This window comes from Haloarcula onubensis (genome assembly GCF_031624605.1).
Lineage (GTDB): Archaea > Halobacteriota > Halobacteria > Halobacteriales > Haloarculaceae > Haloarcula > Haloarcula onubensis.
In genome coordinates, this window is the sequence record NZ_JAMQOS010000002.1 from 439,883 (window position 1) to 524,475 (window position 84,593).

Genomic DNA, 84,593 nt, shown 5'->3' on the forward strand with positions numbered 1-84,593 from the left:
GGCCTCCTACGGCTCGCACAATCGTACCCCAGTGTCCGGGTTCGCGCGCGTCGACCGACCCTGCCACCGCCGGGCCCGTTCTCAGTATCGACACTGGCGGCGGAACCTATTTGCGCAGGCCTCGATAACGACGGCGTAAGACCGGCGTATGAGCGACACAGAGAAGAAAATCGCCGACATGCAGGGCCAGTACCTGCAGGCGGTCTCGCAGGGCCAGCGGCTCACCGACGCCGAGTGGCAGAACTGTCGCATCATCCTCACCACTGAACGGCTGGCGCTCATCGCCGACGGCAAGCGACAGGTCGCACTGACCGACATCGACCGCATCGCCGACCGGTTCGACGTGAACCAGCAGAGCGCCGGCGTCTCCGAGTACGTCGCCCTCCACGTCGGCGAGGACGTCCTCCTGGTCTCGGCGTCGGACCACGAGGCGTTCCAGACGGATTTCTACCGGGCGAGCCTGGACGGTGCGGTCATCCTCGTCCAGCACCCGGCGGTGAAAGGCGGCGTCGTCAAGAGCAACGAGTGGACGAAGGGCCGACTGAAGGTCTCCGACGAGGCCGTTCGCCTCGCGATGGCCGACGGACAGGCCGTAGACATCGAACGGACCGACATCGGCGACCTGACCGTCGAGGACAAGCAGGTTTCGGGCGAGGAGCGGACCGTCATCCAGGTCGAACACAGCGAGGCCGACATCAGCGTCGAGACTCACCTCGCCGGCGAGGAGTTCCACGCCACCGTCCTCCGGACGATGCTCGAAGACAGCGCCGAACAGAACCGCGCCGACCTGGACCTCTCCTCGACCGAAAAGCGGGTCATCATGGCGCTTCATTCGGGCGTGTCGCCGTTCGACATCCCGAACTTCGTCGGCATCGACGTCGAGAAGACGGAGGAAATCTTCGACCGCCTCATCGAACTCGACGTCATCAGCGTGTTGCGCGAACGGACCGAGGTGTCGCTGACCACGAAAGGGCGGCGGGTCGCTGGGGACCGGATGGGCGAGCAGTAGGAGGAACCGACCAGTGGGAGGGTCCTCCGAACAAGCGAACGGGGAGGGACGACCCGCGAGTAGCGAGGGAGTGAGCGAAGCGAACTACCTCGAAGCAGAACGGCGACCGGAACCGGAACACCACAGCGCGATACCGGCCGCTTCGACACCCGGACGAATTCGCGCGACGACGCTTCGGTATGCCGGTTTCGGCCACGCGCGCAATTTTTGCGTCAACTAGGCCCGCCATATTCAAATCCCTGCTTGCAGTGATACGTGTATGGACATCGACACGGCGGTGGTACTCGCCGCTGGCGAGGGGACCCGACTGCGACCGCTGACGCGCAACCGACCGAAACCGATGCTGCCGGCGGGGAATCGCCCCATTCTCGAACACGTCTTCGACGCCCTGGTCGAGGCGGGCGTCGAGGAACTCGTCGCGGTCGTGGGCTACAAGCGCGACCGGGTCCAGAACCACTTCGGCCCGACCTATCGCGACGTACCCGTGACCTACGTCACCCAGCACAAGCAACTGGGCAGCGGCCACGCGCTCTTGCAGGCGCGCGAGGCGGTCGAGGACTCGATGCTCGTGCTCAACGGCGACCGACTCATCGACGCCGGGACGGTGTCGGCCGTCGCCGACAGCTTCGCCGAGACGGGCGACCCGTCGCTGGCCGTCGTCGAACGCCAGGAGACGAGCCGCTACGGGGCCGTCGAGATACACGGCGACGAGATAGCGGAACTCGTCGAGAAACCTCGCGACGGCGACTACCGGCTCATCAACGGCGGCGTCTACGCTTTCTCCGCGGACATCTTTACGGCTATCGAGGAGACGCCCCGACAGGAGGGGGAACTCGCGCTGACGGACACCTTAGCGCGCATCATCGAACGCGACCGGGTCCGCGGCGTCGAGGTCGACGGGATGTGGGTCGACGCCACCTACCCGTGGGACCTACTGACCGTCGCCCGCGAGGTGCTCTCCCGGGGCCGCGTGGTCGAGTCGCCCCGCAGCGACGGCGTCTGGATTGCCGACTCCGCCAGGGTCCACCGCGAGGCCGTCCTGCAGGGACCGGTCGTCGTCGGCCAGGACTGCGAGGTCGGCCCCGACGCCGTCATCGGTCCGAACACGGCACTCGGCAGTAACGTCACCGTCGGCTCGAACGTCGTCGTCCAGGACAGCGTCGTCGACGCCGACACGCGCATCGACCCCGGCTCGACACTCATCGACACTGTCACCGGCCAGGACGTTCACCTCGGCGCGAGCACGACGGTGCCGTCGGGGCCGGCCGACGTTCAGGTCGGGACGCAGGTCTTCGAGGAACAGCGCCTCGGTGCGGTCATCGCCGACCGGGCGCGGGCCCGCGGCAACGTCAGCGTCACGCCGGGGTCGCTCGTCGGCCCGAAGGCCCACCTCGACGTGGGCGTGACCGTGCGTGGCAACGTCTCCGAGGGCGCGGAGGTGACCCGCTGATGTGCGGCATTATCGGCTGTGTCGGCCGCGGCGACGAGACGCTCGACACGCTGGTCCACGGCCTCTCGAAACTGGAGTACCGGGGATACGATTCGGCCGGCGTCGCGATGGCCGACGACTCGGTGTCGCTCTGTAAGACCTCGGGCAAGATAGAGGAACTCCGAGACGCTCTCTCGAAGACCTCGCTTTCGGGCTCGGTCGGTATCGGCCACACCCGCTGGAGCACGCACGGGCCGCCGACCGACGGCAACGCCCACCCCCACCAGGACTGCCGCGGCGACGTGGCCGTCGTCCACAACGGCATCATCGAGAACTACCAGCGCCTGCGCGACGAACTGGTCGCCGCCGGCCACACCTTCACCTCCGATACGGACACCGAAGTCGTCCCCCACCTCATCGAGGACGGGCTTGCCGATGGGCTGGCTCCCGAGGACGCCGTCCGGGAAGCCATCGCCCGACTGGAGGGGAGCTACGCCATCGCGGCCGTCGTCGCCGGCACCGAGGCCATCTTCGCGGCCAGGCACGACTCCCCGCTCGTGCTCGGACTGGACGACGGCGCGACCTACCTCGCCAGTGACGTCCCTGCCTTTCGCGACTTCACCGACCAGGTGGTCTACCTCTCAGACGGCGAGTTCGCCCGCCTCGACGAGAGCGGCTGGACGGTCACCGATTCCGACGGCGTCCGCGTCGAGAAGGACGTCGACACCATCGAGTGGGACCCCGAGGAGACCGGCAAGAGCGGCTACGACCACTTCATGATAAAGGAGATTCACGAACAGCCCCGCGCCCTGCGACAGTGTCTGCGCGAGCGCGTCGACGAGATGGCCGGCACCGTCGACTTAGACGACCTGGGTGACCTCTCGCCGACCGGCGTCCACTTCGTCGCCTGCGGGACCTCCTACCACGCCGCGCTGTACGGCGCGCAGCTGTTTCGCGAGGCCGGTATCCCGGCCCAGGCCTTCCTCGCCAGCGAGTACGCCACCTCGGTACCGCCCATCGGCGACGCCTTGGTCGTCGGCGTCACCCAGAGCGGGGAGACGGCCGACACCCTCTCGGCGCTCCGGGCGGCCCAGAAACGCGGCGCCCGAACGCTGGTGGTCACGAACGTCGTCGGCTCGACGGCCGCCCGCGAGTGCGACCACGCCTTCTACATCCGCGCCGGCCCCGAAATCGGCGTCGCCGCGAGCAAGACCTTCTCCTCGCAACTGGCCGCGCTAAACCTGCTCACGCTGGGGATGACCCGCTCCGACGAGGCCCGCGAGGTCATCAACGCGCTCCGGGAACTCCCCGGGGACCTCCAGCGCATCTTAGACGAGTCCCGCGCCGAGGAGGTCGCCGAGACGTACACCGGCGCCGGCGCGTACTTCTTCATCGGCCGCGGGCTCCAGTTCCCCGTCGCGCTGGAGGGCGCCCTGAAGATGAAGGAAATTACGTACAAACACGCCGAGGGCTTCGCCGCTGGTGAGTTGAAACACGGCCCGCTGGCGCTCGTGACCTCCGAGACCCCGGTCTTCGCCGTGATTATCGGCGACGACGAGAAGGCCCGCAAGACGGTGGGCAACGTCAAGGAAGTGGAAGCGCGCGACGCGCCGGTCGTGGCGATTACGGACGGCCAGACCGACGTGCATCGGTACGCCGACCACGTGCTGGAGATTCCCGAGACTCACGAACGGGCTGCTGCTGTGCTGGCGAACGCTCATCTCCAGTTGCTGTCGTATCACGTCGCGGCGAAGTTGGGGCGCAACATCGACAAGCCGCGGAATCTGGCGAAAAGCGTGACGGTGGAGTAATTTTTGTTGATAATGTGATCTACTTTATTTAATTTGACCGACCGGGACACTGCAGAATCCTTGCCGGTCATTGTTCGTTTGTCAGTGCTCCGAGTTCGGCTTTTCTATTTGTTTCTTGACGTTAGTCTCATCTGGCTCGACTGGCTTCACTCGAAGCTCTCCGAAGCCGTACTTCGAGTGGTTCCCGACGCGGGTGAGTCCGGACATTGCGGTCTCCACGGGGCGGTCACCATCGTAGCCGACGACTATGCCGTGATCGACAGTCTCCAACTCGTATATGTCGCCGCCCTCGATGACCTTCTCCAGTCGGTGGCGCAGCTGCGCTTCATCGTCTACGTTCCACCACCACGGCACGTCCACGTTGTTCGCCTCCGGGTACTCCGACCGGAGCACGAACGGCGTCACGAGTTCGAGAATGAACGCTTCGCCGTCTTCGAGACGCGAGTAATCCAGGGCCTCTAGGTCAACGATTTGCGTGTCTTTCAGCGTGGTCGTCCCGTACCCGTAGTTGCGTTTGCCTCCGAATTGGAGGCCGTCAAGCACGTCCTCGCCGATGGGCAGAACGTCCGGGTCATCGGCGTGCAAGTAGGCGTTCACGTACCAACGCGTGGTCTGTTGCTGCTTTCGCGCGCCGTCAGGCCGACCCATAATCGTCTCGTAAGCCAGCGCGGGCATCCCGCTTTGGAACCGGATGTCATGAGCGTTCAGCCCGTCGCGAGGTCGGGTATCGAGCAGCCATGGATGGTCGGGCTGCCGAAAGAGGAACAAGTCGTCGTAGCTTTCCACGCCAGGAAACGACGACCCCATGTACGGGCGAATCCCGCTCTGTGAGTGGTCCTCGGGAAACCTCCCGAACTGCCCCGGCACGAACATCCCGTGGCTGGCGTTGACGTGCTGGTGGACGTCGTGCTCCAGGCGCATCCCGAGCGCATGGTAGATCGCGTTCCCGCTCACGTAGTACGGGTGCCCGAGGTAGTCCATATCCAACTCCCAATGAACCTGCTGGATACGCGTCACGCGTTCTCTCCACGGGTTTCGAGATCCTCGATGTACTGGAGCGCGGTGCTCCAACTCCAGATCCGCCGGAGGTTCGCATCGAGCACCATGTTGTGCTTATCGTGATTGACATTGAGTGGGTGTGCAGTGAGGCGCTTCCACGCCGACGCCCACGACCGCCATGGGCGGCTTCCAAGGCGCGCCCACGGTCGCCCGTCCGCGCTCTCGTCGATTCGGAGCGCAAAGCGGTCACCCGCGTACACTGTCCGGTGGGGCACGATCTCATCGGCATCATCAACAACCAGGAGGAGATCGCCGAACTCGTGACCGGTGCGGTAGTTGTCCAAGAGCGCCGTCACGAGGAGCGTGTGGTACTTGAGGCTCGTGTACGGGTAGTAGATGCTCTCGTTGAAGCCGCTCGCTACGTCCGACGTGAGCCACGACCGATGCATCGCCTCGGGGTCGGTACCCGTCAGCAGATCGCTGATGGCCTCAGAGAGACGCGGGCGTGAGAACTCTTCTGGGTCGTAATGAGAGTCGCCAGTCAGCAGCGAGAGCCGGTAGTGCGTCTCGTGGTTGTCAACCGTCTGCTCGGGCTTCCCGTTGGGTCGGGAGAGTGCTGACGCATCGCCGTCCGCGCCGTGCGGGACGGTCTGATTCACCGGGACGCCGTGGAAGGTGTCCGGCGCGTCCTGGTGCGTCTTGCCGTTCAGCTTGTGGGTGTCGTGGCGGTACGCGGTAACCATCACATCTTGACCGCTGTCGCCTTGGAAGTCGTTGCGGGTGGCGTTCTCTCCCATCTACGGCCCCTCCTCGACACGCGCTTCCAGTGCCTCCACGAACGCCGGGCGGTACTCCTCGGTCCACTGGGCGTCTTTCTCGTCCATCTTGTTCGTGTTGCCCTTTCCCCGGTCGAAAACGCGCTTCAGCTCGCGCTTCTCGTAAAGCGGATTGATGAGGTGACAATCGACGATCCCTGCACCAAAGTTCCGCGCACCACCGAGCTGGTGCATGAAGTCCGTCTTGTGCCCATCGAGGAAGTCAATCCCCTCCGCGAGGAGACCGATGAATTCGGGCTTCGTCTCTCGGAACGAGAGATGCCAACAGCCGTCCAGATTTGCCACTGCGTCCAGCTCCGCGTTCCGTAGCGGTTCGCGGTTGTCCTCCCGGTTTCGGGAGACGATATTCCGGTTGAGTCGCCGGTAGTGACCCTCGGCCTGTCCGCGCGTGTAGTCCACGCTGGTGCGGACGGGGTTGAATTTGATTGGGCGACGCATCACCTTTCCCGGTTGATTGCCGAAGCCACCAAAGAGGTCAAAGACCACACAACCGTGGTCTTCTCTTGCATCTTCGACGCACGCGCCCTTCTCGTGATAGCCGTCATCGAGGTCGCGCTCGTAGACATCTTCCTTCATGAAGTTCGCGTTCGACTCCCCGGGATGGCAAGCGGTGCCGTCGTTCTCAGAGACGACACGCTCCATTCCGTGCCGGAGCCAGCCCGAGAGCGGGAAGGCGGGAATGATACCGCCGATCTGGTTCTGCGGGTCGTTGTCCTCGTAGTTGCCGTTCGAGGCGTGGTGTCTATCGGTCATGATGCTATCCCCGACCACCAGCAGGTCGGTCTGAATCCGAACGAACACGTCACGGTCGATGTCTTCAATCACGGTTCTGAGGTGCCGTAGTTGCCGTCCGTCCAGACCTCCAGCCGGCAGACGTGTTTACGATCGTGTTGCGACCGTAGTCGAGTTCGGCGTTGCTGTCATCTTCGTTGATGTCATCACTACCGCCATCGGTGCCGACGTTAGAGGTCGACACCGACACCCCCGAGAGAGCAATTGCCGCATCTGGGACGGTTCGGCATACAATCACAGATCTCCCCCGAACGGTCCCGCGCATCTCAATCAGATGCGCCATCCGCGTGTCGGCCTCGGCACCTATGGTGCCCGGCACGTTATTCCAGTCGGTGTTCTCGCTCCGCTCAATCAGTTCCGCGAGATTGATATCGGCTTCCGCGTTTTCGGGGACTGATTCGTCTGTCGTGCCGGAATCCTGAAGTCCGGCGGATATCTTCATTGACATGCTTCGGTTGCTCCGAAGCGCGGGGTCGGTGCCTTCAACACCGGCCTCATCTTCTGTGAGGCGTACCGCGCTTTTCAGTATTATTTACACTGGGCTACTACTTAGTCTTTTGCTTAGCAAAACACTAGGCGTAAAGCCAAGAAAATCACCGGGCAAAATGCTGAGTATTATCTTTCGTACCCAATATGCAAGAACAACGGATGGTCAACGAGAACTACGAGCCGAATGATCGGGAGGCAACCGTGATTGACTTGTTCAAGCAAGGCCGTGACTCCGGCGACCCTTGGGGGCGTGTGAATCCTCTCTTTATACGTCAGAATACCTCTCTTGACAAGGGGCAGGTTGAGTACGCTCTTCGTAATCTAAAGAATGCCGGATGGATTGAGCAAGTGAATCAGGGCGGGCTCTACGAATTTGTCGATGATCCACGAGAGAATAGATTATGAGCAGTGGAGAGTGCCTTGTGAGTGGGGACTGTATTTGAACGTGACAACTACCACCGTAGAAATGAAATACACGACTGACCAGTACGACCGGGAATCCCTCGATAATGGTCTTACCGATCGTGTCGGCAGCAGTTCGCTTCCGATTGGTCCACTCGAACTCCAAATCGCGTACAAACTGTATCTGGTACGCAGAAGTATTTCGAGGATGCAGCCCGTCTGTACGTGTTGTTCGGCGAAACGCTTAGTCGTCGTGAACTCGAACAGTGGGTCAGAGAGTTAGAGGTGACTGACGCGTATGACCGACTCCAGCGAGCGTAAGTCGCTCGCCGAAAAGCGAGAGCGCAACCGAGAGCAACGGCTCGAACAGATCAAGCGCTGGGCCGAGTATATTGATTCGAACCCGCCGGAAACGTGGGGGCCACAGCTCAACGGACTTATCAATTCCCAGCTTGCGTCGGCCAGAAACACAGATATCTCCACCGAGCAGCGCCGACGAATCGAACGAATCAGCGAGCCTCGAAATAAGTAGAACACAAGTGTGGGTAAGCTGGAGCGCTACTCGCCTTTGCCCTCACTTCTTTACCGTTCCCTCTCGGGCGATTCCGGCGGTTCTAAAAACGCACTCAGTAGTTGCCCAATCCGCGAACCCGACATAGTCGTCCCCGCGGTGGCTGCAGCGGATTCGAGTCCCGAGTTCGACCACGCCCGCTCGACCGGTCTGGCGACTGTCTCCAGCAGGCCAATGAATGGCCCCACCGTGTACGTCTCCCGCAGGTCGATGACGATTACATCCGGGTTGGGCTCCGCGGTTAGCCACCGGTAGCAGCGCGAGTTTCGGACCAGCGCTTCGAGGCGGCCCGCGAGTGACTCAGCTGCGCCGACGAGCACCGCCCCCTCGCTCGCCTGTGACAGTCGCTTCTCGGCCGCCTGGAGCATCTTCGCGGTTCGTGACTCGTCCCACGTCATCGGTCGATGTCGGTGACAGTCGTTCGCACAGTGACTACTCCGAGGTCGAGGACGACCGTTGAGCCGTACTGGAGCCGTTCCCCTCTGAACTCGATGCCGTTGTCCGTCTCGCGTACCCGAAGTTCGGTCGTGAGCGTCACGTCCTGCAGCGACGGATGGTCGCTGACGACGACTGAGCCGTTCTGGGCCGTCGCGACGACGGGGGTCGGCTCCGTGGTGACGGCGGTGATGTAGGCCGTCATCTGTCCGCCGGCGCGTTCTGTCTGTCCCGGACGGATGGCCGTCGCGATTTCCGGCTGTACCCCCGTCATCTCCAGCGTCACTGTTCGATTACTCAATGAGTCAGTTTCGAGCCCGCTGTCGACTCGGTCGATGCGGCCGTTGAGGGTGTACCCTGACGCGGGAAGCGTAACTTGCTGTCCGGGGCGGAGTGCCGTTCCGCCGAAGTGGCGGGTTCCCTGTTGCGTGTACGTCGAGAGATTCGCCTCGACCAGAACCTGGCGGCTGCTGGGGTCTGTCGTCGGGTAGACGGCTACGTCTTCGACTGTCGCTGCGGTGCGGTCGCTGACCGTTATTTCGTCACCGGGCGCGATTTCGCTCGCGTCGTTTGCCGCGACAGTCTCTCGGAGCAAAACGGTCGTCGTGGTGGTGTCGAGGCTCGACTTGCTGCCCACGGCGCCTATTCGACCCGTGACATTGTATGTATCCGTGCTGATATCGAGGGTCCGACCCAGTCGCGGCGGTGCGTCCGCGTAATTGAAGGCTCCTCCACGCATGCTACCTTCGAGTCTGGCACGGGCGAGGACGCGCGTCTTGTCGCCTTGCGGGGCGAGATAAATATCGGTTAGCGTCAAAGTTGACGCGTTACTCGGCGCGTAGGTGTCCCCCTCGTTGAGCGCGGCGACGATGTAGTCGGGCTGTGTTCCGAGGTCGAGTGTGACGAAAGTCGTATCCGTCTCCGGTGTCGTGGCGGTCTCGGTGTCGTCACTGGTACCGAGAACTAGTCCGACGCCGGCGACGAGGACCGCGAGCGCGAGCAAGAGTGCGAGTGCATCGACGACGTTGACGACGCCGAAGAGATTCCCCTCGTCGTCGACGAGTCCGTCGGCATCTGTAGGGGCGGCCATAGATACCCGTTTCTGTCACAGTGTATGTTCTTTGTGTTTGTCTGCTACCGCGTTCTTATCTTCTCCCCGATGAGCGAGCCCACGTCGACGAAGACACTGTAGAGCTGCCGAAGGACGATCTTCAGGTCGAAGCTGAACGACTGTTGACGGATGTACTGGATGTCGTATCGGAGTTTCTCTCGCGGGTCCTCGCTCGTCATGTCGTTAATTTGTGCGAGTCCGGTCAACCCCGGTTTGACGAACCACCGCTTGCGCCACTCGCTGGTTTCGGCTTCGAGATGTCGTTCCTCGTCGGTCCAGGCGGCACGCGGCCCGACAACACTCATGTCGCCGACGAGTATCGACCACAGTTGGGGTATCTCGTCGAGATGGGTTTGCCGGAGGTATCGCCCGACTCGGGTGATACGGTGGTTCTCGTCCGAGTCCGGCGCAGTATCAGGCTCGCCAGTCCGCATCGTGCGGAACTTGTAGATGGTGAATATCTCACCGAAGGCCGCTGTCCGGGTTTGGGTGTATAGTATCGGACCGCGGCTGCCCAGTTTGATGGCGATAGTGATGACGAGCACGAGCGGAGCCAGACAGACGAGGGCGATACTCGAAAACGCAACGTCGAATACCCGCTTGACGGCGTAATCCTGCCAGTCCCACGGCTCTAAGTGCGTATCGACGAGGTCGCCACCGGCCGCGTCGGCGACCAGCACGCTGTCGGCGTGCTCACGGTGCACTTTTGCCTGCACCCCGTGTTCGAAACAGGTCGCGAGCGCGCCGAAGAACTCCTCGCGGTCCGGCTGCTCGAACGCGAGTAAGACAGTGTCGATGTCGTGTTCGACGAGGACGGCGTCCAGCCGCGATAGCCCCCCGAGCCGGGGAAGTTCGCTCGCGCTCTCGATAGTCATTCCGCCGTCGGCGACCTGTCGTGGTCGCTCTGAGGACCGGACGCCAGACGGCGCGACGACCCCGATGATGGGGACTGTCGCACTCTCATACAGTTTCTTCATCACGATAGTGTCGTCACCGACGATGATGGCCCGCTTCGAGACGCTCGGACGCCGGCGGATAGCGACGAACCACATCGGGAGGACAACACCGAGAAAGAGCACCGTCGCCACCAGCGTCGTCCGGGGCAGCCGTGACGACCAGTCGAAGTAGCCGATAGTCGCGAGGACAGCGGCCGTGAGGAACACCCGCTTGTGGGTCAGTGAAATCGTATCGAGGATTCTGCGTGGACGCGGCTTGAACAGCGGCCACAGGACAGCGAGTGTGATAAGAAGTGTCGTCGCGATCTGGTCGAGCAGTTGTCCGTTCGTGTACGTCGTCGGCTGAAGGTTATCGAGTGGCGGGATAGCCGTAAGCGCCATCTGTGTCAGTGGCGCGTTGGCGACGACGACTGCGCCGGCGACCCACAGTGTCGCACCGCAAACAGCTACGAGTCGGTATCGCCACCCAGACTGCATCGTGTGGTAGGTTGTGATTACAATATAAAAATACTGCGAGGAGATGCCATGATCAAGATGCTGTCGGTTCTCCGTCTAGTCCTGCCTCCAGAGCGACTGTCGGACCGACCGTACTGACTGTCGGTCTGCTACATCACTAACGGCGTAGCCAAACGCCAGCGCGAAGACGGGTCCGAGTGGCGCGCGATAGCGGAGGTCCCACGAGACGAACGTCACTGCAGTGATAAGCGTTAGGACGAGGACCGGTGTCGCCCACATTCGGAAGAGGTAGAAATCGTCACAGTACGCTCTATAGAGGCCGAAGAAGCCGATCAGAATGACCGGCAGGTACGTCGTGAGATTAATCGCCATGTGGATAGCCGAATGTCGAAGGAGTAGCGGTGTGAAGAAGAACACGGCTTTTAGAATCCCCATTACGAGTAAATGATGTACATTAGTCAGTACGAATTGTACTGGCTGGTCTGTGCTTCCAGTTATGAATGGATACACGTATGTCGCGTCACTTACTATTATGTCCCCTCGACTCCACTTCGTTAGCAGTTCGTACCGCTGAACGACATACGGCAGACTAGCGAGTGTAGAGACTCCTATTCCTATGGGTACCGCTCGCGAGGCGAAGATGCCCAGACGCTTTCTGTCACTCTGGAACACGTCGTACAGTAGCCACCCTGCGACAAGTGGGAACCCATGTGGCCTCGATAGCAGAAGGTATCCCATGCCAGCAAGTACGGCAGCCCGTGATTGCCAGCCCCGAGTGTGGTGGTGCCACATTAGCGCCCATAGGACGAACACCATCCCGGCCGTGAACAGGGAATCACTCAACACGTAAACATCCCAGTTGAAAGTGTCCCAAAGGAGTGCGAGTGCAAGACCGGCAACCAGACCGGTGCGGTCATCGACCAACTTCGAACCGATTTGGTAAACGACAACGCAACTGAGGGCCGAAAGGAGAATCTGGAATCCGACCCAGTGGTCGTATGTCATACCAGGTATCGAGAGGAACCCGCACAGGGGTAGCGTGAAGCCGCTGTAGAGAACACCCTTCTTTGCGACGAGTGCGCTTGCAGGGTCAGCTACCCAGAGGCTGCAGACATCCGTGTACACGCTAGTATCTCTGCCCAGAGATGTACCCTTGTATAGCCAGTACGCTGTTCGAGCAGTTAACCCGACGGCAAAGATTAGTAACGGGCCGAACCAGTAACGGTTCTTCCAGGAGAACATAGCTACCGGTTCAAACGGAGGCTAATAATTGTCCCGTTTTTAGTAGCTACACGATGTCGTGCTGATCACAAACGCCTCGCTTACATCCCCTCGTAGTGCTCGATAGTCCGCTCGAGTCCCTCAGCGAACCCGATGACCGGGTCGTAGCCGAGCAGTTCACCTGCCTTCGAGATGTCTGCGTGCGAGTGTCGGACGTCTCCGGGGCGACGGGTATCGTATCTCGGCTCGATATCCGTCCCGAGCCGCTCGTTCAGCGCGTCGACGACTTCGTTTATCGTTTTCCGGCCACCACAGCCGACATTGATAGCCTCTCCTGTCGCGTCCCCTTCGGCGGCCAGGATGTTCGCCTGGACCGCGTTGTCGATGAACGTAAAGTCCCGTGACTGCTCGCCGTCGCCGTATATCACGGGCCGCTCGCCGCGACGCATGAGGTCGATGAACTTCGGGATGACCGCGGCGTACTCCCCGTCGGGGTCCTGTCTCGGGCCGAAGATGTTGAAATAGCGGAGGGCGATAGTATCGATATCATAGAGTTCGCTGAATTGAAGCGCGATTTTTTCGGTGTAGTACTTCGAGAGGGCGTAGGGCGATTCAGGTCGTGGTTCCATCGTCTCGACCTTGGGTAGTTGCTCCGTCGAACCGTACACCGAAGACGATGAGGCAACGACGGCAGTATCGACACCGGCGTTGCGTGCTGCATCCAGAACTGTTGCAGTGCCGGTACAGTTGGCGTCGGTCGTCATCACCGGGTCATCGACACTCCTTGGAACAGAGGGCACGGCCGCCTGGTGGAAGACGTAGTCGACCCCCGCAGTCAGCTCAGCGACAGTCTCGCTGTCACGGATGTCGACCTCACGGAACGTGAATGCCTCGTCCTGTTGCAGGGACTCGAGATTCTTATCACGGCCGGTTTCGAAGTTGTCTATTCCGCGAACGGTGTATCCGTCTTCGAGAAGCGCGTGAGCCAGATTCGATCCGACAAAACCTGCGACGCCTGTTACTAATGCGGTCGACATACCCTTCCGTTTCTATGCAGAGAAGTCAGTGTGTCGACTTCCGGTGACTACAGCCGAACCACGTGTTGGGCATCGATTCGTTCCGTCGCGTTTCGCGTATCGAAGACGAGAGATGCGTTCTCGACGATTCTGTCGATATCTATCTGAGTGTGGTCGGTGACCAGGACGACACAGTCGAACGATTCGAGGCGCTCAGATGCCAACGGAACAGACGAATACGTGTCCTTTCCGACATCCAACTCGGGAACATAGGGGTCGTGATATGCAACTTCGGCGTTCCACTCTGTCAGCTCTGCAATGATATCGAGCGCTGGTGACTCTCGGACGTCCGAAACGTCCGGCTTGTAGGCCGCTCCGACGACCAGTACGGAACTGGTCGAAAGTGCGGTCCCACGGTCGTTTAACAGGGATACGACGCGCTGGACAACGTGGTCCGGCATTTCCCTGTTGACCGTGTCTGCGAGGTCGATAAATCTGGTTTCAACGCCCTGTTGGCCGGCCTTCCACGATAGGTAGAACGGGTCTATCGGGATGCAGTGGCCACCGAGCCCCGGCCCCGGATAAAAGGCCATGAATCCGAACGGTTTCGTCTTCGCTGCCTCGATAACGTTCCAGATGTCGACGCCGAGTTCGTTCGCAATCTGTGCTAGCTCGTTGATGAGTCCAATGTTGACGGCCCTGAACGTGTTCTCCAGAAGTTTGACTAGTTCGGCCTCCGTTGCGGAATCGACACGCACGATGTCGTCGAAGACGGGATTGTATAGGGCCTCGGCATGGTCAGTACAGTCCGCAGTAACGCCACCGAGCACTTTCGGGATGTCCGTGGGACCGTACTCCTCGTTACCCGGGTCGATACGCTCGGGGGAGAACGCAAGATAGATGTCCTCTCCCACAGTGGCTCCGTTCGCGGTGAGAACACCACTGACGGCTTCCTCCGTCGCTCCAGGGTAAACCGTACTCTCCAGTACCACGGTACCCTTTTCGGGAAGTACTGGCGCGAGACGCTCTGCAGCATCGATAACGTACGATAGATCGGGTGTATCCGTCTTCCTGAGCGGTGTCGGAACGCAGATAGAAACGCCGTTGACGCCCGAGAGGGCCTGATACTCCGTAGTGAACTGGAGTCCGTTTTCCACCGCGTCCGTGACGGCATCGTCCGATACGTCTTCGACCGTCGACTTTCCTGCCCGAAGCCGCTTCACCTTGTCAACGTCAGTATCTACACCGACGACCTCGTAGCCCGCATCCATCATCGCCAAAGCAAGCGGGAGGCCTACATATCCCAGACCGACGACACCTACACGCGTGCGATTTTGCATAGTACCGAGTTATGCTTCGCCACCCTTTATCTATTGTTTATCAATCCCAATCGTGAAACTGGCCACGACTATCCGGGTAGGTGCTGTCGGTGATGACTGTGCCGAATGATTTTAATCCGGCGCCCGTTCCATGGACAGTGTGAGTATCGATGCCTGATGGTCATCCCCGGATCTTCCATTTCATAACACGGCTTCTGAAAGGGGGTGCGGAGGCGAAGACGATTGCGACCGTCACCGACCTCGACGGATACGAATTCACCGTCGGCCACGGAGCTGAATACGACAGCGAGCAGGTCAACCGACTCGAACGTACTGGTGTCGAGACGGTCTGTTTTCCGCTTGTCCGTCACTACAACCCACTGACGGCCCTCCCGGCGGTTCTTTCCCTCGCGCAGTACCTGCGCCGGGAGCAGTTCGACATCGTTCACACTCACAGCACGGAAGCTGGCATCATCGGGCGCTTTGCTGCAGCCATTGCCGATATACCACACGTCGTTCACACGGTGCATGGTGTCCCGTTTGCAGACGACCGGCACCATACGTTGAATCGGTTTGTCCTTGGCTGTGAACGACGGGCTGCGGAACACACGGACCGAATCGTCACTAACGCGGATGTCATCGCGTCGGACTACCTGCATCGAGGTATCGGTTCACCCGACCAGTACACGACAATTTACAGTGGCATCCAACTTGATGTATTCGAGAACGCAGGCCCCGCGACGGACCTTCCAGGCAGTCGCCCTCGAGTCGTTATGATCGGTCGACTCGCTGACGGAAAAGGGTTCAACGTGCTGTTAGACGCTGCTGAGGATATCTGTGACGATGATGTCTCTCTCTGTCTCGTCGGGGATGGACCACTGTACGAGACCCTGAGTTCCGAGGTCGAAGCCCGTGGGCTCGACGAGAGCGTGTTCCTCACGGGGTACCGAGACGACATTCCGAACGTCTTGGCTGCCAGTGATGTCCTCGTTCTCCCATCGTTCCGCGAGGGGACCCCGCGTGTCATCACCGAGGCGATGGCGAGCGGGCTTCCAGTCATCGCAACGGATATCGCTGGGATTCCGGAACAGGTTGCTGACAGTGAGTCCGGTTATCTCATTCCGACCGGAGACCCAGATACTTTGGCCGACCGACTGAACGAGTTACTCGAGTCGCCCGACTTGCGGACCACGATGGGAAGACGAGGACGCGAACGGGCCCAGATGTTCTCAGTCGACACGATGCTAGCGAAACTAGACTCACTGTATCAGGGGTTGCTCTCGAAATCTGCTACAGACCGCCTCACTCGATAGCCAGTAGAATCACTCTGTTTGGGACGAATCGCTGGTAGCTGTTCCCTCCGGCGGGCTCCGTCTCTGAGGGAATGGCCAGACCAGCTTCACGTGTTCGGTGATACCGATACCACCGAAGAGGAAGATAACCCACAGGACCATCTGACGGTGGCGCTGCCCAGTTCCGTAATTTACGGTTCCAACGCCGTAAAATACGACTGCAAGAACCAAGCCTACGACCAGACCGACTGTTACCGGTACATCTTTTCGGCCCATAGACCGGACACCCCACACAGCGCAGATAGTGAACGCAAGCGTGCTAATCCCCTCGAGACTTACGATCAGGTCCGGAGCCGTCCTAACCATCCAGGGGAACGGGGCATACAGAAAGTATGCCGCACCTATCCAACTGAAGCTGATAAGTTCAGGAAGTGTCTGTGGAATCACATTCGGAAGATAGACTGCACGTCCGCTGGCCCGGAGCCGACGAATTCGTGCCAACCTCGTGATGCCACTCCGTATCAACGGTAACGACAAAACGTACACCACTGGTCCAGAGAGGGCTCCAAGACCTATTGTTTCCTTATACAGGTCGCGAGACACGATTACATACGTCGCTATCCCTGCTGTGATTGCTCCGACATAGAGAACGACGTTGAGCTGGCGGTGGATGAGTGCTAGATGTAGCATCGCATACGCCAATCCGTATGAGAGCCACCTGTTCAGGCGCTTCGGTGGCAATACCAACAATCTGGCTGCTGTCACGATACCGAAAAAGACGAACACGTCACGAAGGAGTGTCGTCTGTACCGCGACGAAGCTTGGATACAATATCATCGGGAGGGCAGCGAGTACGCCGGCCTGATGAGAGTAGTAGTAACGGCCGATACGGTAAACGTGATAGATCGCTATCGCGCCTAACAGTCCGTTACCAAGCCGCGCGTAGAGCCCACTGGGACCGGGAAGCAACCAGAACGGCGAGATGAATATACCCCACGTGAGAATCGTGTCGGACCCCGCAATGGGATTTAGCACCTGATAGAGCTCGACAGCATCCGCAGTGTAGCGAAACGGTTGACCCGTTGGCAAGCCGCGCGCGATAGCTTCCGCACCGTTCCCGAATCTCACTGCATCGGCTCTCGAATCGGGATTCAGGGTCGTGACGGTCGTAACGACCGCGCCGACTACCCGGACCGAAAACGCCAAGAGAAAGACGGAAAGGGCCTGTTTACTCGTTCTATCCATGCTGGTAGCTGGTAGTCCCACTGGCGAGAGATACCATCCTTCGATTCTCTCCAGTCCCTGTCTTGGTCAGTTGTCTCGGTCTGTGGTATCGGCTCTGGGACACTGTTCTCATTTGCGTCGCTCGTTTGCGAGTTCGAGATACAGAGACAGGTGATCCTCGACTGTCTGTTCGATACTGAACTGTTCTCGTACGAGACGGCTGCTCGCTGTTCCCCACGGCTCTCGTCGTTCGTTGTCGCAACTCTCCGCCATCGCACTTGCCAGTTCCTCCGGCTGTTTCGGGGGGACGAGTCTGCCGTTGACGCCGTCTCGGACTACTTCAGTCACGCCCGCGATCTCGGTCGCCACGACCGGCAAACCGGCTGCCATCGCCTCGAGATGGGCGATGGGAAGCCCCTCGAACACCGACGAGGAGACGAACACGTCCCCGAGGGCATAATACTCGTGTACGGTCGGCACTTTCCCAGTTACCGTCACGAGGTTGCCGAGCCCACGTTGCTCAACTGCGGCTCGTAACGCTGGTTCACGCTCTCCCCAACCCACAAGTAACAGGTGTACGTCCGTGCGTCGTTCGCCGAGCGACTCCATCGCGGCGATGAGGTCGAGTTGGGCTTTCGCATCGACGTATCGAGAGACGTTTAGGAAGACGATAGCGTCCTCGATTCCCCATCGCTCTCGGACTGCTTCGGTCTTGGCGCGGTGGACAGCGTTTGCGAACACCTCGGCGTCTATCCCGTTGTATATCGTACACCACTGTCTGTGCTGGCCGGGCTCGTATCTCGCGCTCTGGCCGGTAAACGCCCGTTCGACGCCCTCAGAGACAGCGATTGTTCTCGTGTCGAGCGACCGTGTCAGCCGTTCGAGAGTACGAGTAATCGGGTGATAGTTCTCAGGTACGTTGTGCTGGGTGCTGACAATGCTTTCGGTGCCTCCCAGTCCCCCTAGCACTCGACCGAGAAACTGTGCGTACGGTAAGTGTGCGTGGACAATATCGAAGTCATTGCGACGGAAAAAGCGAGCCATCCGCCACAGGGCACGCGGGTCGAATTTGAACGACGCATCGAAGTCGACGACTGTCGCACCGGCCTCCCGGAGTTCGGGAACGAGTGTCCGCTCCCCTTCGATGATACAAACCGTGTAGGAGACGTCCGGGTCGTCGGTCTGTCTGACGATATCGAGGACGACCGTCGGTGCGCCACCAGGCGCGACTTCGTTGATGAGCAGACAGATATCCATGGGCAGCGAACTGTACCAGTGTGGGTGATGTGAAAGCTTATAAATCCCACAGATACATCCGTTTGGCTATGTACTCGCTGTCACAACTGAAGCGAGCCCTGGGCAGCCCGAATCTGTTTTTCCGCGAGCTTAATCGGCTCTATCATCGCCGTCTGAATTCAAGACGGTTCAACACCGCCGGTATCGATATCTTCGATGCTGACTGGGACAATCTCCTCATCCTCGACGCTTGTCGATACGATATGTTCGAGGAACAACACAATCTCGACGGGACGCTCGAACGGCGTCTCTCCCGTGCGTCGAGTACCCAGGAGTGGTTACACGCGAACTTTACGGATCGGGACCTTCGGGATACAGTCTATGTCACGGCGAATCCGCAGTATTATCGACACCGTGACGTACTCGGTACGACGTTTCATGCTGTCGTAGACGTCTGGAAAGAGGAGGGATGGGACGAGGAACTGAAAACCGTCCCCCCGGAGGTCACGACGAAACATGCAATCGAGGCCGCAGAGCGGTATCCAGACAAGCGGCTGTTGGTCCATTACATTCAACCACATTATCCGTTCCTCACCGAGAGAGGGCAGCCATTCGATAACGACCAGGCGTTCCTCAAGCCGGACGAGGCGGGCAGTTGGAATCAGGTAATGACCGGTGAGCTCGATGCGGACGCTAACACTATCTGGACTGCCTACCGGGAGACGCTCGACCGGACACTACCGTCCGTCGCGGAACTGCTTGCCACACTCGATGGAAAATCAGTCGTTAGCGCTGACCACGGAAACATGGTCGGCGAACGCGCCACGCCGTTCCCGATTCGTGAATGGGGCCATCCCCGAGGGATATACACGTCGGAACTAGTGACTGTCCCCTGGTTCGTCGTTGAGGGTGACCGACGGGACACCGTTGCCGAGGAGCCGGCAGAAAGGGCATCGGACGTTACCGACGAGTTGGTTCAGGATAGGCTGGAACAGCTGGGATACGTGTAACGTCAGGCAGCCAGTGCCCGCTCGAGTGTCGACCGATACTGACTCACGACCTGCGCAAGCGTGAGGTTCTCGGTGAAATGATCGCTCGTCGGCTGACTCAGACGGGACCGGGCTGCAGGTGATGAAACCAATAATCTAGTCAATTCTACCAGCGTCTCGAAGTCCCCATCGGCATCGCCCTCGTACTCCGAGAGGTTGGCGAATCGACTCACTTTCACATCCAAACTCACGACCGGAGTCTCGTAGCGCCACGCTTCCAAGAACGTGCTCGGGAACCCCTCGAACGCCGCCGTGCTTACGAGTGCTATCGCCTCCCTGTAGTACTCGTGAATGTGTGCAGGATCGACCGACCCGAGATAGTCGAGATTCTCGAGTTCACGAACTCGGTCGGCGATGCGCTGGTTGTACTGTTCGTCTTGCCCTTCAGGGCCGATCATAACGAAGGAAACATCTGGACACGCGGCCGCGAGGTCAAGATACAGATGGGGCCGTTTCTGTTTCGGGTCGAGTCGACCGACCCACAGCACGTACTCCCGTTCGTCGTGACCCGAGATGTCATCGGCTTCGGGATAGCCACTGGGGATGACTGTCGACTGTATTCCGTACTCTGCCTGTAACTTCGTAGCCTGTCCGTTCGTCTGTGTGATAACTGTTGTCGCGTCGTGGAGGGCCCGGACGAATAGCTTCCGCATCCACGGTGACAGTGCGGCCGGCTGCTCTCCGATGTTAGGGTCGTTCGCGAGGTTGTAGACCCATTTCCCATCCAGAAGGCGAGTGAGCGCGTAGATAATCGCGGCCTGATACGGTCGTCCACGATAGACGTAGATGTCTGCATTTGCCGCTCGCATCGCACGCAACAGTTTCAGTAACTGGAGTGGTTTCCTGAGCGGTGACGTATCCGGCGATGGACTGTACGCCCGATGTAGTGTTACCCCGTCGACCTGTTCAGTCCGTGGCTGACCGTAGTCCCCGACGACGAAATGAACATCAAACGTGTCTGTTAGTTCACGGCTGATAAACGACAGCTGTCTCGCCCCGCCGCCGACTGCCTCTACCGATGGCTCGAAGTAACCGTATGCCGAAGTGAGAACGAAGCAGATTCGCTCTTTCCCGCTCATCGGTTACTCGATGAGTCCCTCGTGGCACGGACGACCCAGGTCATCGCGAGTCGAGACAGGACCGAACATTCGTCGCAGTAGTCGTCGAGAAGCTTGTAGAGCTCTATATTGAGTGGTGTATTCACGAGTCCCGTCGCATACGTCAGATAGCGAGATATCTCCACAGACAACCCGCAGTCGGACAGCAGTTCGACTATTCGTCTAGGGTCGTATTCGTCGTAATCCGACGGGGACCCGTTCCGCAGTCTCACGTATCGATTCCGGAGCTTACGGAACGGGGACGCGCTGTTCGCGAACGAAAACAGGAGCTGTCCACCGGGTCGAAGCACTCGCGCTATCTCTGTTATCAGGTCCTCGAGGCCGTCACGACCGATGTGACCGACGACACCGAGACAGAAGAGGAGGTCGACCGAATCCGTCGCCAGCGGCAGACTCCCTCCGTCGCCTTGAACGTACCTCGCTGTCGAGTCATCACCGCTCGCAGCGAGGATGATATCACGGGAGAAGTCCACACCGACCCTCTCTGCCTCTGTGTGTCCCTCGAGCCGGTTGAACAGCTCTCCCGATCCGACGCCGATATCGACTACCACGCCGCTCGCGGGGACATCTGCCATGTTCAGTGCTGCATCGAGTCGGTGCCGCTTTTCGTAGTCGAGGACTCGTTCCGGATTCGAGTACTTCCCCTCGTATTCCTCGCTTCGCTTCCGCCAATACCCAAAATCTGTCATCAAGTAGCCGATGTTGCGTGCCCCGGAAGATAACGATTTATACATTGGCTACCGCTGTCGCCCGGACAGCGACGCGACGCTTACTTCCCCGGGCCGACGGGACCAGTCTGTGTCGCCACGTTCGTGACCGGAGGCATACCTGGCCACGGCGGATAGACATCTTCTCGCCCGCGACCGCTCGTCTCACACTTCGAGTGCGTTCACGACGTTTTCAACGTGTCTGTCCCACGTCTGTTCCTCTGCCCGTTCAAGAGCGTTTTCCGCCATCTGGCGGCGCTCTGTCGGGTGGTCACGGAGGTACTGCAGTCGGTCCGCGAGCGGTCCTACTTCCCTCGATGGCACAATGTATCCCTCCCGACCCGGCTCTATGATGTCCGGCATCCCCGTCGTTTCGGTCGCGATTGCTGGGACGCCAGCGGCCATTGCCTCCAGCGGCGCTTTACCGAATCCATCGGAAACTGAGGGAAAGACGAATACGGATGCTCGATGGTAGTATTCTCCGGGGTCGACGAACCCGGGCGTTTCGATATTCTTGAACTCCGCCGAGTCGAGCATCTCCCTCACATCCTGCGACACGTGCCCACAGAGGAGCAGTTTCGCGTCCTCGTCATCACCCCACCCATTCCTCCGCCACGCCTCGATGAGATAGGGAACCCCTTTTGCGATGGTCACCGAGCCGACGTAGAGGACGGTGAACGGACCCGATTGGTCCCACTTGCTCGTCGGGTACTCATCGGGGGTAACGCCCAACGGGGTGACTGCTACCTTCTCGGGCGGGAATCCGCTCCGGACGAGCGATTCTTCCACGAACGAGGAGATTGCGAGAATCCGGTCACACTCCTCAAGGGTTTTCTGTCGCAGGTCGAACCGTCTGTTGCTCGTCACAGCTTCCGGCGGGTCGATACCGAAATCCCGATACGCTTTTGCGACTCGTTTCCCGTGCGGTCTGGCATATTCCGTTGTCGCTTTGACCACGGTACGGTCCCCACTTCGATTACCTGCTCGAAGGGTCCGCAGGTACCCGGGTGTATGGTGCAACTGGATGGTATGGTCAGCAGCCGCTCTGGCTGCGAAGAAATCGAACAGTTGCTCGGAGTAGTACCGCTTATCGAAGTTTTCCGTGACGAACCGATTGATGCCAGTCATGGCACGCGGCAGCATCCGACCGAACGGAATCGGTGCTGTGACGAGATTTGACGGAAGCACGCACTCCTCGACACCACGGCAGTATAACTGTTCCAACAGCCCCCGCTCGTGGAGTCCACGTGCCAGCTCGGTGATCGGCCGGCTCGTGTGTAGACCGAGGTCACCGTAGGCGACGAAAGAAATTGGTTTCATGCGCTACTCTGTTCTCGACTGAATCGAGTACAGTTCGGCGTACTGGCCGCTCTTCTCGAGTAGCTGTTCGTGTCGACCGGACTCGATGATTTCGCCGCTATCGACGGTGTAGATTCGGTCAGCCCGCTTTACGGTCGAGAGTCTGTGTGCGATGCCGACGATAGCGTAATCCCGGTCCATACTCTCGATTGCTTCCTGGACCTGTTTCTCGAGGTTCGAATCGAGGTTGCTCGTCGCCTCGTCCAGCACCAGTATCTCGGCGTCTTTCAGCAGCGCGCGAGCGATTGCGACCCGCTGTTTCTGCCCCCCCGACAGCCGTACACCGTCGTCTCCCAACTGGGAGTCGTATCCGTTGGGTAGCTCCGGGAGGAACGTGTCTACCGAGGCTATTCGGGCTACTTCTTCGAGTTCGTCCTGTGAGACGTTCCGGTTTCCGATTGTGAGATTGTACCGGAGCGTCTCGTTGAAGATAAACGGATCCTGCCGTACGACGGCGATTCGTTCGCGCCACTCGTTGATATCCATCTCCTGAACGGGGACTCCGTTGGCGCGAATCTCGCCCGTGTCCGGTTCGTACAGCCGCGTTAACAGCGAGACGATGGTAGACTTCCCGGCTCCGGACTCTCCCACGAACGCGATGAACTCGCCGCGCTCGAACTCCAGCGAGACGTTCGATAGCACCTCCTCTTGGTCGTCGTCGTACGAGAAACAGACCTCGTCCAGTTCGACGTGTTCGATTGTCTCTGGTACGTCCTCTGTCGCTTCGGTCGGCTCCCGATTCGCTTCGAGTTCTCGAATGAACTCCTGTGTTCGAACCAGGTGCGGCAGTTTGTTCTCAATTTTGTAAAATAGCGAATTCAGGTTGCTGGCTTTCGGTCCGAGCCGAAACATCGCGAACAGGAAGATACCCAACGAACCGAGTGACATGTCTGCAAAGGTTATAGCCAGGTAGATGAGCAGAAACACCGACACCGCCGTCAGCAGATTATAAAAACTCTGGATTATCTCCTCGTTTCTGGTCTTCTTGACACCCGACTCGGCGAACTGGTCTACCGACGTGATGAAGTCCTCGAACAGTTCGGCTTTCAAATTAAACAGCTTGGTGTCTCGGATTCCCTGTGTGCCCGCCTGCGCGGTTTGCTGTACCCGCTCGTTGGCGTCGGCCACTCGACTTCCGATATCGTATCCCGACTCCAGCAGGTACTGGAAAAAGACCGAAAACGCCCCGAGGAAAACGATGGAAAAAACCGTCAGATACGGCGCGAGGACAAACGCGATGGCGAGATACACCAAACTGAGAAATAACTGCTCGAGAAAGTTGATTACAATTTGAATCACGTCGCCTGCGTACTCCGATTGGGTTACGATCGCGTTGAGGATACCGTCCGAGCCCTGGTTGTCGAAGTAGTCTATCCGAGCGTCCAGCGCGTTCTCAAAGGCACGCACCTGTAATTCTCGGGTGTAGTCGAAGACCAGCGCACCACGTAACCATCGGACGACAAACGTCGCCGTCCATCTGATGGTGAGAATGGCACTGACCCCTGCCACTACCGTACCCAGCGTGAAGGGAACGCCGAGCGTTCGATACAGTGTGACGAAAGCCAACAGCACGCCGGAGGCTTCTGCTGCCGGGTCGCCTGATTGCTGTACGAGTTCGACGATAGGAAGGATGAAACTTAACCCGACTGCTTCGAGCCCGGCTGCACAGACCCCTACTCCAACAATCGCAACGGTGAGAACCGGCCGATATCTCGCGACTTGTATGAGTGAACGGAATTGTCTTCGGGAGTTATCGACAGCGGACTCGCTGTTTTCCACAGTCCTCCGTTTTCTCGCTGCCATATAAAAACGGCACGATTATCGGGCCGAAAACTGGTGTAGACTCCTCCAGTATGATATCCTCGCTTGGCTCCTTCCGCGCCTTGACACGTCGTGAACCATTCGTAGACTCACCATATTCAGGAAACACCGCTTTCGTCACCGTGAAACGCTCGACTCCGCCAAACGGATGGAGTCTGCTCCTTCCTATCAACGGCTCCTATGGCCAGGTGTTTCTGGTACGGCGCTCTATAGTGATGGTACCTCAGTTCTCCGAAGGTTACTTGTATATCTACAGACGAGCGTTATCAAATGCGGATTCCGCTAGCGCGTCGGATTAATACAGAGAACGTCTCTATACTCCTCGAAAAGCCCTCTAGATTGAAAGGTGTGTTTTTCGAATTGGGGAAACACGTTAACAAAAAATACTATACTGCCTTTGAGAATTCAAACGGGACACCCGTAATGCAGGAGGACTGGGATAATTTGCTGATTCTAGATGGGTGTCGGTTTGATATGTTCTCGGACAGCTACGCTGATTTTCTCGGTGGGTCACTAGAGTCTAGGACCTCGATGGGGAGCGCCAGCAAAGAGTTCATGGAAAACAACTTCTACGGCGACAGTTTTCATGACACTGTCTACGTGTCAGCCAACCCACACAGTCACTTCGTCCCCGAGGGGACCTTTCACGACGTAATAACATTACTGGATACCGCCTGGGACGAAGAGACAGGTGTCGTACTTCCGGAAGATGTCGTCGCCGCTGCAAGAGATGCGCACGAAACGTACCCGAATAAACGTCTCGTCGTCCATTTCATGCAGCCCCACTATCCATTTATCGGGGAACTCGGGCAACAGATAGAGCACAGCGGGGTCGGGAAGCGGACCTCGGACGGTGACCTCGTATCCTCGACGAAACAATCAAAGACGATATGGGCGGTTTTACACTACGATTTGGCCGATGTTTCTCACGAAGACGTCTGGGAGGCGTACAACGAGAACTTGGATGTCGTGATGCCGGCAGTCGAATCCCTGTGTCACGAGCTCGGTGGAAAAACTGTGATAACGGCAGATCACGGAAATCTAGTCGGGGAGTGGATTGGGCCGCTACCTGTTCGAGGGTACGGGCATCCACCGAATATGTACGTCCCAGAACTTCTCGAAGTCCCGTGGCACGTAATCGAAGCTGAAACGCGGAGAGACGTTGTCAGTGACACACCCGTAGCACAAACTGACGCTGAACGGGAAATCGTTGAGTCACGACTCAGTGATTTAGGCTATCGATAGAACCAGACGAGGGCTTCAAGACGGTGTTTCAACATGGGCAGTCGGCTCCGCCAGTCTGCGAGTTTCAAGGAGGTACCTTTAACAGATGGGTGGATACGCACCGCGAGTCTACCGAATGTCCCATCCTTTGGAAATCTGTGGATTCATCCTGACTACCCATCTCCGCTCTCGTGGTACTCATGCAAGTACCGAAAACTATAGTAGATTATAGCTGCGACGAATCACTCGATGGTCCTCGATTTTTTTACAAAACGCAATCTGGCTATTCTTCGACACAGGCCAACCTCTCTCTTGGAACTTCCCCGGAGAGTGAACAGGGTTCTACATAGGAAACTCTACCAGTATTTCGCGGAGGAGGGCCAAAGTGTCCCGGCTCGTGACTGGGACAATTTAGTAATCTTGGACTGTGGGCGGTTGGACTATTTTCGACAACTGAACTGTTTCCCGGGCGAGTGTGAGTCTATGACCTCGATGGGTTCGGCCAGCCGCGAGTTCATCTTGAACAATTTTGGGGACAAACAGCTGCACGACACCATTTACGTCACGGCAAACTCTCACTTCGAACAGCTAGACGATGACGTCTTTTTTTACGTAGAGCGAGTGTACGGTGATGTCACTGTCGATGGGCGGCAAGAGACGAACAGGCGGTTACTCGAAGCTACGGTAGAGTTGCACCAGACGTACCCGAATAAACGAATCATCACTCATTTCATGCAGCCTCACGCGCCGTATATCTCGGAGAGGGCTGCCGAACTGCGAGAGCAGATTGCGTCGGAGAGTAAGTTTTCGTTTTCTCTGGACGACGGCAGTCAGAGTCACTCTGACTCGTTACTCGAATTCCACAGTTTGCTGACGGCGAGACGTTTCGGGTTCCTCTCTGACAGGGTGCTACGAGAGGTCTATCAGTATGATTTCGAACATATCTTAGGGTACGTCGAGTCGCTGATAGACGAACTAGACGGGAAAACAGTTCTGACGGCCGACCACGGTGAGCTATTGGGAGAGCGTCTCCCGCCGCTGTATCTTCGGGACTGGGGTCACGGATACAATCTGTTCTCCAAACCCGTACGGACTGTACCGTGGTTTGTCGTAGACCACGAGGAGCGGCGTGATATCCAGACTGACAAACCACTACAATCGGAAGGGGTGCGCGAAGAAGACGTTCGCAAACACTTGGAACTCCTCGGATACAAATGACATCAGCTGACAGTTGGTGCAAACCGGCCGTGGCACCCTAACGTAGCTGTCGTCGAGGTGCACCTTGATTTAGGAGTCGGGGTGGTCACCGCCTCACGACCGCCGAACCAGCGGCTCGTACCACTCTCGATTCGCCTCGTACCACTCGATGAACTTCGCGACGCCCTCCCGAATCGTGTGTGACGCCTCGTACCCCAACAACTCCCCGGCCTTCGAGGTATCTGCGTGCGTGTGCTCCGAATCAGCGTCGTATCGCTCGGCGTACTCCAACTCCAGGTCCGGCGCTAGCTGGTCACGAATCTCCTCGGCCAGCGTCTTAATCTCGATGTTGTCTGTCGACCCGATATTGACCGCCTGCCCGTCCGCCGCGTCCTCCTCGAGCAGCGTCACGTTCGCCTCCACGACATCGTCGATAAAGGTGAAGTCCCGCGTCTGCGTCCCGTCGCCGTAAATCACCGGTGGCTCGCCGTTCATACACCGCGAGACGAAGTTCGAGATGGCCATGTTGGGGCGCATCCGCGGGCCGTAGACGGTGAAGTACCGCAGCGCGACCACGGGGAAGTCGTACACCTCGCTGTAGGCACACGCGTAACGCTCGGCCGAGAGCTTCGAGGCACCGTAGGGGCTCACGGGCGTCGTCGGGTGTTCCTCGTCATAGGGGAGATACCGGGGCTTGCCGTACACTGACGACGAGGACGCCATGACGAACCGCTCGATGCCCGTATCCCGACACGCGTCGAGCAGGTTGAGCGTCCCGTCGACGTTGACCTCGTCGTACTTCCGTGGGTTCTCCACGCTCGGGCGCACGCCGGCCTGGGCCGCTTGGTGGTAGACGTAGTCGGCGTCGCTCACGAGTTCTTCCACCAGCTCGGCGTCGCGGACGTCGCCCTCGACGAGTTCGTAGCTCCCGTCGCCCTCGCGGGCGGCCGCGCGGGCGACTTCTGCGTTGTACTCTTTGATGTCGAGGTCGTAGAACGGGTCCAGGTTGTCCAGGGCGACGACGCTGTGTCCGTCGCGGGCGAACCGCTCGGCGAGGTGGCCGCCGATGAAGCCCGCCCCACCGGTGACGAGGATGTCCATCACCCGAAAGGGGATGGCCAGTATATAAAAAACGTCGGGTATGCGATACGCTCACGGGTCACGTGCAGTTGCTATCCGTATTATATGCAGTTCGTATCTTTCGTCGGCGAGTTCGGCCACGGCGGGCGCGTGGGCGGTTCCGTCTCTCGTCCGGTGCCACACGGTCGACCGGCGAAGCTGTCTCCCCGATGTCGTTTTCGCCCACGAGTCGCTAGTGGGTGCGATGAGTCATTCCGACCACGACGTCGACGTATCGACGACCGGACCGACTCCGTCCGGCGTCGTTCAGTCCTCGGTCACGCGGTGGGTACTCACAGAGGGGAACCGGTGGCTGGTCGCCGTGCTGTTCTCGGCGCTGGCGGCCGCCGTGGTGGGGGTGCTGGGGTGGCTGGGCGTCGTCGGCGTCGACCGGGAGGGGCCGGTCACGTTGCTGCTGAGCGTGTTCATCGGCGGGAACCTCACGCTCGTCCCGGTCACGATTACGATAAACCAGCTCGTCCTCTCTCGCGAGTTCGGCAAACCTCACGACCTCCGCGAGCGCGACGAGGGCGTCATAGCGCTTCGGGACGAACTCAGGGCGCTCGCGGGGGTCCCGCTCATCGCGCCCGCGCCGACGGCGTTCCTGCGCGAACTGACCGCGACGCTGGACGACAGCGCTACCGACGTCTACGACGAGGCGGCGGCGACGGGGAGCGAGGACCTGGCACGCCGCGCCGAGGCGTTTCGTGCGGAAGTGACGGCCGGTACCGACGGCGTCGAGCGGGCGCTCTCGCGGGCCGACTTCGGCTCGTACGAGTCGCTGTCCGCGATGCTTGACCTCAACAGCGCCTGGCTGGTGGCGGCGGCGCGGCACCTGCACCACGACCACGACGAGGCGGTCGCCGCCGATCCGTTCGAGCGGATGGAAGCGACGCTCAGGCTGTTCAACGTCACCCGTCAGTACGTGAAGACGCTGTACGCACAGAAAGAAATCGCCACCCTCTCTCGACTGCTGCTGTACACCGGGTTCCTGGCCGTGCTGGTCGCCGCCGTCTGGATGCTGTCTTTCGCGGCGCCGGGACGACCCCCCGCAGTCGTCACGTCCATCGCCGGGTTCAGCCTGCTGTCGGCGGTCGTGTTCGCGCCGCTGGCGTTCCTGCTGTCGTACACGCTCAGACTCTCGACGCTGATGAGCTACCCGCCGTTGCGAAACTCGTTCATCACGGACGGCTGAGCGCCGCGGGCTCGCTGCCGTGCCGAAGCGGGGTTACTCGCCCGTCGCGAGATTCTCGGCCGCGAGTTCGGAATCGACCTCGCCCTGCAGGCGCTCCTCGGCCTCGTCGCGGTCCTCCGGGTAGCCGATGTCGTTGCGCCAGCCGTCCATGCGGATGGCGTCGATAGTCCGCCCGGAGTGCAACAGGAGGTCGATGGCGTCGCTTATCTCGAACTCGTTACGGTTCGACGGCTGGACGAGGTGACAGGCGTGGAAGATGGCCGGCGTGAAGGTGTAGAAGCCGGTCATCACCAGATTGGAAGGCGGGTCCTCGGGCTTCTCGATGACCTCGGTTATCTCGCCGTACTTGTTCGTGTCACAGACGCCGTAGCGGGAGGCCTCGTCCCAGGGCACCTCTTCGACCAGAAACGCCGCATCCGCGCGCTCCTCCTGCTGGCGGTTGACGACGTCCTGGAGGTTCGCCTGGAAGATGTTGTCCCCCAGCATCAGCATGAAGTCGTCCTCCACGTCGTCCTCGACGGTCAACAGCGCGTGGGCAAGCCCCAGTTGTTCGCGCTGGTGGGTGTAGGTGATGGGGACGCCATCGAACTCGTCCTCGAAGTGGTTGATGATGGCCTGTTTCTTGTAGCCGACGACGACGAGCAGTTCCTCGGCACCCAGTTCGATGAGCTGTTCGAAACAGTGCGTGAGGATGGGTTTCCCGGCGACTTCGACCATCCCCTTGGGTTTGTCTTCGGTGAGCGGGCGCAGTCGCGTTCCCTCTCCGGCGGCGAGTACGACAGCTTTCATACTCCCCCTGTCGTTCGCCCCCGGGTAAAACTCTTGTCGCAGCTATCGACTCGACAGCGCCCTCGTCGCGCCGTCGGCCCGCCGCTTGCACCAGCGACCGACCGCCCACAGCCCCGGCGTACCGTCGACGGCCCACAGCAGCGTCGCGGCGCCGAACAGGAGGAGTTCGGTCAGCAAGTACGGCGTGATATCCGCCGCGAGGAAGTGGGCGACGATGCTGGGCGACTCATCGTAGCTCGGCAGGGAGAGGGCGGGCCAGAGCAGATAGGACAGTTCGGCGAACTCACCGTCCACAAGCGAGTAGACGCCGTCGGTCACGAGGTGGACGAGATAGCCCAGCGCGAAGCCGGCCCAGGCGTGTCGACCGGTGGGGCCGTCGAGGCGCCACCACAGGAACGCCAGCAGCGGGACCGCGACCAGCAGTGAGTGGGCGCCGGCCCGCCCCGACGGCAGGACGCCGAAGGTCCACGACAGCGGCTTGTCGATAAGGTCGGGGAACTGGGTCCCGAGCGCGAGCGGGAGGACGACACCGGCCGTCGGTACGTGACCGTCCCGCGAGCGAAGCCAGAGCGAACAGACGAGATAGCCGACGGCGGCGTGTCCCCAGGGCCACATATCCCCGACTCCGGGGGAGTGAAAAATGAGCCTTCTGCTTCAGTTCTCGCTCACTACGGGAAGACGCGTGCCGTTCCGGACGGCGGTCTCGTCGACCGTCACGGTCGCGGTCGAGTTGCCCCTCTCGACCGTGTACTCGCCGGGGTTGGCGACGACGAGTTCGTAGCGCCCGTCGGCGTCCGCCTCCGTCCGCCGGACGTAGTCGAACTCGCCGTTCGGTAGCGTCACGGTCGCCGTCGCTGTCACGGTCGCGTTCGAGCCCGTCGTGCCAGTGATGGCGGCGCCGGGTACCACCGCGAACGCCTTGTGGCCCCCGCTCTCGGTCGCGTAGATGGCCTGGTAGTGGGACAGTCCCGCCGCCGACTCGGTCCGGCTCCCGTAGTTGCCCTGCAGTCGGGACTGCAAAGTCTCCGAGCCGAACCCTTCAACGTCCAGCGTGACGACGTATCCCACGCGGCCCCGCATCCGGTCGTACCACTCGGTTCCGTTCACGGCCGAGAGAAACTGCTCGTAGTTGTTCTGCGCGTAGCCGTAGCTGCGGGACTCGCCGTTGACGAAGTAGTTGTACATGCGGCTCTTGCCCCACTGGCTCAGGACGTAGTTCTCCGGGTATTCGAGCCCGTGGCTGGCCGCGTCGCGCTCGATGGCCGCCGCAGTCTGATACTGGCCGCCGTCGGTCGTGACCTGGCCGGTCTTGACCGGCACCTGTACGAGACCGAGACTCCCGAACAGCAAGAAGAGCACACAGAGCAGCCCGAGAACGCGTGGCTCGGGAACCAGCGCGTCGGTGATTGTGTCGGTCCGCTCGCCCGTCACCGGCCGGGATATCTCGACTTTGGCGGCGAGCCAGACGAACGCGTAGCCCGCAAAGACTGCCACGAAGGTCGCCAGCTCCCCGACGAAGCGGACCTGAAGGGTCGCAAGCGCCAGGAAGTACCAGGCGTAGGCGGTGACGACCAGCCAGTCGGCCCGACCACGGGCGGCGAGGCGAACCCCCCACACCATCGCCGGCAGCGCCATGACCAGTGCGAAGCCAAACAGGAGCAGAAAGCCCAGTGTGCCGGGGTTGAACAGTCCCGTCGTCTCGGCGATGGCGTCGCTCCGGAACAGCAGGTCGGTCCGGCTGAAGGCCTCGGTCCAGCGCTCGGTGAACAGCGTCCGGACGGCGAGCAGGCCGACGACGCCGGCGACGGCGTCGACCGCCGCGAGTTGCCGCGTCGTCCCGCCGACTCGGGCGACCACCGTCGCGGTCGCGACGACGCCACAGACGCCCAGAAACAGCAGGAGGGGCGTGCTCGCGACGAGTTCCGTATGCCACTCCCAGTTCGTGTGGACCGTCCAGACCAGGGCCGCACCGAGGCCGGTCCCGGCGACGACCGGCGCGTTCGCGAGCAGGGGCGAGCGCCCCGAATCCACGTCGAGCAGCGTCTTCGCCGCGACGACGACGCCGACGGGAACCAGCAGCAGCGGGCCGGCCGACCAGGCCAGTACCTGCCCGGCGATGCCGACCCCGACGAGCGCGCCGGCAACCCACGGGACGGGCGAGCGCAGCGACGCCCGGTCCCGCGCCGTCGCCACCACGACCAGGAGCGCCAGCGCGGTCAGGCCGAGCCACGGGTAGTCGAAGGCGTGGTGGTCGGCGTAGCCGAGGCTCGTCCGCAAGGCGTGGCCGGGGATGAGGGCCAGAAAGAGGACCGACGCCAGACCGACGCGCCGGTCGCTCGTCGTTCGGACTGCCAGCAGGTAGACGAAGACGCCGGAGACGACGGCCGAGACGACGGGGTACCACGCGAGCACGTGGCCGATGGTGTCGGTGGTCCCGCCCAGCAGTTCGGCGACCCACCACAGCGTCGCGATAAACAACGGCTCGCCCTTGGTCATGCTCGAGGGAAGCACCGAGAGGGCGCCGAAGTCGGCGCCCCCACCGGCTTCGGCGGCGACCTGCTCGACCAGGTAGCGGTAGGCGTACGGGTCGTTGCCGGAGAGGACGACGTCGCCGCCGCGATAGACGCTACCGACGACGAAGGTGCGGGCGAGCACCAGCGCCGCGAGCGCCGCCGAGAGGAGTCCGACCGCTCGCGGTTCGATGTCGGGGAACGCGACCCCGTCGAGGTCGATATCCAGCCCGCCGCCCGATGCGTCGGCCGCGTCGGCCCCACCGTCGCCGCCCAGCGCCCGGCGGACGGCGGTCGGGTCGGCGAGGACGTACTCGTCGCCGCGTTTCTCGACGATGTCGCGGGCGACCAGTTCACCGAACGCGCCGGAGTCGACGTCGATGTCGTCGAACGTCCACCCCTCGCGCTCGCTGTCGACCGCCAGCGCGGCTTCGAGCGCGGCTTCCAGTTCGGGCCGCTCGTCGAGTAGCTCGCTTGGCCCCCGCTCGTCGCTCATGTATGCTCACAGTTCGGTCTGTTGAATAAACCCATCGAGAGCCGAGAGCGCCGCTCGGGCGGCCGAGAGCGGCTCCGCAGGACTGGGGCCGGTCCGCGCTGGCCGCCTCGCAGCGGGATTCACCGTCAGTCGCCGTCTCTGGCCCCGGCGGCCTGGGCGACGTGTGCGAGTGTCACCAGTCCCAGTCCGCCGACGAGGTTGCCCGCCGTGACCGTGCCGACCACGACCGCGAACCGAGCGAGACCGACGCCCGCGCCGAACAGGACGCCGAGGAACACGTGCAGGGCCGTGACGACGACGTGTTCGAACGGCCCGAGCGCGAGGAAGACGCCGACGAGGTAGGCGAGCGTCAGGCGGCTCCCGTCGCTCTCGACCGAGACCAGGAGAAAGGACAGGAGGCTCACGAGCGCCCCGCCGGCGATGGCCCGGGCGAACGACGCCCCCAGGGGCCGGAACGCGCTCTCGGTCGCGACGGTCGACAGCGCCTCGGTCGTCCCCGGTGGCAGGGCGCCGCCGATGGCGAAGACCAGCGAGAACAGTCCGCCGCCGACGAGGTTGAAAAGCAGCGTCACGACCCACAGTCGGGCCAGCGACCACACCGCCGAGGGGTCGCCGCTGTCGACGGCGGCGGCGACCGGGTCCGAGAAGTTCTCGTTGAACAGTTCCGTCCGGCCCGCGACGAGAAAGACGATACCGACGCCGAACGCGAGCGCGCCGCCGAGCTTGGCGACGCCGTGGGCGCCGACCGGCAACACCCCCTCGACGATACCCAGGCCGACGAGGCCGAAGACGACGGTAAAGCCCGCGATAAAGCTCGTCGAGACGAGTTCGAGCAGCGTCTGGTCGAGCCGGCGCTGTCCCTCCGCGACCGCCCGGTCGAATATCTCGCTCGGCGTCGGGGTCGTGGCCACATCCGGCGCTGGGCTCCGAGCCGGAAAACTACCCCGAGCGTTCGCTGGGATAATCGGTCCTTAGCCCGGCGCGGATATGTGACTTTTTATACACCCTTCCCCAACCACAGGCCCATGGTCGCCCGCCCTGGATGGCTCGGTCGCGCGAAGCGACAGCTCTACGCGGACCTCCGGGCGGACCCGTATCTCGGCTATCTCCTGCTGGGTGCGCTGGTTCTGGCCGGCTTCGGCTTCTGGCACCGCATCCCCATCTTCGCGACGTGGGACGAACACGACCGGGTGCTTGACGCCCTGGTCGCCTACGCGGAAGTCGTCCACGACCCCAGCCTCCACGGCGTTCGCGAGGGCGTCTCGTGGAGCCGAGCCCCCTTCGGCGGGACGCTGTGGGTGTACGGACTCGCGGTGTTGCCGGTCATCGTCGCCGCCGCGCTGACCGGTCAACTCGACGCCATCGCGGCGATGCGTGACCCGGCCTACGCCTACGGCAACTACCAGGTGTGGGCGGACACGCCCCGGTGGATATGGACGTGGAGCATCGCCCTCGTCCGCCTGACGAACGTCCTCTTCGCCGTCGTCACCGTCTATCTACTCTACCGGCTGGGGACGCGACTGGCGGACCGCGCCACGGGCCGGCTCGCCGCGCTCCTGTTGACGCTGACCTTTGGCTTCCTCAAACTCGCCAAGGAGGGCGGCGAGGACATGCCAGCGACGATGTGTTTCGTGGCGGCGGTGTACCTGCTCGTCGGCTACGTCCAGACCGGCGAGCGCCGCCAGTTCTACGCCGGTTGCGTGGCCGGCGGCGCCGCCATGGCGTTCAAGCTCACCCTCGCGCTCGTGGTGCCGGTCGTGGTCCTCGCGTTCCTCCTGCGGGCCCGTATCGAGGACGGTCCGCTCCGGCGGGTGCTCTGGCAGCCCCGACTGCTGGTCGGCGGGGCCGCGCTGGGCGCGTTCATGATAGTCGTCGGCCACCCGACGGCGCTGGTGGGCGACTTCGAGGCGGTCGCACACCGCTGGTTCGGCCGGTTCGGTCGGCCCAACCGCGTCGTCGGCCCCACGGCGCCGACGTGGTGGTGGTTCCTGCGGACCTACGGGAGCGCCTTCGGCTGGCCGCTGCTGGCCGGCGCCGTCGGCGGGCTTCTCGCCAGCGTGGCGTATCTGGCCCGTCGCGCACCGGGCCGGTCGGCGCTCCGTGAGCGGGTTCCCGGCTTCGACGAGCGAGCGCTGGTGGTCGGCGCGCTGGTCGTCTTCCTCCTCTTTTTCGCGCGGTGGCACGACTGGCGCGTCCACCACATCCTCCCGACCTTCCCGCTCGCCGCGCTGTTGCTCGCCGACTCGCTCGACAGGCTGTGTGAGCACCGCCAGCGGGTGGGACGCGCGGCCATCGCGCTGCTCGTCGTGACCGCGGCCGTCTACGCCGGCGTCGGCGTCGGGCAGTTCGCCTCGATGCCCAGAGACGAGGCGACCGAGTGGCTCAGCGAGAACGCCGACGAGGACGACCGGATGGAAGTGTACTTCCACGCCTTCTTCGAGAACGCCATCCCGCACGGGATGGACGTCATCACCCCGCCCGAGGACGACAGACGCGACCCCTGTCCGGAGTACATCCAGGTCGGGGACAAGGAGCTACTCTACCTGCAGGACATACCGCAGTCCCAGCGTAGCTCCGAAGTCGACTTCTATCCGGCCCCGCGCCAGGAGTACATCCGGGCGCTGCTGGACGGTGAGTACAACTACGAAATCGTGGCGGAGTTCGGCGACCGACCGCCGAACTTCGTGCCCCATCGCCCGGAGCCGGGGTCGCTCCGCGAGCTGTGGCCACTCGGTGTCTACCCACACAGCGACCAGTACGGCGACGAAGTCGAGCTCGCGAGCGACCAGTACGTCGCAATCCTACAGCTCGAGGGCGAGTGCGTCGAGTCACGGAACGCGCCGTGGTAGCTGTGTCACTGTTCGCCAGGCCGCTTCAGGCGGTCGTCTCCTCGTAGGTGTCGGCCGTCGGGTCCTCGCCGGCGTAGAGCGCGACCGCTCCGATGCCGGCGACGATGGCGACGACGAGCGTCCAGAACGCCGAGAACGCCCACAGCGCGTCGGCGAACAGGTCGAGCACGAACAGCGACGTCAGGATGACGAAGCCGGCGACCGAGAACCAGCCGAACCAACCGAGTGCGTTTCGTTCCATGGCACATCGGAGAAGGGCTGCAAACGGGGTGAACGGACGCCTTGCTCCTGCAACGGGTCGGGCGTCGAGTCGGGCTCCCGTCTCGATAGCTCTCACGACGGCCGGTAGGCCGGTGATAACAAACCCCCGAAGCCGCCCACCGTCGCCCGATGAACACGGACACCACCGCCGACCACTGTGACACCGTCATCGACACGGTCTCGAGCGCCGTCATCGTCGAGCGCGAGACGCTCGAGACCGTCCTCTCGGGCTTTCTGGCCCGCGGACACGTCCTGCTGGAGGACGTTCCCGGCACTGGCAAGACGCTGACGGCGCGGTCGCTGGCCGGCGCGCTCGGGCTCTCCTTCTCGCGCATCCAGTTCACGCCGGACCTGCTGCCCGCGGACGTGACCGGCACCTACGTCTTCGACGAGCAGTCCGGCTCCTTCGAGTTCCGCCCCGGCCCCATCTTCGGTAACGTGGTGCTGGCCGACGAGATAAACCGGGCGTCGCCCAAGACGCAGGCCGCGCTGCTGGAGGCGATGGCCGAGGGGCAGGTGACGATAGAGGGGCGAACCCACGAACTGCCAGACCCCTTCTTCGTCATCGCGACGCAGAACCCAATCGAGCAGGACGGCACCTTCCCGCTGCCCGAAGCACAGGTCGACCGCTTCGTCGTGAAGACGAGTCTGGGCTATCCCGACGAGGCCGGCGAGCGCGAACTCGTCGACCGGCGGGCCGAGCGGACCGACCGCACGCCCGCGGTCGAACCCAGTCCGGGCGTCGACCCGGCGGCGCTCCGGCGGGCGCCCGAAGCGGTCCACGTCGCCGACGAGGTCCGTGACTACGTGGTCGAACTGGCCCGGGCGACCCGCGCGGACAGCCGCGTCGAGACCGGCGTCTCCCCGCGGGGGACCCAGCGGCTGTTCGAGGCGGCTCGCGCGCTCGCGGTCGTGCGAGGGCGCGACTACGTCACGCCGGACCACGTCGCCGAAATCGCGCCGGTCGTCCTCGCTCACCGCATCGTGCTGACGCCGGACGCCCGCGTCGAGGACGTGTCGAAAGACGCGGTCGTCGAGGACCTGCTCGACGACGTGCCGGTGCCGACGGTCACCTATACAACAGCGCCAGGAGAGTGACCGCGGCGGAAAGCAGCAAGACGAGCGCGCCGAGCGGGAGCGAGCTCCCCCCGTTGTCGTACAGCACGAGCGCGACGACGACCGTCACCGCGCCGTAGGCCGACGTGGTCCCGGCGTGTAACAGTTCTACCGAGCGAGTCTCGGCGTCGGTCCGCAACTGCTCGCCGAGGCTGACGCCGTGTTCCGCGATATCCCACGCGGCGATGGCGGCGGCGGTCGCCCCGAGCAGTCGAAGCGGTCCCGCGGCCTCGAAGATGCCGACCAGCGCCACGCCGACGACCATGACCGCGAGCCCGGCCGAGACGAAGCGGCGGGCGTACCGCTGTCTGAGCGGGCGGACACCGAGGCTCAGGAGCGCGAGGCCGACGAGCCCGGGCACCAGTTCGATGCTTTCGCGGGGGTCGGCGAGCGTCTCACCTCTGAGTAACGCGGCGAGCACGAGTGTCGCGCCCACCGCCGTCCAGAGCCGTCCCGTCGGGACGGGGGCGTCGAACTCCCGACCGCCCGCGGCGACGAGGCCGGCGCCGACGAGGGCGGCGAGGATGGCGACGCGCTGGCCGAGCGTCGGCGCGAGTATCGCCGTCGAGACGGCGCCAAGCAGGAGCGCGAGCGCGGCCGCCAGCGGCGTCGGCCGGTGGCTGACGTTCACACAGACCACCGCCGTCGCCGCTCGTCGAGCAGGACGGTGCCAAGCGGCGTCGTCGGGTCCCAGTCGACGACGGGGATATCAGCGCCACGCAGGGCGCGCAGTCGGAGCCGTCGCTCCCGGCGGGCCAGCCGCCGTCCCAGGCTCCCCTCGGCGGTCACGTCGGGGCTGATGACCGTCGTGGTGTGGCCGGCCGCAGCCAGCGTGCGGACCGTCTCGACGATGGCCTCGTCGGCGAGCGGCGAGAGGACCACGACCTGGGTGTCGCTCCCGAGTTGTTTCCGCAGCAGCGTCGCCTGCTGGTCGATATCGCCGTCGCTCTCGGCGTCGGCCCCGCTCCCCGCTCGCACGTGGCCCGGCGGCGTCGCGTCGAAGGCCGGATGCGTGGCGAGCAGTTCCCACAGCGCCGTCTCGTGGTCCGACCCGACGCCGGGCGGGCGGAAACACAGCTCTCGCCCGAAGGCGGCCAGCCCGACGGCGTCGCGCGTCTCCGAGAGTGCCGAGACGAGCTGTTCGACCCCGGCGAGGCAGTGCGCGACGGCGTTGGGGCGGCCGTCGGCCGGGGCCCGGTAAGCCGGCGCGCGGGCGTCGACCAGCAGCAGGACAGACGTGGGCCGCTCCTCGCGGAACTCGACGGTGGTTAGTTCGCCGGTTCTGGCCCACCGCTTCGAGTCGATACGCCCCATCGGGTCGCCGGGGCGGTACTCGCGGACCGAGTGGAACTCGATGCCGCTGCCACCCTCGTCCGTGACGAGGCGGCCGGCGTGGCCGTTGGGCTGCTCGCGGACGGGCAGCTCCGGGACGGCGTCGGCACACTGTATCTCGGTGCCCGCGGCGACCGTGGTCTCGACCTCGTGGGCGCCCGTGATGTCGCGGGCCACGACCGTCGCCGGGTCGAACTGGTGACGGCCGGGCTCGGTCTCGACGTCGTAGCTGAACTCGGTGGTCTCGCCCGGCCGGAGGACGGCCGCGTGCCGGGGGCTGCCCGAGGCGACCGAGAGCATCGCCGGGACGCCGTCGACGATGCGACAGTCCGCGAGCGTCCGGCCGCCGGTGTTCGTCACCCTGGTCGTGACGGTCACCGGCTCGCCGGGACCGGGTCGGCTGTCGGCCAGCCGGCGCTCCAGTTCCAGGTCGACCGTCGGCGGGCGAGACAGGCGGGGATAGGCCGCGAGCCCCGCCCCGACGACGCCGACCAGCAGCGTCGCCGGGCGGTCGGTCAGGACGCCGACGGCGACGAAACACAGCGCGACGGCGGCGATACCGCGCCAGCGCCCGGTCGAGCGCACCGTCACCGGTCGACGCCCCCGTCGGCCGACTGCTCACGGCTACCGTCGGGGCCCCCCTCGGTCAGCGCTCGCGCGGTCTGGCGGGCCCCGTACTGGGTCCAGGAGTCGCCCCGCAGCGCCAGCCGCAGGCGCTCTGTCACCCTCGGCCCGGCCGACTCGTCCAGGAAGCGGGCCGCGACGGCGTCGTCGGTCCACGCCCCCGAGTCGACGCGCTCTCTGGCGTCCGCACGGCTCCGCCCCTCGCCGAGTTCGCCGTAGACGGCCGCGGTCCGGAGACGCTGGCGCAGGTACGCCCGGTCGGCGGCGTCGAGGTGCCACGGCCATCGGGCGAGCAGGTCGTCGACCCGGTCGCCCGGCCGCGGGGCGTCAGGGACGGTCTCCGGGTCCGGCGGTGCCGCCTGCTCTACGTGCTCCGTCGCGCGCCGGGCGACCATCCAGCCCAGTACGAGCAGCGCGACGCCGGCGAAGGCGCCAAGCAGGAAGTAGTCGTTACCGAGCCACGCGACGACCGCCTCGACCGGCAGCAGCGTCACGACGCCCGGGAGCAGCGCCAGGCCGACGGCGACAGCACCGGCGACCGCGAGCGCGAGCCAGCTCACCCGGCGGGTGGCCGCTCTCACGCGCGCTCACCGTTCAGGCGGTCGAGGGTCTCGCGGGCGAGGCGGGCCTGCTCGTCGGTCGGCGGATGGGTCCCGTAGCGCACGTCCTCGAAGGTCCGACGGAGCCGGTCGACGTGACCCGGGTCGAACCCCGTCTCGACCGCGCGACGGGCACAATCCCGCGGTGTCCGCGTGCGCGGCCGGTCTATGCCGGCCCGCTGGACAAGTTCGACCCACGCCCGCTCGACCTCGTTCTGGGGGGCCGGCGCCAGCGGTTCGGCGGCCGCGCCGTCGCCGTCGCGGCCCACCGCTCGCCGGAGTCGGTCCCGGTAGCGGTAGGCGAGGATTACGACCGCGAGCAGGAGCGCGACGAGCGCGACGAGCCACAGCGGGAGGCCGCCGGGGACCCAGCGGCTGGCGCTGCTCGACTGCGCCTGGCTGTTCCCGTCGGCGCCGTTAGCCTGGGCGACCCCCTCGCCCGCGTTCCCGTTCTGGGACTCGCGGTCCCCCGCCGCGTCGCCGGCCTGTCGCTTCTCGGCCGGCCCGTCGCCGGCCTTCGGGTTCTGTTGTTCGGCCTCCCCGCCGCTGCCCGGCCCGCCGTCGGCGTCACCGCTGGCGCCGCTCTGGCGGTAGGTCTCGTCGACGCTCTCCGCCGCCGATTCGATGTCCCCCTGGCTATCCTCACCCAGGGGAAGCGCGTCCCACTGGACGTCGACCGCGTCCGACGGGTCCGTCGACATCGACGCCGCGAGCGTCGACGCCGAGAGCCCGACGGCGGCGATAACGACGACGGCCATCCCGGCTGAGAGTATCCGTTCGGTGTTCATTCGGCTGGTCCCGGCTGGGACGTAGCTGTGCCTTGTTATAGACCGACTATCGGTCCGTAGCGGGCGCGAGCCCCCGACTCCCGTCACCCGGCCCGACCGCCGCGACAGCGGTCGAAGGACCCGAATTCTCATCACCCGTGGGGGTCAAGCCACTGGCGATGAACGTGAGTATCGTCGGCAGCGGCTACGTCGGGACGACGGTCGCGGCGTGTCTGGCCGACCTGGGACACGAGGTCACCACGATAGATATCGACGAGGACATCGTCGACGCCATCAACGACGGCGAGGCGCCCATCCACGAGCCCGGGCTGGACGAACTGGTCGCCGAGCACGGCGGGAGTCGGCTGCGCGCCACCACCGACTACGACGCCATCCGTGACACGGAACTCACGATGCTCGCCCTGCCGACCCCCTCGAACGCGGACGGCAGCATCGACCTCCAGTACATGGAGGCCGGCGCGGCGAGCGTCGGGGAGGCCCTGGCCGCCGCCGCCGACCGCGAGGAGCCACACCTCGTCGTCACGAAATCGACCGTCATCCCCCGGACGACCGACGAACGGCTCGCGCCGCGCATCGCCGAGGCCGGTCTGGAGCGGGGGACGGACTTCCTCGTCGCCTCGAACCCGGAGTTCCAGCGCGAGGGCACCGCCGTCGCGGACTTCCTGAACCCCGATAAGCTCGTCTTCGGCACCGACGACCCGCGTGCGACCGCGACGCTGCAGGCGCTGTACCTCCCGCTCCGCGAGGCCGCCGACGGCGACGTCCCCGTCGTCGAGACCGGCATCGCCGAGGCCGAGATGATAAAGTACGCCAACAACACCTTCCTCGCGAGCAAGGTCAGCCTCATCAACGACATCGGGAACGTCTGCAAGGAGTTCGGCGTCGACGCCTACGAGGTGGCCGAGGCCATCGGGCTGGACGACCGCATCGGCGAGCAGTTCCTCCGCAGTGGCGTCGGTTGGGGCGGGAGCTGTTTCCCGAAAGACACGGACGCCATCATCGCCGCCGCCCGCGAGCAGGGGTACGACCCCGCCGTCCTCTCCGCTGCGGTGGCACTCAACGACGCCCAGCCCGAGCGCCTGCTCGGCTTGCTCGACGACCACGTCGACGCGACGGGCAAGCGCATCGCCGTGTTAGGCCTGGCGTTCAAGCCCGGCACGGACGACATCCGCAACACCCGCGCGGTGCCGGTCATCGAGGGCCTGCAGGAGCGCGGCGCGGAAATCGTCGCCTACGACCCGGTCGCGACGGAGAACATGCGCGAGAAGTATCCCGACATCGAGTACGCCGACGCCGCCGCGGCCGCGCTGGAGGGGGCGTCGGGCGCCGTCGTCGTCACCGACTGGGACGAGTTCGCGGCGCTCGACGACGAGTTCGACGCCATGGCCGACCCCGTCGTGGTCGACGGCCGCCGGGTAATCGAGCGCCGGGACGGCATCACGTACGAAGGGCTCACCTGGTAAATCAGGTTTCTCGGACCCGTCTATCGACGAGGAAGACACCCGCGGCGAGCGCGAGCGCGACGACCAGCACTCTCGGGTCCGAGGAGACGTAGAGGCTCGGCGTCGGCGGCCGCCAGTTCGTGAACGGGTAGAGGTACGCCGACGCGCGGCCGTCGGCGTAGGCGCGCAGGCCGTCGCCGACGAGCGCGCTCAGGCCGCCGACCGTCACGAGACCGTACACCCGTCGCCACCGGTCGCGGTCGAACGCGAGCGTGATGAGGCCCGCGACGAGGAACACGCCACCGACCGTCGACAGCGGCGCGTAGGAGAACGGGACGCCGAGCGCGGCGGCCACCGCGTCCGAGTCGACGAGGATGCGGACCTTCAGGAGGTCCGGAATCGCCGCGCCACCCGTCCCGACGACGACCCAGCGCCGGCCGAGCCACTCGACGCGCCACGAGGCGACGGTCAGGAGGGCGTACGCGACGAGGAAGTGCGTCAGCAGGTCAGCCATCTCGGGCCTCCAGGGTCCACGTCTCGCGGTCGAGACGCCACTGCCACAGGAAGGCGACGAGGAAGCCAAGCGCCCCGACGGCGGAGACGCCGTACTTGTACCACTCGGCGCCGCCGCTGTCGTTGACGACGACGACCCGCTGGGCGGCCATCTCGCGGTCCGGCCCGAGTTCGCCGTACACCTGCAGGACGCCGCCTGTCTCTACGCCGACTGACGCGCCGGTCACCCGCAACTCGATGGTGACTCCCTCAGATTCGGCCTCGACGACGACGGCGCTCCCGTCGACGGCGCTCACGCGGCCGAACACGAGTATCTCCTCGCCGACGTAGCTGTCGTAGTCGGCCGCCAGTTCGTGTGGCTCCGGATAGGGCGTCCGTGCCTCAGACGTCGCGTCTTCGTGGACGAACAGCCCGCCGAGAGCCGAGAGCACGAGGAGCGCGATGACGGCCCGCTGCCACTGTGTCACGATACCGTCTCTCCTGCCGGCGATACTAACCGTTTTGCTCTACTCGTCGGCCGCGAAGCGCTCGCGGACGACGGACTCGACGTCGTGGCGGGTCTCCCAGCCCAGCCGTTCTCGTGCGGCGGTCGTGTCGACGGGGAACTCCGAGACGAGCGTCTCCTCGCCTGCCCGGGGGTTCTCGACGAGTTCGACGTCGACTTCGTGGCCGTGTTCGGCCGCGACGGACTGGACGAGTTCGGCGACCGTCTCGACGCCGGGATGTTCGTCGCTGGCTATCTCGTACTTCTCGACGCCCGTCTCGCCGGCGTCCAGTTGCTCGACCAGTCGCTCGGCGCTGCGGAGGTAGGCCCGCGCCACGTCCTTGACGTGGACGAAGTTGCGACACTGGGTGCCGGGCTCGTAGACGGTGAGGGTCTCGCCGGCCGTCGCCCGCGAGAGGAAGAAGTTGATGACGGTCCCCTTGGATATCTCCCGCCCGTCGATTTCGTGGCCGCCATACAGGTTCGAAATCATGAACTGGTGGGCGGGGAAGGCGCCGTCGGCGAACTCCTCGATGGCCCGCTCGGAGAGGAGTTTCGTGTGGCCGTACCAGTTCATCGGGTCCCGCGGGTGAGAAACCCTGATGGGGAACTCCCGCGGGTCGCCCAGCACCGCCATCGAGAAGGGGAATATCAAAGCGGCGCCGGTCTTCCGGCAGAACCACGCGACGTTGTTCGTCCCCTGGACGTTGACCTCGTAGGCCAGGTCCCGTTTCTCCTCGCAGTCGTCGACGCCCGAGATGGCGGCGAGATGCATCACGATGTCGGCGCCAGCGAGGGCGTCTTCGAGGCGGTCGCGGTTCCGGATGTCGACGTGGTCGACCCCTACGTCGCCGACCGAGCGGACCTCGCCCAGGTAGAAGTTGTCGACGGCGGTTATCTCCCAGTCGGGGTGCTTTGCCTCCAGTTCGGCGAGGACGCGGCTGCCGATGTAGCCGGCCGCGCCGGTGACGGCGACGTGCGGGGCGGCCGCCGAACGCTCTGTCATGGTCACACCGTTGCCACGACGGTATAAACACCTCGTGGTTTCGCCGTTCGTTCGCCGGGGGAATCGAGGGATTTATGCCCCGGACGCCGCTGATACAGTTCGGTCATGGACGAACTACGAACCGGGTTGAGCTACGGCGACGTGTTGCTAGTCCCACAGCGGTCGCCCGTCGACAGTCGGGGCGACGTCGACCTCTCGACGACGCTGACCCCGGGACTCACGCTCGAGACGCCGCTCGTGTCGGCCGCGATGGACACCGTCACCGAGGCCGCCCTCGCTATCGCGCTCGGCGAGGCCGGTGGCGTCGGGACGATTCACCGGTTTCTGACCGTCGAGGAACAGGCCGACGAGGTGGCGACGGTCGCCGACGCCGGCGTGCCCGTCACGGCCGCGGTGGGCATCGACGAGGACCACCTCGCCCGGACGGCGGCGCTGGTCGAGGCGGGCGTCGACGCCGTCGTCGTCGACGTCGCCCACGGCCACATGGAACGCGCCCTCGACGCGGTCGCCGACATCCGCGAGGCGTTCCCCGCGCTGGACCTCGTCGCGGGCAACGTCGCGACGCCGGAGGGCGTCGCAGACCTCGCCGCCGCCGGGGCCGACTGCGTGAAAGTCGGCATCGGTCCGGGCTCCCACTGCACGACGCGGAAGGTCGCCGGCGCGGGCGTCCCGCAGCTGACGGCCGTCGACGACTGCGCCGAGGCGGCCGCCGACCTCGGGGTGACCGTCTGTGCCGACGGCGGTATCCAGACCTCCGGCGACGCGGTCAAGGCGCTGATGGCCGGCGCGGACACGGTGATGCTGGGGAGTCTCTTCGCCGGGACGGCGGAGGCGCCCGGCGCGGAGGTCGAAATCGACGGCGTCCGCTACAAGCGCTCCCGGGGGATGGCGACGACGGCCGCGGCCCAAGAGCGCTCGGACAAGGCCGAGACCGTCACCGCGGACGAGGGCGTCGAGGGGCTGACGCCCTACAAGGGGCCCGTCGGCGACGTGGCCCGCGAGTTCTGTGCGGGCATCCGTTCGGGCCTCTCGTACTGTGGCGGCCACGACGTCGCGGCGGCCCGCGAGAACGCCGAGTTCGTCCGCGTCGCCGCCAGCGCCAAAGAACGGGAAGGGGCCCACTCCGACGACGAGTGGGAGACGGTCAGCGTCGACAGCACGAAACACGCGCAGGCCGACGCCGACGACTGATACCTAGTCGTCAGACGTGGTCCCGGCCACCGCGTCGCCGAGCGAGTCGTCGGCGTCGAACAGCGGGCTCTGCTCGCCGGGGACGAAGGTGTTCAACAGGAGCGCGGCGAAGGCGGTGAGGATGACCGGCTGGCCGAAGAAGGTCTCGGCGGCCGTCGGCAGGCCGGCCAGCGCCTCCGGGCGGGTCGCGACGCCGAGGCCCAGGCCGAGCGAGACGGCCATGATGACCATGTTCCGGCGGTCCAGGTCGGTGTGCAGGAAGATGAGCCGCGTCCCGCTGGCGGCGACCATCCCGACCATCAGCAAGACTGCGCCGCCGAAGACGGCGCTCGGAATGGTCGTGACGACGGCCCCGACCTTCGGACTGAGGCCCAGCACGGCGAGGATGACGCCGCCGACGCCGACGACGTGGCGGCTCATCACGCCGGTGAAGTTGACGATACCGGCGTTCTGCGAGAACGAGGTGACCGGAAACGTGCCGGCGACGGAGCCGAGCGAACTCAGTAGCCCGTCGGTGAACAGGGCGCCACGGAACTCCTCGTGGGTGGGGGTCCGGCCCTCGGCGGCGGTGATACTCGACATGTCACCGACCGTCTCCATCGCGGAGACGAGAAAGAGGAAGGCGAACGTGACGATGGGCACCGGCTCGAAGGCGAAGCCGAACTTCCCCGGGCTGGGCACCGCGAACCAGCTCGCCCCCGCCACGGGCGCGAAGCTGACCAGCCCCGCGGCGACGGCCGCGACGTAGCCGAGCACGATAGCGACCAGCACGCTCAGCAGTCGCGTCACGCCGGTGGTAAAGAGGTTCAGGAGGACGGCCACGCTCAGCACGAGCGAGGCGAGCCCGAGGTTCGTGAGCGAGCCGTAGTTCGCCGCGCCGACGCCGCCGGCGGCGTAGTCCATCCCGACCGGCACGAGGTAGAGGCCGATGATGACCACGACCAGCCCGGTCACGAGCGGCGGGAAGAAGGGTTTGATGCGTTTGAACTGCCAGCCGACCAGCCCCTCGACGACGAAGCCGGTGACCAGAATCGAGCCGAAGACGGCCGCCAGCCCGGAGCTCGCGCCGATGGAGGCGGCCGCGCCGACGAACGTGAAACTCGTCCCCATCACGATCGGCAGGCGCGCGCCGACCGGGCCGACGGTGTAGGCCTGCACGATGGTCGCCAGCCCCGAGAACAGCAACACCATCTGGACGATGTAGGCCGTGTCGGCCGCGCCCAGTCCGACCGCGCCGGCGACGATGTACGCCACGGCCGTCGCGGGCACGATCATCACCGCCACGTGTTGCAGTCCCAGCAGCAGCGACTTGGGCAGTGGCGGCCTGTCGTCGCGTTCGTATTCTAGGTCTATCTCGCCGTCTGACTCGGTTGCCATCTATAGGCAGTTCCTGCGGAGTTCGCCGGATAACGATTTCGTCATGGACCGGCGTGTGGGGCAGGGACCCGTGGAAAACCATCCCGAGACGACCCGACGACGCCGTTTCCGGTCAGTGAATCGTCACTTCGCCGTCCTCGACAGTGATGTCGACGAGGCTCGTCACGTCGTGGTCGACGTCGTCCATCGCCGACTCGCCGACCTTCCGCATGACGACGGCGATGTCGGCGATGTCGGCGCCGATGTCGTCGAGCGCCTCGCAGATGGCCGCGAGGGTCCCGCCCGTCGACAGCAGGTCGTCGACGATGAGCACGCGGTCGCCCGCCTCGACGTCGTTGATGTACATCTCGGACTCGGAGTAGCCCGTGGACTTCTGCAGCGCCACCTCCTCGGGCAGCCCGTAGGCTCGCTTGCGGATGACGACCAGCGGGATGTCCGTCTGCAGGGACAGGGCCGTCGCCAGGTGGATGCCCATCGCCTCGGGGGCGACTATCTTGTCGACGTCGAGGTCGGACCGCTGCATCACTTCGACGACCACCTCCCGCAGCAGGGCCGGGTCCAACATCGGGACCCCGTTGCTGATGGGGTGGACCAGATACTCGTAGCCGTCTTTGTCGATAATCGGCGCGTCGTGCAGCGAGTCCAGCAGCCGTTCCATGACGGCGAGTGCGTCCACGCCGGCAAAAGGCAATCGTTCTGCGGGCCGTTAGCGTGGCGTCTCAGCCCGCCGGTATCACGGGACAGACGCGCCCGACGCGTCGTCCGCGGTGAACCGCCGCGCGATGTCGCGGACCCCCTCGCGGAGGGTCGTCTGTGGTTCGTAGCCCGTCTCCGCCAGCCGGTCGAAGTTGACGTGATACGAGGGGCCGGGGTGTTCGTCCTCCAGATAGGTGATGTCGACCGCGCCGACCTCCTCGTCGACGACGTCGGCGATTTCGGATATCCGGTAGTTGGCGTCGTTGTGCCCGACGTTGTAGATGCGCTGGTCCCAGGCGTCGGACTCTAGTGCGGCGTGTTTGTACGCCCGGGCGGCGTCACTGACGTGGATGAACGGCCGCCAGTTCGAGCCGTCGCCGTAGACGGTGAGGGTGCGTCCCGTCAGCGCCCGGAAGACGAAGTAGTTCACGACGAGGTTAAATCGCACGCCCGGAGAGTAGCCGAAGTTCGTCGCCATCCGCAGTGCCGTCCCGTCCATCCCGAACTCCTCACAGGACTCCGCGAGCAGCGCCTCCGAATCGAGTTTCGTCTCCGCGTAGGGGTTGATCGGGTCGGGGGCGACCGTCTCGTCGATGTCGGTGCTGGTCGCGCGGCCGTAGACGTTACAGGAGGAGGCGAGCACGACGTTCTCGACGCCGAGCTTCCCGGCGGCCGTGAGGATGTTCTCGGTCCCGTCGTAGTTGACCGCGACGGTCTCCTCGCGGCGGTCGTGGGTGCTTGCTGCGCCCGTTATCGCCGCCAGGTGGACGACGGTGTCGACGCCGCGCATGGCGCTCTCGACGTCGCCGTACTCGCGCACGTCGCCCCGACGGAACTCGAGGTCGCCGTTCACGGCGCCCATGAGCGCGCGTGGCGACCCGGAGGCGAGGCTATCGAGCACGACGACCTGGCCGACCCGGTCGTCGTCGGTCAGGCGCGGTATCAGGTCGCTGCCGATGTAGCCACAGCCGCCCGTGACCAGCACGTCGGTCGTCATTCGTCGTCGACGAGCACGCCCGGCAGGAAGCGGTCCTCGTGGGCCTCGATAGTGTCGGCGTAGCTGGTCAGGGTCTCGAAGATGTCTTCGACCCCCTCCTCGAAGGTCTGGTCCTGCGCGCCGATGAGGTCCATGTAGTTCTCTTTCTCGATTTCCATCTTGTGGGTCTCGTCCTCGTCGCGCGGGTTCTCGAAGTGCTCGACGGCGACGTCTAAGTCGAACTCCCCGCCCACGTCCGCGATGGTCTCGGCTATCTCGACGATGCTGATGGCGCGGGTGACCTGGTTGTACACCGTCAGGCCCTCGGGGCGGTCGTCGGCGTCGCCGAGCGCGAGCTGGGCCAGCCCCTCGACGGCGTCCTCCAGCGAGACGAACGGCTTGCGCTGCTCGCCCTTGCCGTAGACGGTGACCGGGTAGCCCGCGACGGCCTGGGCACAGAAGCGGTGCGTGACCGTCCCGAAGTAGTAGTCGAAGTCAAAGCGGGTCTTGAGACGGTCGTCCTCGCGCGTCTCCTCGGTCTCGGTCCCGTAGGTGATGGCCGTTCGCACGTCCGAGACGGGGATGTCGAACTGCTTGTGGGCCAGCCGCATGTTCGCCGCGTCGTGGGACTTCGTGAGGTGGTACCAGGAGCCGGCCATCGCCGGGAACGGCACGTCGTCGGCCTCGCCCTGGTTCTCCATCGTCGCGCCGCCCTCCGGGATGGGGAACTCCGGCGCGCCGTAGACGCCCGTCGTCGTCGTCTCGACGAAGTGGGTGTCGGTGAGGTCGTGCTCCTCTAGGCCCCACAGCAGGTTGCGGGTGGACTGGAGGTTGTTGTGCTGCGTGAAGTTCGCGCGCTCGCCGTTTATCTGTGAGTACGGCGCCGCGGGCTGGGCGGCCGCGTGGACGATAACCTCGGGTTCGTGGACCTGCAGCAACTCGTCAACGAACTCCTTCTCGACGAGGTCGCCCTCGACGAAAGACATGTTCGTGATACCCAGCGTCTCTTCGGCGGCGTCGAGGCGCTCGTCGATGGACGCGACGGGGACGGCGCTCGTCGCGCCGACCTCCTCGACCCACTCGCGGCGGCCGAAGTTGTCGACCAGCAGGACGCGGTCGTCCGTGCGGGAAGCGATGCGCAGCGCCGTGGGCCAGCCGATGTACCCGTCTGCCCCGGTTACCAGTATCGTCATTAGTTACTCGGCTCGTGAGTAACTCTCGAGTGATATATATTTTCTGTACTGTCGCTACCCGACGGGCAGTGGTCGCTGCTGTGTCGTCGGACGCTCCCGGTGACTCCGGCGCTGTCAGGGTCGCAAAATCGCTTGTCTGAGCGCTCCGGTTCACTGTGGGACCGTCAGTCGCCAGTGGCACAGCTCAGACGAGGTCGAACCGCTCGAAGTACTCGGTGACGTAGCGGTTGGCCCCCTCCGGCGGTGCCGTCACGACGCGGTAGTCGTCGTGCTGGTGGTCGAGCGTGATGGCCTGCTCGCCCTCGGGGCGAACCCGGTAGATGACCGGGACGGTGTGGCGGTCCTCGACGCCGTCGACGGCCGAGGCCTCCCAGAAGTGCTCGCTGACGCCGAGCCGTTCGACCGTCACCGGGTCCAGGCCGAGTTCGTCACGGGCCACGCGGACCGCCGCGTCGTCGAGGCGCTCGCCGCGCAGCAACCGGCTGCCGGGCCAGAACCACTCGCCGTTCGCGGGCTCTTTCTGCCGCCGCGTCAGCAGGATGCCCCCGTCGTACTCGACGACGAGGTCGACACACGGCTGGGGCGCGTGGTTGAGACACGTGGCGAACGTCTCCGGCGGCACGAACTCGTCCTGAACTCTCATGTGGTTGACTGCTCGACCGACCGTCAAGTGCCTAGGGTTTCGCAACCGTTAAATTGGGCGCCCCACTCCGTTCGTATGCTATCGCACGGGCCGGTGGGGTAGCCTGGTATCCTTCGGCCTTCGGGTGGCCGTAACCGCGATTCGAATTCGCGCCGGCCCATACTTCTCGCGGCGCTCACTCCCGAGCGCCGCGTGTCGTCTGCCGCCGCGGGAATTCGAATGAGAGACCACGCAGCCCGCGCAGCGAAGCGAGCAGGACCGTGGTCGCGTGATTCGACATTCGCGCCGGCCCATTTTCCACCGAACGACGGGGAGCGACAGCGGCGTATCTATCTGCCCGCGTCCTCACGTATAGCCGCCGCTTCCGTTCGATTCACTGCTGTGTACTTTGGACCAACAGCATTATGCGTATCCTCACACTGCCGGAAGTATATGCGATTGAACCGGTACCGGGGGTTCTTGCTGGTGGCGCTCTGTCTCTCCGCGGCCGTCCAGATCGCCTACCTCCGCAGCCACGAGTTTCCGGCGCTTTTGGGTGGGCTCTTTCTTGAGATGGCGGCGACGGTCGCACACAGCGACGCCCTGGTCCCGACGACGATTCAGGGCTTTACCACCGACGGTGTCCCCTTCGCGTATCCCCCGCTGGGGTTCTACGTCATGGCCGTCTTCCTGAAGGTGGGCGTCGACGGCGTCCAACTGTTGCGCTTTGGCGCGCCGGTCATCCTGCTGTGTCTCGTCGCGCTTATCTATCATCTCACGGTGGTGCTCACCGACAGCCCGGCGACGGGACTCGTCGCTGGCGTCATCACCGGGACACACGTCTCACTGAACGTCTATCTCGTCGGCGCTAGCGGGTTCGTCCGGGGACTGGGATTCCTCTTCATGCTGGTCGCGATGCTGGGAGCCTACCAGTACTACGCGAACGACGGCGGTCGGCGGGCACTCGCCACGGCCGTCGTGGGCTGGGGACTCGTCGTCCTGACCCATCCGGTCCACGCCGCGGCCGCGGGGGCGGGCGTCGCCGCCGCGTGGCTGGTCTGGGACCGCACGCCGCGGGGGCTGGCCACCGGCGGGGCTATCGCCGTCGGCGGGCTCGTCATCGCCAGCCCGTGGTGGCTCACCGTCGCCTCGACCCACGGCGCGGACATCTTTTTCACCGGCGCGGGCTCACACGGCTCGATAAACCACAGCCTGTCGGACCTGCGCGCGCTGGCGGGCTGGTTCTGGGGCAGTAGCTACGTGCTGAACTGGCCGGCCGCGTTCGCGCTCGTGGGCGCCGCCTCGCTGGTCGCGCGGGGGGAGTGGCACCAGCCCGCCTGGCTGGCCGCGCCGGTCGTCCTCCTGGTGCCGCCACACGGTCGCCTCGGGATACTGGTCGTCGCCCCGCTGGGTGCTGTGGGGTTCGTGTTCGTCTGTTCCCTGCTGGCGGACCTGGATATCGACCTGCCGGACGTCTCGACGCGGCGGCTCCCGGGGCTGGACCGCTACGTGGACCGCGACCTGCCGGACCTCTCCGCGAATCAGGTGGTCGCCATCGCCTTCTTCGTCGTCCTCGTCGGCCCGTTCGTGGCCCAGAACATGGCAGCGGCCTCGGGGACCAGCCCGTACAGCCCGCTGCCGGTGTATGCCGACGACGAGGACCGGACCGCGATGGAGTGGATAGAGGACCAGACCGCCGCCGACGCACAGATAGCCGTCGTCGGCGGCGCCAGCGAGTGGTTCCCCTACCTGGCGAACCGAACGTCGGTCATCGTGAAGTACGGGACCGAGTGGTCGGGCCGGGAGACGTTCAGCAGGCACGAGTCGGCCCAGTACCACCTCCGGAACTGCTGGAACGCCTCCTGTGTGAACGCGACGCTCGTCGACCACGACTTTGCCTCGGAGACCGACTACCTCTACGTCCCCTACGGCGGATTCATGTCGGGCCGTACCGGCACGACGATATCGCCGGCGCTGCACCGGTCGCTGGTGGCGAGCGAGCAGTTCACCCGGGTGTATCGGAACGAGGGTGTCGGCCTCTACGCGTACAACCGGACCGCAGCGGCGGTCAGTGGCCCGCAGGACGCGTCCGCGTCGTAGCCGTCGGTGACGGTCGAACCGGACAGCCGGCGTCAGCTATCCGCCGCCGTCTCTATCGCGTCCCAGTCGACCGCCCAGCCGTCGTCGTACACGACGGGGACCTGCCCGACGCCGTCCGCACCGGTCGAGTGGTCTTTCAGCCGCTCGTACTCCAGCGGCGAGGGCTGCATCTCGAACCCGTCGGGCAGGTCCGACGTGCCCTCGACTGTAAAGGAGAGGTAGTGGCGACCGTTGACGGCCCTGTGCTCGTCACAGACGGCTTCGGACTGGGTCATACCGGGGAGCATCGGCGGCGCTCACAAAAGCGCTTGTATCTGTTCGCCGTCGCTGCGGGCCGAACACCTACCACCCCCGACGCCGAAGGACCGCCAATGCACGCAGGCGAAATCGCCAGTCGACTCGACGCGGAACTCGATACGGACGCGTACGCCGACGTGGACGCCAGCCCGAACGGGCTCCAGGTCGGGCCGGCCGACCGCGAGGTCGAGACGGTCGCGGTCGCCGTCGACGCCGCCGTCGAGACCATCGAGCGGGCGAGCGATGCCGGCGCCGATTTGCTGGTGACCCACCACGGCGTCGTCTGGGGCTCCATCGAACGAGTGACCGACACCAACTACCACCGCATCGCGCCGCTGGTCGCGGACGGCCTCGCGCTGTACGTCTCGCACCTGCCGCTCGACGGCCACCAGCAGTTGGGCAACGCCGCCGGGCTCGCGGACCTGCTGGACCTGGACAACCGGGCGCCCTTCGGCACCATGGGTGGGGAGTACGTCGGCCAGCGCGGGCGGCTGGTCGGGGGCCGCTCACTCGACGCGCTCGTCGAGGACCTCGAGACACGCCTCGACACCGGTGGGCGGTCGGTGCAGACGCTCGACTTCGGCCCCGAAACGGTCGAAGAGGTCGCCATCGCCACCGGCAGCGGCGTCGACTGGCTCGACGAGGCCGTCGACGTCGGCGCGGACGTCCTCATCACCGGCGAGGGGAAACAGCAGGCCTACCACGAGGCCCGGGAGGCCGGCATCAACGTCGTGCTCGCGGGCCACTACGCCAGCGAGACGTTCGGTGTCCGGGCGCTCCGGGCGCTGCTCGAAGAGTGGGACCTGGAGACCACCTACATCGACTGTCCGACCGGGCTGTGATGGCGGGCGACATCGCGTACGGCGACGTGACCGCCGACGAGGACCTCGTGGCGTGGTCGCGCGAGTACTGTCGCGGGGTCCGCCGCGAGCGGGGCGTCGACGTGCGCTTCGACCTCGTCGAGTGGGCGGTCTCGCATCGGGCCAAGCGCCGGGCCGCGGCGGTCAAGCGGCCGAAGCTGCCGGACGCCACCGTGGGCGAGCCCTACGACTGGGACGCCCTCGACGGGGCCGACGGCCGACCGCTGCCGTGTACGCTCTCGCTGACCCGCGAGGCCTTCGAGGCGTTCGACCGGGACGAGTGGGCGGCGACGCTGCGCCACGAACTCGTCCACGTCGAGCAGTACCAGCGCGACGGGACGACGGACCACGGCGCGGCGTTTCGCGAGCGGGCGGCCGACCTGAACACCGAGGTTCACTGTTCGGCCTTCGCTGACGCGAAGTACGTCCTCACCTGTGAGGACTGTGGCGGACTGGTCGCCCGACGCTATCGGGACTGTCCGCTGGTCCGCCAGCGCGAGCGCTATCGGTCGGACTGCTGTGGGGCCGCGCTGGCGTTGCAGTGAGTTCAGACCTTCCGGATGGCGTAGCCGGTCACGCCCAGCCCGAGTCCGGAGACGGCGGCGACCGAGGCGAAGACCGGCGAGAAGGCGGCGGGCAGCAGGAGGAACCCGGTGACGCCGGTGAGGAGAGCGGCGACGAACAGCACGACCATCCCGAGGAGTGCCGAGTCCATATCGTCACTCGTTGACGAGTTGTGATAAGCGTTGAGGCCGATGGATGGAAGGTAGCGCCGACCGCGGCCGAGCGACCGGGGAACCACGTCGCTTTAGCCCTCGCGCCGACCACGGGAGAGCAATGAGCGACCACACCGAGCGAGAGACGTTCTGTCACGACCCCATCGGTCACGCCGAAGCGCGTGCGGGGATGACCGTCGGCGAACTGGCCGAGGGGTACGGCGGGGCGGGTATCGGCGCCGCGGACCTCCACGAGGCCGTCGACATCTACGCCGAGATGTTAGACGACGACGTGACGACGTTCGTCGGCCTGGCCGGCGCGATGGTGCCGACGGGGATGCGAGCCGTCGTCTCCGAACTCATCCGTGACGGCCACGTCGACGTGCTCGTGACGACCGGGGCCAACTGCACCCACGACACCATCGAGGCCATCGGCGGCAAACACCACCACGGCGAGGTCACCGCGGAGGGCCACACCGAGCGCGAGCACGACGAGACGCTGCGCGACGAGGGCGTCGACCGCATCTACAACGTCTACCTCCCGCAGGAACACTTCGCGCTGTTCGAATCGCACCTCCGCGAGGAGGTCTTCACCGTCCTCGCCGAGGAGGGCGCCGTCTCCATCCAGCGCATGACCGAGGAACTCGGCCGGGCCAACAGCGAGGTCAACGAGCGCGACGAGGTGGCCGAAGACGCCGGCGTGCTGGCCGCCGCCTACGAGAACGACGTACCGGTGTACTGCCCCGCCTTCCAGGACTCCGTGCTCGGACTGCAGGCGTGGATGTACGCACAGACCAGCGACTTCACGGTCGACGCGCTCGCGGACATGACCGATATCACCGACGTCGCCTACGAGGCCGACAGCGCCGGCGCGCTGGTCGTCGGGGGCGGCGTCCCGAAGAACTACGTCCTCCAGACGATGCTCGTCTCGCCCGACGCCTACGACTACGCCGTGCAGTTGACGATGGACCCGGCCAACACCGGGGGCCTCTCGGGGGCGACACTGGACGAGGCCCGCTCGTGGGGGAAACTGGAGAAAGACGCCCGCAACGTCTCCGTCTACGCCGACGCCACCATCACGCTCCCGCTCCTCGTCGCCGCGGCCCGCGAACGCGTCGGCGAGTAGCGCTCTCTCAGTCCCGCTGCCAGAGAAACTCCTCGTCGGCGACCAGTTCGTCGAAGCGGCCCTGCTGGAGGTAGCCGCCGAAGACGAGGACGCCGACGCCCAGTGCGCCCAGCAGCGCCGCGAACGCCGGACTGGCGCCGCTGACGACGACCGAGGTCGCCGAGGCGAAACAGAGCGCGCCCGTCGCGACGGTGATAGCGAAGAGGACGCTTCGGCGGGCACCCGCCTCCGTGCTGTCGAACAACTGTGAATCCATGGACAATCGTACTGGTGTAACGACTAATGAACCTTATTTATAATGGCTCGCCAGCGGCCGGCGGCCCCGTCGCCAGCCGCCGACGCCGGTCCTTGTTTGCCACTCTCACACGCTCTCGCTCTGTTTGACAACGCTTTAGCCGCCCTTTCCGCACTAGCTTCCAATGAGCTACAAAATCGGACTCGTCGGCAAACCCTCCGTCGGCAAGTCCACACTTTTCAACGCGGCGACGATGAACGACGTGCCGGAGGGCGCGTACCCGTTCACGACCATCGACCCGTCGATGGGCGAGGCCTACGTCCGCGTCGACTGTGCGGCCCCGGAGTTCGAGCACTCCTGTACGCCCAACCACGGCTACTGCGAGGATGGGGTGCGGTTCGTCCCGACGAAACTGGTCGACGTGGCCGGACTGGTCCCCGGTGCCCACGAGGGAAAGGGCCTGGGCAACCAGTTCCTCTCGGACCTGAACGAAGCCGACGTACTCGTCCACGTCGTCGACTTCACCGGCGAGACGGACCTGGAGGGCGAACCCACCGAGGGCCACGACCCCCGCGAGGACATCGACTTTCTGGAGAACGAACTCGACATGTGGTATCTCGACGTCTTGGAGAAAGGCATCGAGCGCTACCGGTCGGGCTACCACGGCGAGGACAAGGACGTCGAGGCCGACCTCGCCGAGCAGATGTCGGCGTTCAAGATACGCGAGGAGGAGATAAAGCAGGTCGTCCTCGGACTCGACCTGGAACTCGACCCCGACACCTGGGACGAGGGCGACCGCGAGGCGCTTGCCCGCGAGATTCGAATCAGGACGAAGCCGATGGTCATCGCGGCCAACAAGATGGACACCGACGCGGCCCAGGACAACTGGGAGCCGATTACCACGGACCCCGACTACGAACACCTGACCTTCGTCCCCGTCTCGGCCCACGCGGAGAAGGCCCTGAAAAAGGGCGCCGAGCAGGACGTGCTGGACTATCGGCCGGGCGACGACGACTTCGAGGTGCTGGCGGACCTCCCCGCGGAGAAGGCCGCCGCCCTCGAACAGATTCGCGAGTTCGTCGACGCATTCGGCGCCACCGGCGTCCAGCAGGCGCTGGAGACCGCGCTGTTCGAGGAACTCTCGGCCATCGCCGTCTTCCCCGGCGCCCGCAAGCCCCAGGACGACGGGACCTTCCTCCAGGACTGTTTTGTCCTCCCCGACGGCTCCACCGCCGAGGACTTCGCGTACTTCCTGCACACCGACATCGGCGACGGCTTCCTCCACGCCCACGACGTGCGCTCGGGCCGGCAGGTCGGCGCGGACACGGAACTGGACCACCGCGACGTGGTCGAGATTACGACGACGAACTGACCGGTCGGATTTCAGTCCTGATAACGAGGTGCCCGTGCTTTTCACCGCTGACGGCCTCGTTTCGAGTATGTCAGTCACTGCTTTCCGGTCGAGCCGCCGCGCCCGAACGCAGAGGTGGACGACGTGACCGCGACCGTCGACGGACGCGGGACCGCGGACGGCCGTCTCGTCGGTCGACTGCTCGTCACCGTCGGACGGCTCCCGATGGCGGCCGAACCGCACCTCCCCGAACCGCTCCGGCGTGACTTCGGCGTCCGACTGTTCCTGCTGGCGTTCGTCTCCGTCGTCGTCGGGCCGGCTCTCGCTGCGGCGCTGTTTGCGGACGCGCTTCCCGCAGTCACGTTCGCGGCCGTCATCGTACTCTGTACCGGCTTTCTGGGCTACTGCGAGCTCTACCGCGCGATTATGGCGATAAACGAGAAGGCGACCGCCGTCGACGACGGCGACTACGACATCGACTTCGGCGTCGACCGGGTCGACGAGATCGGCGAGACCTACGCCACCCTCGAACGGACGGCCCGCTCGCTGGGCGACTCCCTCGAGGAGGCCAGACGCGCTCAGTCCGAGTCCGAGAGCGCTCGGGACGCGGCCGAGACGGCACGGGAGGAGGCCGAATCCGCCCAGCGAGTGGCGGAAGACGAACGCCGGGAGATGGCTGCCCTCTCGGACCACCTCGAACAGAAGGCCGCCCACTACCGGGCGGCGCTGTCGGCGGCCGCGACCGGCGACCTGACTGTGCGGGTCGACGCCGACAGCACGAGCGACGCGATGGCGGCGGTCGGGGCGGCGATAAACGAGACGCTCGACGCGCTCGACGGCACCGTCGGTCGCGGACAGACCGTCTCGACGCGCATCGCCGGTGAGAGCGAACGTGTGGCCGACCAGGCCGGGCGGCTTCGGACCGAGACGCGGACCGTCACCGAGCGCGTCGAGTCTATCTCCGACGGCGCGGAGACACAGCGGCGGCGGCTCGACGAGGCCGCCGACGAACTGAGCGACCTCTCGGCGACCGTCGAGGAGATGGCGTCGTCGGTGACCGAAATCGCCGACCGAAGCGGGACCGCGGCCGACCTCGGCCGGGACGCACAGCGCTCCTCGTCGGCGGCCCAAAGCGCCGTCGACGAGATTCGACACCACTCGACGACCGCCGCCGGCGAGGTGCGACAGCTCGACGCCATCGCCGAGGATATGGCCGAAATCGTCGACGTCATCGACCGAATCGCCGAGGAGACGAACATGCTGGCGCTGAACGCCTCCATCGAGGCGGCCCGTGCCGGCGAGGCCGGCGAGGGGTTCGCCGTGGTCGCGGACGAGATCAAACAGCTGGCCAGCGAGACACAGGAGGCCACCGGCGACGTGGAGGCGCTCATCGACTCGCTTCGCTCGCAGGTCGGCGACTCAGTGGACGCGATGGGCGAGATGGAGTCGGCCGTCGACCGCGGCAGCGACACCATCTCCGAGACCATCACGACGCTCGACGACGTGGTCGAGGCCACCGTCGGGGTCAACGACAGCATACAGGAGGTCGACCGCGCGACCGACCGACAGGCCGACACGACCCAGGAGGTCGTCGGGCTCGTCGACGACATCGGCGAGATAGCGACCGAGACGGCGTCGGTCGCGGACGACGTCGCCGCGGCCGCCGACGAGCAAGACGCCACGCTCGGCGAGATGGTCGACGCCGTCTCCTCCTTTGCCGACGACGCGGGGACGATGCACGACGAGCTCTCGCAGTTCGAGACGGCGGTCGACGGGACGACGAGGGGCGAGACGGCGGTGTACTCCCCCGACGAGCACGAGATATCGACGGACTGACCCGGCTACAGCAGGAGATACGCCAGCAGGGCGACGATGACGACCTTCTTCACGAGGACGACGGCGATGATGGTCTGTGTCAGCGTCAGGTCCCGCACGCGTTCGACGCCGCGCCGGACGGCGGCCGGCGCCGCGGCCAACTCACGGACGAGCAGGCGGGCTTCTGCCAGGACGGTCTCGACGGCGCTTCCCTCGCCGTCGGTGTAGGCGGCCTCGGCCGTTGGTACCCACGCCTCGCCGGTGTATCGCAGTTCGACCAACGCCCCCTCGAGATGCGCGACCTGCTCGAACGCGAGCCCGTTGGCCCTACACAGCGCTTCGAGGCGGGCCACGTCGCGGTCGCTGTCGAGGTCGTAGCGCCGGGGGACGCGCTCGTCCACTCGAAGCCGAACCGACAGACGACCTCGCGCTCCCCGACACGGACGCCGACGACGTCGGCCAGTTCGACGGTTCCCTCGGTCTCCTTGCGCTTGCGCCGCAGGTGTTCGTAGTCGCTGGTGTCGCCCTCCACTGTCGTTGTCTCGGACATGCGTCGCTACGCCGTCGTTCGGTCGAGAGGGCCAAAATAGTTCGCTCGGGTGTCAGATGTCCACCGGGCAGCCGTTTATCTCGCCGCCGCGCATCCCGTCGGCCAGCCAGTAGATAGAGAGTGTCAGGACGACCACCGCCCCGAGCGCGAACTCCAGGCCGTCGAGCGGGAGAAAGAGCAGCGTGGTCGAGACGCCGACCAGCGAGAGCAGCCCCAGCAACACCGCCGAGCCACAGGCCGCACAGCCCGCGCCGAGCGTCCCCAGGACGACGCCCGCGGCCCCCGCGCCGCCCTGCTTTCGGTCGAGTCCGTGTTCGCGAAAGTGGTACGTCGCCATCGCGACGTCGACGCCGGTCAGCAGCGCCACCGCGACCAGCAAGAGCCCCTGGACCGGGGTGAAGTTCGTCCCGACGAAGGGGTACAGCTCCCCGAAGATGGTCAGCCGGCTTTCGAGCGGCAGCGCGCCCCCGACCACGAGGTCCAGGAAGACGGGTCCGTTCAGCGAGACGACGAACGCGGACAGCGAGAGCGCGCTGGCGAGGACGGCGACGACGGCGTAGGTCGGCAGCGAGAGGACGAGACGCGCGGTCCGACCCATCAGCCGCCAGTCCCGTCGCCGGGTCGGGAGCCGAACGCCCCGCAGTGATCGCCCCACTGCGGCCATCACTCGACCCCCAGCGCCTCCGCGACGAGGTCGTAGCTCACGCTCCCGTTGGCCTGCGAGACGAACTCCCCGTCGCGAAAGAGGAGGACGATTGGGGTCTGTTTTGGCAGGTCGGCGTCCGCCGCGGCGGAGCTGTCCGCCTGGACCGCGTCGTCGTGGGCTTCGCTTCGGGCGTCGTCGACCACGACGGCGCCGTCGAGGTCCGTCGACTCGGTGAGAAACCGCTCGGTGCGGTCGAGGACGTTGTCGGCGTCGAACCGGTTCTGCGTCGCGAAGTAGTGGCCCAACAGCGCCCAGAACGCCCCCTCGCTGCGGGCGAACGTCGACTCCAGGGCCTGCGTCGCGGGCTCGCCCCACGGGTAGATAATCGGGTACGTCCGCACGACGTAGGCGCCTTTCCCCGCGTCGACGACGTTCGACTCGATGTCGGGCACCGTGTTCTCGTGGAACCGCCGACACTGCGTACAGGAGGGGTCCTCGAAGGAGAGCACCACGTGCCCGCCGAGGTCGCCACGCCGTGGCTGGGCGTCGAGGTCCGCCGCGGCCGGATGGTCGTCGATGGACTGGCCGCCGTCGCTCCCGCCGCTCCCGCCACAGCCCGCGAACGCGCCGACGACACCCGCGCCGACGACTGTCAGATATCGTCGCCTGTGCATACGGAGTCGGATGGACCCGGGTCGTTTAGCCCTTGTTCCAATTCCCACCCGAAAGGGACAACCGCCAGCGACTGGTAGAGCCGCCCGGCCGATGACGAACCGGTGTTCCGAGCCGGGGTGACTCCCCGGCGGTGACGAACCCTATGAGTGCCGAGGCCGCCGACGAGAGGACTGCCAGTGTCTCTTCCGGCAGTCCGAGCATCCCTGTCCCGAGTAGCAGAACTTACACGGTTCCAGAAGCGACTCCCGGTATGGACCTTCAGGCGACGGAACTGGGGGACCTCGAAGACCGCCTCAGTGATGCACTCGACCGACTCGGAGAGCTACAGGCGGGGACACGAGTGAGCTCGGACGCGTTCTTCTCGGAACCGTTCATGCGGAACCACACGGAGTTCGATTCGTTCGTCGCGTTCTACGAGCACGCGCCGTGGTCGCTCACCGAGCCGACCGACGTGCAGGGTGTCCCGCGCCAGGCGTTGAACGACTACGTCGCGGCGACGACCGACTTCGAGAGCTGGGAAGCGATGAAAACACAGGCCGCAGAGGAAGAGATAATCGACCAGGTCGTCCCCTGACTAGTCGATACCTGGAATCGCGGTCAGCAGCTGGTAGAGCCCGAAGCTGATAACGCCGGCCCCCAGCATCGAGCCGACCCACGACCCGAGCGTGTAGCCCACTTTCCGCAGCGAGATACCGCTCCCGCCCGCCGACTCCGCGGCCAGGCCGCTGCCGACGATACTCGCTATCATCACCTTGTTGAACGAGATCGGAATCCCGAGAACGATAGCCAGTTGCGCTATCAGAAACGCCGGAATGAGCGCCGCGATGGACCGTCTCGGGCCGAGCGACGCGTACTCGTTCGAGACCGCTTGGACGAGTCGCGGCCCCCGAATCCAGGCGCCCAGGAGAATCCCGCCGCCGCCGAGTGCGAGCAGGTACAGCGACGGCAGGTGGAGGTCCGACTCGAAGACCGTCTCGAGCGGGCCGGTCGCGAGCCCCACTTGCGTTCCGCCGCTCGTGAAGACGACGACGAGCCCCAGCGCGACGAGGAACTGATTGATGCCTGCACTTTCGTCCCGTCGGAGCAGCGCCCACGTGGCGGCGAGGACGACGAACCCACTGACCGCACTCACGAGCGCCATTCCGAGCGTGTAGCTCCCGCCGACGGATGTCGGGAACAGCCCGGCCTGGGTCGCGACGTACCGCGCGAGCGACCCCTGTGTCCTCTCGGCGGTCGATAGTATCGTGAACCGGATGTTCGCGAGTGCGTACCCGACCGCGCCGCCGAGCAACGGAATCCCCACGACCTCCGGGATGGCGTCGCTCCGGAGCCCACGCGCGAGACCGTACGCGAGGACACCCTCGACGACGGGAATCGCGAACCAGAAGCCGAGGATGACGACGTACTCGTGGACGGCGAACCCGCCACCGAGTGCAATCCCGGCCCCGACCATCGCCCCCGTGACGGTGAACGCCGACGGAATCGGATAGCCATACGAGTTTCCGACGGTGATGAGCGCCGCCGCGGTGAGCAGGGCCGCCGCCGCTGCGAGCGGCGTAATCGACACGCCGGTGACGAGGTCCTTGCCGATAGTCTCGGAGATGCTCCCGCCCTGGAGGACGGCCCCGAGCCCGGCGACGACCCCGACGAGCAGGGCCGCGCGGAGCACAGAGAGGGCGTTCGCTCCCACGGCGGGAGCGACGGGGGCGGAGTTACTGTTGGCTCCGACTGTAAACGACATCACGAGCGTCGCCAGGAGCGCGATGCTCAGGACGATCAGTACTGAAGCCATCTGTTGTGACGACCGTGTTCCGACTCCCCGACAGTCGGTCGGGTGCGGGTGATTCCACTCGACATCTGAGCGAGAATTCGCCGTCTGTAGCCCATGAAACCTTCGATATCTGCCGTATCGGTGTAGACTACTTCGATTCACAGGATACGTTATGCGAATCGAGCGGAGACTCCCCAGACGCGGGGGGACGGAGAACCTGGTCGGCGGTCCGTACCCCGCTCGCGCAGCGGCGAGACTTGCCCCTGCAGGGCCAACTCGAACGGGGGGTCCCGTCCACTTATCACCCAGTCCGATGAGCGAAATCGAAGCCGAACGGGAGATGACGCGCAGCGAGATAGCCACGTATCTGCACGAGTTCGCCGACGAACTCGACAGCGACACGGCCGACAGAGAGCCGGGGTCACACCGCAGTGAGGGGTCCCGGGACGGGCGAGTCACGTTCATGGTCGGGGACGACAGCGCGACCGTCAACCCGCCGGAACAGCTCTCCTTCGAGGTCGAAGTCGGCGCCGACGACTCCTTCGTCGGGGGCAACAGGGAGCAGGCGGTCTCGTTCGACCTCGTGTGGCAGACGGCGGAGTCCCAGGAAGAGAACGGCGAGTCGGAGATGGAAATCAAGTAACCGACCCACAGCCGCCGAGTCGTATCGCTCTCTTACCGCCCCGGTGTCACCGCCCTGCGTTCCGCTTCGGAAGCCGTCGCTTCGAGCGAGCAGCGGCTGAAGAACCGACTCGGCGAGAGACGCCCACCGGCGGCGACAGACGAGTCAGCGCCGTCGGAGGAGCCGCCGTCCCGTGCGAACGATGCGTCGTCGGACGAAGCGCGGGAGCCGCCGCCACGCTCGCTTCGCTTTCCGGAGTTTGCCCATTCTGTGACACCTCGTGCCCGCGACCGCCCGATACGGGCACTCGGAGTACCCTACCGCCGGGAGTAAGACTGCGGCTTGCGCGTGCGGCCGCCGACCCCGGCTCCGTAACACAAGAACTGAACGGTTGGACGACCGACATTCCGTATGGAGCCCCCGTCCCGAGTCACGGCGTTTGGCGCGTTCTTCCGCCGCTACGCCCGGTCGTGGTACCACGCCGTCGCGGCGGCGGCGATGACGGCGCTCGGTACGCTGACCGTCGTCGACGACCGGTTCGCCGTCCTCGCGCTGCTCGCGTACGCCGTCCCGCCGCTGGCCCTCTACGGCCGTCAATCGGTGGGCGCGGACGCACCGGCCGACACTGACGCGGCCGACGCTGCCACCGAGTCGGAGCCATCGCCGCCCCCCGACCCGGCCTGGACCGCGGTACCGACCGACGAGACGCTCACCGACGCGGCGGTCGTCGGCGACCGTGCCTACGCGGTCGGGGCGGCGGGGACGTTGCTGTGTGACGAGGGCGGCGAGTGGGACGTCGCCGTCGCCGACGGGCCCGACGCCGAATCGGCGGCGCTGCGGGGGGTCGCGGCGACGGCCGACGGCGTCTGGTTCTCCGGCGACAGCGGCGTCGTCGGCCGTTACGACCCCGAGAGCGGCCGCCACGTCTCTCACAGCGCCCCTGACGGCGATACGACGAACGTCGCCGCCGTGGCCGCGGCGGGCGAAGCTAGCGACGAGACCGTCCTGCTGGCGGACGGCGCCGGGCGACTCCGGCGCGGGCGCTACCGAGACGGCGACCTGGCCTGGGACGACCCCGTGACGCCGGCGTCGGGGTCGAGCCTGAGCGGGGTCGTTCTCCCCACGGCGGCGGTGGGGTACGCCTGCGACACGAACCAGACCGTCGTCCGGACCGACGACGGTGGCCGCACGTTCGACCGGGTCGGAGTCGACGCGGGCGGGACGCTGACCGACGTCGCGGCCGAGTCCGAGCGCTGTCTGGTCTGTGACGACGCGGGCGTGGTCCACCGCTACGACGGCGGGCGGTGGACCCCCGAGCGCGTCGACGACGGCGCGCTTCGGGCCGTCGCGGTCGCCGGTGACCACGCCCTGGCCTGTGGCCCGAGCGGGACGGTGTTCGAGCGGGGCCACCGCGACGGCTGGACGCGGCTGGCGACGCCGGCGTCGGGCGACCTGCGGAGCGTGGCAGTCGGGGACGCCAGAGCCGTCGCCGTCGGCGAAAACGGGGCCGTCGTCGAGTGGCCCCGCGACGGACGCTAAGTCGGTCGACACCGGGCGGCTCACAGCCGCTGGCACCAAGCCGACTATATCCGGAGATGCGCGGGCGGACTGGCGACTTCGAGCTGTTCGAGGAGGCCAGCCCTGTCCTCTTCGAGCCAGATTTCGGCGATTTCGTCGTCTTCGATGCGATACATTCCCATTCCCGTCCACTCGACGTTGTTCCCGGTCGGTTCGACGTCCTGATACTCGCCCTCGTGCGTGCCGCTCGCGGTGTATCGAACGACGACCAGGTCGTCCTCTGCGACCATCTCGTCGGTGTTCCCCGAGTAGTCCGGGAACGTCTCGAAGAGGGCTTCGAGATACGCAGTTATCGCTTCGGACTCACGTCGCTCTTCGTGGCTCCCGTACTCGACGACGCCCTCCGCGAGGAGTTCCGAGAGTTGTTCTCTGTCCTGTTCGTTGAACGCGCGCAGGTAGTCGCGAACGAGGTCCTTGTTTTCGCTTTCTGTCATTGGGTCTCTCACCTCTGGCACGGCGCTCCACACGGACCCGTCGCTCGCCTCACACCTCCCCGAAGCGCCGCTCGAAGTTTCGTCGTGGTGCGTGTTAGCTCTTGTCATATCCCCGGCCCCCTCGATGCCGACGCCGCGATTGGCCGCGGGCTCACGAGAACGACGGCAGTACTTCCTCCTCGTACAGCTCCAGCAGCGCCCCCTGGTCGTCGCCGATTTGCATGCTGTAGACGTGGTCGTAGCCGGCGTCGATGGCGGTCTGGATGCTGTCGATGTGTGCCTGTGGGTCGGGGTCCGTGATGATACTCCCCTCGGCGATGTCGGCCTTCGAGACCATCCCGGTCGCCTGCTCGAACAGCGCCGGCGTCGCCAGTTCGCTGCTCAGTTCGCCCGGCAGGGCCGAGTTGGGCCACTTCTCGTGGGCTGTCGCGACGGCCTCGGAGTGGGTCTCGGCCACACAGGCCTGGAGCTGGCAGAACCGGGGGCCCTCGCCGCCGTGTGCCTCCCACACGTCGATGGCGTCCTGCGGGCCGACTGACCAGAAGCCGTCACCGATATCGGCCGCGGCGCGGGCCGCCCGCTCACCGTAGGCGGAGACGCAGATGGGCGGGGGCTCCTCGGGCAGCGTGAACAGCTTCGCGTTCTCGACGGTGTAGTGCTCGCCGTAGTGGCTGACCTCCTCGCCCGTCCAGAGGCGCCGTATCACGTCGACGGCCTCGTCGAGCATCTCCGTGCGGACGGCGTGTTCGGGCCACCGGTCGCCCAGGACGTGTTCGTTCAGGTTCTCGCCGGTGCCGACGCCGGCGAAAAACGCGCGGTCCTCGAACATCGCGGCCACGGTGGCCGCCGCCTGCGCGTAGATGGCCGGGTGAAGGCGCTGTATCGGCGCCGAGACGCCGACACCGACGTCGACCTCGTCGGTCGCCGCGGCGACGCCGCCGAGCGTCGACCAGACGAACGGGGCCTCTCCCTGGGCGCTGACCCAGGGGTGAAAGTGGTCCGAAATCGAGAGGAAGTCGAAGCCGGCGGCCTCCGCCCGCCGCGCGTGCTCGACCAGGTCGGTCGGGCTGTGTTCCTCACTCGACAGCGTGTAGCCTATCTCGGTCATCGTCTCGTCTAGCCCGTCAGCCCTGCCTGAGACCACTGCCGGCACTCGAAAGGCGACTTTGCTCGCCAGTGTGGCGGTCGTCGTTCGAGCGCGTTGCCGTCGGAGCGAACAGCCCGCCGTCGGCGAGACACGCCCGGGCCCGGTCGCAGTTGCAACCCGGCGGCTCATTGGTCGCTCGCCCGAACCCTGCGATGCTATGACGACCGACTCAATCGAGCAACTACTGATCGAAGGCGTCCAGGAACTGTACTACACCGAACAGCAACTCGTCGACTCGCTGGGGACTCTGTCCGAGGAGACGAGCATCCAGGCCGCCAGTCACGCCTTCGCGGACCACCGCGAGGCGACCGAGCAGCAGGTCCAGCGCTTAGAGCAGGTGTTCGAGGCCCTCGGCGAGGAGCCGGAAGCCCGCGAGGACATCGTCGTGACCGCGATGCTAGACGAGCACAGGCAGTTCTCCGGCGAGAACGACGGCGAAGTGCTCGACCGGTACAACATGGCCGTCGGACAGAAGACCGAGCACTACGAGATCGCGGCCTACGGCAACCTCGCGTCGCTGGCGGAGAAGACCGGCAACGACGAGGCGGCCGACCTCCTGGTGGAGACGCTCCGGGAGGAACAGGACGCGCTCGACCAGCTCACCGAGGCCAGCGAGCAGTTCGACGAACAGCAGATAGCGAGCGACTGAGGCTGTGGCCCGACGCGGGGTAGCCGACACGTCCCGCTCGCTCGGGTTGGTCGATACGCCCTCCCGTTCGAGGTGGCGGATTCCTCCCCCTCTCGGGACACGCCTGTACCGCACGGACCGACAGCGGGCGGCCGGTCGAAGCGGGCCTTGCAGCTGCAAACAGGTTCCTCAGGCGTCGGCCGTGCGTAGCCGCTCTTCGCTGACTGATGGACGAGGAAATCGGAACTGAGATTCTGGACGGAGCGACGACTGGGCCGTACGAACGTCCTATCCAGCGGCTGCTCGTGCTTAGCGACCGGCTGGTGCTCGCGGGCGTCCTGCTGGCGGCCGCGTTCGTCTTTTTCATCGCCCTGGAGGTGGTGGGCGGGTTCCGCTCGGTCGACCGGGCGCCGCTGCTGTACCTGTTCAGCGCGCTGACCGGCGGGAACTTCACCCTCATCACCATCATCGTCTCGATAAACCAGCTGGTCGTCTCCCGGCAACTCTCGACGCCGGGCGAGCTCCGGACGCAGATAGCAGAGACCAACGAGTACCGCGAGTCCGTCATCGAGACGCTGCCGGCCAACGACGTGGCGCCGGTGACGCCGACCGAGTTCCTTCACCTGCTGTTGCGGGCGACCAGGGAGTCGCTGGCCCGGCTGGAACACGAGTCGGACGTCCTCGAAGACGGCGAGGTGTCGACCGACGGCGGCGATACCGAGATGGACGTGGACGCCGACGCCGTCGACGCGAGCGAACTCGTCGCGGGGCTGGTCGACGACCTCACCGACCACATCGACTACGTCGACGAGCTGTTGCGACAGTCGGATTCAGGCATCTTCAGCGCGCTCTCGGCGACGCTGACGACGAACTACTCACAGCACATCTTCCGCGCCCGCGAACTGCAGAACCAGCACGCGGACGAACTCACCGGGACCCAGGACGAGGCGCTCGACCAGTTGGTCGTCCTCCTCCAGCAGATAGACGTCGCCAGACAGTACCTCAAGACGCTGTACATGCAAGACGAGCTCTCGCAGCTCTCCCAGCGGCTCCTGATAGTCGGTATCCCCGCGGTGTTCGTCAGCATCGTGATGCTCAAGCTGTTCGCCGCCTCTCAGGGGATGCTGTTCTCGACGGGGACGCTCACGGTCCTGACCGACCTCGCCGTGACCGTCGCCCTGGCGCCACTGGCCGTCGTGTTCTCGTTCGTGCTACGAATCGCGGCCGTGGCGCGGCGGACCGTCGCCATCACGCCCTTCACGACGGCCTCCCAGGAGCTGTGAGCGGGGCCGAGACCGCTCACTCGCCGCTGGTGCCACTCTCCGGCGGGACGAACGGCCCGACCGAGACGGTGTGGCGAGCGATGGTCGCGGCCCGGAACACGTACGCGATGAAGATACACAGCGGCGTGACGACGACGCCGATGCCGAGACTGACGACCGGCGGGAGGTACTCCACCGGTATCGTGGTCGAACTGGCTCGGTAGAGGAAGGCGAGGGCGACGCTCGTGACCAGCGCGAGCAGGCCGGTGTAGGCGACGACACGCGAGAGCCGGGCGAAATCCTGCTGGAGCGAGAGCGTCTTGAAGAACTGGCGCGTGACGGCGACCGACTCCAGCAGGTCGTCGATGGCGTCTAGCTGTGTGGTCGCTTCCGCCGGGAGGTCGCCGTCGTAGCGGTTCCGGAGGTGCTCCGTCGCGGTCAGGTTCATCGCGTACTCGGTGCCGAGAATCACGTCCAGCACGTCGACGATGGGGGTCTGTTCCTCGACGTCCGACGCGACGTGCTCGCCGTAGGCGGCGATGCCGTCGGCGTAGTCGGCCACCGGCGCCGGGAGGCCACTCTCGGTCGCCACCGCCTGCAGGCGCCGGGCGCGCTCGGTCAGCGTCGTCGCGACGAGGTTCAGAAACGCCGCGGGGTCGTTCGGGACGGCCGGCTCGCCGGCGTGTTCCCGCACGCGCTCCCGGAGCTCTCGGGTGCCCTGTAGCTTCTGGGAGAGCCCGCTCGGCGAGCCAAACACCCGCGAGAGGATGAGCTGGTTTATCGACAGGGCGATGGTCACGAGCGTCACCGTCCCCGAGATGAACCCGCTCGCGAAGGCCGTCGCGGCTTTGCTGTTCGGGCCGACGGTGAGCAGCCCGACCCGGGTCCCGGTGTAGAGGAGGGCGACCACCGAGGCGACCAGCACGGCCGCGACGGCCATCCGGTTCCCGCCGAGCAGGAGCCAGTGAGACACACGCCCACCGAAGCCGCCAGCGTTCGTGACCTCGCTGGCCGTCCGTATCTCATCGGGCATGGGACCTCCCGCCGCCGACAGCTGTCGGATGGTTCACACGTCTGGTTGGGGGCGTGGGCTGAAAGGGCTACGGCCGGCGAGGAGCGGCCACTGTCAGGGCCGGTCCCGGAACAGCGTCAGGTGGGCGATGATGGTCCGGCTCTCCAGCCCGCCCGCCAGCGCCCCCGAGAGGACGCCGATGGTGCTGATGAACGCGCCCGTCCGGACGAGGTCGACGAACCCGACGGTGGGGTCCTCGAGGCTCGGCCAGTTCGACATCAGGTCCGGCGGGAACACGAGCAGTTCGACGACGAGCATCACGCTCCAGACGAGCGCGAAGAGGCCAGCCATCGCCAGGACGAGCACGAGGAGGACGGCGACGTTGACCAGCGCCGTCTGCTCGGTGACGAGGCGGTGTCGCTTGCGCGGAAAGGAGAGGTTCTGGGCGAAAAAGAGGTAGCCAGCGGCGACGAGGACGCTGGCGACGGCGAACAGCGCCGCCGTCACGTCGTCCATGTTGAACCCGACGTCCCACGACTCGGCACTGAAGACGATGACGAGCGTCGGCGTCAGCGCCGCCGTCGACAGCTTCGGCAACGACAGCGGGAGCAGGGGCGCGCGGCTGTTGACGACCGCCCCGATGACCCGACTCGGGTTCCGGAGCGCGCTGCGGGCGTGGAAGGCGAGCCGTCCCACCGGCCCGCGCGGCGTGGCCTCCTCGGCGGGTATCTCGTCGGCGATGCGGTGCAGGTACGCCTCGACGTCGGCGTCCATCGGGGGAACCGCCCGCCGGTCGGGCCGGAACTCGAACGGCGCCATGGCGCCCCCGTCGCTGTGTCCCGCTCCGAGCACGTGACCGAGGAGGTGGACCAGCAGCGTCGCCCCGTTCCAGCGGACGGCCGCGTCGTCGAGGGCCCGCGGCGGCCGGCCCCGCGGGGCGCGTCGGAGGTTCCGCGTCGAGAGGACGGCCACCCGCGCGAGCGGCGAGGCGAGGCCGGGGACGAACCGCTCCCGGCTGGAGACCAGCGGGGCGTCCGTGACGACGAGGACCGCGTCGTACGGCCCCTCGACCATCTCGTGGGTCGCGCGGTCGAGGAACTCCGCGGGGCGTCGCCGACCGGTGTCCGGGAGCCGACGTGGCGCTTCGAGGTAGAACCGCCAGGTCACGTCCGTCGCCGACCCCAGCTCGTCGGCGGCGTCGGCGGCGGCCCGCTCGCCAAAGGACCGCAGCCGCTCCGGCCCCGTCTCGGCCGTGTGAGCGACGAGGACGCCCACGTCGACCGCCATCTCGGCCGCCGACGGGGTGTCGGTGGCCACCAGCGTCGGCGTCTCGTCACCGGTGGTACGCGCGTCGGTCATGGCGGGTCAGCTCACCTCGTGCGGCGCGGGCGGGCTCCGAGATGGGTCCGCAGTAGCGTTCCCGTCACCGAAGACGTTCGTCCGGAACGTGCGGTTGTAGGTGAGGCCGTCGACCGTGACACGGCGCTCGAAACCGCGGTACCCCACCGTAGCGGTGAACGCGACGGAGAGTCGGGACGTACCGTCGCGCCGGCGGTGGGTGACCCACCACTCGTCGAGCTTCGAGTTGTCGATGGTCGCCCGGAGGTCGACCGCTCGCGTGCGCCCCGCGGGGATGCCCGCCTCTCCGGCGGCACTCCCGCGGCCGACGACGACGCCGTTCATCCGAATCGTGTACCGGACGTCCGTCACCGGGACGGCGACGGGGAGGTCGTTCGTCACCGTGGCCGACGCCAGTATCGGCGTCCGCTCGCGGGTCGCCGCTCCCCAGCGTGCGTTCGTCTCCTCGACCGTCAGCACTGACCGACCGGCCACGTCGACGCTGCGGTTCCGGTCGCTGTTCAACGGCCCGAGCAGGTCCGTCCGGAACGTCCGGGTCCGGGTCGCGTCCTCGGCCGGGACGTCGATACCGGCGTAGTCGAGTTCGACCTCGGGGTTTACCCGCACCGTCGTCGTCTCGTTGCGGTTCACGTGGCGGACCCACCACGGGCGAATCCTGTCGTTGTCGAACCAGGTCCGGACGGTCACCACGTCCTCCGGGCCGTCCACCCGGACCTCCCGCTCGACGCCCGACGCCACCGCGACGCCGTTCATCGTCACGGTGTAGCGCACGTCGGCGACGGCGTCGCCGGCCCGGAGCAGCGACGGGTTCTCGACTCGAACGTGGGTGACGACTTCCGTCTCCTCCGGTGTGACGCGCCCCCAGTCGCTGTCCACAGACCGGACTCGCGGTCGGTCGACGGCGGCGAGGCCGTACGCGCCCGCGCCGACGACGAGGAGTCCGGCGACGACGACCAGCACGAGGACGCCCCGTCTGTGGCCCATACCCGACGGCTGTGGCGCGTCGGCCGTAGCCCCGTGCGTGGCACTCTCAAGCCGTTGATAGGCGGTGAAACCGGGAGACACGTGTGCCCCGAGTCCGAGGTCGGGGTATGGACAAGCAGGCCATCCGCGAGCGGGTGTGGGACCGGCTCGAAGCCGACGGCGTCGCCCGGTTCCCGTTCCCGCCACAGGACCGCATCCCGAACTTCGAGGGCGCCGCCGCGGCCGCCCAGCGGGTGACCGAGACGGCCGTCTGGGAGCGCGCCGACGCCGTCAAGGCGAACCCCGACTCGCCACAGCTACCGCTGCGACGGGCCGCGCTCCGTGCTGGCAAGACGGTCTACATGGCGGTCCCGCGGCTGCGAGACCGGCGCTGTTTCTACGAGCTGGACCCGGCAGACCTCGACGACCTCGAGGCGGCACCGGCCGTCTCGAACGTCGCCGACCACGCCAGGCAGGTCGGCCCCGAGGCCGTCGGCGACCTCGACCTCGTGGTCTCGGGGTCGGTGGCCGTGACCGAAGCCGGTGCCCGTATCGGCAAGGGCGAGGGGTACAGCGACCTCGAGTACGCCGTCCTCCAGGAACTGGGACTGGTCGACGCGGCCACGCCGACGCTGACGACGGTCCACGAACTGCAGGTCCTCGACGGGCCCGAAAGCGCCGTTCCCGACGCGAGCGTCCCCGTCGACGCCCACGACGTCCCGATGGACTCCGTCGTCACGCCGGGCCGGACCGTCGAGACCGACACACCGTTTCCGCGGCCCGACGGCGTCGACTGGGCGGCGCTCGACGGCGAGCGAATCGCCGAGATACCGGTGCTCGCCGAGCGCGCGCCGGAGTAACAACAACGGGTGTGGTACAACAGTGATATACGGCTGAAAGACCTTGCCATACCATGGACAATCCCGCGGTTGCTGGGGGGCGACCGATACACGCGACGGAGAGGGCCGTTCGCGTCCTCTACGTCGACACGGCGTCGACCGTCCCCGAGTCCCTCCGCACCGCGGACGAAATCACGGAGATACGCAGGGCCGACACCGCCGACGAGGCCCTGGCGACGCTCGACCGGGAGCACGTCGACTGCGTCGTCTCCGAGTACGCGCTGCCCGACAGCGACGGTGTCTCGTTCCTCCGGACCGTTCGGAACCGATGGGCGAACCTGCCGTTCGTGCTGTTTACCGACAGCGGTGACGAGGGGGTCGCCAGCGAGGCAATCGGCGCCGGCGCGACCGACTACCTGCCCAAGGACAGCGCCGGGGCACTCGGCGCGCGGGTCGTCACGACCGTCACCGACGCCGCCAAACAGCAGGCTATCCTGGGCCGGATGACCGACGCGTTCTTCGCGGTCGATACCGACTGGCGGTTCACCTACGTCAACGACCGGGGCCGTGAACTCCTCTGTGAGGCCATCGGGAGGGAGCTCTCCACGGGCGAGTTGCTCGGACGGCCCATATGGGAGGAGATACCCTCGGCCGTCGATACGCGGTTCTACGACGCCTACCACCGGGCGATGGACGAACAGGAGTCCGTCGCCTTCGAGGAGTACTTCGACCCCACGGACACCTGGTTCGAGGTCCGGGCGTACCCGTCCCCGACCGGCCTGTCGGTGTACTTCACCGACGTGACCGAGCGGAAGGCTCGCGAGGCGGAGCTGACAGAGCGGGACCGCGTCCTCCGCGAGGTGTATCAGATAATCGCGGACAAGGAGCGGGCGTTAGCGGAGAAGGTCGACGAACTGCTGGACCTGGGTCGAGCGGTCCTCGGGACGGACTGTGCCGCGCTCTCGAATATCGAGGACGACGACTACGTCTTCGACGTCGTCCACGACCCCTCCGGCGGGACCACGAGCGGCGACGTCGTCCCGCTGGGCGCGACCAACTGCGAGCGGGCGGTCGTCGACGAGGAGACGCTCGTCCTCGCCGACGTCGCCGCCGAGGCCCCGGAACTGACCGACCGGGCGGGGTTCACCGAGATGGGTATCGCCTGCTATATCGGGACGCCCGTGTGGGTCGACGGCGAGATAGACGGCACCTTCTGCTTTTTCGACACCGAGCCACGGAGCGACCCGTTCTCCGACTGGGAGGTGACGCTGGTCGACCTGCTGGGAAACTGGGTCAGCTACGAGCAAGAGCGCGAGCGCCGCGAGGCCGAACTCACGCGCGAGCGCAACCGACTGGACGACTTCGCGAGCCTCGTCAGCCACGACCTGCGGAACCCGCTGACGGTCGCGCTGGGCCGACTCGACATCGTTCGCGAGGGATACGCCGGCGACCCGGACCACGTCGACACGCTCGAAGCGTCCCTGGAGCGGATGGACGCACTCATCGAGGACCTGCTGGTGCTCTCGCGGTCGGGCCACCAGACCGTAGAGCCCGAGCCCCACCGCCTCCAAACGGTCGCCACGGCGGCCTGGGAGGCGACCGGAAGCGACGACGCGACCTTCCGGACGGTGGACGGTGACACCGCCGTCTACGGGGACCCCGTCTCCACCCAGCAACTGTTCGAGAACCTCCTGCGCAACAGCGTGGAACACGGCGGCTCGGGCGTTCTCGTCGAAGTCGGCTCGCTGTCGGACGGGTTCTACGTCGCCGACGACGGGCCGGGCATCCCGCCCGAGGAACGCGACCGGGTGTTCGACAGTGGCTACACCACCAGCGACGACGGCACCGGCTTCGGCCTCCGAATCGTCAGGGAAGTACTCGACGCCCACGGCTGGTCGATAACCGTCACCGAGAGCGAGCACGGCGGCGCGCGCTTCGAGATAACCGGCGTCCGGGTCGACTGACCGGCCACCGACGCCCCGGCGGGGACCCGCTCGGCGGGGGAGTACTTATAGAAGTGTAAACTCTACAACAAGACATGGCGCACCTGCCAGAGCGACCGAAGGAGTACGTCTGTGAGAACTGTCACACTATCGTCGCGGGCGTCGTCCACGGTGAGCCGCCCGACCACACCTACGAGTCACCGAGTGAGTGTGCCGCCTGTGGCGCGACCGAGTTCGTCGAACTGGACCGCTACCCCTCGATGCCCGGCCAGTAGCGCTATCCGGAGAGCTGTGCGACGCAGTCACGGACCAGGCCGTCGAGGTTCTCCGGGAGCGTCGGGTGGTAGGCCCGGTCGGGAATCTCCCGCACGTCGAGCCCGAGTTCGACGACGACCTGCAGCGTCTTCGCGACGCTGTCGGCGTGGTAGTGCAGTCCCTGCCAGCCGAGGACGGTGCCGTCCGTCGCGTCGACGACGAGCTTCGAGAGGCCCTCGGGGACGCCCTTCGACTTGAACACGCCGTCGTCGCTGGCCTGTCTGGTCGCCGTCACCACGCGCAGTCCGGCGGCGCGGGCGCTCTCCTCGCTGTGGCCGACGCGGGCGAACGGGTAGACGCCCAGCCCCGAGAAGATGACGTGGTGGTGGACGTTCTCGTAGGGCAACGGCCCCTGGCCCGCCTCCTGGCGCAAAATGTTCCGCGCGGCGGCAAAGCCCTGCTCCTTGGCGACGTGGAGAATCGGTTCCTTCCCGTTCACGTCGCCGACGGCGTAGACGTGGCCGGCGTCGACGGTCTGCATGGTGTCCGTGACCCACTCTCCCTCGGTCGAAATCGACGTGCGCTCCAGTCCGAGTCCGTCGAGGGTGGGCCGGCGGCCGGTGAAACAGAACAGCTGGTCGGCCTCGTACTGCTCGGTGCTGCCATCGTCGAACTCAACGGACAGCCTGACGCCGCCGTCGTCGGTCGGTTCCAGTTCGCACTCGTAGCAGTTCGTCGGTATCGTCACGTCCCAGTTGGCCTCGTAAATCTCGCGGGCCGCGTCCCCGAACTCGGGGTCGGCCTCGTCGATGGGGCGGGCGTCGTGCTCGACGACCGTGAGTTCCATCCCGCCGGCCTCCGCCAGATAGGGGACCAGCTCCATCCCGACGTAGCCAAAGCCCATCACGATACCCGACTCCGGAAAGTCGGTCGCGTCGAGCACGTCGGCGCTGGTCATGTAGTCGACGGTCTCGATACCGGGCGTGTTCGGAACGTAGACGGTCGACCCCGTCGCTACGACGACGTAGTCCGCGTCGAAGGTCCGCCCGCCCGCGCGGACGGTGTGGTCGTCGACGAACTCGCCGCTCGCGTGGACGAACTCGACCTCTTCGCGCTCTGCCAGTTTGTGGATTCCCTCGCGGCGGTGCCCGGCCCAGCCCAGCACGTGGTCGTCCTTGCGCTCGACGGTCGCTTCGAGGTCGACCTCGGGGAGGTCGCCGACCAGTCGGTCGTCGTGGCGCGCCTGGAACCGGTGGGCGCCGGCCGAGAGCACCTCCTTGGAAGGCATACACCCCTTCAGGATACAGAGGCCGCCGCCCGGGTCCCCGTCGTCGATGAGTGTGAGTTCGATTCCGTCCACGGGGGCGAGTTCGCCGGCGACGGCTGCGCCGGCGCTCCCGTACGCACCGATGATGACGACGTGGGTCATGCATGGTGTCTAGCCACGTGGTCGGATAAAGCCACCCGCGAAGTGCCTGGTTCGGACACGACCGCCGGCCCCGCGTGCGTGTCGTAGCCCCTCGGCGACTAGTCGTCGTCACCGGGCGCGACGGTCTGTCGCCGCCCGAGGTCCCGGAGCCCGCCGATGCCGGACCAGACGTTGGTCGCGCGATACCAGACGACCAGCACCGACGGGAGCACGAGCAACGAGGTGAGGAAGGCATAGACGATAGACAGCGCCGTCAGGATGCCGAACTGGCCGATGGCGGGGAACACCGCGAGCGCCAGCACGCCGATGCCGAAGACGGTGGTGAGCATGCTGCCGAGCAAGGCGCCGCCGGTGCCACGGACCGTGCGGTCCAGCGCGGGCACGAGCGCGGCCTCGTGGCTCTCGTCGGCGAAGCGGTGGACGACGTGGACGGAGTAGTCCACCCCGAGGCCGATGGTCAGCGCCAGCATCGTCCCCGTGATGGCGTTCAGGGGGATGCCCAGATAGCGCATCGTCCCGGCCAGCAGGGCGACCGTGATGACGACCGGGACGACGTTGGCGAGCCCAAGCGAGGGGCGGCCCTCGATGACCCAGTAGATGAACAGGAGGAAGACGGCGGTGCCGGTCAGGGCGATAGCCAGCGAGGTGATAGCCGACTCGAAGATGACGTCCGAGACGGCCTGGAAGACGACGAGGCTCCCCGTCGCCGTCGCCTCGAACCGGAACCGGTCGGCGACCTCGCGGGCGTCCGCCGCCGCCGCGTCGTCGCTGGCGTCGCCCTCGACCTGGTAGGTGACGCGGGCGCTCCGGTAGTCCTCGGTGATGTAGTCGAGCGCCTGGGCCCGCGAGGACGAGGACAGCAGGTAGTCGTATATCTCCTCTAGGTTGCTGTCCGGGACGCCGTTGTCGTTCTGGTCGTTGCGAGCGACGAGTGCCCGAAACTCGGGGTCTCGCTCGGCGCGGTTCGTGATGACCGTGACGATGGAGGTCGAGTCGGCCCGCCCGTCCTCGCGGACGAACGTCTCGGGCGGGTCGTCGCCCGCCCGATATATCTGTTCGAGGGCGTCGTCCTGGCGCATCGGCCCCTCGACGTATATCGTCACCTGCCCGCCCTGGCTCGACGTGAACCGCTCGTCCAGGAAGTTCGTCGTCTCGGTGACGGTGTACTCGCTGGGGGCGAACGGCTCGGGCAGGGACTCTATCCAGTCGGGGTTGTCCTCCGGCGGCAGGAAGTCGTCCTGCGAGAACGAGGTCGAGATACCGGTCGCGTACATCCCGGCCCCGGCGGTCGCGACGAGGACGACGAGCAGGAAGACGACGGGGGCGCGCTCCGCGATGACGACGCCGCCCCGCAACACGCCGCTCAGTTTCGAGCCCTCGGAACCCAGGGGGCGCTGGCTGAACGTCGGAATCGGGTACCGGTCTCGCAGCCGGTCGAGTTCCACCTTCGCGGCGGGGAGGAAGACGCCGAAGATGAGGAACGTGAAGACGATGCCCACCGAGGCCACGTAGCCGAAGTCCTGGATGGGCGGTAGGTCACTGGAGACGTTCGCGAGGAAGCCGATGACCGTCGTCCCGGTCACGATACCGAAGGCGACCAGCAACTGGTCGGTCGTGATTCGCATCGACCGGCCGATGTCACGGCCCTCCTCGCGCTCCTCGCGGTAGCGGTTGACCGCGTGGATGCCGAAGTCGATACCGACGGCGAGCAACAGCGGCGGCACCGCGATGAGCATCTGCGAGAAGGGGATACCGGCGAGCCCCATGAACCCGAACGTCCAGACGATGGCCATGAACAGGGCGGCCAGCCCCAGCGCCATGTCGGCCAGGTCCCGATAGGCGATAGAGAGAAAGAGGAGGATGAAAACGAGCGCGGCGGGCACCGTCAGAATCAGCGAGTCGAAGACGACGTTCGAGAACTCCTCGGCGAGGATACCCGAGCCAAAGACCGTTATCGACCCGGCGCCCGTCGCGTCGACGGTGAACTCGGCCTGTCGCTGGATGTCGGTCAGGGGGCTGGTCCCGCCCTGGCCCGACCCCGAGGAGAGGCCGGCCGGTAGCTCGTGAGTGACGACGCCGATTGTGGCCGAGGCAGACGCCGACTCGCGGTTGAAGTCGTTGCTGAGCAGGCCCGTGAACTGCGGGTTGTCGGCGGCCCGGCGGACGGCGGCGTCGACCTCGCTGTCGGTCGACCGTTCGAGGGTCCGAATCTGGGCCTCGGTCGTCGTCGCCGACGGATTCAGCTCGCGGGCGACGATGGCCGCCGCCGAAGACGTCGAGGTCACCCTGAGTTCGCCGTGTTCCTCCAGTTTCTCCTGGGCCCTGAGCATCCGCAACATCGCGGGCTTCGAGAGGACGTTCGTCCCGTCCTGGATGAGCTGGGTGCTCCCGGTGTCGGCCGAGAAGGCGGGCGAGAACTCCGTGTTGACCTGCTCGAACGCCTCCTCGGCCGGCAGCCCGGTCGTGAACTGCTGGGTGCCGGCGTTCGTCGAGATGTTGCCCAGACCGGCCGAGAAGGCGAGTGTCACGACGAGAAAGGCCAGGACGACCTTGCGGGAGTCGTCGACGATGCGGTCGTCCGCCCAGTCGATGTATCGCTGGTAGTTCATCGAATCGGGTAGCTCCTTGTGGTATCGACTGGCGGCCGGATACTCGTCACTGCGTTGGGGCCGCGACCGGATAAACGCTTCAGCCCGCACATCATTCGTCACCACCCGTCGGCGCGGTCGCGAGTCCCTGGTCCGTGGTCACGCCGGGCTCGTCGGTCCACGGGAAGACGGAGTCGGCGACGGACCCGCTCTCCCCGTCGTACCGCCGGAGCCGGTCCCAGACGACCAGCACCGACGGGAGGATGAACATCGACGCCAGGTAGGCGTAGACGACCGACAGCGCCGTCAGTAACCCGAAGTTCCCGATGACGGGGTTCAGCGCGAGCACGAGCACGCCGATGCCGCCGACGGTCGTGAGCATGCTGCCGGTCAGCGCGCCGCCGGTGCCGACGACGGTCCGGCGAAGGGCGGGTTCCAGGGCGCGCTCCTCGCGCTCGTCGGCGAAGCGGTGGACGACGTGGACGGAGTAGTCGGTCCCCAACCCGACGGTGATGGCGAGGATGCCGCCGTTGATGGCGTTGAAGTCGATACCGACGTAACGCATCGTCGCGACGAGCGCCACGATAGCCACCGCGATGGGGACCATGTTCGCGACGCCCAGACTGGGCTTCCCTTCGAGCACCCAGTAGATGCCCACGAGGAACAGCGCCGACCCGACGATAGTTATCGCGAGGCTCTGGAGGACCGTATCGAGGATGAGCGTCCCGGCCGCGTTGAAGACGATGGCGATGCCGGTCGGCGAGGCGTCGCCCTCGTAGCCGGCGGCGAGCTCGTCCCCGGCCGCCGATATCTCGGCGTTCGTCGCCGTGCCGTCGGCGGTGTAGATGACCTGCGTACTCCGGCGGTCCTCGCTGAGGAACTGCGACAGCTGTCCGCGCTCCGCCAGCGCGTCGTAGACGACCGGAAGGTTGTCGTCCGGGATGCCGTTGTCGTTCAGGTCGTTGCGCGCAACGAGCGCCCGGAACTGTGGGTCCCGTTCGGCGCGGTCGCGTATCACCGTCACGAGGCTCGTCACCTCCGCCTCCCGGCCCTCGCCGTCTATCGTCGCGGGCGGATTCTGGCTGGCCCGGTGGAGCGACTCCAGGGCGTCGTCGCGGCGCATGTTCGCCTCGATATACACGATGACCTGTTCCTCCTGGTCGAAGTGACGGTCACGGAGGTTCCGGTTCTCGATGGCCTGGAACTCCTCGGGCGGCGCGAGCGGGCCGAGATACTGGAGGAAGTCCGGCGTCTCCTCCTCGGGGAGGAAGTCGTCGCTGTCGAACTCGGTGGCGACACCGGTCGCGTAGCCGCCGGCGGCGGTCGTGGCGAGGAGGACGACGACCAGGAAGATGACCGGCGTGCGTCTGGCGACGGTGACCCCGCCCGAGAGCACCCGGCCGGACGCCGCCCCCTCGGAGCCAAACGGCGACTGGCTGAACGTCGGGATGGGGTAGCGCTCGCGGAGGCGGTCGGTGTACACCTTCGCGGCGGGGAGGAAGACGCCGAAGATGAGGAAGGTAAAGACGATGCCGATGGCGGCGACGACGCCGAAGTCCCGGTTGGGCGGGAAGGCACTCACCAGGTTCGAGAGGAAGCCGATGACCGTCGTCCCGGTGACGATGAAAAACGCCACGAGCACCTGGTTCGAGGTCACGGTCATCGCGTCGGTGATGTCGCGGTCCGCCCCGCGCTCCTCGCGGTAGCGGTTGACGACGTGGATACCGAAGTCGATACCCACCGCTATCAGGAGCGGCGGCACCGAGACCAGCAACGGGTTGAACGCGATGTCGGCGAGCCCGATGAACCCGAACGTCCAGACGAGCGCCATCACGATGGCGACGATGCCAAGCACCAGGTCGACGAGGTCACGGTAGGCGACGACGAGGAACCCGACGATGAGGACGAACGCGGCCGGGAGGACGATACCCAGCGAGGTCGTGATGGTGTTGGGCGTCCCCCCGAGCACGCGGATGTCACCGCCGACCGTGTCGACGATGTCCCTGACACGCTCCTCGCGGTTGTCTATCTCCGCGGCGTCGTGGGTCACGGTCGATTCGGTCACCGACGCCGACGCCGCCTCGCGGTTGAAGTCCTCGCTCACCGACGACCTGAACCCGGAGTTCGTCTCGGCCGTCGTCCGGACGGCCTGGTCTATCTCGCGCTCGGTCGCCCCTTCGACGGCGACTATCTGTGCGTCGAGCGTCGTGGCGTCGGGGTCGATGGTGCGAGCCACGTCCCGTGCCGGCGAACTCGTCCCGGAGACGCGCATCCCGTCCTTGTCGGCGATGCGTTCCTGTGCCCGCAACGACCGCAGTAGCGACTGCTTCGACAGCGCGTTGGTGTCCTGCTGGAGCAGCGTCGTCGTCGTGGTCGACTCCCCGAACGAGTCGCCGAAGTCCCGCTGGACGTCCTGGAAGGTCTCGTAGGACTCCAAGTCCTCGATGAACTGCTGTTGGCCCGTCTCGGTCTCTATCGCGCCCAGCCCGCTCGTGAAGACGACCGTGACGACCAGGAACAGCAGGACGATACGCCCGGGGCGCGTCGCGATGCGCTCGTTCACCCAGTCGAGGTAGCGCTGGTACCCCATCCGTGGCTATCGGAACCGCATGTAGCCACCGACGGCCAACACCAGGACCAGCGCCACGCCGCCGATAGCCGTCAGGGGCAGGCCGCCACCACCGCCGCTCTGGTCGGTGACCTCGATGGGGACCCGGTAGGTGTCGGAGATGGAGGAGTCACCGTCGGGCTCCTCGTAGCGGAAGTCCAGCGAGACGGGGTAGGCCTTCTGGAGGGCGCCGCCGTCGGCGCTGACGCTGAAGACGATGGTCGTCGACTCGCCGGGCCCGAGCGCGTCGATGTACGCCTCGTCGTCGTCGGCGCTGATGGGCGAGGAGGCAAAGAGCTTCGCCGTGATGTCCGAGAGGGTCTGATTGCGCGTGTTGGTCACGGTAATCTCGATGTTACCGGACTGACCGACGCCGACGGAGGTGTTGGCCGACTCGATGCTGAACTCGTCCTGGCTCGGCCTGACCTGTGCCTGTGCTTCGAGGGTGTCGCTCTCCTCGCGGTCGCCGTCGGCGTTCCGGTAGCTCGCGACGAAGTCGAACTGCTTGGCTCCCTCCTGGGCGCCGTCCGTCGCGTCGACGGTGAACGTCACGTCGGTCGAGTCGCCGGCGTCGAGGTTACCGACCGCAATCTGGGTCTCCTGTGGCGAGAGGTTGCTCTTGTCGCTGTTCCAGTTGATGACGACGTTGTCGACGGCTCGCGGGCCGTCGTTGGTCACCGTCGCGGTGATGGTGCCCTCGTCGCCGGCTCTGAGCGTGCTCTCGACGTTCGACAGCGAGAAGGTCTGCTCGGGGTCGGGCGTGATGCTCACCGAGGTACCGGTCGACTCCTTGCGGACGCCGTCGGGGTTGTCGAACGCGACGGAGAGCTGGAACGGGTAGCCCTCGGCCTGCGCGTCTTCGGTCGCCGTGATGTCGTACCGGAACGTCCGGCTCTCGCCGGGGGCCCACGAGTCGATAGAACGGGTGCTCTCGGCGCGCTCGCCGAACGTCAGCTCCCCGTTCTGGCTCGCCAGCGTGACCTCGCTGTTGGTCGCGGTCGTCTGGCCGGTGTTCTCGACGGTGACGGCGACGGTGCCACTGGAGCCGACCTGCGCGTTGGAGTCGACGTTCGTCACGTCGAAGGTCGCGTCGTCGCTGACGCGTAGATTGACGTTTTTCGTCCGGGAGACGCTGACCTCGTCACGCACGCCTTCCGTCTCGGAGATGTACTCGTAGTGGTCGTAGTCCAGTTCGACGGGGATGCCGTAGCTGCCGGGGGCCGCGTCCGCGTCGACGCTAATGTCGAAGGTCACCGTCTGTATCGTCCCGTCGGCGAGGGTCCCGACCGACCGCCGGGACGTGGTGACCGATATCGGGGCGTTCCCGTCCCGCAGGTCGACGGTCAGTCCGCGGGCGGTGGTCACCTCGCTGTTCAGGCTCGGGTTCTGCGTGGAGCCGGAGTCGAGTTCGCCGCTGTTGACGAGGACGACTTCGAGCGTCGTCTCGTCGCCGGCGGCGACTGTGTTGTCCTCCAAGGAGACGCTGATGTCGGGACTACCGGCGACGGCGGCCGTGGCGGCCCCGGCGGAAATTGCGAGCGCTACGACGGTCAACAACAGAGGGATGGTGCGTTGGTTCATTATTGGCGGGGAGGGCGGTGGCCGGCGGACCGACGGGTCGGCCTCGATGGCCCCCTGTAGTTCGCCGGGTCGGGTTGAGCGGCTACTCAGTCAGCTATAACTGTGAACCAATCCGTTAATTAGCTTTGTGATTTCGGATTCCCGACGAGCGGCGCGTCAGCGGTCCTTCCCCCGCGTTGGCGGGTTTCGCCGCCGGGTGGATGCTATCGTTGTTATCATCACGATTCTACCCTAAGATTAATATATTGAACGAACGTTCGTTCGTCTGCGTGGAGTCGAAGATACAATGACAGCAGACACGTACGTTGGCGCGATCGACCAGGGGACCACGGGCACCCGCTTTATGGTGTTCGACCACGCTGGTCAGGTCGTCGCGAACGCCTACGAGAAGCACGAACAGATTTACCCGGAGCCAGGCTGGGTCGAGCACGACCCGATGGAGATCTGGGAGAACACCAAGGCAGTCGTTCGAGAGGGGCTCTCCCAGAACGACATCGACGCCGAACAACTGGCGGCGCTTGGCATCACGAACCAGCGCGAGACGACCATCGTCTGGGACGAGGCGACCGGCAAGCCGGTCCACAACGCGCTCGTCTGGCAGGACCGTCGTACGACGGACCGCGTCGAGGAGATTCAAGACGAGGGGAAAGTCGAGTGGATTCGCGAGAAGACCGGTCTCGAATGCGACGCGTACTTCTCGGCGACCAAGACCGAGTGGATTCTCGACAACGCCGAGCCCCTGAAGATGGAAGCCTCTCGCGGGGAAGCGGTGCGGGACCGCGCTGAGAACGGCGAGTTGCTGATGGGGACTATCGACAGCTGGGTTATCTACAACCTGACCGGCAACCACATCACGGACGTCTCGAACGCGTCGCGGACGATGCTGTACAACATCCGCGAGATGGAGTGGGACGACGAGCTCCTCGAGGAGTTCAACGTGCCCAGGTCCATGGTGCCGGAGGTCCGTCCCTCTTCGGACGAGTCGCTGTACGGCCACACGGACGCCGACGGCTTCCTGGGCGCCGAAGTGCCGGTCGCGGGCGCGCTGGGTGACCAGCAGGCCGCGATGTTCGGCCAGACCTGTTTCGACGCGGGCGACGCGAAGAACACCTACGGTACCGGTTCGTTCTACCTGATGAACACCGGCAACGAGGCCGTCGAATCGGACCACGGCCTGCTGACCACCATCGGCTTCCAGCTGTCCGGTGAGCCGGTCCAGTACGCGCTGGAGGGCTCCATCTTCATCACCGGCGCCGCCATCGAGTGGCTCGAAGACGTCGACCTCATCAACAACGCCGCCCAGACCGCCGAACTCGCGAGTTCGGTGGATTCGACCGACGGTGTCTACGTGGTGCCCGCCTTCACCGGCCTGGGTGCCCCACACTGGGACGGGCGCGCACGCGGGACTATCGTGGGGATGACCCGCGGCACCCGCAAAGAGCACATCGTCCGTGCCACCCTCGAGTCCATCGCCTACCAGACCCGCGACGTCGCGGAAGCGATGGAGCAGGATTCGGGCGTCGAGACGACGACACTCCGGGTCGACGGCGGCGCGGTCAAGAACAGCTTCCTGTGTCAGCTACAGGCTGACATCATCGGCACCGACATCGCGCGCCCGGAAGTCGACGAGACCACGGCCCTGGGCTCGGCGTACGCCGCCGGTCTGGCCGTCGGCTACTGGGACACCGTCGAGGAACTGCGCGACAACTGGCAGATAGACCAGGAGTTCACCCCACAGATGAGTTCTGACGACGCAAACGAGCTCTACAGCCGCTGGGACGACGCCGTCGAGAAGTCCCTCGACTGGGCACAGGAGGACTAACAGATGGTGGACCCAGTACTACTGCAAATCGACGCGCTCGGCGGCCGAACGGCCGTGGAGTTCGTCTACTGGCTCATCGCCGCCTTCGCGGGTGGCTGCTTCGGCGCGGCCATCGGCGCGCTCC

79 protein-coding genes and 1 tRNA gene are annotated in these 84,593 nt (G+C 65.5%); 30 read left to right on the forward strand and 50 right to left on the reverse strand.

Features of this window, described 5'->3' with window-relative positions:
* Nucleotides 1-148: 148 nt before the first annotated feature.
* From NDI86_RS09020 to glmS, 3 genes are all read left to right on the forward strand, one after another.
* Nucleotides 149-1,009 carry a CheF family chemotaxis protein gene (locus NDI86_RS09020; protein WP_310900087.1) on the forward strand — a complete coding sequence of 287 codons (861 nt, stop codon included), beginning with the start codon at nucleotides 149-151 and terminating at the stop codon, nucleotides 1,007-1,009.
* A 259-nt stretch (nucleotides 1,010-1,268) separates the two neighbouring features.
* A complete protein-coding gene (gene glmU, locus NDI86_RS09025; RefSeq protein WP_310900088.1) occupies nucleotides 1,269-2,459 on the forward strand; it encodes a bifunctional sugar-1-phosphate nucleotidylyltransferase/acetyltransferase in 1,191 nt (396 codons plus the stop codon).
* A complete protein-coding gene (gene glmS, locus NDI86_RS09030) occupies nucleotides 2,459-4,249 on the forward strand; it encodes a glutamine--fructose-6-phosphate transaminase (isomerizing) (RefSeq protein ID WP_310900089.1) in 1,791 nt (596 codons plus the stop codon). Before glmU ends, glmS begins: the two co-directional genes overlap by 1 nt.
* 81 nt (nucleotides 4,250-4,330) lie before the next feature.
* Here glmS and NDI86_RS09035 read toward each other — a convergent pair whose 3' ends face one another.
* The 4 genes from NDI86_RS09035 to NDI86_RS09050 are packed head-to-tail and all read right to left on the reverse strand — an operon-like array spanning nucleotide 4,331 to nucleotide 7,324.
* Nucleotides 4,331-5,266: a hypothetical protein gene (locus NDI86_RS09035; RefSeq protein WP_417936253.1), complete on the reverse strand. Its 936-nt coding sequence runs from the start codon at nucleotides 5,264-5,266 to the stop codon at nucleotides 4,331-4,333.
* Complete coding sequence (locus tag NDI86_RS09040; protein WP_310900091.1) at nucleotides 5,263-6,045, reverse strand: DUF8168 family protein; 783 nt, start codon at nucleotides 6,043-6,045, stop codon at nucleotides 5,263-5,265. The genes NDI86_RS09035 and NDI86_RS09040 overlap by 4 nt, the downstream gene beginning before the upstream one ends.
* Nucleotides 6,046-6,909, reverse strand: coding sequence for a hypothetical protein (locus NDI86_RS09045; protein ID WP_310900092.1), 864 nt, complete (start codon nucleotides 6,907-6,909; stop codon nucleotides 6,046-6,048). It abuts the gene before it with no gap.
* A complete protein-coding gene (locus NDI86_RS09050; protein WP_310900093.1) occupies nucleotides 6,902-7,324 on the reverse strand; it encodes a hypothetical protein in 423 nt (140 codons plus the stop codon). The genes NDI86_RS09045 and NDI86_RS09050 overlap by 8 nt, the downstream gene beginning before the upstream one ends.
* A gap of 200 nt (nucleotides 7,325-7,524) precedes the next feature.
* Here NDI86_RS09050 and NDI86_RS09055 point away from each other — a divergent pair, with 200 nt between their 5' ends.
* Nucleotides 7,525-7,770, forward strand: coding sequence for a MarR family transcriptional regulator (locus tag NDI86_RS09055; protein WP_310900094.1), 246 nt, complete (start codon nucleotides 7,525-7,527; stop codon nucleotides 7,768-7,770).
* 295 nt (nucleotides 7,771-8,065) lie between these two features.
* Nucleotides 8,066-8,299, forward strand: a complete 234-nt coding sequence (locus NDI86_RS09060) for a DUF8150 family protein (protein ID WP_310900095.1) — start codon at nucleotides 8,066-8,068, stop codon at nucleotides 8,297-8,299.
* 50 nt (nucleotides 8,300-8,349) lie between these two features.
* On the opposite strand, the gene NDI86_RS09065 is transcribed toward NDI86_RS09060, so the two are convergent.
* The 6 genes from NDI86_RS09065 to NDI86_RS09090 form a co-directional block, all read right to left on the reverse strand.
* The gene (locus NDI86_RS09065) at nucleotides 8,350-8,736 is read right to left on the reverse strand and encodes a hypothetical protein (protein ID WP_310900096.1); all 387 of its coding nucleotides are present in this window, start codon (nucleotides 8,734-8,736) and stop codon (nucleotides 8,350-8,352) included.
* The gene (locus NDI86_RS09070; protein ID WP_310900097.1) at nucleotides 8,733-9,863 is read right to left on the reverse strand and encodes a DUF4330 family protein; all 1,131 of its coding nucleotides are present in this window, start codon (nucleotides 9,861-9,863) and stop codon (nucleotides 8,733-8,735) included. The genes NDI86_RS09065 and NDI86_RS09070 overlap by 4 nt, the downstream gene beginning before the upstream one ends.
* A 44-nt stretch (nucleotides 9,864-9,907) precedes the next feature.
* The gene (locus NDI86_RS09075) at nucleotides 9,908-11,317 is read right to left on the reverse strand and encodes a sugar transferase (protein ID WP_310900098.1); all 1,410 of its coding nucleotides are present in this window, start codon (nucleotides 11,315-11,317) and stop codon (nucleotides 9,908-9,910) included.
* Between the two features lie 75 nt (nucleotides 11,318-11,392).
* Nucleotides 11,393-12,538: a glycosyltransferase family 39 protein gene (locus NDI86_RS09080; protein WP_310900099.1), complete on the reverse strand. Its 1,146-nt coding sequence runs from the start codon at nucleotides 12,536-12,538 to the stop codon at nucleotides 11,393-11,395.
* Between the two features lie 80 nt (nucleotides 12,539-12,618).
* Nucleotides 12,619-13,554, reverse strand: a complete 936-nt coding sequence (locus tag NDI86_RS09085; protein ID WP_310900100.1) for an SDR family oxidoreductase — start codon at nucleotides 13,552-13,554, stop codon at nucleotides 12,619-12,621.
* Between the two features lie 47 nt (nucleotides 13,555-13,601).
* Nucleotides 13,602-14,873, reverse strand: a complete 1,272-nt coding sequence (locus NDI86_RS09090; RefSeq protein ID WP_310900101.1) for a nucleotide sugar dehydrogenase — start codon at nucleotides 14,871-14,873, stop codon at nucleotides 13,602-13,604.
* Between the two features lie 149 nt (nucleotides 14,874-15,022).
* Between NDI86_RS09090 and NDI86_RS09095 the strand changes: the two genes are divergently transcribed.
* A complete protein-coding gene (locus NDI86_RS09095; protein WP_310900102.1) occupies nucleotides 15,023-16,165 on the forward strand; it encodes a glycosyltransferase family 4 protein in 1,143 nt (380 codons plus the stop codon).
* Nucleotides 16,166-16,174: 9 nt separating this feature from the next.
* On the opposite strand, the gene NDI86_RS09100 is transcribed toward NDI86_RS09095, so the two are convergent.
* Nucleotides 16,175-17,389 (reverse strand): glycosyltransferase family 39 protein, encoded by a 1,215-nt coding sequence (locus NDI86_RS09100; protein ID WP_310900103.1) that lies wholly within the window; start codon nucleotides 17,387-17,389, stop codon nucleotides 16,175-16,177.
* 108 nt (nucleotides 17,390-17,497) lie between these two features.
* Nucleotides 17,498-18,625, reverse strand: a complete 1,128-nt coding sequence (locus NDI86_RS09105) for a glycosyltransferase (RefSeq protein ID WP_310900104.1) — start codon at nucleotides 18,623-18,625, stop codon at nucleotides 17,498-17,500.
* A 68-nt stretch (nucleotides 18,626-18,693) separates the two neighbouring features.
* On the opposite strand from NDI86_RS09105, the gene NDI86_RS09110 reads away from it, so the two are divergent.
* Nucleotides 18,694-19,614, forward strand: coding sequence for an alkaline phosphatase family protein (locus NDI86_RS09110; protein ID WP_310900105.1), 921 nt, complete (start codon nucleotides 18,694-18,696; stop codon nucleotides 19,612-19,614).
* Nucleotides 19,615-19,616: 2 nt separating this feature from the next.
* On the opposite strand, the gene NDI86_RS09115 is transcribed toward NDI86_RS09110, so the two are convergent.
* From NDI86_RS09115 to NDI86_RS09130, 4 genes are all read right to left on the reverse strand, one after another.
* Entirely contained in the window at nucleotides 19,617-20,732 is a 1,116-nt protein-coding gene (locus NDI86_RS09115) for a glycosyltransferase family 4 protein (protein ID WP_310900106.1), read from the reverse strand.
* Nucleotides 20,729-21,460, reverse strand: a complete 732-nt coding sequence (locus NDI86_RS09120) for a class I SAM-dependent methyltransferase (protein WP_310900107.1) — start codon at nucleotides 21,458-21,460, stop codon at nucleotides 20,729-20,731. The genes NDI86_RS09115 and NDI86_RS09120 overlap by 4 nt, the downstream gene beginning before the upstream one ends.
* Nucleotides 21,461-21,643: 183 nt before the next feature.
* A complete protein-coding gene (locus tag NDI86_RS09125) occupies nucleotides 21,644-22,798 on the reverse strand; it encodes a glycosyltransferase family 4 protein (protein ID WP_310900108.1) in 1,155 nt (384 codons plus the stop codon).
* A gap of 3 nt (nucleotides 22,799-22,801) precedes the next feature.
* Entirely contained in the window at nucleotides 22,802-24,640 is a 1,839-nt protein-coding gene (locus NDI86_RS09130) for an ABC transporter ATP-binding protein (RefSeq protein ID WP_310900109.1), read from the reverse strand.
* 441 nt (nucleotides 24,641-25,081) lie between these two features.
* Between NDI86_RS09130 and NDI86_RS09135 the strand changes: the two genes are divergently transcribed.
* The gene (locus NDI86_RS09135; RefSeq protein ID WP_310900110.1) at nucleotides 25,082-25,903 is read left to right on the forward strand and encodes a hypothetical protein; all 822 of its coding nucleotides are present in this window, start codon (nucleotides 25,082-25,084) and stop codon (nucleotides 25,901-25,903) included.
* Between the two features lie 471 nt (nucleotides 25,904-26,374).
* On the forward strand, nucleotides 26,375-27,100 hold the full coding sequence (locus NDI86_RS09140) for a hypothetical protein (protein ID WP_310900111.1): 726 nt from the start codon (nucleotides 26,375-26,377) through the stop codon (nucleotides 27,098-27,100).
* Between the two features lie 93 nt (nucleotides 27,101-27,193).
* Here NDI86_RS09140 and NDI86_RS09145 read toward each other — a convergent pair whose 3' ends face one another.
* Nucleotides 27,194-28,180, reverse strand: a complete 987-nt coding sequence (locus NDI86_RS09145) for an SDR family oxidoreductase (protein WP_310900112.1) — start codon at nucleotides 28,178-28,180, stop codon at nucleotides 27,194-27,196.
* A gap of 223 nt (nucleotides 28,181-28,403) precedes the next feature.
* Between NDI86_RS09145 and NDI86_RS09150 the strand changes: the two genes are divergently transcribed.
* Nucleotides 28,404-29,393 carry a DUF7972 family membrane protein gene (locus NDI86_RS09150; RefSeq protein WP_310900113.1) on the forward strand — a complete coding sequence of 330 codons (990 nt, stop codon included), beginning with the start codon at nucleotides 28,404-28,406 and terminating at the stop codon, nucleotides 29,391-29,393.
* A 33-nt stretch (nucleotides 29,394-29,426) separates the two neighbouring features.
* Here NDI86_RS09150 and aglF read toward each other — a convergent pair whose 3' ends face one another.
* From aglF to NDI86_RS09170, 4 genes are all read right to left on the reverse strand, one after another.
* On the reverse strand, nucleotides 29,427-30,182 hold the full coding sequence (aglF, locus tag NDI86_RS09155; RefSeq protein ID WP_310900114.1) for a UTP--glucose-1-phosphate uridylyltransferase AglF: 756 nt from the start codon (nucleotides 30,180-30,182) through the stop codon (nucleotides 29,427-29,429).
* A 42-nt stretch (nucleotides 30,183-30,224) separates the two neighbouring features.
* Entirely contained in the window at nucleotides 30,225-30,797 is a 573-nt protein-coding gene (locus tag NDI86_RS09160; RefSeq protein WP_310900115.1) for a metal-dependent hydrolase, read from the reverse strand.
* A gap of 39 nt (nucleotides 30,798-30,836) precedes the next feature.
* Nucleotides 30,837-33,188: an STT3 domain-containing protein gene (locus NDI86_RS09165; protein WP_310900116.1), complete on the reverse strand. Its 2,352-nt coding sequence runs from the start codon at nucleotides 33,186-33,188 to the stop codon at nucleotides 30,837-30,839.
* A 125-nt stretch (nucleotides 33,189-33,313) separates the two neighbouring features.
* Nucleotides 33,314-34,099, reverse strand: coding sequence for a formate/nitrite transporter family protein (locus NDI86_RS09170; RefSeq protein ID WP_310900117.1), 786 nt, complete (start codon nucleotides 34,097-34,099; stop codon nucleotides 33,314-33,316).
* 114 nt (nucleotides 34,100-34,213) lie between these two features.
* Here NDI86_RS09170 and NDI86_RS09175 point away from each other — a divergent pair, with 114 nt between their 5' ends.
* Nucleotides 34,214-36,037 (forward strand): glycosyltransferase family 39 protein, encoded by a 1,824-nt coding sequence (locus NDI86_RS09175; RefSeq protein WP_310900118.1) that lies wholly within the window; start codon nucleotides 34,214-34,216, stop codon nucleotides 36,035-36,037.
* Between the two features lie 25 nt (nucleotides 36,038-36,062).
* On the opposite strand, the gene NDI86_RS09180 is transcribed toward NDI86_RS09175, so the two are convergent.
* The gene (locus NDI86_RS09180) at nucleotides 36,063-36,278 is read right to left on the reverse strand and encodes a hypothetical protein (protein ID WP_310900119.1); all 216 of its coding nucleotides are present in this window, start codon (nucleotides 36,276-36,278) and stop codon (nucleotides 36,063-36,065) included.
* A gap of 149 nt (nucleotides 36,279-36,427) precedes the next feature.
* On the opposite strand from NDI86_RS09180, the gene NDI86_RS09185 reads away from it, so the two are divergent.
* On the forward strand, nucleotides 36,428-37,396 hold the full coding sequence (locus NDI86_RS09185; protein ID WP_310900120.1) for an AAA family ATPase: 969 nt from the start codon (nucleotides 36,428-36,430) through the stop codon (nucleotides 37,394-37,396).
* On the opposite strand, the gene NDI86_RS09190 is transcribed toward NDI86_RS09185, so the two are convergent.
* The 4 genes from NDI86_RS09190 to NDI86_RS09205 are packed head-to-tail and all read right to left on the reverse strand — an operon-like array spanning nucleotide 37,368 to nucleotide 40,757.
* On the reverse strand, nucleotides 37,368-38,045 hold the full coding sequence (locus NDI86_RS09190) for a DUF7519 family protein (protein ID WP_310900121.1): 678 nt from the start codon (nucleotides 38,043-38,045) through the stop codon (nucleotides 37,368-37,370). The two genes, NDI86_RS09185 and NDI86_RS09190, sit on opposite strands and share 29 nt — an antisense overlap.
* Complete coding sequence (locus NDI86_RS09195; RefSeq protein ID WP_310900122.1) at nucleotides 38,042-39,337, reverse strand: DUF58 domain-containing protein; 1,296 nt, start codon at nucleotides 39,335-39,337, stop codon at nucleotides 38,042-38,044. Before NDI86_RS09195 ends, NDI86_RS09190 begins: the two co-directional genes overlap by 4 nt.
* Nucleotides 39,334-39,951 (reverse strand): DUF7269 family protein, encoded by a 618-nt coding sequence (locus NDI86_RS09200; protein WP_310900123.1) that lies wholly within the window; start codon nucleotides 39,949-39,951, stop codon nucleotides 39,334-39,336. The genes NDI86_RS09195 and NDI86_RS09200 overlap by 4 nt, the downstream gene beginning before the upstream one ends.
* The gene (locus NDI86_RS09205) at nucleotides 39,948-40,757 is read right to left on the reverse strand and encodes a DUF4129 domain-containing protein (protein ID WP_310900124.1); all 810 of its coding nucleotides are present in this window, start codon (nucleotides 40,755-40,757) and stop codon (nucleotides 39,948-39,950) included. The genes NDI86_RS09200 and NDI86_RS09205 overlap by 4 nt, the downstream gene beginning before the upstream one ends.
* Nucleotides 40,758-40,915: 158 nt before the next feature.
* Here NDI86_RS09205 and aglM point away from each other — a divergent pair, with 158 nt between their 5' ends.
* Nucleotides 40,916-42,220: a UDP-glucose 6-dehydrogenase AglM gene (aglM, locus tag NDI86_RS09210; protein WP_310900125.1), complete on the forward strand. Its 1,305-nt coding sequence runs from the start codon at nucleotides 40,916-40,918 to the stop codon at nucleotides 42,218-42,220.
* A 1-nt stretch (nucleotide 42,221) separates the two neighbouring features.
* On the opposite strand, the gene NDI86_RS09215 is transcribed toward aglM, so the two are convergent.
* The 3 genes from NDI86_RS09215 to NDI86_RS09225 are packed head-to-tail and all read right to left on the reverse strand — an operon-like array spanning nucleotide 42,222 to nucleotide 44,202.
* Nucleotides 42,222-42,713 (reverse strand): hypothetical protein, encoded by a 492-nt coding sequence (locus NDI86_RS09215; protein ID WP_310900126.1) that lies wholly within the window; start codon nucleotides 42,711-42,713, stop codon nucleotides 42,222-42,224.
* Complete coding sequence (locus tag NDI86_RS09220) at nucleotides 42,706-43,179, reverse strand: OB-like fold-containing membrane protein (RefSeq protein WP_310900127.1); 474 nt, start codon at nucleotides 43,177-43,179, stop codon at nucleotides 42,706-42,708. The genes NDI86_RS09215 and NDI86_RS09220 overlap by 8 nt, the downstream gene beginning before the upstream one ends.
* Nucleotides 43,180-43,218: 39 nt before the next feature.
* Nucleotides 43,219-44,202, reverse strand: coding sequence for an NAD-dependent epimerase/dehydratase family protein (locus tag NDI86_RS09225; protein WP_310900128.1), 984 nt, complete (start codon nucleotides 44,200-44,202; stop codon nucleotides 43,219-43,221).
* Nucleotides 44,203-44,307: 105 nt separating this feature from the next.
* Here NDI86_RS09225 and NDI86_RS09230 point away from each other — a divergent pair, with 105 nt between their 5' ends.
* Complete coding sequence (locus NDI86_RS09230) at nucleotides 44,308-45,393, forward strand: guanosine monophosphate reductase (protein WP_310900129.1); 1,086 nt, start codon at nucleotides 44,308-44,310, stop codon at nucleotides 45,391-45,393.
* Nucleotides 45,394-45,396: 3 nt separating this feature from the next.
* Here NDI86_RS09230 and NDI86_RS09235 read toward each other — a convergent pair whose 3' ends face one another.
* The 5 genes from NDI86_RS09235 to NDI86_RS09255 form a co-directional block, all read right to left on the reverse strand.
* The gene (locus NDI86_RS09235) at nucleotides 45,397-46,770 is read right to left on the reverse strand and encodes a uracil-xanthine permease family protein (RefSeq protein WP_310900130.1); all 1,374 of its coding nucleotides are present in this window, start codon (nucleotides 46,768-46,770) and stop codon (nucleotides 45,397-45,399) included.
* A 112-nt stretch (nucleotides 46,771-46,882) separates the two neighbouring features.
* The gene (gene hpt, locus NDI86_RS09240) at nucleotides 46,883-47,428 is read right to left on the reverse strand and encodes a hypoxanthine/guanine phosphoribosyltransferase (RefSeq protein ID WP_310900131.1); all 546 of its coding nucleotides are present in this window, start codon (nucleotides 47,426-47,428) and stop codon (nucleotides 46,883-46,885) included.
* Between the two features lie 75 nt (nucleotides 47,429-47,503).
* Nucleotides 47,504-48,463: an NAD-dependent epimerase/dehydratase family protein gene (locus NDI86_RS09245; RefSeq protein ID WP_310900132.1), complete on the reverse strand. Its 960-nt coding sequence runs from the start codon at nucleotides 48,461-48,463 to the stop codon at nucleotides 47,504-47,506.
* Nucleotides 48,460-49,635, reverse strand: coding sequence for an NAD-dependent epimerase/dehydratase family protein (locus NDI86_RS09250; protein ID WP_310900133.1), 1,176 nt, complete (start codon nucleotides 49,633-49,635; stop codon nucleotides 48,460-48,462). Before NDI86_RS09250 ends, NDI86_RS09245 begins: the two co-directional genes overlap by 4 nt.
* A gap of 184 nt (nucleotides 49,636-49,819) precedes the next feature.
* Nucleotides 49,820-50,278, reverse strand: coding sequence for an NUDIX domain-containing protein (locus NDI86_RS09255; protein WP_310900134.1), 459 nt, complete (start codon nucleotides 50,276-50,278; stop codon nucleotides 49,820-49,822).
* Between the two features lie 87 nt (nucleotides 50,279-50,365).
* On the opposite strand from NDI86_RS09255, the gene NDI86_RS09260 reads away from it, so the two are divergent.
* Both NDI86_RS09260 and NDI86_RS09265 read left to right on the forward strand, forming a co-directional pair.
* Nucleotides 50,366-50,438: transfer RNA gene (locus NDI86_RS09260), tRNA-Pro, on the forward strand.
* A 272-nt stretch (nucleotides 50,439-50,710) separates the two neighbouring features.
* Entirely contained in the window at nucleotides 50,711-52,357 is a 1,647-nt protein-coding gene (locus tag NDI86_RS09265; RefSeq protein ID WP_310900135.1) for an ArnT family glycosyltransferase, read from the forward strand.
* 32 nt (nucleotides 52,358-52,389) lie between these two features.
* Here the strand turns inward: NDI86_RS09265 and NDI86_RS09270 are convergent, their stop codons facing one another.
* The gene (locus NDI86_RS09270; RefSeq protein WP_310900136.1) at nucleotides 52,390-52,632 is read right to left on the reverse strand and encodes a hypothetical protein; all 243 of its coding nucleotides are present in this window, start codon (nucleotides 52,630-52,632) and stop codon (nucleotides 52,390-52,392) included.
* A gap of 96 nt (nucleotides 52,633-52,728) precedes the next feature.
* On the opposite strand from NDI86_RS09270, the gene NDI86_RS09275 reads away from it, so the two are divergent.
* Nucleotides 52,729-53,496 carry a Nif3-like dinuclear metal center hexameric protein gene (locus NDI86_RS09275; protein ID WP_310900137.1) on the forward strand — a complete coding sequence of 256 codons (768 nt, stop codon included), beginning with the start codon at nucleotides 52,729-52,731 and terminating at the stop codon, nucleotides 53,494-53,496.
* Nucleotides 53,496-54,059 carry a transcription elongation protein SprT gene (locus tag NDI86_RS09280; protein ID WP_310900138.1) on the forward strand — a complete coding sequence of 188 codons (564 nt, stop codon included), beginning with the start codon at nucleotides 53,496-53,498 and terminating at the stop codon, nucleotides 54,057-54,059. Before NDI86_RS09275 ends, NDI86_RS09280 begins: the two co-directional genes overlap by 1 nt.
* A gap of 2 nt (nucleotides 54,060-54,061) precedes the next feature.
* Here the strand turns inward: NDI86_RS09280 and NDI86_RS09285 are convergent, their stop codons facing one another.
* Nucleotides 54,062-54,229, reverse strand: coding sequence for a hypothetical protein (locus NDI86_RS09285; protein ID WP_310900139.1), 168 nt, complete (start codon nucleotides 54,227-54,229; stop codon nucleotides 54,062-54,064).
* A gap of 122 nt (nucleotides 54,230-54,351) precedes the next feature.
* On the opposite strand from NDI86_RS09285, the gene NDI86_RS09290 reads away from it, so the two are divergent.
* Nucleotides 54,352-55,356 (forward strand): deoxyhypusine synthase, encoded by a 1,005-nt coding sequence (locus NDI86_RS09290; protein ID WP_310900140.1) that lies wholly within the window; start codon nucleotides 54,352-54,354, stop codon nucleotides 55,354-55,356.
* A 7-nt stretch (nucleotides 55,357-55,363) separates the two neighbouring features.
* Here the strand turns inward: NDI86_RS09290 and NDI86_RS09295 are convergent, their stop codons facing one another.
* Nucleotides 55,364-55,612 (reverse strand): hypothetical protein, encoded by a 249-nt coding sequence (locus tag NDI86_RS09295; RefSeq protein WP_310900141.1) that lies wholly within the window; start codon nucleotides 55,610-55,612, stop codon nucleotides 55,364-55,366.
* 163 nt (nucleotides 55,613-55,775) lie between these two features.
* Between NDI86_RS09295 and NDI86_RS09300 the strand changes: the two genes are divergently transcribed.
* On the forward strand, nucleotides 55,776-56,963 hold the full coding sequence (locus NDI86_RS09300) for a redox-regulated ATPase YchF (protein WP_310900142.1): 1,188 nt from the start codon (nucleotides 55,776-55,778) through the stop codon (nucleotides 56,961-56,963).
* Nucleotides 56,964-57,077: 114 nt separating this feature from the next.
* Nucleotides 57,078-58,778: a methyl-accepting chemotaxis protein gene (locus tag NDI86_RS09305; RefSeq protein ID WP_310900143.1), complete on the forward strand. Its 1,701-nt coding sequence runs from the start codon at nucleotides 57,078-57,080 to the stop codon at nucleotides 58,776-58,778.
* Nucleotides 58,779-58,783: 5 nt separating this feature from the next.
* Here the strand turns inward: NDI86_RS09305 and NDI86_RS09310 are convergent, their stop codons facing one another.
* The 3 genes from NDI86_RS09310 to NDI86_RS09320 all read right to left on the reverse strand — a co-directional run bounded on the left by NDI86_RS09310 (nucleotide 58,784) and on the right by NDI86_RS09320 (nucleotide 60,627).
* A complete protein-coding gene (locus NDI86_RS09310; protein WP_310900144.1) occupies nucleotides 58,784-59,158 on the reverse strand; it encodes a hypothetical protein in 375 nt (124 codons plus the stop codon).
* A gap of 201 nt (nucleotides 59,159-59,359) precedes the next feature.
* A complete protein-coding gene (locus NDI86_RS09315) occupies nucleotides 59,360-59,971 on the reverse strand; it encodes a hypothetical protein (RefSeq protein ID WP_310900145.1) in 612 nt (203 codons plus the stop codon).
* Nucleotides 59,971-60,627, reverse strand: coding sequence for a DsbA family protein (locus NDI86_RS09320; protein ID WP_310900146.1), 657 nt, complete (start codon nucleotides 60,625-60,627; stop codon nucleotides 59,971-59,973). Before NDI86_RS09320 ends, NDI86_RS09315 begins: the two co-directional genes overlap by 1 nt.
* A gap of 251 nt (nucleotides 60,628-60,878) precedes the next feature.
* Here NDI86_RS09320 and NDI86_RS09325 point away from each other — a divergent pair, with 251 nt between their 5' ends.
* Nucleotides 60,879-61,202 (forward strand): hypothetical protein, encoded by a 324-nt coding sequence (locus NDI86_RS09325; protein ID WP_310900147.1) that lies wholly within the window; start codon nucleotides 60,879-60,881, stop codon nucleotides 61,200-61,202.
* On the opposite strand, the gene NDI86_RS09330 is transcribed toward NDI86_RS09325, so the two are convergent.
* A complete protein-coding gene (locus tag NDI86_RS09330) occupies nucleotides 61,203-62,420 on the reverse strand; it encodes an inorganic phosphate transporter (RefSeq protein ID WP_310900148.1) in 1,218 nt (405 codons plus the stop codon). It lies immediately after the preceding gene.
* Nucleotides 62,421-62,712: 292 nt separating this feature from the next.
* On the opposite strand from NDI86_RS09330, the gene NDI86_RS09335 reads away from it, so the two are divergent.
* Together NDI86_RS09335 and NDI86_RS09340 are read left to right on the forward strand one after the other, a co-directional pair.
* Nucleotides 62,713-63,042 (forward strand): amphi-Trp domain-containing protein, encoded by a 330-nt coding sequence (locus NDI86_RS09335; RefSeq protein WP_310900149.1) that lies wholly within the window; start codon nucleotides 62,713-62,715, stop codon nucleotides 63,040-63,042.
* A gap of 390 nt (nucleotides 63,043-63,432) precedes the next feature.
* A complete protein-coding gene (locus NDI86_RS09340; RefSeq protein WP_310900150.1) occupies nucleotides 63,433-64,560 on the forward strand; it encodes a beta propeller repeat protein in 1,128 nt (375 codons plus the stop codon).
* Nucleotides 64,561-64,604: 44 nt separating this feature from the next.
* Here NDI86_RS09340 and NDI86_RS09345 read toward each other — a convergent pair whose 3' ends face one another.
* Entirely contained in the window at nucleotides 64,605-65,033 is a 429-nt protein-coding gene (locus NDI86_RS09345) for an ester cyclase (RefSeq protein WP_310900151.1), read from the reverse strand.
* A 151-nt stretch (nucleotides 65,034-65,184) separates the two neighbouring features.
* The gene (locus NDI86_RS09350) at nucleotides 65,185-66,141 is read right to left on the reverse strand and encodes a TIGR03557 family F420-dependent LLM class oxidoreductase (protein WP_310900174.1); all 957 of its coding nucleotides are present in this window, start codon (nucleotides 66,139-66,141) and stop codon (nucleotides 65,185-65,187) included.
* A 196-nt stretch (nucleotides 66,142-66,337) separates the two neighbouring features.
* On the opposite strand from NDI86_RS09350, the gene NDI86_RS09355 reads away from it, so the two are divergent.
* Together NDI86_RS09355 and NDI86_RS09360 are read left to right on the forward strand one after the other, a co-directional pair.
* Nucleotides 66,338-66,829, forward strand: a complete 492-nt coding sequence (locus NDI86_RS09355) for a YciE/YciF ferroxidase family protein (protein WP_310900152.1) — start codon at nucleotides 66,338-66,340, stop codon at nucleotides 66,827-66,829.
* A 206-nt stretch (nucleotides 66,830-67,035) separates the two neighbouring features.
* Nucleotides 67,036-68,091, forward strand: coding sequence for a DUF7972 family membrane protein (locus NDI86_RS09360; RefSeq protein ID WP_310900153.1), 1,056 nt, complete (start codon nucleotides 67,036-67,038; stop codon nucleotides 68,089-68,091).
* A 16-nt stretch (nucleotides 68,092-68,107) separates the two neighbouring features.
* Here NDI86_RS09360 and NDI86_RS09365 read toward each other — a convergent pair whose 3' ends face one another.
* The 3 genes from NDI86_RS09365 to NDI86_RS09375 all read right to left on the reverse strand — a co-directional run bounded on the left by NDI86_RS09365 (nucleotide 68,108) and on the right by NDI86_RS09375 (nucleotide 71,425).
* The gene (locus NDI86_RS09365) at nucleotides 68,108-69,103 is read right to left on the reverse strand and encodes a DUF7972 family membrane protein (protein ID WP_310900154.1); all 996 of its coding nucleotides are present in this window, start codon (nucleotides 69,101-69,103) and stop codon (nucleotides 68,108-68,110) included.
* 93 nt (nucleotides 69,104-69,196) lie between these two features.
* Entirely contained in the window at nucleotides 69,197-70,441 is a 1,245-nt protein-coding gene (locus NDI86_RS09370) for a hypothetical protein (RefSeq protein WP_310900155.1), read from the reverse strand.
* Between the two features lie 6 nt (nucleotides 70,442-70,447).
* A complete protein-coding gene (locus tag NDI86_RS09375) occupies nucleotides 70,448-71,425 on the reverse strand; it encodes an LEA/WHy family protein (RefSeq protein ID WP_310900156.1) in 978 nt (325 codons plus the stop codon).
* A gap of 107 nt (nucleotides 71,426-71,532) precedes the next feature.
* Between NDI86_RS09375 and NDI86_RS09380 the strand changes: the two genes are divergently transcribed.
* The 3 genes from NDI86_RS09380 (at nucleotide 71,533) to NDI86_RS09390 (ending at nucleotide 74,461) form a co-directional block, all read left to right on the forward strand.
* Complete coding sequence (locus NDI86_RS09380) at nucleotides 71,533-72,264, forward strand: 5-formyltetrahydrofolate cyclo-ligase (RefSeq protein ID WP_310900157.1); 732 nt, start codon at nucleotides 71,533-71,535, stop codon at nucleotides 72,262-72,264.
* A 53-nt stretch (nucleotides 72,265-72,317) separates the two neighbouring features.
* A complete protein-coding gene (locus tag NDI86_RS09385; RefSeq protein WP_310900158.1) occupies nucleotides 72,318-74,207 on the forward strand; it encodes a hybrid sensor histidine kinase/response regulator in 1,890 nt (629 codons plus the stop codon).
* A 74-nt stretch (nucleotides 74,208-74,281) separates the two neighbouring features.
* Entirely contained in the window at nucleotides 74,282-74,461 is a 180-nt protein-coding gene (locus NDI86_RS09390) for a hypothetical protein (RefSeq protein ID WP_310900159.1), read from the forward strand.
* A 2-nt stretch (nucleotides 74,462-74,463) separates the two neighbouring features.
* Here the strand turns inward: NDI86_RS09390 and NDI86_RS09395 are convergent, their stop codons facing one another.
* The 4 genes from NDI86_RS09395 to NDI86_RS09410 all read right to left on the reverse strand — a co-directional run bounded on the left by NDI86_RS09395 (nucleotide 74,464) and on the right by NDI86_RS09410 (nucleotide 82,620).
* Nucleotides 74,464-75,870 (reverse strand): dihydrolipoyl dehydrogenase family protein, encoded by a 1,407-nt coding sequence (locus tag NDI86_RS09395; protein ID WP_310900160.1) that lies wholly within the window; start codon nucleotides 75,868-75,870, stop codon nucleotides 74,464-74,466.
* Nucleotides 75,871-75,968: 98 nt separating this feature from the next.
* On the reverse strand, nucleotides 75,969-78,479 hold the full coding sequence (locus NDI86_RS09400) for an efflux RND transporter permease subunit (RefSeq protein ID WP_310900161.1): 2,511 nt from the start codon (nucleotides 78,477-78,479) through the stop codon (nucleotides 75,969-75,971).
* A 91-nt stretch (nucleotides 78,480-78,570) separates the two neighbouring features.
* Entirely contained in the window at nucleotides 78,571-81,048 is a 2,478-nt protein-coding gene (locus NDI86_RS09405) for an efflux RND transporter permease subunit (RefSeq protein WP_310900162.1), read from the reverse strand.
* Nucleotides 81,049-81,054: 6 nt separating this feature from the next.
* The gene (locus NDI86_RS09410; RefSeq protein WP_417936255.1) at nucleotides 81,055-82,620 is read right to left on the reverse strand and encodes a COG1361 S-layer family protein; all 1,566 of its coding nucleotides are present in this window, start codon (nucleotides 82,618-82,620) and stop codon (nucleotides 81,055-81,057) included.
* 313 nt (nucleotides 82,621-82,933) lie between these two features.
* On the opposite strand from NDI86_RS09410, the gene glpK reads away from it, so the two are divergent.
* Entirely contained in the window at nucleotides 82,934-84,469 is a 1,536-nt protein-coding gene (gene glpK, locus NDI86_RS09415) for a glycerol kinase GlpK (protein ID WP_310900164.1), read from the forward strand.
* Nucleotides 84,470-84,593: the final 124 nt, after the last annotated feature.

What these genes read in the sequence shown, in the direction of transcription:
- NDI86_RS09050 (WP_310900093.1), bottom strand. Translation starts at nt 7,324, where the DNA reads ATGTCAATGAAGATATCCGCCGGACTTCAGGATTCCGGCACGACAGAC.
- NDI86_RS09105 (WP_310900104.1), bottom strand. Translation starts at nt 18,625, where the DNA reads ATGGATATCTGTCTGCTCATCAACGAAGTCGCGCCTGGTGGCGCACCG.
- glmU (WP_310900088.1), top strand. Translation starts at nt 1,269, where the DNA reads ATGGACATCGACACGGCGGTGGTACTCGCCGCTGGCGAGGGGACCCGA.
- NDI86_RS09065 (WP_310900096.1), bottom strand. Translation starts at nt 8,736, where the DNA reads ATGACGTGGGACGAGTCACGAACCGCGAAGATGCTCCAGGCGGCCGAG.
- NDI86_RS09150 (WP_310900113.1), top strand. Translation starts at nt 28,404, where the DNA reads ATGAGTCATTCCGACCACGACGTCGACGTATCGACGACCGGACCGACT.
- NDI86_RS09270 (WP_310900136.1), bottom strand. Translation starts at nt 52,632, where the DNA reads ATGACCCAGTCCGAAGCCGTCTGTGACGAGCACAGGGCCGTCAACGGT.
- NDI86_RS09090 (WP_310900101.1), bottom strand. Translation starts at nt 14,873, where the DNA reads ATGCAAAATCGCACGCGTGTAGGTGTCGTCGGTCTGGGATATGTAGGC.
- NDI86_RS09285 (WP_310900139.1), bottom strand. Translation starts at nt 54,229, where the DNA reads ATGGACTCGGCACTCCTCGGGATGGTCGTGCTGTTCGTCGCCGCTCTC.
- aglF (WP_310900114.1), bottom strand. Translation starts at nt 30,182, where the DNA reads ATGAAAGCTGTCGTACTCGCCGCCGGAGAGGGAACGCGACTGCGCCCG.
- NDI86_RS09230 (WP_310900129.1), top strand. Translation starts at nt 44,308, where the DNA reads ATGGACGAACTACGAACCGGGTTGAGCTACGGCGACGTGTTGCTAGTC.
- NDI86_RS09360 (WP_310900153.1), top strand. Translation starts at nt 67,036, where the DNA reads ATGGACGAGGAAATCGGAACTGAGATTCTGGACGGAGCGACGACTGGG.
- NDI86_RS09290 (WP_310900140.1), top strand. Translation starts at nt 54,352, where the DNA reads ATGAGCGACCACACCGAGCGAGAGACGTTCTGTCACGACCCCATCGGT.
- glpK (WP_310900164.1), top strand. Translation starts at nt 82,934, where the DNA reads ATGACAGCAGACACGTACGTTGGCGCGATCGACCAGGGGACCACGGGC.
- NDI86_RS09080 (WP_310900099.1), bottom strand. Translation starts at nt 12,538, where the DNA reads ATGTTCTCCTGGAAGAACCGTTACTGGTTCGGCCCGTTACTAATCTTT.
- NDI86_RS09275 (WP_310900137.1), top strand. Translation starts at nt 52,729, where the DNA reads ATGCACGCAGGCGAAATCGCCAGTCGACTCGACGCGGAACTCGATACG.
- NDI86_RS09060 (WP_310900095.1), top strand. Translation starts at nt 8,066, where the DNA reads ATGACCGACTCCAGCGAGCGTAAGTCGCTCGCCGAAAAGCGAGAGCGC.
- NDI86_RS09075 (WP_310900098.1), bottom strand. Translation starts at nt 11,317, where the DNA reads ATGCAGTCTGGGTGGCGATACCGACTCGTAGCTGTTTGCGGTGCGACA.
- NDI86_RS09345 (WP_310900151.1), bottom strand. Translation starts at nt 65,033, where the DNA reads ATGACAGAAAGCGAAAACAAGGACCTCGTTCGCGACTACCTGCGCGCG.
- NDI86_RS09180 (WP_310900119.1), bottom strand. Translation starts at nt 36,278, where the DNA reads ATGGAACGAAACGCACTCGGTTGGTTCGGCTGGTTCTCGGTCGCCGGC.
- NDI86_RS09175 (WP_310900118.1), top strand. Translation starts at nt 34,214, where the DNA reads ATGGTCGCCCGCCCTGGATGGCTCGGTCGCGCGAAGCGACAGCTCTAC.
- NDI86_RS09280 (WP_310900138.1), top strand. Translation starts at nt 53,496, where the DNA reads ATGGCGGGCGACATCGCGTACGGCGACGTGACCGCCGACGAGGACCTC.
- NDI86_RS09235 (WP_310900130.1), bottom strand. Translation starts at nt 46,770, where the DNA reads ATGGCAACCGAGTCAGACGGCGAGATAGACCTAGAATACGAACGCGAC.
- NDI86_RS09040 (WP_310900091.1), bottom strand. Translation starts at nt 6,045, where the DNA reads ATGGGAGAGAACGCCACCCGCAACGACTTCCAAGGCGACAGCGGTCAA.
- NDI86_RS09300 (WP_310900142.1), top strand. Translation starts at nt 55,776, where the DNA reads ATGAGCTACAAAATCGGACTCGTCGGCAAACCCTCCGTCGGCAAGTCC.
- glmS (WP_310900089.1), top strand. Translation starts at nt 2,459, where the DNA reads ATGTGCGGCATTATCGGCTGTGTCGGCCGCGGCGACGAGACGCTCGAC.
- NDI86_RS09225 (WP_310900128.1), bottom strand. Translation starts at nt 44,202, where the DNA reads ATGACAGAGCGTTCGGCGGCCGCCCCGCACGTCGCCGTCACCGGCGCG.
- NDI86_RS09385 (WP_310900158.1), top strand. Translation starts at nt 72,318, where the DNA reads ATGGACAATCCCGCGGTTGCTGGGGGGCGACCGATACACGCGACGGAG.
- NDI86_RS09395 (WP_310900160.1), bottom strand. Translation starts at nt 75,870, where the DNA reads ATGACCCACGTCGTCATCATCGGTGCGTACGGGAGCGCCGGCGCAGCC.
- NDI86_RS09370 (WP_310900155.1), bottom strand. Translation starts at nt 70,441, where the DNA reads ATGACCGACGCGCGTACCACCGGTGACGAGACGCCGACGCTGGTGGCC.
- NDI86_RS09135 (WP_310900110.1), top strand. Translation starts at nt 25,082, where the DNA reads ATGCAGGAGGACTGGGATAATTTGCTGATTCTAGATGGGTGTCGGTTT.
- NDI86_RS09160 (WP_310900115.1), bottom strand. Translation starts at nt 30,797, where the DNA reads ATGTGGCCCTGGGGACACGCCGCCGTCGGCTATCTCGTCTGTTCGCTC.
- NDI86_RS09020 (WP_310900087.1), top strand. Translation starts at nt 149, where the DNA reads ATGAGCGACACAGAGAAGAAAATCGCCGACATGCAGGGCCAGTACCTG.
- NDI86_RS09185 (WP_310900120.1), top strand. Translation starts at nt 36,428, where the DNA reads ATGAACACGGACACCACCGCCGACCACTGTGACACCGTCATCGACACG.
- NDI86_RS09375 (WP_310900156.1), bottom strand. Translation starts at nt 71,425, where the DNA reads ATGGGCCACAGACGGGGCGTCCTCGTGCTGGTCGTCGTCGCCGGACTC.
- NDI86_RS09245 (WP_310900132.1), bottom strand. Translation starts at nt 48,463, where the DNA reads ATGACGACCGACGTGCTGGTCACGGGCGGCTGTGGCTACATCGGCAGC.
- NDI86_RS09325 (WP_310900147.1), top strand. Translation starts at nt 60,879, where the DNA reads ATGGACCTTCAGGCGACGGAACTGGGGGACCTCGAAGACCGCCTCAGT.
- NDI86_RS09350 (WP_310900174.1), bottom strand. Translation starts at nt 66,141, where the DNA reads ATGACCGAGATAGGCTACACGCTGTCGAGTGAGGAACACAGCCCGACC.
- NDI86_RS09165 (WP_310900116.1), bottom strand. Translation starts at nt 33,188, where the DNA reads ATGAGCGACGAGCGGGGGCCAAGCGAGCTACTCGACGAGCGGCCCGAA.
- NDI86_RS09130 (WP_310900109.1), bottom strand. Translation starts at nt 24,640, where the DNA reads ATGGCAGCGAGAAAACGGAGGACTGTGGAAAACAGCGAGTCCGCTGTC.
- NDI86_RS09115 (WP_310900106.1), bottom strand. Translation starts at nt 20,732, where the DNA reads ATGAGCGGGAAAGAGCGAATCTGCTTCGTTCTCACTTCGGCATACGGT.
- NDI86_RS09330 (WP_310900148.1), bottom strand. Translation starts at nt 62,420, where the DNA reads ATGGCTTCAGTACTGATCGTCCTGAGCATCGCGCTCCTGGCGACGCTC.
- NDI86_RS09215 (WP_310900126.1), bottom strand. Translation starts at nt 42,713, where the DNA reads ATGGCTGACCTGCTGACGCACTTCCTCGTCGCGTACGCCCTCCTGACC.
- NDI86_RS09320 (WP_310900146.1), bottom strand. Translation starts at nt 60,627, where the DNA reads ATGCACAGGCGACGATATCTGACAGTCGTCGGCGCGGGTGTCGTCGGC.
- NDI86_RS09250 (WP_310900133.1), bottom strand. Translation starts at nt 49,635, where the DNA reads ATGACGATACTGGTAACCGGGGCAGACGGGTACATCGGCTGGCCCACG.
- NDI86_RS09380 (WP_310900157.1), top strand. Translation starts at nt 71,533, where the DNA reads ATGGACAAGCAGGCCATCCGCGAGCGGGTGTGGGACCGGCTCGAAGCC.
- NDI86_RS09255 (WP_310900134.1), bottom strand. Translation starts at nt 50,278, where the DNA reads ATGAGAGTTCAGGACGAGTTCGTGCCGCCGGAGACGTTCGCCACGTGT.
- NDI86_RS09095 (WP_310900102.1), top strand. Translation starts at nt 15,023, where the DNA reads ATGCCTGATGGTCATCCCCGGATCTTCCATTTCATAACACGGCTTCTG.
- NDI86_RS09100 (WP_310900103.1), bottom strand. Translation starts at nt 17,389, where the DNA reads ATGGATAGAACGAGTAAACAGGCCCTTTCCGTCTTTCTCTTGGCGTTT.
- NDI86_RS09340 (WP_310900150.1), top strand. Translation starts at nt 63,433, where the DNA reads ATGGAGCCCCCGTCCCGAGTCACGGCGTTTGGCGCGTTCTTCCGCCGC.
- NDI86_RS09070 (WP_310900097.1), bottom strand. Translation starts at nt 9,863, where the DNA reads ATGGCCGCCCCTACAGATGCCGACGGACTCGTCGACGACGAGGGGAAT.
- NDI86_RS09390 (WP_310900159.1), top strand. Translation starts at nt 74,282, where the DNA reads ATGGCGCACCTGCCAGAGCGACCGAAGGAGTACGTCTGTGAGAACTGT.
- NDI86_RS09120 (WP_310900107.1), bottom strand. Translation starts at nt 21,460, where the DNA reads ATGACAGATTTTGGGTATTGGCGGAAGCGAAGCGAGGAATACGAGGGG.
- aglM (WP_310900125.1), top strand. Translation starts at nt 40,916, where the DNA reads ATGAACGTGAGTATCGTCGGCAGCGGCTACGTCGGGACGACGGTCGCG.
- NDI86_RS09205 (WP_310900124.1), bottom strand. Translation starts at nt 40,757, where the DNA reads ATGAACACCGAACGGATACTCTCAGCCGGGATGGCCGTCGTCGTTATC.
- NDI86_RS09110 (WP_310900105.1), top strand. Translation starts at nt 18,694, where the DNA reads ATGTACTCGCTGTCACAACTGAAGCGAGCCCTGGGCAGCCCGAATCTG.
- NDI86_RS09145 (WP_310900112.1), bottom strand. Translation starts at nt 28,180, where the DNA reads ATGGACATCCTCGTCACCGGTGGGGCGGGCTTCATCGGCGGCCACCTC.
- NDI86_RS09335 (WP_310900149.1), top strand. Translation starts at nt 62,713, where the DNA reads ATGAGCGAAATCGAAGCCGAACGGGAGATGACGCGCAGCGAGATAGCC.
- NDI86_RS09140 (WP_310900111.1), top strand. Translation starts at nt 26,375, where the DNA reads ATGGGTTCGGCCAGCCGCGAGTTCATCTTGAACAATTTTGGGGACAAA.
- NDI86_RS09355 (WP_310900152.1), top strand. Translation starts at nt 66,338, where the DNA reads ATGACGACCGACTCAATCGAGCAACTACTGATCGAAGGCGTCCAGGAA.
- NDI86_RS09265 (WP_310900135.1), top strand. Translation starts at nt 50,711, where the DNA reads ATGCGATTGAACCGGTACCGGGGGTTCTTGCTGGTGGCGCTCTGTCTC.
- NDI86_RS09125 (WP_310900108.1), bottom strand. Translation starts at nt 22,798, where the DNA reads ATGAAACCAATTTCTTTCGTCGCCTACGGTGACCTCGGTCTACACACG.
- NDI86_RS09365 (WP_310900154.1), bottom strand. Translation starts at nt 69,103, where the DNA reads ATGCCCGATGAGATACGGACGGCCAGCGAGGTCACGAACGCTGGCGGC.
- NDI86_RS09315 (WP_310900145.1), bottom strand. Translation starts at nt 59,971, where the DNA reads ATGGCCGCAGTGGGGCGATCACTGCGGGGCGTTCGGCTCCCGACCCGG.
- NDI86_RS09400 (WP_310900161.1), bottom strand. Translation starts at nt 78,479, where the DNA reads ATGAACTACCAGCGATACATCGACTGGGCGGACGACCGCATCGTCGAC.
- NDI86_RS09085 (WP_310900100.1), bottom strand. Translation starts at nt 13,554, where the DNA reads ATGTCGACCGCATTAGTAACAGGCGTCGCAGGTTTTGTCGGATCGAAT.
- NDI86_RS09295 (WP_310900141.1), bottom strand. Translation starts at nt 55,612, where the DNA reads ATGGATTCACAGTTGTTCGACAGCACGGAGGCGGGTGCCCGCCGAAGC.
- NDI86_RS09055 (WP_310900094.1), top strand. Translation starts at nt 7,525, where the DNA reads ATGGTCAACGAGAACTACGAGCCGAATGATCGGGAGGCAACCGTGATT.
- NDI86_RS09405 (WP_310900162.1), bottom strand. Translation starts at nt 81,048, where the DNA reads ATGGGGTACCAGCGCTACCTCGACTGGGTGAACGAGCGCATCGCGACG.
- hpt (WP_310900131.1), bottom strand. Translation starts at nt 47,428, where the DNA reads ATGGAACGGCTGCTGGACTCGCTGCACGACGCGCCGATTATCGACAAA.